This is a genomic window from Kangiella sp. TOML190 (genome assembly GCF_023706045.1).
Classification (GTDB): domain Bacteria; phylum Pseudomonadota; class Gammaproteobacteria; order Enterobacterales; family Kangiellaceae; genus Kangiella.
Window position 1 is genome coordinate 173,015 of sequence record NZ_BQYL01000001.1, and the last position, 115,343, is coordinate 288,357.

Below are 115,343 nucleotides of genomic sequence, written 5' to 3' on the forward strand. Positions count from 1 at the left end.
ATAGATCTGGTTAGCTTTATCCGCTTCACTAAGCTTGTAGAGCGGCGTTTCCGGCTTAGCTTGCTCAGCTTTAACCACAGTATTTTCTACTGGCTGGCTAGCATCTTGACTAATCGCATCAGCTTTTTCTACCGCCGCGCTATCGCTCTGAGGAGTATTCTGGGATTTGCTATCAGGGTTCGACTTCTGATCTTGGTTACATGAAATCAATAACAGGCTGGTTACCACGATAGCAGTCAACTTAAGCTTAATGGATTGCACTTAGGATTCTCCGTCTTTTAATAATAATTGCCGTTTATAATACCCTGTCTTAACGAAATCGCAATTCACAAGCTCACTCTTTTCAATACTTTTCACATTGATTAAGTGCCTTATTCTTCGATCTTTACTCCTCCTGAATAGCTAGAATTTAGAGTTTTACTGGCTTGTGACCATAACTTTTACGAAAAAAACGATAGAACTACTAAACCCTTTGCATCCAAAAACCATCTTAACAGTATCTTTAATTTAATATCTTTGAACAAAACTCTTACATTCAGCGAGGGAAATTATGAATAGATTAGCTAAAACCATAGCAACCGCAGGCTTATTAACGCTCAGTACGGCTCTATGGTCGCTAGATACGCAGCGTCAATTAAGCCTTGATGTTAACGGACTTGATGAGTTTATTGTGGACGTAGGCGCAGGCTCGCTAAGCATCGAAGGTAAACCGGGCGCAACACAAATAGCCGTTGAAGCGAGAATTACCATTGATGGTGTTGATAAAGACGAAGCGGAGCAATGGATGCAGGATTATATGGATTTGTCATTAAAACAAGTTAAGGGTAAAGCCTTACTCTGCGCCACCTTTAGTTACAATAAACGCTCTGACTGCTCCACTGCTAAAAAACTAGGTTCAAGCTGGTTTGGCTGGAACGATGAGCGCAAGATTGATCTAGTGGTGACCATGCCACAACATTTGTCGCTAGAGGTTGACGATGGTTCTGGTTCGATGCAGCTAAGCAATCTTAAAGCCGATGTTTTTATTGACGACGGCTCTGGTGATATTGAAATTAACAATATTGCAGGACACCTGCAGGTTGACGATGGTTCAGGTAACTTAGAAATCACCAACATTAGGGGCAACTTAGAGGTAGATGACGGCTCAGGAAACTTAAGCATAACGGACGTCGAAGGCGATCTCTATGTAGAAGATGGCTCCGGCAAGCTGATCATTGATCAGGTGACAGGTGAAGCCGAAATTGAAGACGGCTCTGGCGATATCAAAATCACCAACGTCGCCAAAAAGGTTTATATCGACGATGGCTCTGGCTCGGTTCATGCCTGCCACTTAGGAGCGGATCTAACTGTAGATGATGGTTCAGGCGAAGTAGATACCTGCGACGATATTAAAGGCAAAGTAGTTATTAAGTAGCGAAACGATAGCCGCTTTTGAGCTGCTTATTCCGATTCCCTAGCAAGTCATAGCGACAATAGGAGGACATTGTTCATCCTATTGCTTATCCTTCCGCAGTCGGGTCAACTTGACTTTCTGCGCTACGCTTTGGCTTTTGCCCTAGCAGCTCGCTAGGGCTTTTTTAATCCTTCTCCGTTTATCCTTTAAATTCCCTTCTCGGCTCGGCGAATGCTGCCTCTTGAAGCACGATCAATTCACAGTTAGCGTTTGAATATAATCTGATCCAACCAGATTCATCCTTTAAATTAGGCATAATAGCCAATCTTTCAATACAGCCAAGCGTTTGAATTTGTCAATTCAAGGCAAATCCAGCAAGGCCAACCACTTTAGGCGCAAAGCCAAGGCAAACAATATGCATGCGGTAAAATTAGACTCCACCGAAAAACACGGCCCTTCATCTTTTAGTAGAGAAGAGTTGATACGATGTGGCGAAGGTGGAATGTTTGGTGAGGGAAACGCTAAACTGCCAATCGGCAATATGTTAATGATGGATCGCATCACCAAAATTCAGCAAGCTGGCGGCGCCTTCGATAAAGGTCAAATTGTAGCAGAACTGGATATAACCCCAGATTTGTGGTTTTTTGGTTGTCACTTTAAAGGGGATCCAGTAATGCCCGGCTGCCTTGGAGTGGATGCCTTGTGGCAGCTTTCAGGTTTCTTTCTGCCTTGGCTGGGCCACCCTGGCAAAGGCCGTGCTTTAGGCGCCGGGGAAATTAAATTTACTGGCCAAGTACTTCCCACAGCCAAGCTTGTGACTTATATTATCGACATCAAACGAGTCATTACGCGAAAATTAAAGATGGTCATTGCCGACGGGCGTATGTTGGTAGATGATCGTGAAATTTATACGGCTAAAGATTTAAGGGTTGGTTTGTTCCAATCTACCGATGATTTCTAGCCCTAAAATACCAACAGTTAAGGTTTAACTATGAAAAGAGTTGTTGTCACTGGCATGGGAGTCGTTTCTTGCCTTGGAAATTCGGTTGATGAAGTGGCCGAATCTTTGCTCCAAGGCCGTTCAGGGATCAAGAAAATAGAAGCTTATGAAGAGCATGGCCTGCGTAGCCATTTGGCGGGTAAACCCGATATCGACGTCAGCGAACATATTGACCGAAAAAAACTGCGTTTTATGGGTGATGCGGCGGCTTATGCTTATATTGCTATGCAACAAGCCATTGACGACGCAGGCTTAACCGATGAGCAGGTTTCACATCCTCGTACGGGCCTGATCATGGGCTCTGGCGGCGGCTCGCAAGGCACTCAAGTCGAATCGATCGATATTGCCAAAGAGCGTGGACCTAAGCGGATTGGGCCTTACGCGGTTCCAAAAACCATGGGCAGTACCACTTCGGCTTGTTTAGCGACGCCTTTCAAAATTTTAGGGGTTAACTACAGCATCACATCGGCTTGTGCCACCAGTGCGCATTGTATCGGCAATGCCTATGAGCAAATCCAATTGGGCAAGCAAGACATTGTGTTTGCTGGCGGCGGCGAAGAAGAGGACTGGCGTTTAACCGTATTGTTCGATGCTATGGGCGCCCTTTCGAGTAAGTACAACGATACCCCTGAAACTGCATCGCGACCTTATGATGCTACCCGCGATGGTTTTGTGATATCCTCTGGCGGCGGCTGCTTAGTGCTTGAGGAGTACGAACACGCCAAAGCACGCGGTGCCAATATTTACGCTGAGATTACTGGCTACGGCGCAACCTCTGATGGTTACGATATGGTTGCTCCATCGGGTGAAGGTGCGGTGCGCTGTATGCAAATGGCACTAGCCAACGCCAAGCAGCCGATCGACTATATCAACACTCATGGCACCAGTACGCCAGTTGGTGATACCGCCGAATTAAAAGCGATTCAAGAGGTGTTCGCAGACGCAGAACAGCTACCTTATATCGGCTCAACTAAATCTTTAGCGGGTCATTCGCTTGGGGCAACAGGCGTGCATGAAGCGATTTATTCCCTGATCATGATGAAGAATAAATTTATCGCAGCTTCTGCCAACATTAATCAGCTCGACGAAAAAGCCGAAGGTTTACCCATTGTTCGCGAGCGTATTGACGAGGCCAATATTGAGAGCTTCCTATCCAACAGCTTTGGATTCGGTGGCACCAACTGTTCCTTGCTGTTTGAAAAGGTTTAGCCGACCTTTCTTGCTCACAAAAAAAGAGGCGCACATAGCGCCTTTTTTTGTTTCTCAATTTTAGGGCTTTCTAAACTTCAGTGTCCAACGATCCGTTTGCCCAGTTACTGATTCATGCCCTACTTCCTGAGTTAAGTCGTCTTGTGGGCGATAATGAAGATTAGAGTAATCTACCAACACAAAACCCGCCGCTTGAATTTCCTTAATTGCTAACACCGGATCAATACGGCGGCGTTGTTCGCTACTAAATGGCGTCATATGGCGACGAGTATGATCAATCACCCCATAAATACCGCCGGATTTTAAGGCTTTAAAAGCCGCCTTGTTGATATTCATGCGGCCAGCTTTATCAAAATTATGATAGTTACGGAAGGTCAATACCATATCCACAGGCTCAACCTCAAACTCGAAAGGCTCGATGCTACTTAAACGGGTTTCTTGATCACGACTGGTTTTAGCCTCGACGCTAAGCACCTTTATTTTTTCAAAACCGGCTTTATCCTTTAAGTTTTCTTCAATACGGCGGGTAAACAAAGCACCATAATACTGGCCTCGCTCAGCAAGAGCTGGTGCCAATAATTTGGTGTACCAACCAGCGCCTGGAATTAATTCAATGACTGACATATCATCTGCAAAACCGAAAAATTCTAAAGTTTGAATGGGCTTTCGATTAGCGTCGCGCTTAGTGTCTTTCTCATCCCGTATTTCAGATTTCATAGCTTGAGAAATATTGGATTTCCAGGTAGCAGATTCGAGTTCGCTCGAAACCTCATGATGTTCTATCGGATCTGCCATAACGGTAATTGATAGACCTAAACATACAATAGCGGTTAATGATTTTTTCATGCTTGTTCCTGAGTGTTAAGTTATTTTCTAACCTCAAAATAATGGATAACCACCAAGGTTAGCTCTGGTTTTATTAATCTATTATTAAAACGCGAAAATTGGCTTGCTGTCAAAAATAAAAAATGCCTCACAATGGAGGCATTTTTTGTAACTCCTATAGTAAAAAGTTATTCTTCATCATCTTCCAAAAATCTTACGTTTAGAATACCTTCGGCGTGAGGATAATCAAAATCTTCATCATCATCAGTCACGAACGAAGGATAGATGGCATTATCCACTAGCATTTGACGCACATTTTGCAGTGCAGAAAAATCTAAGCTTTGGGTATATTTTTCCATCACTAAAGCAGCAGCTCCAGCAACCGCCGGCGATGCCATTGAAGTACCACTTAGTAGTGTATTAGCATGGGTGCGGTTCAGTGATGTAATACTGTTACCCGGAGCACCAATGGTAATAACGCCCGAATTAACACTGCTCCAACTATTAGGGCCTTCACCGTAATTACTAAAGCCACTAAAGACCACTTCATCAAAGTCAGCGTCATAGCTGGTGTAAGAACTTACCGCAATGGTAGAGTCAAATTGCGCTGGGCTAAATCCAGCCGCATCCGCTGAGCTATTACCCGCTGCCACGACAATGACCATACCTTGATGAGCCGCATTACAGTAAGTCTCGGCCACAAAATGATCACCGGTGTAGCCAGTTTCATCACAAGTGCCAGCATCGCTACCATCACCGCCACCTAGACTCAAGTTAGCCACCGCTGCTTCACCGCGTCCTAGCATATCAAACACTGACCAGTTCAAACCGGCTAAAATCGCCGAGCCTGGGCAAGAGCCTGTGTAGTTACAGACTTTCACAGCATGGATAGTCGCTTCAGGAGCAACGCCTAAACTGTTGATAGCGTTATCAGCTGCGGCAACAGTTCCTGCCACGTGAGTACCGTGTCCGTTATCATCTGAAAACGGTAAAGGACACAAACGACTATCGCTTGGCTTAAAGCAGAACACTGGCGCATAGGATAATCCCATATTGTCTTTGATGTCGTTTTGGTGCGTATCAACACCAGAATCAAGCACATAAACGTGCTGGCCGCTACCTTTGTAGCTAGAAGCGTAGGAGCCAGAATCCATTGGCGCTTGCGGTACTACTTGCGGCCAATCGATTAACTTACGTTTTTTCTTGTAAGTTTTACTTTGTTTATTGTTGGCTGGATGCAACAACTGATACATCACATCTTCATAAACGGCTTCCACATTGGGATCGCTTTGCAAGGCATCTCTTTGTGCCTTAGTTACTTTTGCTGAGAAACCAAAATAAGCAGTGTCATAAACATGATTTGGCTTGATTCTCATTTTCTGAGCATAAGACTGTACCGCAGATTTTCGCACTTGCGCTTGCGAACGGAAAAATTGTGCGCGGCTCGCAGGCGTTGCATTTCGCTGCGCGCTTTGCGCTGAAATGGCAAAAGGTGCATTAGGGTTTTTCAGCTTTACAATAACGTCATAGGTTTGTTCTGCCAACGCAATTTGGGTGGTTCCTAACAATGCTGTTGAGCATAGAGTAACCAATAGTTTTCTATTAAACTTAGTTTTCATGATGTTTTACCTCTTAATAAAATAACCAGTTAGATTACTCATTGATAAATTTCGAAACCACTTTATGGTTAAAGACGACTTTAAACTTCTCTGGTATTTTGATGCTCATTCCATTATCAAAATACAACTCGAGATCCACAGGTTGTAGATCAGTTGTGTTATCAAGAATAGCCTGCATCACATCGTCAGAAGAAGCTTGGTTTCTAAATAAAACACCAAGGTTGTTAGTGCCGTTGATATCTACAGAGATTTTGTAGGGAGCAACGTCCACTTTATTACGATCAAACTTAATAGCATTAATGTTTAACTCTAAGCCATTTAAGTTACCACCGTTTTGCACCAGAGCATTAAACAACTCGGTTGCGTTTTTAACTTGAGACTGTAGATCCCAATCAAAAGAATCAATTTCTACTTCTGGCTCAGCAATAGCGATAATTAAGAAAGGTTCAATCCACTCGCCATCAGCATTTAAAGGTGCAGATTGATCAAAGTTATCAATAAAACCGTCCGCATCAGGATCGGTATCAATTGCTTTCCAATACTTAAGATATTGACCGCCAGAGAAACCGGTTGCTTTATTAAAATAATCCGCATCAGTAAAGACGCCTGGACGAGAAGCGGCTGAGTTTACAACTTCATTGCGATAGGTTTGGATAGTATTTTTAAATTGGAAATTAGGCTTTTGCCAATTACGGTTGTTGTATTTGGCGGAATAGACGTAAGAGCCATTCCAATCATCTTCATACTCTACAATGGTTACACGTATATTATTAAGATGTGCTTCCTTTTGCGTTTTGTGTCCAGGGTGTCCCACATAATCCGAATACCCACAACCAGCCATAAGAGCGACGCCTCCAGCTAAGGCAACTGGTAATATTTTTTTCTTAATCGACATTTCGACCTCCAAAAAATTGTCAGAATTTAGCTTGATAGAACCAAGCCACTTTTTCAATGCGCAGAATCCATGCAGTAAGGAATGACCGTATCAGAAACAGTACCAGAATTGATTTTCCTTCAGCTATGTGTATTATAATTTTGGTGTTGCGTTTTAAACAACACCGTTAATTTGTAACTCTAATCTTCTTAACTCGCAAGCTCTAAACCAAAGGAATTTTTAAGACGTGAAGAAACTCACAATAATTATTTTTTTTGTGTTAGGTTTCAATGCAAGCTTGCATTGCCAAGTCCAACCAGCTCCCAAAATAACGCCGCAATTAATTTGTTTTGAAAATAACAAAAAGTGCTTCGCCTTGGAGAAGATTTTACAATCGTCAAAAAAGTTTACAGTGAAAAAACTTTCTAAGAATCGGCGGCTAATCATTTTTGCACAACAAATCGATTTAAACCTGTTCGAACAATTAGTAAAGAAATATCAAGCAACAGCAATCCAAAAACGACAAGCGCTACAACAAAGCGTAAACCTACTAAATCATAATTCGGTCAGCAGCCTAAAACGCCTTTTAGCAAAGTTTTATCGGCAAAAAGTCATAAAGAACTTAAATTCGATTGCTATCAATAATGCGCTAGAAGTACACATTAATGCTCAGTACCTTAAGTGGTTTGATCAGTTTGTAATTGCTGCTGATCATTTGAATATCACTCCAAAAAATTCAACAACCGCTAGTGCTACTTTGCTACAAAATCACGAACAGAGACGTAATAAAACCTCCTCTTCCAAAGCTTCTTTAGTCTTAGCCATCATTGATTCTGGAGTCAGTACCAAGCACCAAGATTTACAGCATATAACCAACATTAAACAATTCAATCCTAAAGATGGCAGTTATCATTTGCACGACTCGGCCCTTGGGCATGGCACTGGCGTCTTCAGTTTGCTCGCTCAAAAAAACACATTTGCAGAAGAACACAATCAACAAATTGAATTTTTATCCTGCAATGGACTACCGCAAGGAAAATACAATTTTCTAACTGTGCTGAAATGTTTGAACTGGTTATTTTTACAGCCGCAAGTAGATATGATTCTTAATCCTTGGTTAGTCGATAAGGCTGGCTGCAATTTAGAATTGGCAGCCGCTTTAAACATGACTTGGGCGGCTAATAGTTTTGTGGTTTTTCCGTCTGGGAATTATGGCCCCGAGCAAAGTTTCTCACCTGCCAATTATCGTTTGTACGACGGTTCGCCAATTTTAAGCATAGGCTCGATAGATCAAGCAGGTAAGCTTAATCAGAACTCTAGCTTTGCCACAAGCAGTTGCGATAACAACTTTTCCGCCCCTAGATTTGTAGAAGCTGCCGATGCTTTGAAAGTAGCAGTTCCTTTTACCGAAAGTAGTTATCAACAGGTCTCTGGAACTTCCTACGCCATTGCCCTTTTTGCTCGTAAGCTGGCGAGTTTGATAATGGAGAATCCTAATGTATCTAACAAAGACATGTATGACGCATTAGTCCGCTCTGGGCAGAACCAACAAGCAAAAGAAGCTTATGGTTATGGCGTGCTTGATTTACAAAAAGCTCAACAACAATTAAGCGAAAAGATACATGGCAACCAGTAAAGCAAGATTGATACGAGTAGAGCTTCTATGCTAAAGCTGTTTATTCGAAAGACACGGCTTTGATCTTTTTAAAATGCGAAGTTTAGTTTTCTAAAAAAGCCAATTTTAAAAAGATCAGAATCGTAGTGTTAAAAGAAAAAAGGCTCTATTCCGGGCGCATATGCGGGAATAGCAATACATCGCGAATACTTGGCGAATCGGTAAGTAGCATCACCAGACGATCAATACCAATCCCCTCGCCTGCGGTTGGCGGCAAACCATACTCCAAGGCACGAATGTAATCGGCATCATAATGCATGGCTTCATCATCGCCCGCATCTTTAGCTTCAACTTGTGCTTTAAAGCGCTCCGCTTGATCTTCGGCATCATTAAGCTCGGAGAAGCCATTGGCCAATTCACGACCACCGGCAAAGAACTCAAAACGATCGGTAATAAAAGGATTTTCATCATTCCTGCGCGCCAGCGGAGAGACTTCGGCTGGATAGGCCATTATAAAGGTTGGCTGAATTAATTTTGCTTCTGCCAACTCTTCAAAAATTTCAATTTGAACTTTACCTAAACCCCAAGACTCTTCTAACTTAAGGTGGAATTTCTTAGCCACTTCACGCGCAGACTCTAAATTCGCTAGCTGCTCCATGCTAATGCTCGGTTCATGCTTGATAATCGCTTCTAGCACTGTCATACGCTCAAACGGCTTACCAAAATCATAAGTCTCACCAGCCGATTCAAACACGGTTTTACCCAAAACAGCCTCTACTGTATAGCGCAGCATGTCTTCGGTTAAGTTCATCAGATCTTGGTAATCTGCATAACCCCAGTAAAATTCCAACATGGTGAATTCAGGATTATGCCGAGTTGATAAACCTTCGTTGCGGAAGTTGCGATTGATCTCAAAAACTTTTTCCAAACCGCCCACCACCAAGCGTTTTAAATACAACTCTGGCGCAACGCGCAAAAACAGCGGCATATCCAAAGCATTATGATGAGTCTCAAACGGACGTGCTGTCGCACCACCAGGGATCACGTGCATCATTGGCGTTTCTACTTCTAAGAAATCACGCGCTTCCAAAAAATCGCGGATCGCTTTAACCACTTTTGAGCGAGCGACAAAAGTCGCGCGCGAATCTTGGTTCACGATCAGATCCACATAGCGCTGACGATAACGCGTTTCTTGATCCGACAAGCCACCCCACTTATCTGGCAGTGGGCGCAAAGCTTTGGTTAATAACTTGATTGAGGAAGCCTTAACCGATAACTCGCCCTTATTGGTTTTAAACACACTACCTTCGATACCAACGATATCGCCAATATCCCAAGTTTTAAAATCATCATAAACCTCATCGCCGACCTGATCTTTGCGTACATAGGACTGAATGCGACCAGACATATCTTGGATGGTGATAAAAGAAGCTTTACCCATATTACGGAACAACATGATACGACCGGCAACCTTAACCTTCTGTCCGATTTCTTCGAGCTCAGCTTTGTCGTTCTCGCCAAACTCAGCCACCAAATTTGCAGCTACCGTATCGCGCCGAAAATCATTCGGGAAAGCAATCCCCTGTTTTCGTTTTTCCGCCAACTTTTGCTTGCGCAGAGTAATTTGCTCGTTGACGTCAACTACTGGGTTTTCTTGATTGCTCATGTTTTTTGTTTCACCTCTTTCATCAATACGATGATCATTTCTTACTACTTTAAATACATTTTTTAGAGCGCTTTTGCTAAACATAACCACATCTAAGCGTTATGAGCGTAGCAAAGGCAAGCGTAATAGCTTAGATTAAACGCCGGCTTTAAGGCTAGCCTCAATAAATCCGTCCAAATCACCATCAAGTACAGCTTGAGTATTCGATGACTCATGACCAGTTCGTAAATCTTTAATTCGCGATTGATCCAGCACATAGGATCGGATCTGACTGCCCCAGCCAATATCCGACTTACCCTCTTCCATCGCCTGCTGCTCAGCCTGTTGCTTTTGAATTTCTAGCTCATACAACTTGGCTTTAAGCATTTTCATGGCCTCAGCACGATTTTTGTGCTGCGAGCGATCATTTTGACACTGTACCACTACATTGGTCGGCAAGTGGGTGATCCGGATCGCCGAATCGGTTTTATTAACGTGCTGACCGCCTGCGCCCGAGGCACGGAAAGTATCAGTGCGCAGATCCGCAGGATTAATATCAATCTCGATATCGTCATCCACTTCCGGATAAACAAAAACGGAAGCAAAGGAAGTATGGCGACGATTGCCCGAATCAAAAGGCGACTTGCGCACCAAGCGATGCACCCCAGTTTCGGTTCTTAGCCAGCCGTATGCATATTCGCCATCAATTTTAATAGTCGCATTCTTCAAACCCGCGACCTCGCCCGCCGACTCTTCGGTGACTTCTACCTTAAAGCCGCGACTTTCCGCCCAACGCAGATACATCCGAAATATCATGCTGGCCCAATCTTGTGCCTCGGTACCACCAGAGCCTGACTGAATATCCAAGTAACAATTATTTTCGTCCATCTCGCCAGAGAACATACGGCGAAACTCTAATTTGGCTAGTTTTTTCTCAAAATCTGCCGCCTCAGCCTCAATTAAAGCCACCGAGTCAGCATCATTCTCCTCAACCGACATTTCCAATAAATCTTGGTTGTCAGAAATTCCCTCTTCTAGCTTAAGGATGGTCTCGACCACCGCTTCTAACTTAGCTCGTTCTTGGCCTAAGGCTTGAGCACGCTCCTGATCGTTCCAAACGTCAGGCTGCTCTAATTCACGGGAAACTTCTTCTAATCGTTCTTGCTTAATATCGAAGTCAAAGATACCCCCTCAGCGTTAGTAAACGCTCAGCCATATCTTTTAAATGTTCTCGGATAGGATTAACTTCCAAAATGCTTTCCAATCGTTATAGGCAAGTGCCCAAAGGTCGTGTATTTTAACCAATATCCTGATCAGTGCCTAGCCCAATTGGGCTTCAAGCCTATTTAAATGACAAGAATGTTTATTATGACCAGCAAAGAAACTGTTATCACTAGGATAACCTAGTCTCTCACGCAATAAAAAGCAGCTAACCAACAAGGTTAACTGCTTTTATAATGAACTTTAGCCCCAAATGATTAACGGCAATTAATCGGCTAGAGCGTTTCTTTCAACCATCGAAAAAATTCACGCTGCCAAACAATACCGTTTTGCGGTGTTAGAACCCAGTGATTCTCTTCTGGGAAATATAAAAATCGGCTTTTCAAACCTCGTAACTTGGCAGCTTGGAATGCCTGAATACCCTGCCCAGGAGGAACTCGATAGTCCTTACCACCATGAATCACTAACATTGGGGCATCCCATTTTCCAACAAAATTACTGGGATTAAATTCTGTATAGGCTTTTTGAGCAGCGGCATTATCTTTATCCCAATAAGCACCGCCTATATCGTAATTAACAAAGAACATTTCTTCTGTTGTTCCATACATGCTACGCAAATCGAAAACCCCATCATGAGCAATAAAGGTTTTAAAGCGCTTATCGTGGTGACCGGCTAGATAAAACACTGAATAACCACCAAAACTTGCACCAATAGCACCTAAGCGATTCTTATCAACATAGCTTTCTTTTGTAACGTCATCGATAGCATCTAAATAATCTTGCATGGCACCGCCACCCCAGTCTTTACTGATGGCACGATTCCAATCAACCCCATGACCTGGCATACCACGGCGATTTGGTGCCACGATGATATAACCTTGCGAGGCCATTAGCTGGAAATTCCAGCGATAAGAGTAAAATTGTGACAACGCAGATTGCGGGCCACCTTGAGCGTATAGCAAGGTCGGGTATTTTTTACTTTTGTTAAAGCCGGGCGGATAAATGACCCATACCAACATATCATTGCCGTCTTTGGTTTTTACCATACGCTTTTTCACGGTTGGTAATTTCAAACCCGCGTACAACTCATCATTTACCTTAGTTAAGGCTTTTAGCGCTTTGCTCTCCTTATCAAAAGTAAAAATTTCCTTTGCCGAGTTCATGCTATTACGGGTAACAATAACCTTTCCTTGAACTTCGCCAACAATGCCATTCACATCGAACTGACCATCGGTCAATTGAATGATTTTTGGTGCGTCAGAGCCTTTGCCAGCAACAGCGACTTTAAATAACTGTTGAGTGCCGTCAACTGGTGCTATGAAGTAAATATGGTCACCATCATTATTCCAGAAAAAACTATTAACGGTTCCGTCCCAATGAGCGGTTAAATTAATATCTTTATTGCCATCTTTGATGATGATGTCACTTTTATCGGCTTCATAACCTGGTGTTTTCATCTGTAGCCATGCCAACTGACCTTTGGTTGAAAATGCTGGGTACTTATCATAGCCAAGATTATTTTTGGTCAAGTTTGTGGTCGTTTTCTTGGCTAAATTATATTGATAAATATCTGTGTTGGTACTGGTGACATAATCGGTTCCAGCCTTTTTCTTGCTCACATAAATAATATTTTTGCCTTCTGGGCCCCAAATATAATCTTCAGGCCCGCCAAAAGGCGATTGCGGAGTTGAGTATGGCTCATCAGGCATAATGCCGACCATCTTTTCGGTCGCTAAATCCTGATAAAAAACATGATTAAAACTACCATCATTCCACTCATCCCAATGGCGATAGTCCAAATCATCAAATACATAGGCATCGGCATTTGATAACGAAGAATACCTTTCTTTAGCCAACACTTTATTCAGCTTTACAGGCTTATGTAATAATTTTTTTGTTCCATCCGGAGACAAGTCTCTATCAGCCATTAGGCCTTGATAATTTTCGACCAACTGAGTCGCGCCGTCTTTAATGGCAACTTGATAAACTTTGCTACTGAAATCATTATCCTTAACGCTTGGTACCGTCACTTTATAAAACACATGGGTTTTCGCATGATTAATCCCCAATGGACTCACCCGCTTCACTTCCCACAGCAATTCTGGTGTCATCACTTTATCTTTGGCATCTAACTGCGGTGAAACTGTCGTCGCCAATCCTAGCAAGAGACCATAGTGAGTTATCATTTTTCTAAACTTCATACCATCTACTCTTCATGAACATTAGCAGATAAGAATACAGAAACGAGTTTATAAAAGAAAGGTGCTAGTCAATGATCTAAAAGTGGTGTATTTTTTATTCAAACAAAGAACACATCAGATCCAATTTCGGTTCGTAATGTCAGTGAAGCCAACAAAAAGTGAATTTTATGGGCAACTCAAACTATCCACCGTCAATTCACCTAGAAGATGACATTAAGAAATTGACTCCTTTGATGCGTCAATTCCCTTTTGCAACCGTAATTTCTGTTCACCAAGGTGAAATTGAAGTGACTCAAGCGCCTCTTGTATTTCAAGAAGTTAGTGGCAGGATATATCTTTATGGGCACCTAGCTGGAAACAATGCTCATGGCGATTATTTAGCAAATGCTAACGTCACTGTGATTTTCCATGGACCCAATTGCTACATCTCGCCTAATGACTACGCAACGAAACAACTGCCTACTTGGAATAGTTTATCAGTACATATCAAGGGCAATTGTCAAACCACCAAAGATCCTGATGAGCTTTACCGAATTTTAGAAATGATGGCCGATCAATTTGAAGAAGATAGCCCATCTGATAAGCCGAATTACAAGATACAAAGAACTGAAGAAAAAACCGCACGCCTGATTCTTCATATCACCGGTTTTAAGATTGAAGTTACCGAAATTATTGGCCGCTATAAACTATCGAAAGATAAAACAAGAGAAGATATTCAGTTGGCGGGAGAAAAATTGAAAAAATCAGTGCCAAGTTGTCCAAATGAAGTTATCGACCACTTAATACAGTAATTCTATAACGCCTATTATCACCACTACCAACAAGAGTGCAAACCAAATAAATGATAAGCCAATATCTCCTACCATGTATGTTGTTGGTTTTTCTTTATAATATTCGTGATATTCTCTTCTATAGTTACTAGACGTTAAATATCTCCAAGCTTTAAAAAGATTAGAGAAACTAGTTATCGAAGACAGAGAATCAAATAATTCCATATTGAGTCCAAATTCCTATATTTTTCTTTGTTCATAAAATTCCTAGACTAAACTTAGGCGAGACAAATTTAAAATTTCTGAGAGGAGTTTACTCTAGTAAATGACCCGATGAAATTTTAGATTTAACAAAGCCTAAGTGACGGATAGGAATTTTAACGACGTTTAGGAGTCCAAGCCCATACCATCTGAGCTCCAATGGGTTCTTTTCCTTCTTCATCGGTAACCGTAACTGCTACCTCAACTTCGCCTTTCTCGGTATTGAGAATATTTTCAATTTGCTCATCAGTTAAATGTGCTTTGGCGGTTAAGGCGCCAACCGCTCTTTTAACATAATTGATATTCATGGATTTAATCACAGGGATCTTATCGTCAGGCACATTCATACCTACCACCATTCCTGTAGCGGTTTCCGCGACTAAGGCCATACCTGCGGCGTGGACTGTGCCGATATGGTTTTGTACTTTTTTGCGATTGTCCAGCTTAAAAACTGACTCGCGATTGGTCAATTTTATGACTTCGACCTTGCAAGTGCCGACTAACTTTACGGTGGTTCTCAATGCAAAATTTAACGCAGGCAAGCGTAAAAAAGCGGGTAAGGCCATGGTCTTGGCGACCACTTTGGCTAGGCGATTAGGTTTGGTCATTGGCGAATCTCGTTGCGGTTACGAATGCTCACCAAGATTACCTGCTCACTAACCGGATGTAAAGTGGTCTGACCTTGTTAGGTTTTTGCTCGAAACTTTATCGTAAAGAGTTGTTTCAAACCACTTTTTTTACCAGATATTATGCTAATCTTAGCCCAGCTAATTGTTATTGACAGGAAATAATTATATGAACAAATCATTGATCACCATAGCCATCAGCGCCGCCCTTACTACTGGACTGGTCGGCTGCAATCAAACGGATACTGAACAAGTTGCTGATAGCAAGCAAGCAGAAGCGGTAGCAACTGAAAAAGTCGCGGTGCAAGCTCCAGAAATGACACCGGAGCAAGCCTCGGCAAGGTTGAACAAGCTATTCCAAGAAAATTTTCAGGCAGGGTTAAAATATAATCCCATTCAAGCCACTGCCATTGGAATTCCGGGTTATAACGATAAGTTGCCTAACTTTTTGTCGCCAGAATTCCAAGAAGAAACGCGCGCCTTTACCGATGAATGGTTAGAAAAAATAAAAGCTATCGATCGCAACTTATTATCCGGTCAGGATCGACTCAGCTATGAAGTTTATTTGTATAACGCTGAGTTAAGCAAACAAGGCGAACAGTTCCCCGGAGAATTAATTCCCATCAACCAATCGTCCAACATTGCAAGTTTTTTTGCGCAACTTGGCTCTGGTCAATCATTCCAGCCTTTCAAAACGGTTGAGGATTATGACAACTGGTTAAAACGAATTGATGCTGGCGCGGTTATTATGGATCAGGCCAAAAAGAATATGCAATTAGGCATAGAAAAAGGCGTAACCCAGCCGCAAGCTTTGATGGAAAAAGTTTTGCCGCAGTTAAAAGCACATGTCGTTGATGACGTAACAAAAAGTGTCTTCTATCAGCCAATTACGAATATACCTGAAGAATTTTCTGATGAAGATAAAAAACGCCTAACCGAAGCCTACAGCCTAGCGATTAGTGAAAAAGTGGTTCCAACTTACAAAGAATTGCATCGGTTTATTGAACAAGATTATTTGCCAAAAGCTCGAACCAGTTTTGGTCTAAGCGAACATCCTAATGGCGAAGCTTGGTACAACTATCAACTCAAAACCTTCACCACTATTGATTTAACCGCAGAGCAAATTCATCAATTCGGGCTGGATGAAGTGGCTCGAATTCGCCAAGAGATGGAAGGGGTAATGCAGCAGGTTGGCTTTGAAGGCGATTTGGCGGATTGGTTTAAATATGTTCAGACTAATCCAGAGTTTTATTATGACAACGAAGAAGACTTGCTACAGGGTTATCGCGACTTGCAGGAAAAAGTGAATAAGCTTTTGCCGAGTATGTTCGATGTCCAGCCGAAAGCGGATTACGAGGTTCGAGCAGTCGAAGCTTATCGCGCTGAATCGGCAGCCGGCGCCTCTTATATGCCCGGAGCGCCAGATGGTTCACGACCAGGTATTTTCTACGTCAATACCTTTAACTTAAAAGGTCAACCCAAATTCGGCATGGAAACCTTATCCATCCACGAAGCGGCACCTGGCCACCACTTCCAAATTTCCTTGCAACAAGAAGTTGAAGGATTGCCGATGTTTCGCCGCTTTGGTGGCTTGAGCGTCTTTTCTGAAGGCTGGGCACTCTACACCGAATCTATCGGTAAAGAAATGGGGATGTTCACCGATCCGATGCAATACTATGGTCGCTTAAGCGATGAAATGCTACGCGCGATGCGCTTAGTGGTGGATACTGGCCTGCATGCTAAGGGCTGGTCACGCCAAAAAGCGATTGATTATATGATGGAAAATTCATCCATGGCCGATACTGATGTAGTTTCTGAAGTGGAGCGCTACATCGCTTGGCCAGGACAGGCGGTGTCCTACAAAATTGGACAGCGTGAGATCTCCAATATGCGTGCCAATGCCGAAAAACGCTTAGGGGATAAATTCGATATTAAAGAATTTCACCGTCAGGTACTGATCGATGGCGCTCTACCCATGCCAGTATTAGGTAATAAAATTAACGAATGGGTTGAATCTAAATTGTAAAATCAACTAACCGTCATTCCCGCGGAAGTGGGAATGACCAGCCTACTTTAACTTGATTTTATGTTTAGCACTGGTCGCTCAAACAAGTTTTAGATCGGATTTTAAAACACCATAAACCAATTCATCTTGCCACTCGTCACCCATCTTATAATGCTCTTTTAACCAGCCTTCTTGTTGCATACCATAACGCTGCATCAATTTATAAGAGGCGGTATTTCGCGGGTCACAATAGGCAACCAGCTTATGGAACGGCCAGTGACTTGCTATGTGCGCAATTAATGCATCCATCGCTTCTGAGCCATAGCCTTTGCCATGAAAGTCCTTGTGAAATTTATAGCCAAGCTCAATTTGCTCATGAACTTTACTATGATACCGAAAGCCGACATCGCCAATTAAATCGCCAGTGTCGATAAGCTCCACCGCTAGTGCCATCCATTGGCCTTCTTCGCCAAGCCATGCTTTTTGAAAGCCAGCAAAGGCTTCTTTGACTTCGGCTTTAGTACCAATTGGACGAATATACTGCATCACTTCGGGATCCATCGCATAGTGACAGTAGGCTTCGAAGTCGCTCTCCAGCATGGGTCTTAATAGCAAGCGTTGGGTTTTAATTCTGGGGGTATCCATTTCTCTAGTCCACTTCTACAAACGTTTTTAGCATTGGAAAATACAGCGCTGTTTTCACTGGCAATACATCTAATGATTGCATTAACTGCCGATAATTGTGTAATTGTGGGCGGTAGCGCTCTACTTCCGATTGGATAAATTGATCAACATCCTGTTCAAGATGAGCTCCCGATTTGTAATCGATGATCCAGCGAACTCCCCCATCAATAAAAGTTCGGTCAATAACAAATGATTTGTATTGGCCATCGATTTGCCCAGTCAAAGCTAACTCGCAGGCGGCATCTTCATGCTCACGCAAGATCCAATCAGCTTGCGTATCGGATAATACGTTTAATAACCCCTGCTGTAAGCGCTCTTTGGCATATTGGGCCTGCTCTTTGCTCGAACCATGGGTGAGCAAATGTTGATAAGCTTTTTCGACAAAAGCCTCAATAGATTCAGCCGATAATTGCCATTGGTTTTTCGCTACTAACTCCAACTGGCGATGCATCAAAATACCAATGATCTTGGCAATGTCGGTAGCCCAATCAAATTCTAACTTTGTAGCTTCTGTTTTAAGTTGCTCAAAGGTTAGCTGGGATAATTCTGGCGAATAATCGGCATAAGCCCAAGCCGATGTTAATCTAGGCCAACCCTGTTCAGTGGTTTGTTGCTGCCTACTAATAGGCTGAACCGCAAGCTCTGCAAAGCGTAAAAAAGCTGATTCAATATGACGTTCAAAAATTGGACTCAACAAACTCATTAAACTGTCTGGAGCAAAATGGGTTTGTTGCCATTGCTCAGTCTTACTGCTCCAACTGACTTTGCCACAAGCGGTTAAATAAAGACGATGCTTGGCTCGAGTGGCCGCCACATACAACAGGCGTGCCGTTTCTAGCCGGTCTTTATCTTTAGAAAAGCGACTGACCAATTTATACAAAGACTCGAGTTGTCCTGCTTGATCGACCGGAGCTAGCAGATACTGACTCTGCTCAGTATCGCTTGGAAATTCTTCCCATATCATCAGTGGTTTATCATTCGAGCCGCCTTTTTTATCGAGTCTAGGCAGAAATACCGTATCAAACTCTAAACCTTTGGATTTATGCATGGTCATGATTGAGACTTGGCAATCATCGCCTCTTAACGCTGGCGAAAATAGCTTCTTTAGCGAATCTTCAACTTGTTGGTAATCATCTATTGCCCCAGCTTGTTCTAGCTTTGCAATATAATCCAAAGCGGTATAAAGTTGCTCACACTCGACAGTTTCCAACGCTAAAGCCCCGCCCAATTGCAACCACAAGGCTTCAAGCTGCATCGCTAGCGGTTGCTGATATAAACTTGCTCGATATTTCTGTATTTTAGGTGCTTGTCTTTGCAAAATGCGTAACGCGTCTTGCGACAAATTCTCCACCGACGCAAATTCCTCTAAAGCTTGAGAAAGATCTTCAGCAAAAGCTTGGTTGAGTAAGGTGATGTCTTTAAGACTCAGTCCAAACCAAGGCGTTTTAAAGAGTCCAATCCAGCCAATTTTATCGAGCGGATGCAGTAACACTCGCAACAAACTCATCAGATCTAACACAGGCTGTTTTAAAGCCAGTTGCTCCAACTCCTCTGCGACATAAGCAATAGCATTCGCTCTTAAAGCCTGAATAAGGGGCACTGCATGATTTCTAGCGCGGACCAATACCGCAATCTGTTGCTTAGGATCTTGCTCTAAACACTGCTTGATGGTTGTAGCAATAAAATCAGCTTCAGCATCGGCCGCATTTTCTTGCGAATAAAAAACTTCAAAGCTGACCAAATCCTGTGGTTGCTTGGCAATAGTGGATTCTGCAGTTGCCAGTTTTACAGCACCTAAAACCGGATCATCATAGTCAGGGAAAATCTTGGCGAAACTTTGATTGACCCAATTAACCACTAGTTCGCTGGAGCGGAAGTTACTGCTTAGCTGTAAAAATTCCAATGCAATATCACCAACTCCTTGCTCGCGGGCTTGAATAAACAAACCGACGTTGGCTTCACGAAAACGGTAAATGGACTGCATCGGATCGCCAACCACAAATAAGGTTCGGCCATCACCTGGTTGCCAGCCACTAGTCAACTGCTCAATCAATTGAAATTGACTAAAAGAAGTGTCTTGAAATTCATCTACCAAAAGGTGTGAAATGGCATAATCAAGTTTTAATGCTAATTCGCTGGGATTTTGGATGTCGCCCAAAGCACGGCCAGCGGCCATGGAAATTTCCGAATAGTCCACCTCTCCGTGATTTTTAAATTCCACTTTTAAGCCGGCAGCGGCAATTTGCATTAGCACTGTTAAAGACTCGATCACTTCCCATTGTTCTTGCTGCAAATACAAATCTGGAAAGTCGCGAATGGCTTTTAATTTTTCGGCCAGCAAGGGAATCGTTTTAAACTGTTCGAACAGCTCATTGGCCTGCATTTTTTGTTCACGCAGAACTGCTTCTTCCTCTTTAGTTTCTGCAACTTTTAATGCTGGTAAAGGTGCATTAGCGCGGAGAGTTCCTGTTTTCGTTAAACAAAAATTGGTTAACGACTTCCAAACCGTTACTTGCTCGCTAGTCGTCGCGGGCCATTGCTTAAGCGGTTTTAACGCTGCCAGTTCATGCTTTTCATCAAAATAATCGCTGGCAAAAATAATCGCTGACAGCAATTGTTGCTTTTGTTCATTGGTAAAAGCCAAGTCGAGTTGTTTTAAATTTGCTTTTAACAAATCTTTAAAACCTTGCTCTAAAACTTCGCGCTCATTAGCACCCTCTGCTTGCAGTCGTAGCCATTGGTCACGCTTAGCTAGTTGCTGCGCCAATAAGTCTTGCAGGTATTGCACCTTATTATCGGTATGAGCTAAAACACGATGCAGATGTTCCGCCCAAGACTCTTGGGTTTTTATCCCATCAATAACCGTTTTTGCCGCTTGTTGATAAAGATACTCTGGACGCTCAGTGGGACTTAGTTGACCACCAAAATTGGCCAAAATTGGCATTTGATTAGCCAGTGAAGCGCACAAAGAATCAAAGGTTTTGATCTGCAAGCGTTGCGGGCTTGACAATAGTTCCCAATTCAAATGCCGATCACGCTCAACTACCGCATTAGCAAGATTCCAAGTTAACACTTTATGCGGCTCAGTTGGCGACGGCTCAAGAGCACTGTATAACGCTTCGATAATACGATTTTGCATCTCGCGCGCGGCTTTGCGGGTAAAGGTGATCGCCACCACTTCTTCCGGATTTTCAACCAAACTGAGCAACTTTAATACCCGCTGAGTCAATAGCTCGGTTTTACCTGAACCCGCTGGCGCCTGCACGATAAAGGAGCCTTGATGATCGATCGCCTCTTGGCGCGCTTGCTGATCTCTGATCATCCTGCACCACCAGCACTATCAAGCTCATCATCTAGTATCTGTCGCCGCTGATTGATACGACAAGCCGAACTAAAATCGCAATAATCGCAGGTTCGCGGATTAACAATCGCAATGCCTTGCTTGATACCTTTTGCCACCGCTTCAAGCTGCAACTTCCAATTTTCGATAAAGCTGCTCATTGGCGTTTTTATGGCGCTGCGCTTACCGAGCGCTAAGTTTTCAATAGTATCGGCAATCCCTTGGTAGCGAGTTTCTTTAGCATTGATATTAAAAAAACTCACCCCTGCAACATTTTGTTCCTTCTGATTAATCGCGTATAAGGCCAATTGTGGCTCTTCAGGTGGTTCAGACAGCAGAGCCTTGCGCTGAGGATTACCCGTTTTGTAATCAATAATGAGCAAACCATCTTCAACCTGATCAATCCGATCCACTTGTAAGTTAAAAATCAATTCCGCCACTTCAATACTTTGAGTTTGTTCATGATGCAAAGGAGTAAATGGTAAACGCCGCGCGTCCACCATCAGCGCTTGGGTCAACTGTTGCAACAATCGATGTTTTTCGTTGGCAAAAAACGAGTCAATTTGCAGAAAGTACAAGCTCTGCTTAAATTCGATTAACACCTGCTCCAGATAAGGCAGAATAACTTCCAAAAGTTGCTGCTGGGTTTTATCCTGCAAGATCTCGCTCGAGGCTTGAGCTTTCCAAAAACGCTCTAATACTTTATGCACAATTTGCCCACGCTCTAAAGCGTTCAACCCTTCTTCAGCCTCTTCAAAAGCCTTGGCTCGCAGCCGATAGCTTAAATAAGCTTTGAAAGGGCAATTGATCTGATCCTTAAAAAATCCCGTGCCGCCTTTAATTTGCTTATCGGTCAACTCAATCCCCTGCTCATCTTGATATTCATCCAGTTGCAAGTTGCTCAACTGCCTTAAGGGGGTTGGTATCAATGAAGTATCTGCCGTCGCTGCTTGATGTCGATATTGACTCAACAAAGGGCTTGGTAATAATTCACTTTCCCCTTCAAATAAAGGATAAGAAACTGTTACCTGTGGGCTGGCTGACAATACACTAGTGAACAGCTGCTGCGCATAGTCGAGCTCTCTTTGTGCTGAGCAGCCGGGCATCTGGTGTTGTTTTAACAATGACTTCTCAATAAAAGGATTCGGATTAGCTTTGCTTGGCAAAACTTGATAGGTAGCACCCGTAAGCCATACTTTGTCAAACTCCAAGCCGACCGTTTCCAGCAGCCCCATAATTTGGATCGGAGCTTTAGGCTGTTCTTGATGAAATTGTTTTTCGGCTATCACAACCAACAATAACTCTAACAACTTGCTAAAACTAATGGCATCGCGATAAAACAATTGGTGGCTTTTTAAACCATTAAAACTCTCCAGCAAGCTTTGTTGGATTTGATATTCACGGCTGCTCAGCTCTCTATGACCAGGCCATTGTGCTGTCGCCAGTATTTTAGGAATTAACGACATCCACTCAGCGATCGACTTTGATTGTTTGGTCAGCTTTATAGCATTGCTGACATCGTCGATTAGCTCAGACAAGTTTCCTTCCGGATCATACTGAGCAATATCTTTTAGACTAAAGCGCGGCTTGGAACTTGCCCGAATAGCCACTTCGATTTTTGCTTTGTCGCGGGTTATTTTGCTATCGTTTCCCCAATAAGGACTCATCAAAAGTCGCCGCATGGTATCTCGTTCCACACTGCCATTGACTAATTTCAACAGATTGGTTGCTGTAGCAACTAGCGAATGCTTGGCTAACGGCTCGCCCAGTGAAAAGTCATAAATGCCCTCAATTGGCGAATCTTCTGGTTTAAAACAAGGGGTTAATTCTTGCCATAACAAGCGCTCTAGTAAGGGCTTATGCTGCTCAAGCTCGGGAACCACAATCGCATATTTATAATCGGGGTTACTCGTCGAATGCTCCAACACAGCGGCCTTAGCATCTAAAATAACGTGACGGAATTCTTCGCGCGCGTTGTTGAACTTGATAATACTGGGTTTAGTGGGAGGGCTGCTAGATTTTAGCCACTCAACCGCGCTAGACTGGCTCATCAAATCAAAAAGCTCTTGTTGCTGCGGTGTGATCTGTTCAAAACCCGCTAGATAAATCTTGTCAGGCAAGAATTCGGCTATCGAATCAAACTGTTGACTCAAAAGATTCACACTTGCCGCTGCGTCCAACCAATGATTATCCGCCAGCTTTTGCGAAAAACTATTGCTCCACTCAATAAAAGCTCGCAAATCTTTGTCCCAAGCAGCAGCTGGGTTAATGCTTAATTGCCACTGCTCATATTGCTGCCACGCCTGCCAAGCTTTTTTGGAAGTCGCCGGAATTTGCAATAAAAAGCTGTTCCAAGAGGATTGCTCGACGATTTCTTGCCACAGGTGTTGAGCTTGCTGCTCGCTTAAAACATACGGTAATGGCTCGCTTGTTGGCGAACGTTGCTCAGCAAGCCATTGCCATAATAAATTAGTCCAAGCGCCCCAGGGCATCACTTGCAAGCTATGCCATACGCTTTTACCGTCTCGATTTTGCTGTTTATTAAATTCTTCTCGCAAATGGCGCGACAAACGCTGACTTCCGGTAATGATCACGCTATTTTTCGGATCGATCTGGTTGAGTGGATAACTCGACTTCATATCAATAGATTATTAGTATTCTAGCCGTAGCTATTGGCAATTGACGATTAAGCGTCCACGGTGTTGGTTATCAATAAGCTCATCAAAATAAGGCGAGATTTCTTGCAAAGCAATTTCTTTACTTAAAATTTTATCGAAATCTGGCAAGGGCATTTCTTGACCAAACTGTTGCCACAATTGATTACGCAGCGGCATTGGGCAGTTGGTCGAGCTGACTCCCAACAAACTGACACCACGCAAAATCATCGGCAAAACGGTCGCATTTAATTGAGCGCTTTGCGCCAGACCAATACAAGCCACATTGCCCCAAAGCTCGATATTAGCCATCAATTTACTTAAGGTCTGGCCACCGATATTATCAATAAGTCCCGCATAAATGGACTTAGCTAAAGGCTTATCGCTTAGCTCTAACTCGTCTAGCGTTTTAACTTCGCTTGCGCCTAAATCTTTTAGGTAATCGTGCATAGAAGCTTGGCTGGTCAAGGCGAGTGTTTGGTAGCCTTTTTTGCTCAATAAATTAATCGCAAAGCTGCCCACCCCGCCGCTGGCACCGGTTACTACTATGGGGCCCATGTCAGGGGTTTGCCCATTCACCTCCATCCGATGAATCGCCAAAGCGGCAGTAAAACCGGCCGTACCAATAATCATCGCTTGTCGTGCCGAATAGCCTGCAGCTTGTTTCATCAGATAGTCACTATTTACTTTGGCATATTGAGCCAAACCACCATCAAAGCTTTCGCCCAAACCGCAACCGTTGACAATAACCGCATCGCCTGCCTGAAATTTATCCGATGCAGATTCCACCACCGTGCCCGCCAAATCAATCCCGGCATTTAACGGAAAGGACTTTAAAATAGCACCGCGCCCACTGGCGGCCAGCGCATCTTTGTAGTTGATGCTCGAATAATCGACCTTGATTAAGGTGTCTGCTTGACTTAACTCACTTGGCTCCATCTCAACTAACTGATGATGAATAGTTGGTTCCTTAAAAACACGGCAGGCTAAAAATGGCATAAAAATTCCTAAGTTGTGATTATTTTTCTAAAAGTAAGGTTAATTCTGGGCTCTAGCACCGCACGCTCCTTTGGCACTTGGTGCAACCAGTGGCTTTGCGTCTTACCTTTCATTAACAATAGACTACCAGATGTTAAGGCAATTTTGTGGCTTAATTTTGGCTTGGTTTTACGCTTTAGTTGGAAGCTACGCGTTGCCCCTAAACTGACCGAGGCTATCACTGGATTTTTACCCAGTTCCGGCTCATCATCACTGTGCCAAGCAACGCTATCCTGACCATCACGGTACAAATTTGCTAACACGCTGTTAAAAGTTTCACCGGTTTGCTGCTCAAGCAAAGACTTGACTTGCAGTAGCTCTGGTATCCAAGCCAATGGCGCATGCTCAACCCCTGAATAGCGGTAACGGGCTTGTGGATCGCCATACCAAGCCGTCAGTCGCGGCACTAGCCTATCCACACCCGCAATACGGATAGTTTCTTGTTGCCATTGAATCCGCCCATATAGCCGCTGGAAAAAAGCATCTGCGGTCTCGGCTAACTCATTACTAGGTGATAAAAATTCGGGCCAAAACAACAGCTGCGCATCTGGCAGGCTAATTTCTTCAACCGAATCGGCGGCTAATAAATCAAATTGCAGCATCAAGATAACCTGTTTTATTTTCCATAACGAAAAAGTGGCCAACCAAGCTAATGGTTGACCACTTTAGAAGCGTTAAAAAAGAACTTAATACACTATTATATTAAGCGTCTTCCCCTTCTTTGCTTTCAACCACTTCTTGTTCCCACTTCTTAGTAAACATACCAATCAGCAATACTACCGCGCCAACGCCAATACTGAAAGTCGCGATGAATTGGAACAAGCTAGGCATTTCAGCAACATTGTTTGGATCAAACTTACCCGCCATTAAGCCAGCGATAATATTACCAATAGAGTAAGTAAATACGAACAAGCCCATCATCTGACCCATGTAACGTCTTGGAGACAGTTTACTCACAGCACTTAAAGCAATTGGGCTTAAGCATAACTCACCCACCGTGTGTAAGAAGTAAGTTAAAATAAGATAGAAAGCCGCAGACTTACCACCGCCCGCAGCAACTTGAGCAGCAAAAATCATAACGATAAAACCACTACCCATAATGATCAAACCCACTGCCATTTTCAATCCATAGCCAGGAGTAACCATTCTTTGTCCTAATTTAATCCAGAAAGCCGCGAAGAATGGCGTTAATAGAATAATGAAAGCCGAATTAACACTTTGAAACCAAGTGGTTGGGATTTCAAAACTACCAATAAATCTATCGGTGTAATCACGAGTAAATAAGTTTAATGAAGAACCGGCTTGCTCGAATCCTGACCAGAAACAGGCCGAAGCCACACAGATAAGCAACAAGGCCCACATACCCTTCTTTTCAACTTGATTCAAATTGCCGCGGAAAAAGATAATGGCAAAGAAGATAAAGAAAGTTGCGGTTAACACGATTGCCGTTTGTTGAGCCAAGCTCACTGCATTAATTGAAATGGTACCAGCTAGAGTAAGAGCGGTAACAATAGCCACGCCAACTAAGAAGATGCCAATGCCAACCCAGCTTTTCTTACGCGCGCTTTCGCTAATTTCGACAGAAGGTTTGGCGCTTACTGCCGGTAAGTTTTTATTGGTTAAATAGAATTGGATTAGACCTAACGCCATACCAACCGCTGCCGCACCAAATGCCCAGTGCCAGCCAGCGTTTTCCATCAAGTAGCCACAAACGAAGTAACCGATTAATGAGCCAATGTTGATACCCATATAATAAATTGAATAACCCGCATCACGGCGCTCATCTTCACTGCTGTATAACTGGCCTACAACCGCAGTAATATTAGGCTTTAATAAACCAGTACCCAATGCCACCAGTATCAGACCAATAAAGAAGCTGCCTTCGTTTGGAATAGCTAACACTATGTGACCACACATAATGATAATACCGCCATACCAAATGGCTTTTTGTCCGCCAATTAGTCGGTCAGCAATCCAGCCGCCGGGTAGACCCATAAAATAAACTGAGCTGGTGTATAAACCGTAGATAGCCGCAGCCGTTGCAGCGGTTAGACCTAACCCACCTTCTTGCAAAGCCGCAGTCATAAATAGCACCAAAATGCCGCGCATACCGTAATAACTCATGCGCTCCCACATCTCGGTCATAAACAATGTTTGGAGACCCTTTGGATGACCAAAGAAGGACTTATCTTTTGATTGATCTGTCATTGAAATACCCTTAATACTCGTGATCTGTAACGCTTTTTCTGGAGAAAGCGCTTTTATAATTTATTCGAGAGCAGTTGGATCTGCCTAAATAAAGCCAATCATTGTTATATAATGCTCGGCATTCGTCCAGATCTTTTTATTGGGTGGGTTACTTCTTGCTAAGTTATTGAAAGTTAGTGTTTTAAGCGGGATTAGAAGGCCTTATTGTCGACTTAATCGAATATTATCAACTTTCCTAGCTGCCACATTGGTTCTAAAAGGGTTGATGTCCAAACCACCGCGGCGGGTATAGCGCGCATAAACGCTTAGCTGCTGTGGTTGGCAGTATTTCATTAGATCAGTAAAAATACGCTCTACACACTGCTCGTGAAATTCGTTATGGCTGCGAAATGAGATCAGGTATTTCAGCAAAGTTTCGCGATCAACTTTAGCACCTCGGTACTCAATCATAATACTGGCCCAATCTGGCTGATTGGTGATCAGGCAATTGCTTTTGAGTAAATGACTGAACAAGGTTTCTTCCACTATCTCATCGCTGCTGTTGGCTTTTAATAAAGTCGGATCATAGTCATAGCCCGTTATCTCAAGCTCTAAATCATCAATACAGAGTCCCGAAAAATCTTGCACTGGATACTGATACTGATACTGCTTAAGAGTTAATAGCTCAACCCTTACCTTACTCTTGACAGCTTGTGATAAATCTTTTTCAAGTGCCTCATGAACTTGAGGCCAATTATCAAAACGGGTTTGATTAAAGGAATTTAAATAAAGTTTAAAAGATTTCGATTCCACGATATTGACGCTATCAAAAGCAAATTCGAACAAACCAATGGCTACTTGCGGTTTTCCTTTGGCATCTAGCCACGACATCTCATAAGCATTCCACAGATCACTGCCAGTAAAGGGTAAGTCATTATTAAGCCCCAATTCATCGCGCTTAATCTGACGTGCGATCGGAAACAGCAAAGCCGCATCGTATTGCTCTGGATATTGGGTTGCTTTACCTAACGGGATGTCATCAGTCATAACAAATATACTTTCATAGTTAAGGCTACTTAGGCATTTGCCGTCTAAAATAGACCGTGATCTCCTCGCGGTCATGATAGAGATGTTTGGCCTGCCAAAAATAATCAATCTCTTGCGCTTCTAGTTGATCACAAATTTCACCAATACAATCCGAAACTTCTTGAAAACGCTTTTTCATGGGTAATTTCAAATTAAAGATCGCGTGTGCGGCTTTAGCCTGAAGCAACCATTTTGCCATTAAATTAGCGACCAGCGACGGCTTTTCCACCATATCACACACTAGGATCTGTACCGGTTTTTCTGGCAACCAGGTTAAGGCATTTTCTTTAAGATGAACCACCTGCTCAGTTGCCATCAATTTTTTATCCATCGGGCCATTATCAATAGCCGTCACTTGCAGCCCACGTTGCACCAGTTGATAGGTCCAACCGCCGGGCGCTGCACCGAGATCCACCGCAGTATGGCCTAAGCGAAATGTTGCCTTGCGCTGTTTATTCGACATCAGGACCTGAATCGCTTCGTCAAGCTTTAAACTGGAACGGCTTGGCGCATCTTTAGGCGATTTTAGCCGCAAAATACCACCCTTAAGATTGGAAGCCCTGCCCCATGGCGAATAACCCACTAGGCAGTGGTTATTCGCTAAAAAAGAATATGCAGCTGCAACTGGTTATTACTATCCGCGTCTTTTGCCAAAATTCCCTCACGCTCACAACTAATGGTCAATGGCGTGGTAATCTTCTTGCAAAATTTGGAAAGCTCGCGGCCTAAGCCACTATCTAGATGCTCCACCAACAAGGACTGGACAGTGTTCAGCTCCATAGCAGCTTCCACAATTGGGGTTACTCGATCGGTTGGCGCTAAGTCTTGTAACTCGGTCTTGGCCCAAAACCATTGACGCGTGAAAATTAACTCGTCTAAATCCAATTCGCTAAAAAAGCTTTCCGCGCTGGACTCATCAAACACATAAAAACGCACACAGCCATCGTTTGGCTTAGCATTGGCATAGCCTGCTAAATCCAACTCATTAGCCAGAGCCTGCACTTCTGCAGCACAATCATTCTCAAAGCCGGGACGGCAAAAAAAGATAAAAGGGCTTTGCATGGGAATCGGAGGTTACTATCATTACTACTATTTTAACAGCAATATAGATCTCTGTATAAAATTATCAACAGCCTATTCTTTACCTCTATTTGCCGCTTATCGGCATTTTAATACCACACAGAAGTAAAATTGAGCGTATTTATAGAAACTTTGGTGAAAATTGGGTAATGTTAAGCTGTCAAGAAATAACCTATGGTACGATTATGATGAAGCTTACACTATTAACACTGAGTATATTTGCTGTTGCCCAGAGTCAAGGAGCACTAGCCAATACCAGCAAAGAAAAAGATTCGCTTCTTAAGAATGGATTCTATGAAATTGACGAAGATAGAAGCGAAACCATCTCGAAAAAAGAAGCAAAAGACAATATAGAGAGTCTAGAATTCACCTCTATCGACTCAAATAATAACGGCGTTTTAACCATGGATGAGTGGCTCAAGTATTATAAACTCAAAAAAAGAGCCCAAAATTAGCGGCTTAAAGTGACTTATGTAACGCCAGCCCAAACCGCTGGCGTTTTTATTTATATATTTTTCCCAAAACTCGCTCTAAGATATAATGCACTTCTTGAGCTGAATAGAAATATTAGTGATATTCAGTTAAGCAATGTTAAAATCTCGTCCACTTAACCAGTATCCAACGATTACCTTGGTATTATGGCGCATTACAGCAAAGAGCAAATAGCCGATCTTAAAAATGACCTTACGATAACCGATCGAGTCTGCGGTTTTGATATGCAATTTAAAACCACTTGGGGACTCTTTTCGCCCAAAGCTATTGATGATGGCTCGCTGATGCTGCTCAAATACCTTGAGGTGCAAGCAACAGATAAATGCTTAGACCTAGGTTGTGGTTACGGAGTTTTGGGCTTAACCATGGCCAAACAAGCACCGCAAGGACAGACCATTATGGTCGATAAGGACTATTTAGCGGTAGAATACGCTAACAAGAACGCCCAACTCAATCAGCTACCTCATGCCTCTGCCCGCTTGAGTAATGGCTTTAGCGATGTTCCTGAGCGGCATTTCGATGTCATTGTTTCTAACATTCCGGCAAAGGTTGGTAATGAACTGCTGTATATCTTTCTCAACGATGCTTATGAGCGTTTAAAGCCGGGTGGAACTTTTTATGTGGTGACCATTACTGGCTTACGCAACTTTATGAAAACTGGCTTCAAAGAAGTATTTGGTAATTATAAAAAGCATAAGCAAGGGCCCGCTTACACCGTAGCTAGCGCCAGCAAAGGACCCTAACCAGCGTTTATCAACCCTAATATAGCTTGCGGCTTTCTTAAAAATTCAGCGTTAAAATTCGCTGTGACCTATGTCAGCATAAGTATGTCTAGCTTGTCATATTTTCTTCACAGTTTCTGTGGATAACTTTGGGGAAAAAATCTAGAAAAAGGCTCAAAAGCAACAAATTCAGGGCTTGCAGCACAAACTGTATGTTTTTTAACCAGCAAATACTCTTTTCCTTAAAAATCAATCGCTTATTAGTTTTTCTATAGCCTTTTTATACACCGCTCATTAAATAAACAGGCGCAAAGCCTTATTTTTAGGGCTCTTGCGCCGACTTGTGGATTTTTTTATTGGCTGTCGAAACTTTTTTCACTTTTTTTTTGTAAGTTTCTTGACAAAAACAAAGGTTAATTTCGTGGTAACTGGCAGGTTAGTAACTACTTTTCTTACAATCAGGTATGAAAAAACTCAGACCCAACAAGCTAATGTTGTAGATTTCATTGAGTAGTTGCTTATGCTTACTTAGCGGACAACTTCAGTAGGAGCCAGTAAAAGCGACTGAATACACCTTCGCTTTACATTGTATGCCAAACTCTTATGGCCTATAGTTAAGAAAAGGAGATTTTTATGTCTTTAAATAGCATCAGGATAGTTTCCAGCTCTAAATCATCAATTATGTTACCCTTTGCACTAGTTCTTTTTTGTGGACTCCCAGCGCAGAGCAGAGACAAAATCTCTGATATTAATACCGAATTAAATTTGAGGAAAAAAAGTTGTGCTGCAGTTACTCCTGCTACCTGGGAGTCTAGCCATTGTCAGCGAGCATGTGGTTTCGCAAATCCAAGAGCAGACCTCGTACTGATAGAACAGGTGCTAGCCCGCTGCCGAACCGCGCACCAGAATGCTGGAGCGAAGGCTATTGAAGCACCTACAGTGGCTGACAATAGGGACCGCGCGGCACTGATCGCAGAAGCTAAAGCCAAGAACGACTCTTGCAGGCGCGTTCGACCCGTAACGTCTGCATCCGAACAATGTAGCCGCCAATGCGGTGGTGCTGTGGGCCGAGGTGGCATTACCTTAACGGGCAGTTCTGAGTCAGCACAAAAATCGATACAGTTGTGCCGAGAGGCGCATGCCGCTGTGGGCTTTTCAACGGCCACTCCACCAAACTTAGAACCAACGGAGCAAGAGAAGATCAACGCAATGCCATCCAATGCAAGTTTTTGCCAACAAAAGGCACCATCTATAAAGTGTGGCTATGGTGATTTTTCTGATCGTAACGGCCTGTGCGCGTCTTTACGTGCTTGCGCTACCTCTTGTGTAAAACCCAATGTCAAAACAGAGCTAGAAAGTCGAAGAAAAATCGTTCGTGTGAAGGCGCGTAAGGCTATCGAACACTGTTATGACGCCTATACTCGTACAAAAGCATTGTTAACGAACTAGTGAGAACTCGCAAACGCCAGTTGAGGTAGATCGACTTTAAGCTTACAACAGAGCAATCAAAAAAGTAGACGACAAACTTTCCGATAGTGACCAATAGCGAATTAAGGCAGGGTTGTTGGTGCTTTATGCTGTTGCGATAGCGATTTTGGAAGATTTAAGACAGCTCAATTAAGCGCCAAACAACAATGTGTAGTGAAAAACCACTCTGCATAAAAAAGCTCAGACCCTAGGGCCTGAGCTTTATTCTTACAAAACCAATGTTAGCTTTGTTTAGCGAAACGCTGTCTGAAGAAGACTCCTAGCATTGCTAGTAGAATCCAACTGATAGCACCACCACCTGAGCCGCCGTCACCATCGCCTTCTGGATCTGGTGTTACTGGTTGCGCAGCCACTTCAACTTGAACGGTTTGTTCAACCGCTAAATTGCCGTCGCTGACCATCACAACAAAGCTGTGCGAACCTGCCGCTAAGCCCGTTACGCTGGTTGCAGCGGCAGAAGCGTCAGCAATAGTACCGTCGCCTGACCATTCGAAGCTTAAGACATCGCCATCAGGATCATAGCTTGAAGATGCATCCAAGTTAACTGTCTCACCTTCTGTGATACTAATTTCGCTAGCCGCAAGTTGCACGACCGGCGCATCGTTCTCACCAGTAATGGTCACTTTAAAGCTAGTGCTCATTGCGTCTGTAGGCTGATTATTATCACTTACCGTTACGGTCACTTCAGTAACACCACTAAAGTCCTTGTTACCGGTAATGTCAAAGGTTGAACCATTCTCATGGCCGTTGACAACCGCAGTGATGCCTTCGCCAGAAACACTGATGGTATTGGAAACATTATCGTTATCCATATAAGCCACTTGAATGCCTTCGATAGTGCCTTCTTCTATCATTTCCTGATCATCAATACTAAATAACATGATGTTGGAAGGAACGGTTAAAGTTTCCATCAAGTGTTTAGTTTCAGTTCCATCAAGGTCAAGCTGGGTATTGATGACAAAATCTTGGCCAATCGCTTCAGGCTTAACCTTAACTTTAAACTCAACTTCAAAGGCAGTAACTTCTGGCCCATTGTAATCTAAACAAACAACCATATCGTCTTGCAGGAAACTATCGAGTCCTCCAAAACCATTATTATCAGGGATGATGCTTTGGTTAATATAGCCATCTACCGGAGCACCTGCCCAAGGGCTAGCGCCGCCATGAACACCAGCGGTTGCTGTTTTTTCAACGGTTACAGATTGCTGAAACTCAGAACCATTGCCTTGATAATCAGCAAAGTTTAGATTGTCGTAGGCATAGACAAGTTCATAATCACCCGGGGCACTACTATAATCACGTGCGATAATCAACTGCGCATCCACTTGAGTGCTAGAATTAGGGTTTGGCCCCCAACCGGCACAACCTCGGAAGTTACAACCCACCCCTTCTAGGTGCTGAAGATTATCCCACTCGATAATAACATGAGTGCCTTGGTTATTTTCATCCACCAATTGAACAAAACTAATACCCGAAGATTCGGCTTCGTTTTCACTCGCAACGTAGGGAGCACCAAACTCCATACCTTGAGAGCCAAAACCAGCAACACCATACCAAAACACGCCCATATTAGCGAAAGATGGTGCTTTGTAATTGTCATTAAAAGCTACATTTTGGTAAGAACCAAAGAAACCTGGCGCTATACCATGCAAATCAACCATGCCGTTACCCCAAATATAGAAGCTATTGCTGTTGAAAACATAACCATCATGGTAGTTGTAGAGTGAGTAAGTTTCTCCTTCAGTAGCACGCGAATCTTGGTAGAGTTCACTCAAGGTTAGCTGTAAAGCAGGCTCACGATTACTTTGCGGAGCGTTTTCTAACGGCATATAACCGTAATCAAACAAATTAATGTAACCGCCGTCTTCAACAGGCGTACGACAAGAAGCATCCGTGATCGAGTTAGTAATTAAGTACTCGCGTGCTCGATCGCGACTGTTAGTTTGGATACCTGAAAAGCTAAAACTATTTGCTTCTTGAGTAGCTTCACCGTTAATGAAGCGGTTTTGGACTAACTTCACGCTATCGCTAACCAGCTCTAACCCATCAGGAATTTGCGAAGAAAGATTAAAACTACGATCAGATCCGCTTAAATTAGCCATCACTGATACTTTATAGTCGATCACATCCTCGACAACCGCACCATTTTTACTGGATGTCATCCGAACATTGTCTTGACCGCGCATAAAGTTGACTCCAATAATACCTAAATTACCAGAATCATTTTCTCCAGAGCTAAATTCAATCGCGGTATAATACTTTTCTCCATCAGCAAAAGACGGGGCATTAAGCTGTAAAGCGATATCCGAAAAAGCCTCTTCATCGCTATAGCTAGGAGCTTCTACGGTTAGATTATCAGCTGGTTCATTCAATACCACCGCAGTAGCTACTTTGTGTTGAAAGACTGCGTCTTCAATACCTTGATAGCTACGCTTGTTATGGTTGTGTTCTTGCCATACAACCCAGTAATTACCTGCCTGAGGGTTTGGTATATTACACCAATCTTTAAGCTCAAAAGACTTAGCAACTGATTTACAAATCGCTTCGTTGTCATAGTCAATCACACCATCTTCATTAAAATCAATACCGACATAAATACCAGCATTACCCACAGGATCTGTATGTTCTTTAGGATCAATGGCTCCTCGACTTTCAATCACCTCGGCGACAAAGCGCTTTGCATTTTCAGGAACTGTAACCCAGCTTACTTTTACTCGCTCTAAATCTTGCGCAATTTCAAAAAGGTTTTCACCGTTTCCATTCACTCGCTCAATCAGCTCAAGCTCTTCAATATTAGCTAAAACTGGTTGATAAGCTTTACTGATAATCTGCGGCGCAACCCCAAAAGCAACTTGATTGATACTATGGCTCGTTTTAGATGAGTCAACTTTATATTCAACAACCTCAGGTAGCTTACCACTATCAAGCTGCATCTCGACATTCATCTGAGCTACTGGAGTAGAAGCATTTTCGTGAGTTAATAAAACTTTCCCGAATACACTTTGACCTCGAGCCGAAGAAATTGCGCTTTGAGAATCTACCCATGAACCGGTAATGAGCAGTCGCTGAGTTTCGCCAGCCGCCAAAGTGAAGCTTGCTGGAAAAACCTCAACACCAACACTATACTCGCCCGTTTGAGTAGTAACTTCCCAGCTGCCATCAACGGTTGCGGTCACTTCGCGCACCCAGCTGCACGACTTGAAACACTTCGAATCAACCATGTTCGGAGTATTCAAAGCACCCAAATTACCGCCTTGGTAAGGATTCGCAATTTCATAATGTTCTACAGGCACATTCATAATCAAACCCGAATGAATGGCTTTGTCTACTTGCGCAATTCCTGAGCCATAGAACCAAGGATTAGTTTCATCAGGGCGACCGAATTTATCACCAACTTGATCATTAGCTGTTAATTGCAATGCAGACATTACCTCAGAAGGCGTCCAATTCGGTCTGGCTTGCTTAATCAAAGCCATAGCACCAGCGATATGGGGGCTGGCCATAGAGGTACCGCTAATCGTATTAAAGGCTGTGGGGCTAATATATTGCGTAAAAGGTTGATCTTCAGAATAAGCAGAATAAATGTCTGAGCCTGGCGCGGTAATAGACGGTGCTGTTGCTTCTCGATACTCGTCAAGCCAAGCGTAACCTATCGAACTAAAGGATGAAATAGCGTCCACCAAGCCTTCATTAACCGATGAACTGGATTGAGTTGCTGGAATCGTGCCCATATGACCATCAGAATCATTTAACCAATCCACCATCGTTTGAGCATCATATCTGTCCATCTGCATGGCAGGAATTGTATGTGGTAGTTGTGCATAAAAGTCTTGTGAAGACTCTTCTGTATTATAAATTACAACCCCAGCACCGCCGCCAGCAGCAACGTTTGCAGATTTGTCAATTAAAGGAACATCTCCACGCTCACAAAAAACGATCTCGTTGTTGCTAAATGTACCTGCCATAAAAGGCGAAGAACAAAGTGCATCACCATAATTAGAAGCTAGAACCAAGCTTCCAGTAACACTCTCGATATTAATTCCTTGAATGTCAGTTCGATAGCTAGGAGGAATTGCCGTCCCATTGTAACTCAAGTTTTCAAAACGCTTTGCGGTTTGTACATTAAAACTTCGCCCATGCTGACTTGAAGCTACTGATAAAACCCAAGGTGAAACGTGGTTCACCGAACGAAAAGCACCAGCATTACCTGCCGAAGCAGCAACATTAATGCCAGCTTCATGCGCCGCTAAGAAAGCCAACTCTACAGGATCGTTGTGCGAGTCATAACCACCAGAAATTGAGTAGTTTAAAACATCTACGCCATCTAAAATGGCTTGCTCAATAGCTTGTATGGCAACACTTGTAGGACAACCTGCCCATTTATCACCACTATTTCCTGGATAGCAAGCCTGATAAGAAATAACATTAGCATGCGGCGCTATACCGGACATTTGATTGATGGTTAAGCCAGTATCAATACCACTACTTGAGATGGCTTGGGCTGGTAATTTGTAAGGAACATCGTACAAGACATTACCAGCGGCGATGCTAGCAGTATGTGAGCCATGACCTTGGTAATCTTCACCGTTAGCTGGGCGAGACTCTTCAAATTCAGGATCGCTAAAAGCATGGGTTATGCTAGGTGTCGACCAAACCCCGATCAATTTATCATTACATAAGTTAGCAAATTCTTCAGCGCTACAATCGTGTAAATAATTGCCTGTGCCCAGTGGGTTTTCCACGGTATAACCATCGTCACCAGTTGCAGCAAAAGATGGATGTTGAGTATTAATACCAGTATCAATAACCCCTACTAACATCCCCTCGCCCTTAATACCATCAGGGCTTCCAGCTGTGCTAGTGTCAGCCCAAACCGCTGGAACATTTGTACGCTCAGGGGCAACATCCATTAATAATTCATGTTTAACATTGCGAGAAATATGGATTACTTCACCAAGCTTAGCTAATTGCTGGGCTTCTTGCTGAGTCATCTCGGCAACTACCGCATTTACCGCAATTTGATGTTGTCTTTTAATATTTAAATTAACGCCTACCGAACCTGCTTTGCTGATAAAGGCGTTTTGCTTAGACTGTAACTTACTAGTATAAGCGGCGACCGCAGAGTGAGATTTTAGATTGGCACTTCTTGGCCCCATGGTTTTATTCGAAAATAAATGCTTGGTAGCTCCTTGGCCCTTTGCATCACCAGTGTATAGCGCTGCTGGTGCATCTTTTAGTTGAATGATGTAAGTATGAACCCCACCAAGATTTTTCTCGGCAGTGAATTTACGTTTTGGGGTTAATTTAACATTGGCCCCATAGCCTTCGAGCAAAGCATCGGTCGAATCCTGTGTCTGATTTTTACTGGCTTCCACCCGAGCTTTAACCGCTAGAGGGCTAATATCAATCTTTTCCAGCTGATAGTCTTTTTTACCTATCGCGTCGCTGGCAGCTGCCGTCATTCCTGCTGAATAAACAGCAGCGGCAACAACTGTAGCTATAGTCTTAATTTTCACCGCGAACTCCTAGTTGTGTTAGTAATACAATATGAAATATTTTTTTAGCGGCGCTAGGTATAGCACAGAGATATTTAATAAGCGGAGTAAAGATTTGTACGAAATTGTACGATTAATGAACGATCAATGAGTTCGCCAAACTTTGTACGAATTTGTACGAATAACCGTTACTGGTTGGACAAGACTAATCGGCCATTGATAGACTAGACGCCACTTATATTAGGAGATGTGCGCCTTTTATCGCTTACCCATTTTTATGAAATATTTGATAAAATATTTGCTAACTTTTTTCATACTGATCTCATTAGCCTCTGTGGCTGCCGAGCCAGTAGAAGTTAAGCTGATCTCCAGTGTTAGCAAGAAAATGACTAGTGAGAATCCAAGCGACTCTCTAAAAGAGGCTGATTCAAAAAACTCGGAAGAGCTAGACCATGATCAAGTTGCAGTAGGAGAATGGAATTTTTCCTTAAGTCTAGGGTATGGCCAAGTAGAAAGCCTGATCACAGGAGTGGATGACTTCGATCTTTACCTGCTGCCCAATATCAGTTATTACGGTGAAAAGTTTTATCTAGAAAATACTACTTTAGGATACAGCCTGTTTGAACAGGAAAACTTCTATATTGATCTCGTTGGACGCCTCAACGAAGACGGAGTTTATTTTAAACTCGATGATTTCGGCGTCTTTTCAGCACTGGGGGTTCCGCCGCCTGGCCGTGGGCCTAATCCACCCCAACCCGAAGATGTGGATAGACATCTATCCTATCTAGCCGGTTTGGAGCTGAATTATCAAATTGCCGGCTTTGATCTACGCACGGGTTACTACCACGATATCAGCGGTGTTCACCATGGTTACGAGCTGGATTTATCGGTTGCGCGCTACTTTACTATCAGCGAACACTGGTCATGGTACTTGGCAGCTAGCGCAACCCATAAAAGTAAGAAACTACTTAACTATTATTATGGTTTGGATGAAGATGAGAGTTTAACCAGTTTTTTCAGCTATTCACCTAATTCTTCTGGAACCAATTATTACTTAACGTTAAGTACCGAATACATGATTAATGACGACTGGTCATGGCATGGTTTTGTTAAACGGAACTATTTAGCTGATGAAATTCAGGATAGTTTGATCATAGAGAGGAAGCATATAGATACCTATTTTCTTGGCGTGAAATACCGATTCTAAGACTTATGAATAAGGGCTTATGAATAAAACGGGGAGGACTCTTAATAATTTTTGTCTCTTGTTGCTAACAGGGATAGGACTTCTTTATGCCGCAAATGACGCCCAAGCTGCCAGCCCTTGGAAAAAAAACCCACGTGAATCAAGAAGCGATTCTGCCAAACTGGCTATCACACCTTCTGTATGCGTTATTAAACAAAAGGGCGATAGTTGCCAGCAAAGGCTCACCCTCTTATATCGCAGCAAACAACGGCATAATATTTGCATTTACCACTCTTTTAGTAACGAACCTATTTGGTGTGACAACCAAGTCAAACAAGCCGATTTGGAAGTGACTATTACGGCCAGCAAAAATATCAAACTAACGGCGAAAAATAATGATAATAACGACACTCTTGCCACAGCAACATTTGCTCTTAGCGTTTTTCAACCCGTGAAAAAAAGAAAGCGTCGTCATTACGGCATAGGTATACTGTAGTAGCCATGTTAGATTGCAAAATACTCTTAATTGAAGATGACCTGCCGCTGGCAGAATTGATCCAGGAATACTTGGAGGCTCAAGGGTATAGGCTCAAACATCTGGCGAAAGGGCTTGATGTCCACCAGCTAGCCGATGATGAAAATTTTGATTTGATTCTATGCGATGTGATGCTACCCGATATCGATGGCTTTAACTTAAATGGCATACTGCAAGAAAAATTCCAATGCCCTATTATCTTTTTAACCGCGCTTAGCGATGACGAAGATCAAATTAAAGGTCTAGAGCTAGGAGCAATTGATTACATCGTTAAACCTGTAGAGCCCAATGTACTGTTGGCGCGTATTCGGGCTAACTTAAGAAAAAATCAAAGTCCAGTTTCTGCTGAAAACATTACCATTTCTGATCTAACGCTTGATAAACATAAGCAAGTTGCAACGCTCAACGGCTCAGCGCTGGATCTAACTAGCCAAGATTTTGAATTACTCTGGATTTTTGCCCAAAACCAAGGGAAAATTTTATCCCGTGAATTTTTATTTCAAGCCATTATTGGCCGCGAATATAATGGACTTGATCGAACAGTTGATGCAAGAACCAGCCGTCTACGCAAAAAAATAGAAGACTTTAATGTTCCTGGTTTAGTGATCCGGACGGTTTGGGGTAAAGGTTATTTATTCACCTACACCAAGGCTCTCGGCTAGCCATGAAGTTTCAGTTTTACCGCTTTTACGCGCTTATTATTTTGGCCGCTGCGTTATTGGTTTGGTCTTTTAATTCCATTTACGAAGCAACCCAAACGCCCAATAGCAGTTACCAAGTTGAAGTAGATGACTTAATCCAACGTTTTCACCATGACAGCGATTTGTCTGCCGATAAAGAGCAACGATTACCTACTTTTGAAATTATACAATCGCAAACGCTAGCCCTACCGGAAGATTTAGCCGCAATGCTCGAACAAGGAAAAACCATCGCCATTGCAGATAATAACAACCGAACTTTTTATTACAAAAAAAACGATGCCGAATTACTAACTCGCTTCGGCCCCTTTGAGCACCAATCCAACGATTCGCAATTTGAACCTTATGTGATCCCATTGTTTTACAGCAGCCTAGCTTGCTTGTTGTTGTTTTTAATGCGACCAATTTTTCGTGACTTGCAGCAGCTACAACAAGATGCGCTAGAATTCGGGCGTAAGCCAGTCGCCATGCAACGGTCTATTAAGGAATCATCCAATATCTACCCCTTGGCCAATTCCTTTTACGGTATGTCCAACAAGATCTTAAACTTTATTCAGATGAACAAAGATTTGTCGCGCACTATTTCTCATGAAATCCGAACTCCACTCGCGCGCATGAAATTTATGCTAGAAATTATTGAGCCAAACATCAGTGCCAACCAAAAAATGCGTATGAAAAATGATATTGCGGAAATTGAATCACTGGTTAACGATTATCTATCTTTTGCCAAAGTTGAGAATGAAACAGATAACATTCATAGAGAGTTTCATTGCATGAAAACCTTTTTACAGGAAATTTATGATAAGTTTTCCATCTATCAAGATCAGATCTTAATTGACTGCCATAGTGAGGATGTTCAGGCTTATTTCGACAAAGGGTCTATGTCAATTGCTGTGCAGAATTTGCTAACCAATGCTTTGCGCTTTTCTAAAGAAAAAATCAGTTTGGACTTCTACCTTGATCAAGAGCAGTGCTTGTTGTCAGTGGAAGATGACGGTCCTGGGGTGGGTGATAACGCCGCTAAACTGATGCAACCTTTTAGCCGTGAAAATGCTAAAGAGCAAAACCATAAAGGCTTTGGTCTAGGGCTTTATATTGTACGAAAAGTTGCGATCTGGCACGAGGGTGAGTTTACGATTTCGCAGTCCAGTAAACTTGGTGGCGCCAAAATGCAGATCCGCTGGCCTAACCAAAGCAAATAACTACCCCAGCGCTTTGCCTTGACCAAGCAATATTAAGACAAATTAAGCGAAAAACCAGTAACTTAATAAAATTGCGGCAACAATACCCGCCAAGTCAGCAATTAAACCACAACCCAATGCATGGCGGATTTTCTTAATACCTACAGCACCGAAATACACCGTTAGAACGTAAAAAGTGGTCTCTGTGCTACCTTGAATAATCGCTACCAATTTACCTGCAAAAGAGTCGACTCCTTGCGTTTCCATGGTTTCGAGCATCATGGCTCGCGCGCCGCTGCCGCTAAAAGGACGCATTAAAGCGGTTGGAATAGCATCTACAAAATCAGTATCGCCGCCCAAGCTGGATACCAATTTAGCCACCAATGCGGAAAAGAAATCAATGACACCGGATACTCGTAAAGCACCAATGGCTGTGAGCATTGCAACCAAATAAGGAATAATGGTCACCGCAACCTTAAAGCCCTCCTTAGCACCTTCAACAAAAGTTTCATACACCGCAACCTTTTTGCGCCAACCAAAAAGTAAAATACCAACAATCGCCAACATCAATAAGAAGTTTCCCATTGCTGAGCTAATTTCGGTCATTTGTTCAGCTGGCAGCCTTACTAAAGCCCAAACTATTAACCCGATCACTCCTATAAATACGGCCGCATAAGCTGCTATAACTCGATTAAATAACGATATTTTTTGCATAATTGCCACGGCTAACAGACCAAAAAAAGTCGAGGCGCAGGTTGCTAACAATAGGGGTAAAAACACTGCGGCCGGATCAGCCGCACCCATTTGCGTTCGATAGAGCAAAATGGTGATTGGAATGATGGTAACTGCTGAGGTATTTAACACCAAAAATAAAATTTGTGCATTTGAAGCAGTATCTTTTGTCGGATTAAGTTGTTGCAACTGCTCCATAGCTCGAATCCCCATAGGGGTAGCAGCATTATCCAAACCTAGCATATTGGCCGCCATATTCATGCTGATAGAACCTAGCGCAGGATGCCCAGCGGGCACTTGCGGCATTAACTTTCGGAATAATGGCGATAAAGCTTTTGCCAATAAATTGACCAAACCACTTTTTTCCGCGATTTTTAATAAACCAAGCCAAAAGGCTAGAATCCCTATCAAGCCGATGGAAATTTCTACACTCAGTTTAGCCATATCGAATATAGCTTTAACCAAGTCGGGAAACGATTGGCTATCACCGCCCACTAGCCACTGATAAAGCGCTAATACAAAAGCAATCACAAAAAACAACAGCCACAGGATATTTAGCATAAAATTTGCGTCAAGGTTAATCCAATAGCTGCAACTTACTGTAAATCCAAACTATCGACAACAAAAAAAGCCCTTGAACTGAGCAAAACAGTCAAGGGCAGGGGTTTCTCTTACTTTAGTATCAAAGTTGGTAGTCGATAGGTATTTATTCTTATTCCATGTATCCGTTTATTATTGTTAAGCTCCATTGGCGTTAAGTATAGGCGCTTTTAACCAATGCTATTATCAAGTTTGAGACAAAAAGTTCTAACAAAAGGACATTTTCAGCTGCTATCGGCAATTTTCCATAAATACCAGCTAGCGATACTTCGGTAAGGCTGCCAAGGTTTGCTAATCTTTAACATCTGCTCGGCGCTAGGTTTTGTTGGCAATTGATACAGTTTCTGCATCCCCCTTTGCAAGCCCACATCCGCAGTTGCCAACACATCAAGATGTCCTAAAGCAAAAACACAAAACATTTGCGCGGTCCAAACGCCGACACCCTTCAAGCCAGTTAGGGCAGTGATTACCTCGTCCGTACCTTGTCCATACAGTTCCTTAAAGCTAATCTTGTTATCGATTTCCGCTTGAGCAATCGCATGACAATAGCTAACTTTGGCATTCGACAAACCGCACTCTCGCAGCTGCCGATGACTGAGCGCCAAAATATTTCGCGCATTTATCTTTTTTCTGCCAAGTGCTCGCTCAACTCGTCCGACAATAGTGCTGGCAGCCTTAGATGATAGCTGTTGTGAAATAATACTGCGAACCAAATACTCAAAAGGCGAGCGCGAAAAAGGCATTATTTGACACTTTCCAAAGCATCCTATTAAGTCTATAAAGTTTCGCTCCACCGCACATAAATGCTTTTCTCCGCGTCGTAAGCGCAGTTTAAAACCATGAAAAGATGTCGCAGCGGTAGTCGATTGCATCAGCTCAATCTACTGAATTTTGCTAATAAATCCTAGCGTAATCGACTAAAAATTCGGCTATAATAACGCCTTTCGAGATTTACCATTAGCACATCATGCTGGCCAAGAAAGAAAAAACCAATTTCAATAAATTGCAAAAATGCCTAAGACGTAACATGGGCGAGGCAATCGCCGACTACAATATGATCGAAGACGGCGATAAGATCATGGTCTGCCTATCTGGCGGTAAAGACTCCTACACCCTGCTTGATATTTTGCTGAGCTTACAAAAAAGCGCACCGATTAAGTTCGAGCTAATCGCGGTTAACTTGGATCAAAAGCAACCTGGATTTCCTGAGCAGGTTTTGCCTAATTACTTAAAATCCATCGAAGTGCCCTTCGAGATTATTGAGGAAGACACTTACAGCGTGGTTAAGCGGGTGATCCCAGAAGGCAAAACTACCTGTGGTCTCTGCTCACGATTAAGGCGTGGGGTGATCTATGGCTGGGCAGAAAAAAATGGCATTAACAAAATCGCTTTAGGTCACCACCGTGACGATATCATTGAAACCTTGTTCTTGAATATGTTCTTTGGCGGCAAACTAAAATCAATGCCGCCAAAGCTCAATAGTGACGATGGTAAGCATATCGTCATTCGACCACTGGCCTACGCTAAAGAAAAAGATATCGCTCAGTACGCCAAATTCAAAGAGTTTCCGATCATTCCCTGCAACCTATGCGGTTCGCAAGAAAATCTACAACGGCAGAATATCAAAATGATGTTACAAGATTGGGACCGAAAATATCCTGGCCGAATCGAAACCATCTTCAAATCCATCACTAATGTTGCGCCATCGCATCTTGCCGATACGGATTTGTTCGATTTTAAGAGTTTACAGCAAAGCTCGAATGAAGAAGACTTACTATTTGACGCGCCGGAATTTAATTCTGCAGCCGAAGATAAAGGCGCGCTCAACCCACTCAACATCGTGAATTTATCTTAAGGATACTTTGTGCATGACACCTGAAGAATTTAAAGCCGCCTTTCCAGTTATCCAACCAGTAACCGTTGCTTGGGGCGAGATGGACGCCTTTCAACACGTTAATAATGTTGTCTACTTACGCTATTTTGAATCGGCGCGGATTGCTTATTTAGAAGCCATGGGCTTAAGCGCCAAATTAGAAGATAAGAACCCTGAGCAACAACCGATTGGGCCCATCTTGGCGGACAATTATTGTCGCTATCGCCGTCCGGTCACTTTTCCCGATCAACTGTTTATCGGCTGTAAGATCACTGAACTGCATGAGTTTGGCTTTTCTATGGAATACCAAGCTTATAGCGCACAACAAAAAACCGTAGCGACCAAAGGCACTTCCCGAGTGGTGATGATCAATTATGTCACTGGTGAAAAAGTCGCCATGAACGACGACTTATTAGCGAGAATTAAAAAAATACAGGCGCTACCCTAAGCACTATTCCGACTAGCCACGCCAAGCGAGGGTTACCGTACCGTACTTATAGTAATCAGTTTCAAAAGTATCGAAAGCATCATTACCTAAGTCACGATCAGCCACAGCAACGGTAAGACTCCAATTGCTCCAAGAATACGCAAAACCAATGGATGCACCATAAGTAAAGTTATTGTAGTCAACTGAATTACTGTCAGCAAAGGTATTACCATCCAAGAATACGGAATAGCCACGGTAGTTGGCTCCGACTTCCATATAGAAATACCAAGACTCTTTAAAGGCTAATGGGTTGGTCACTCGCGAGCTTTGCAATGGCACACTACCAAAAGAGTTTTCAAGTGAAGTACCCCAGCGCATTGTAGCTGAAGCGGCCAACGAAGTATCAATCGTGCCTATACCTAACTCCGCTCGACTCAAGAAATCAAAAGTATCGTTCTCACTCACCCAGTTTCTGAAGGTGCGACCTCGTTTCAATTGGAATACAATTTCATTAGAGCTTTGATTGCCCCAGCCTTTGGGGTCATCAGAACCGGTTATATCGTGTACCGCTATCTGAGTTTCTTTGGCAAGTGAAGCAGGACCAATAACCCCTAAGGTTAAACTGACATCATCAGCAAAATCATCTGCTACCACAAGATAAGTATTTGAAAAATAAAGCAAACCGGTATAAGGCAAATCATCGGGTATATACTCTTCTACTTCAATATCATCAGGGGTAGACATGGTTTGTCCAAAAGTATAGATATTGACAGAGTTACGCAGAGGCGAATCTGTGACTAAACCTGCTAACGGCGAAACAAGGCCGCCAGGGCCCACTGCATCGGATACCCCAACATCATACCAAGATATCATCAATCCGTTGGTATAGCCGCCATCACCGCCCACAATAATATCGTTATCTATAGTGACGGATGTCCAAGAGTTAATCTGAGAATCTTTCGAATTTTTGTCATCCTGGTCGTCAGCATAACTGACGGAGGTTGAGAAAAGCATTGACACGAAAGTGCTTAACAAAAGACTTTTTAGAAAAAGAGATTTGATATTCATAAGCTATTCCTTTGGCCTAACACGATAATTTCATTGTGAGTCATTAAAACTCTAGTGTCAAACTTAAAACTGCCAAGTAAATCAAAGAGTTAATAATTATTGTAACACTCTGTTACCATAAAATAGTTGCTGTAAAAGTTGACGACTTTCTATTGCCCCTAGTTCTGGTAGTATATCCGGCTGAAAATATTTTTTATTAAAGTATCAACAACTTAGTCAAATTAAGTTTCTTAAAGAAAGGTGTCATTATGAAAAAGTTTGTGATCAGCGCCGTATGTTTAGCAGTAGTTGCTGCCTGTTCAGACGGTTCTAAAGAGAAAGCAAAAAGCAGCGCTGCTGGCGAGCAAAATGTCCAATCCAAGGTTGAAAAGCCCCTTGAGAAAAAGGTCGAAGCGCCAAAAGCTTTAGTATCAGGCATTGATAAATCTAACTTTGATATGTCAGTCCGCCCGCAAGACGATTTGTTTCGTCATGTAAATGGCACTTGGCTTAAGGAGTTTGAAATTCCAGCAGACAAATCTAATTATGGCGCCTTTACCCTTCTGGCTGAAAAAGCAAAGGAAGACGTGAAAGCCATTATTGAAGAAGCCTCTAAATCAAATGCAGAAAAAGGCTCTGACGCGCAAAAAGTGGGTGACTTGTTTAAAAGTTACATGAATGAAGACAAGCTGGAAGCGCTAGGAACTGCGCCACTTACTCCTGAGTTTGCCAAAATCGACGCGATCGAGAATTTAGATGATTTGTCGGAATATTTGGCCTATGCGCAAATGATCAGTACCGCACCAATTGGGGTGTTTGTTTACGTTGATCCGCGCGATACCGAAAACTACATCACTCAAATGGGTCAATCAGGGTTAGGCTTACCTAGCCGCGAAACTTATCTTGATGAAGATGAAAAAAGTGCAGAAATTCGCAAAGCTTACGTTGAACATATGAGCAAAATGTTCGAATTAGCCGGAATAGACAAGCCCGAAGAAAAAGCGGCATCCGTAATGAAACTGGAAACGGAATTAGCTGCAAAGCAATGGGCGAAAGAAAAACTGCGTAACCCAGTAGCCACCTACAACAAAAAATCACTCGATGAATTAAAAGCGTTAATGCCTAATACCAATTGGGAGCTTTGGAAAAAAGCAGCTATGGTTAGCTCAATGGACAAGGCTATTGTCGGCCAACCCGATTATTTCACGGCAGTAGACAAAATGCTCAAAGAAGTCTCGCTGGACGATTGGAAAACCTATTTTAAATGGCATCTAATAACTAATGCCGCCCCCTTCTTGAATAAAGCGATGGATCAAGAAAACTTCCGCTTCTACCAAGGCGTTTTAAGCGGCGTTAAAGAACAAGAGCCTCGCTGGAAACGCGGTGTTGATGTGATTAACGGTGTTTTAGGCGAAGTGGTTGGTAAAATTTATGTAGAAAAACACTTTAAACCGGAAGCTAAAGCTAAAATGACCAGCTTGGTTGAAAACTTACGTAAAGCTTATGGCCAAGGTATCAAAGAGCTTGAATGGATGGGCGAAGATACCAAAAAGCAAGCCTTGGATAAATTGGCTAAATTTGATCCAAAAATCGGCTATCCGGACAAGTGGAAAGACTACTCTGAACTCGACATTGATGCCGCTGATTTAGCTGGCAATATGCGTCGCGCCACTATGGTTGCCGTCAAACAAAATCGCGAAAAGCTAGGGCAACCTATCGACCGCACTCAATGGTTTATGAATCCGCAAACGGTTAATGCTTACTACAACCCAGTGATGAATGAAATCGTTTTCCCAGCAGCTATTTTGCAACCACCCTTCTTTAACCTTGAAGCAGATGATGCGGTTAACTATGGTGGCATTGGCGCAGTCATAGGGCATGAAATGGGGCATGGTTTTGATGATTCCGGCTCACAATTTGATGGTGATGGCAAATTACGCAACTGGTGGACCGAAGATGATCGTAAGGAATTTGAAAAGCGCACCGATAAGTTGGTCGCACAATATAACGACTTTACGGTGTTAGATGGCGTTCACGTCAACGGTGAATTTACCCAGGGCGAAAATATCGGCGATTTGGGCGGCTTAACCATTGCTTATAAAGCTTATCAATTGTCCAAAAATGGCAAAGAAGCCCCTATTATTGACGGCATGACCGGCGACCAAAGAGTCTTTTACGGCTGGGCGCAAGTGTGGGCGCGTAAATATCGTGACGAAGAGTTGCGTAAGCGAATCAAGACGGATCCGCACTCGCCAGCAGAGTACCGCGCCAATGGTACTGTTATGAATATGCCAGAGTTCCATCAATCCTTTGATGTTAAACCTGGTGACAAGATGTATAAGGCTCCAGAAGATCGTGTCAAAATCTGGTAATTTATCGTTTTGTTAACAAAAAGGCCTACCACTGTAGGCCTTTTTTAATGCTCTCTAAACTCGATTATTTTGCTGATCCGTTATAACTGACTCGGTAAATCTTACTAAAACCATCGTCAGAAATGAGTAGCGAGCCATCGCTAAGCATAATCACGTCCGCAGGACGCCCTAACGTCTCTTCTCCATCCAACCAACCAGTGGCAAAATCGGTTTGCGAAACCACCTTACCCTGCTCATCCCTTTGAAGATTCACCACCTTATAGCCAACCTTGGATGAGCGATTCCAAGAGCCATGTTGCGCCACAAAAATCGAATTTTGATATTCCTTAGGAAACTGTTCTCCTTGATAAAAAAGCATTCCTAAAGGCGCTACATGCGCTTGGAACTCCCAAGCAGGCTCGACAAAATCCATCTTGGGTCGATCATTTGCAAAGCGTTTATAAAATTTTGGATCTTTTACCGCTTTACCGTGCACATAAGGAAAACCAAAAAACTGCCCCGCTTCACTAACTTGGTTAAGCTCGCATGGCGGTACATCATCACCCATCATATCGCGGCCATTATCGGTGAACCACAAGTGCTTAGTTTTAGGATCCCAATCGAAACCGACACTATTTCGAACGCCGTTGGCAACCACTTCCGACTCACCATTGGTCACATCAATGGCAACGATGGTTCCAAACCGCTTATCTTCCGACAAACAAATATTACAAGGGACACCTATAGGAACATAGAGTCGCCCGTCAGGGCCAAACTTGGTGTACTTCCAACCATGATGGGACTTATCGGGTAAATTATCGTAAACCACCTCACTTTTGGGCGATTTATCGTAACTAGTATCAATATCCTTGATCCGAATCACCTGATCCACTTCAGCAATATAAAGATCACCATCTTTATAAGCTAGACCACTAGGTAAGTTCAGCCCATCCATAACCAACACGGTTTTATCTGCTTTAAAATCACCGTCAGAATCGATAACCGCGTGCACTTTGCCAGCCCGCATAGAACCCACATAAATAATGCCCGTTTTAGATAAAGCCATTTGTCGCGCACCTTCAACCTCGCTGGCGAAGACATCAATTTGGAAGCCTTTAGGAACCTCAGCACTGTGTACAAATGTTACAGTGGCGTAAAGTAGCGTAAAAAGCGCCAATTTAATTTGATTAATCATAGTATCCGTTTGACCCTCTTAGGTTGAATCTTTACTATTAAACTACTGAATTTTCTAAAGTTACAATACTATAAACCTATGTCTGATAATACTGGCTTTTTCTCACAACTCACAAAAAGGCGCCTCCCTCAATTTTTGGGTATTTTCCTAGCCGGTAGTTGGACCGCTTTAGAATTTACCCAATGGGCGGTAGGACGCTATTCGTTGTCTCCTGATTGGGAAGAAGTTTTAGTAGTATTCTTATTACTCTGCTTACCACTGATTTTAGTGTTAGCTTGGCACCATGGTGCACCAGGCAAACAGCACTGGACTCTGTTTGAAAAAATCTTCATTCCGCTATACGGCATAGCAATCCCGCTAACTCTGCATCAAATTTATCAAGATACAGACTTAAGCAGAACCGTTGAAACAGTAATGGTGCAAGATGCTTCCGGTAAGATGCAAAAAAAAGCGGTTGCCAAGTCAGAATTTATAAAACCACTGATCGTTTACCCACTCAAAAATCTCACTAACAAACCCGAACTAGATCCCTTGGCGGCTATTAGTTCGGAAGTCATTAATCGCGATTTACAACAAAACATTTTTTTCTCAAGTCTCGATGTAAGTATGGTCAGCAATGCTTTTAAGAGCGACAACCAAAGCTTTAAAAATCAGCCTTTATCTTTCCAAATAAACTTTGCTAAAGAGCGAAAACGTGATTACCTAATTAATGGCAGCCTAAACCAAGTTGGCAACAATTATCAGATTAAGATTGCGCTATACAACAGCAAAAACGGTCGTAAAGTCAGAGATTTTTCTGCTGAAAACAGTAACTATTTTTCGGCAATTGATGAGCTCACCCAAAAGGTCAATGACCACTTTTTTCCGAACGGCCTAGAGTTTACCGATCTGCCTATTGAAGATTTATACACTAACAACTGGTCAGCGTTTGAAAGCTATGTCCAAGCACGAATTATTGAGCTCTTTGGTAACAACAAACAAGAATCCGAAACTCTCTATATCAAAGCCCTTGAGCAAGATCCTACGTTTTCGATGGCAGCGTTTGTGTATTCACTCTATAACATCCAACAAAATAAAATTGTTAAAGCCCGCGAATTATCTCTGCAAGCGCAAAAACATCACAATTACCGCTTTACTGATAGGGAGCGCTTCCCAGTAAATGCCACTAGCTATTTTTTGACCCAACAAAGGGACAAAGGCTTTCATGCTCTTGATCAATGGATTCTGCTTTTCCCTACCGATTGGCAGGCTTACTTTATGAAAGCCCAATTTCTACAGTTTAATAAAGGTAGTGAAGACGAGGCCGTAACTAACCTTAAAAAAGTTATAGAGTTGGATCCATCTCAAAGCTACCTGTGGGATATGATTGGCGATATCTATAATGCTGCTGGAAAATATCAACTGGCATTAGACGCCTATGAAAAATATTCCCAAAGCAACCCCAACAATCCTATTGCTTACAAAAACTTAGGCGATCTTTACATCAAAGAAGGCAACTTCGATTCCGTTATTAGTAGCTACCAAAAAGCCTTGAGTATTGACCCTAACAACCCTAATGTGCTTGCCAACCTTGCCAATGCCTATTCTCGTACCGGCCAATTTCAAAGAGCCGAGCAGAACTTCTTACTCGCGATTGAAAACAGTAATACGCCAGCGGTACTTTTGGGCAACAGAAGAAGGCTTGCTGATTTTTATTGGCAATATGGAAAGCGTAAGGAAGCAGTTAAGTACTTGCGTCAAGGTTTTGCAGACTACTCGCAAACAGAATCAAAAACCAAAGCTATGCAAGTGGAAGCATTGCACCTTTGGCAATACCATCTTGCTGGCGAAGTTGATCTCGCAAAAGAATTAGTCGAGCAGGCAGTACAATACGCTCAAGAAAATGAAGAAGATATTTTAATTATCAATACCCAGATTGGCAAAGCCATGCTGCTCAATCAACTTGGACAGTCCGATGTGGCACTAACGGTCTTTGATGAACTCATACGAATTGGAGAGTCCTACGCTGATTCCAACACAGCAGTGATCAATTATCATAAGGGTATGAGTTATTTCCATAACCAACAATACTCGCAAGCCCTAGAAGCTTTTGCAGAGCTCAACCAACGCTTCCCTGACCGCGTCGACATTATGGAGTGGCCAGCAAAGACCTCTCTTGCCATGCAGGATTGGGATAAAGCTAAAGAGCAGTACGAACAGCTGCTAATCCTGGCTCCAGCGTTCCCTGCTTATAACTTGGCTATGGCTAAAATCATGATCGCCAACCAACAAATCCCGCAAGCCAAGGAGCATTTGCAAAAGGCACTTGATGGTTGGCAGAACGCCGATATCGAGTTTGAAGAAATGCTCGAAGCTAAAAAACTACTGGCTTCTTTGTAACAATTAAACTTACCTATTATAAAATCACAAAGGCAGCTAAGGCTGTCTTTGCAGCCTATCGTTGGCAACTTTAAACTGGGTTAACGAGTTTGTTACAATGCTTTTCGATTGCCAAAAGGACTCCTATTTATACACTCGTCAAAACTAAGCTAGTGTTTCTAACGATTAACCACAAGTAAAGTAGCGTAAAAGCTAATAGTGTTGTTAACACTTTCTTTCTATTTATTTGACCCTAACCTTTTGAATCTTTACTATTTAAAATAGCATTAAACTATTCACCCGAAGCATACCATGTCAGAAACGACCGGTTTCTTTTCCAAAATACTAGAAAGGCGCATCCCTCAATTTTTGGGTATTTTTCTAGCAGGTAGTTGGACTGCACTTGAGTTTACTCAATGGGCCGTTGGTCGCTACTCCTTGTCGCCCAACTGGGAAGAAGTACTAGTAGTATTCTTATTACTCTGTTTACCTCTAATTCTAGTGTTAGCTTGGCACCATGGCGCACCAGGGAAACAAGAGTGGCGTTTGTTTGAAAAAATCTTTATTCCACTGTATTTACTCACCATCCCTGTGACACTTCATCAGCTGTATAAAAATGAAGATCTTGGAAAAACCGTCGACACAGTGATGATGACTGATGACTCTGGGAATACCCAGCAAAGAATGATTGCGCGCAAGCAGTACTTAAAACCAATCGATATTTTCCCTTTCGAAAATATTTCTAGCGTTGAATCCCTAGACTCTGTTGCCATTGTTACTTCTGAAGTATTGAACCGAGATTTAAGGCAAAACATTTTTTACTCATTGTTGGATATTGGGGCGCTTGAAATCGCTCTCGAAAGAGCTAAATTTAAAGGTGGAAGATTGCCACTAACCCTACAAATCGATATAGCCAAGCGAAAATCTCGCCAATTTTTTATTAATGGTCAACTCAACTATGACAATTCAAGTTACCATGTGGCTGCCAATTTATATAATGCTAAAACCGGAAGGCTGGTAAAGCAGTTTACTACCAATAATAAAAATTATTTTTCTGCCATCGATAATCTTTCAGAGCAAATCAATGCACACTTAAATGCCAATAATCAAGATTATACCGATCTACCGATTGAAGACCTCTACACCAACAATTGGAATGCTTTTCTAGACTATTCAAAAGCCTATAGTATTCAACTATTTGGTGATGAAAAAGCAGCCGCAGATCCACTCTACCGCAATGCATTAGCACTAGACGAAACCTTTTCTCAGGCCGCAATGCGCTATGCAAACTTCCTTATTCGTTTTAAAGGCATTCAAACCGCTCAGAAATATACAGAGCTAGCTCAAAAACATCAGAGTTACCGCTTAACAGAAAGAGAAAGATTTCAGTCAACGCCAGTAACTACTTCTTTTCAAAAAAATTAGATAAAGCATTTGAAACGCTAGATCAATGGTCAACTCTCTACCCAACCGAATACGACTCCTATTACCTAAAGGCCTTAATGGCAAACTTTAGCAATAAACTTCCAGTAGCCATTGAAAGCTGGTTGAAAGTCATCGAGTTAGATCCCTCGCAAAGCAGCCTCTGGGATCAAATCGGAGATACCTATACCGCGCTGGGTCAGTACGACAAAGCCATTGAAGCCTACGAGAACTACCAAAAGCACTACCCCAGTCAGCCATTAGCTTATAAAAACCTCGGCGATTTATACAGCCAAACTGGTAATATAGATTCCGCAATTTCTAATTATCAAAAAGCTTTGAGTATTGATCCTAATTATTCAAATGGCTTGCGCGAGCTTGCTAAGATTTACGCTCGAAATGGTCAATACAACAATGCAAAGGAATATTACCTAAAGGCTATTAGCCAAAGCGATACTCCTAACGAAGAATATACCGCTCGTCTAAACCTTGCTAGTTTTTATTGGGAATACGGTCAATTACTCGAAGCCACGAAAGTCTATCGAAATGCCTATCAGTTTTTTGCCGAAAAATTCTCGCCTACTGAAGCTGCGCGCGCAGAGTCTGGCAGAGCATGGAACTACTTTAAAGCTGGACAAAAAGAGGTTGCGCAAGCAGTCATTGAAAATGGTTATGCTGCGGCTGAAGACAGTAATGAAGAAATCGTGTTGATTAACACCCAAGTAGCGCATGCTATGTTATTAAACGCGCAAGGCAAAGCCCAAGAAGCAATGCCGATGTATGATAATGTGTTCAAAATCGCTCGTGAATATTTAGCTGATGGTAACGATTTACAAATTAATTTTTATAAATCGCAAACTCTTTTTGCACTTGGCGAATACCAAGAGGCGGTTGTTGGGTTTGAAGCTATTAATAATCAATTCCCCGATCAACTCTATTTTTTAGACTGGCTGGGCAAAACCTATCTCGCCTTAAAAGATAAAGAAAATGCCGGAAAACACATCCGTCAAATGAATCAAATGGCGCCAGGTTACCCCAATACCGCCTTGGCCATGGCGAAGTTAATGATTCTCGAAGAAGATCAAACCGCGGCAAAAGAATATATTGAGAAGGCATTATCAGCTTGGCAACATGCCGACATGGAATTTAGCGAAATAATAGAAGCTAAAAAACTACTGGCTTCTTTATAAAATTATCACTCTCTTCTTTAAAACAAAAAAGACAGCTCAAGCTGTCTTTTTTTAGTTGCTTACGCCTTACTTTAAATGCTTTTCAAAGTAATCGCTGATGGTATTAAAAACGTGCGTACGAGTTTTCTTACCCCAAATCGAGTGTTTTGAACCAGGGTAATTCATTTGATCGAATGGCTTGTTAGCATCCTGTAGGGCTTTATACAGTTTTGTGCTGTTGGTGAATAACACATTGTCATCAGCCATACCGTGGATCACCATTAAATCACCTTGTAAGCCGTCCAAATAGGGAAATACATTCGAAGCCTCATAACCCTCTTTATTATTTTTAGGATGATCTAAATAACGCTCGGTATAATGCGTATCGTATAAATACCAGTCGGTTACCGGCGCTACCGAAACACCCACTTTGAAAATTTCTGGCTCTTTAAACATCGCCATAATGGTCATATAACCACCATAACTCCAGCCAAACATACCAATTTTATCCGCATCCACATAAAGCAAGCTTTTCAAGAACTCGACACCCTTGACCTGATCTTGGATTTCCACCTCACCAAGCTTACGATAAATCGGATCTTCAAATTTCTTGCCCCGATTCCAGGAACCACGATTATCCAACGAGAAAATAATAAAACCTTTACTCGCCATTAAATGATGCCAATAGGTATTGCGTGCGCCCCACTGATTACGTACCCGCTGCGCGTGCGGCCCACCATAAACATCCACAATCACGGGATATTTTTTGTTAATATCAAACGGCACTGGCTTATACAAACGATACTGCATTTCTTGACCATCAACGGCCTTGATAGTGCCAAACTCAGGTTTCGAAGCCTTTTGGTAATAATCAAAATAGGGATGGGTTTTATCTAACTTATTTTGTTCAAGCCAAGTAATCAACTCGCCATCGGCTTTGCGTAAGCTGACCTGCGAGGGCTGCTCCACAGATGAAAAATAATCCACAAACACATCCATCGACTTGGCGAAACTCACATTATGCACCCCATTGCCTTGGGTTATCCGTTTAATCTCACCGCCCGCTAATGGCACAGAGTATAGCTGCTGCTCTAATGGTGAGTCTTTATTGGCATCGAAATACACCAGCCCCGCTTTTTCATCGATACCGTAAACCTCATCCACCACCCAGTCGCCTTTAGTGAGTTGGCGGATCAGTTTGCCATTCAGATCATACAAATAAATATGACGAAAACCATCGCGCTCAGAAGTCCAAATAAACTGCTCTGCCTTTTTTAAGAAGCGTAAATCTTTAGTTAAGTTTAACCAGGTATCAGCCTTTTCCGTCAATGCCACTTGATACTCGCCACTAGCAATATTGGCGAAACGCAGCTCCAGCGTTTTTTGATCGCGGCTTTGCCATTGATAGGAAAGTCTTTTCGAATCTTGCAACCACTTAACTCGCGGAATATAAATATCGGTCGCTTTGCCTGTATCGACCCAAGTGATTTGGTTAGATTCCAAATCCAAAACCGCCAACTTAATCAACACATTATTAGTGCCAGTACTTGGATAACGCTGCTCGAAAACCGTAAAGTCCTCGGCGTTAATCTCATAACGTTTTTCGATATTCACCGGTGACTCGTCCACCTGCAAATAAGCAATTTTTTTAGAATCCGGTGACCACCAATAGCCGGTCAAGCGGCCCATTTCTTCCTGTGCCACAAACTCTGCCATACCGTTTTTAATGGTATCTTTGCCATCAAAGGTCAGCTGCTGCTCTTTACCCGTTTTCACATTAACCAGATAAATGTTTTGCTCACGAATAAAAGACACAAAATCACCATTGGGCGATAGTTTAATATCCGTTTCGTAGGTTTCGGTCTTGGTTAGCTGCTTAGTAGCCTTGTCAGCTGGCTTGGTTAAATCATAGGCGAAAATATCGCCGCCTAGAGGAAACAATAAGGTTTTGCTATCGTCGCCCCAATAGTAGCTAATAATTCCTTTGGCAAATAAACGCATCCGCTCACGGCGCGCCTTTTCTTCGTCAGAAAGGTTTTCTTCCCCTGGCAACAAAGCTCGCGAATCCACCAAAATGCGCGATTTTCTATCTTTTAAATTATACTCCCATAAATCCAAACGCTCTTGCTCGTCCTCTTTGCCTTTTAGGAAGGTCACCCGCGAGCCATCGGGCGACAGCTTAACCGAGCGCGGCGCAGGGCCATCGAGTGACGGATCCGAATAGATCCGCTCTACCGTTAACTCATTGGCCGTTAATTCATTGACCGTTAGGTTAGCAGCCATGATTGAAACTCCAATCACCATACCAATTGCTAGTTTTTTCATCTTTTTGTCTCTTAAAAATCATCCGCCCATAATAGAAGCTCGAGCGCTTTTATTCAAACTGAGATTAACCCCTGACGTAAACCAAGTCTCAGCCCCATATTCAATACCAGAAATGGCTAGTGTCACTTGATAAATTACTGCATAATCGCCTCTTAGTCTTTACCCGAGAAATTGAAGATGCACACGGTTTCAGGTCGCTGGAAATTAGGATTGGCGCTATCGCTTATCACAGCCTTATTGTGGGGGCTCTTGCCAATTGCTTTAAAAGGCTTGTTGCTGCAAATGGACGCGGTCACCGTGACTTGGTATCGTTTTTTAAGCGCCGCCTTGATCGTCTTTATTTTTCTATTCTCGCGCAAACGTCTGCCCAATTGGCGCAAACTCAAAGGCTCTGTCGGCCTACTAATGCTGATCGCCATTTTAGGGCTTGGTGCTAACTATGTGTTTTATCTGTTTGGCGTTGAGCTGATCACGCCAAGTTCCGCCCAAGTTATGATTCAAACTGCGCCCATGCTGATGCTAATCGGCAGCCTGATTATTTTTAAAGAGCAATTTAACCGCTGGCAATGGCTGGGTTTTATCACTTTCGTCTTGGGCCTGATGTTGTTTTTTAATCTTCGCTTTGGCGAAATCTTTGCTGAGCTTGGCAGCTACAGCCTCGGACTATTGTGGATTTTCGCAGCCGCAGTAGTTTGGGCAGCCTATGCTTTGGCACAAAAACAACTGCTGAATGACTTTTCTTCTAACCAAATCATGTTTGTGATTTACCTAGCTTGTGTCCCCTTGCTAGCACCTTGGACTGAAGCCAGCCAAATCACTAGCCTCAATGGACTCGGCTGGTTTTTGTTAATTTTTTGCTGCCTAAACACCCTAGTCGCCTATGGTGCTTTCGCCGAAGCATTGGCGCATTGGGAAGCCAGCAGGGTTAGTGCCGTACTCGCCATTACGCCCTTGCTAACGATTTTATTTATGAAACTGTTGGCGCTAGTTTATCCTGATTACCTAGCATCCGAGCCGCTCAATGCCCTTAGCCTGATTGGCGCCGCCATGGTCGTTTTTGGTTCCGCCATTACCGCCCTTGCTGGACGAAAACGCATAAAACCAACGTTTAAATAGATCCATTAAGAGCACAATCAACGAATTTGTTTAAATTATCTAAACTGCTAGAATAAATTTCAAATACCAGTCACCTTTAACCAAAGAGAATTCAATGTTTGAAATAGTAGCTTTATTATGTTGCGGTACTTTTTTTGGCGCATCCATTTATATTAATTTAGCGCAGCACCCTGCAACACTGGACGCAGGTGGTGATTTTGCAGGCCAATTTTTCCCACCGATGTATGCTAAAGCCTCGACCCTGCAAATTGCTTTAGCGGTATTAGGGTTTCTTTTTGGGTTAGTCTCTTGGTACCAATCAAACGATATACTTTGGATAATTGGTTCCTTATTTCTTATATCAGTAATTCCAATTACACTTTTTTTTATCAAGCCTATTAACGATCAGTTGCTTGATGAAAACAATGACCTTAGCTCTGAGCAAATCGAAAGCCTACTAAAAAAATGGAACCCAAGACATGGAGTTCGTAGCCTTGTAAGTGGAATTGCTTTTATTAGCTTTGCTGTTAGTTTAGCTGGCTAGTTTTAGCAAGCGTGGGTTGGGGTGAGTTCTCGAACCCCAACAGTCTAACTTTTTAACAAACAATTTGGCGTTAATTTGATTCCTGATTAAATAAACTCTCTAACTCTAATTTTCCTACCTTCTCTACTGGAATAGTGCCTAAAAATAGCTTATCAGTATGGATCTTGGCATTCATCGAATAATCCACCACCGGATTTTCTTGCTTAGATAAATTCAACAATGCGCGGCCAGCTTGTAGCCAATTGGTGGTCACTTTAAAAGTCACAACCTCTTCACTAAAAGGTTTTAGCAGGATTTTATCGTCGTTAACGCCAGTGGCAAATTTTGCGCCCATTAAGTTCAAACGATAGGACATTCCTTTAATCGGAAACTCCAAATCATTCGGATTCTGGATCCGCAATTTGACTTCATATAGCTGCTCAAAACCCTGCGATTCCAGCATAGTGATATTAACCAAGCTCAAATCCGGTGCTTGATAATCGCTACGCCAAGTTGCGCAACTATTGATAAAGATTATAACTAAAAATATAAATGCTGTTGATACAAAGCGCATGGCTATTTCCTTTTATTAAGTTTCGTTCAGCATAAAGAAGTTTTGAGCGTAAAAAAAGGCCTTCTTTCGAAAGCCCTCTAAAGGTTAATAAATTAGGATTTTTATTTAGAGCGCAACATAAATCTTTTGCGTTAAAAAAGCACCAATAAGCTCAAGAGGTTCAAGAGGTTCACCAGTTCTGGACTTCTTGAACTTATAGAAAGACAAAAGCCCTTAATTTTAGGGGCTTTTTTAATTTCCAGTCAGCAACATTCTAAATGAATATTTACTTACTCAATACGTCATTCCCGCGAAAGCGGGAATCTATTCCAATGCTTGTATGATAGTTTAAAGTGGATTCCCGCTTTCGCGGGAATGACAGAAAAATCCAGTTTGGGTTAGAGCCTTGCAATAAGCTTAGATTTTTTTGCAGTAGCTAGGCGTTAGCGCGCGGAAATGCGCAGTGTATATTAATACATGAGCACTTGATGCACGCTAACAACAACGCTAACGCTAAAAAAGATAGCTTATTTTATTTTTTCTTGCGCGCAGGAGGAAGGTCTGTACAAACCCCCTCATAAACTTCTGCAGCGAAACTGATCGACTCAGACAGTGTTGGGTGAGCATGAATAGTCAAACCGATATCTTCCGCATCACAGCCCATTTCAATCGCTAGCCCAACTTCGGCAATCAATTCGCCAGCATTAACGCCTACAATGCCGCCACCAATCACACGATTGGTTTTCTTGTCGAACAATAATTTAGTAAAACCTTCTGAGCGGTCAACTCCAATCGCGCGACCGGAAGCTGCCCACGGGAAGTTACCCACGCCATAGTCCAAGCCTTCGGCTTTGGCTTCTTTTTCGGTGTAACCGACCCACGCGATTTCCGGATCGGTGTAGGCCACTGATGGAATGGTTAATGGATCGAAGAAGTGTTTTTGGCCTGCGATTACTTCGGCAGCAACGTGCGCTTCGGCAGTTGCTTTGTGCGCCAACATTGGTTGACCAACGATGTCGCCAATAGCGAAAATATGCGGCACATTAGTACGCATTTGCTTATCAGTTTCGATAAAGCCACGCTCAGAAACGGTAACGCTTGCTTTTTCCGCGTCTATTAAATCACCATTTGGACGGCGACCAACCGCAGACAAGATCATGTCGTACTTAACTGGCTTCTCAGGTGCATTTTTGCCTTCAAAAGTCACATACAAACCGTCTTTTTTCGCTTCAACCGCAGTTACGCTGGTTTCGAGCATAATGTCTTCGTATTTCTTAGCAACGAATTTTTGTAGTACCTTAACCACGTCTTTATCAGCCGCTGGCACTAATTGATCCGCCATCTCAACGATAGAGATTTTCGCTCCTAACGCACGATAAACGGTCGCCATTTCAAGGCCGATAATACCGCCTCCCAATACCAACATATGCTTAGGCACTTGGCGCAACTCTAAGGCACCCGTTGAATCAACGATACGATCATCTTCTGGCAAGAATGGTAGATTCACTACGCGCGAGCCCGCCGCGATAATGGCGTGTTCAAACTCGATAGTTTGGGTTTTGCCTTCGTGCTCAACTTCTAGAGTGTGAGAACCGGTGAATTTACCGTAACCTTGTACGGTTTTCACTTTGCGCATTTTCGCCATGCCCGCGACGCCTTGCGACAAGCGGCCAACTACACCTTCTTTGTACTCGCGAACTTTGTCAATATCAATTTTAGGCTTGCCAAAACTTACCCCGTGCTTTGCAGTTTCTGCTGCTTCATCGATCACTTTAGCCGTGTGTAACAAGGCTTTTGACGGGATACAGCCAACGTTCAAGCAAACGCCGCCAAGCGCTGCATATTTTTCGACCATGACCACGTCCATGCCTAGATCGGCTGCACGAAATGCCGCTGAATAGCCGCCAGGGCCACTACCTAAAACAACAACTTGAGTTTTGATATTACTCATGAGTTTCCTCTGAAAATTCTTTCTTTAAATGACTTAACTGATTCACGATTAAGCCACCTCAATTTTGAAGTGGCGTATTTTACCTGAATTGGGCGAAAAACAAAGCGATTTACCCCAATTACTGCCTATTATTTGACCTTTATTGCACGGCTTTAAGCGAGAGAAATTGCTGAAATTCGAGGCAAAAGGAAAAATTGGCAGCGGATTTTACTCCAGTAAATGACAATTTTTCCTTTTAACAAAGAAGCTCCGCAATTTAGCCGCTTAAAGAATTATCCGACGAATATCTTCTAGCATTTTGCTTAGATGAACAATAAACCTTGCTGCTACTGCACCATCAATCACTCGATGATCATAAGACAAGGACATTGGCAGCATCATGCGCGGCTGGAATGCTTTACCATCCCAAACTGGCTGCACTTTATTGCGCGATAACCCTAAAATCGCCACATCCGGCCAATTGACAATCGGCGTAAAGACAGTGCCGCCAATACCGCCCAAGCTGGAAATGGTCATGGAACTACCTTGCATATCTTTGGCGGTTAGTTTTTTATCCCGTGCTTTTGCCGACATTTCGCCAAGCTCGGTGGCTAACTCGTAAACCGACTTCTTATCCACATCACGAATAACCGGCACCACTAAACCGTCTGGCGTATCCACGGCGACACCAATATTGAAGTATTTTTTCAAGACCAAAGTTTCGCCATCAGCAGCCAAAGAGCTATTAAATGTAGGAAACTCCTTCAAACTGGCAACCAAAGCTTTCATAATAAAAGCTAGCGGTGTTAACCGAACCCCTTGTTTTAAAGCTTCTTCTTTCATGGACTTACGGAAAGCGTCCATTTCGGTGATATCCGCATCTTCGTGTTGCGTAACGTGCGGGATCAGATTCCAATTGCGCTGCAAGGTCACGCTGGAAATTTTCTGAATACGGGTTAAAGAGGTAGTTTCAATCTCACCAAATTTGGAGAAGTCGATTTCCGGTAGATCGGGCGCAGCCTGCGCCGAACCAGCGGTCGCTTTCGGACGCGACAATTCAAACTTGATAAAGGCTTGTACGTCTTCTTTTAAAATTCGATTTTTTGGGCCTGTACCTTTGACTTTCGATAAATCGGCGCCAAATTCACGAGCCAAACGACGCACCGCAGGGCTAGCATGAATAATGCCATCTTTATTGGAGCTTTGTACCGGATAATCCGCGACTGGCGCTTTGGCAGGCGCAGCTTGCGATTTAGTTGGTGCTGATGATTCGACTTGCGCAGGCTCCGATTTGGGCTTTTCCTCTGCAGCTTTGGGTTCTGCAGAAGCCACTGCAGTTTTAGCTAAGATAGTACCAATTTGATCGCCTTGGCTAACCTTATCGCCAACTTTCACGCTTAACGACTCAATAGTACCGGCGCTTTCAGCGGGCACTTCCATAGTCGCTTTGTCAGTTTCCAACACAATCAAGCTGTCGTCTTTTTCAATCGAATCGCCAACCGAAACCGATATTTCGATGACATCCACTCCTTCGGCATCGCCTAAATCAGGAATGATGATTGGTTGGCTCACGGCTGCTGATGCACTTTCAGGTTCAGACTCATTAACAGTTTCCTGCTCTGCGGTGGCTTGCTGTTGCGGTTCGCTAGCGGTTTCTTCATCTGCAGATTCTGAATCAGAGTCCGAAGAGGTAGCTTCCGTCGCATCACCAGCAACTTCGATTTCAACAATCAAGTCACCTTCAGAAACCTTATCCCCCACATTTACCGCAATAGATTTGATCTCACCGGCAGCACTAGAGGGCACTTCCATAGTCGCTTTGTCGGTTTCGAGCACGATCAAGCCGTCTTCTAGCTCCACCGTATCGCCAACCGCCACCAATAATTCAATAATCTCAACCCCATCGGCATCACCAATATCGGGAACATTGACTTTAGTAAGCTCTTTATTTGAATCGGCCAAACTAATTCTCCTTAATTCTCGATTTGGGTTATAGGGTCATTGGATCGGCTTTGTCAGCATCGATCTGATAACGCTTAATGGCTTTGGTGACTTCTTTAACATCAATCACCCCCTGATCCGCCAGCGCTTTAAGTGCAGCTACCGCTACATAGTAACGATCCACTTCAAAGAAACGACGAAGGTTTTCACGGCTATCCGAACGACCAAAACCATCAGTGCCTAAAACCCGATAGTCCGCTTTCACAAAATTACGAATTTGTTCAGCATAGGCTTTCATATAATCGGTTGCCGCTATCACGGGCCCTTCTTGCTTAGCTAAGGATTTTTCAACAAAAGTTAACTTCGCTTTCTTTTCAGGATGCAGCATATTCTCACGTTCCACCGCCTGACCTTCCCGCGCCAACTCAGTAAAGCTGGTCACCGACCAAATATCGGCGCTGACGCCAAAGTCTTTGTGCAATAGTTCTGCGGCCTTTTCCACTTCCGGTAAAATTGCACCGCACGATAACAATTGCACTTTCAAGCCTTTTTTCTTGGCTTTTTTACCTTTAGTCAGTTGGTACATACCCTTAATAATGCCTTCTTCAGCACCTTCTGGCATATCCGGATGGTTGTAGTTTTCGTTCAGGGTTGTGATGTAATAAAAAACATTTTCCTGATCTTTGTACATCCGGCGCATACCTTCACGCATGATCACCGCCACCTCATAAGCATAGGTCGGGTCGTAACTAATGCAGTTCGGAATGGTGCTGGAAATCATGTGACTGTGGCCGTCTTGATGCTGCAAACCTTCGCCATTTAAGGTGGTACGGCCGGAAGTTGCGCCGATTAAGAAGCCGCGCGCCTGCATATCGCCCGCCGCCCAAGCTAAATCACCAATCCGCTGGAAGCCGAACATGGAATAGAAAATATAAAACGGGATCATCGGCAAATCATTACTAGAGTAGCTGGTCGCCGCCGCCATCCAAGAGGACATAGCGCCCGCTTCGTTAATTCCTTCTTCTAAGATCTGACCCGACTTATCTTCGCGATAATACATGATCTGATCCGAATCCACTGGCTCATAAAGCTGCCCTACCGACGAATAAATACCAATCTGACGGAATAAACCTTCCATCCCAAAGGTTCGCGCCTCATCAGGCACAATCGGCACAATGCGCTCTTTCAGGGTTTTATCCTTTAATAAAACGTTTAAGGCGCGGACAAAAGCCATAGTGGTTGAAATTTGACGCTCGCCTGTCGATTTAAGCAAAGCCGAAAACTTGTCCAGCTCAGGAATATCTAACGACGCTGATTCTTTACGACGCGCCGGCAAATAGCCCCCAAGCTTAGCCCGACGCTCGTGCATATACTTGATTTCAGGGCTGTCATTACCAGGATGATAAAATGGAACCTCTTCTAACTTATCATCAGGAATAGGCACATTAAAACGATCGCGGAAGTGCTTAAGCGCGTCCAGATTCATCTTCTTAACCTGATGGGAAATGTTTTTCCCTTCGCCCGAGTCGCCCATGCCATAGCCTTTAACCGTCTTGGCTAAAATAATGGTTGGCATCCCTTTGGTATTCACCGCTTCATGATAGGCCGCGTACACTTTATGCGGATCGTGGCCGCCACGATTTAAGCGCCAAATGTCTTTATCCGACATATTGGCAACCATCTCGAGTAGCTTGGGATCCTTACCAAAGAAATGCTCGCGCGTATAAGCGCCACCTTTGGCTTTGCAGTTTTGATATTCGCCATCCACGGTTTCTTCCATCACTTTTAACAAGCGACCTTCGGTATCGCGCGCAATCAGCGGATCCCAATAACGTCCCCAAATAACTTTTAACACATTCCAACCGGCACCACGGAATTCGCCTTCGAGCTCTTGAATAATTTTGCCATTACCCCGAACCGGCCCATCAAGACGCTGCAAGTTACAGTTAACCACAAAAATTAAATTATCTAACCCTTCGCGACCCGCAAGACTGATAGCGCCTTTGGATTCTGGCTCGTCCATCTCGCCATCGCCTAAGAAGGCCCAGACTTTTCGCCCTTTGGTATCGGCTAAACCACGATTTTCCAAATATTTTAAGAAGCGCGCCTGATAAATTGCCTGAATTGGCCCCAAGCCCATAGAAACCGTGGGGAACTGCCAAAAATCGGGCATCAACCAAGGATGCGGATAAGACGATACCCCCTTGCCATCCACTTCTTGGCGGAAATTAGCAAGTTGCTCTTCTTCCATTCGACCTTCTAAAAAGGCGCGCGCATAAATACCCGGTGCACAGTGACCTTGGTAATAAATTAAGTCACCGCCGTGTTTGCCGTCATCGGCGTGGAAAAAGTGGTTATAGCCCACATCATACAAGGTCGCACTGGAAGCAAAGCTGGATAAGTGACCACCCAGTTCCAAGTCTTTTTTCGAGGCTTGCAGCACCACCGCAATGGCATTCCAACGAATAATAGCTCTTAGTCGACGTTCCATTTCCTGATCGCCAGGCATATGCGCTTCTTGCGATGGTGGGATCGTATTAAGGTAGGCAGTAGTTAAATCAAACGGTAAGTGAGCGCCCGCTCCGCGTGCTTTAGCAACCAACTTTTCCAAGAGGTAATGAGCCCTTTCCGCCCCTTCGGCATTGATCACCGCATCGAGTGCGTCGATCCACTCTTGAGTTTCGATAGGATCAATATCGTTCTTTAAAGGATCCATCGCTTGCGACCCCGACGATTGATTTTCTGACATATCTTTTAGCCTTTTGTTAGTTTGCCTTTTAGTTTGCCTGTAGCAGGTTTTACTAAAACCTCAGCTTGTAACCGAAAGAACAGCATAAAAATGACAAGAATAGCAAAAAATTAACAGTTAAGTATTTGATAATTAAGAGGATTAATAAACCACCCTCTTAAAGTATTTAACTTGAGTTAATTAAATGCAAAATTCTGAATAAAGGCAATATTAGTCTTTTTTACTGAAAAAAGATAGTCTGACAGCGCGATCCGTGCGCCATTTAACAACAACTAAGACCAGTCATAGCTAGCCTTTGGCTTTTCCGAAATTAATTAACTTGTGTTAATTAATTAGTAGAATCCTAAACCCAAGAGCGACATTAGAGCCACTAAGGCGAAAATTATGACGGCCGCTCGTTCCATCAATTTCAGCGCCCAACGAGAAGGGCCACGCTTATCATCCGCTTCATAAAAACCTAAACTGGCTTCGCCAGCCTCTTGTACAAAGCTTAGTCCATCCTTATCAAAGTCAAAAAAGTCAGATTTAATTTTCTTAACTCCGGCACTCATATCGCCCGCCAATAGATAAGCCAGCGCGCTAATTCTGGCAGGGATCCACTCCAAAATTAAGTTCAGCTTATAGGCGAAGCCCTGTTCATTACTCGGCTCTGTAGCTGCAGGTTCTCCGCTGTCAGTGTCTTCGCCACTGGCAACTTGGTTATCCAGATACCAATTGGTCAAACGATACAATAAAGCACCAGCAGGTCCTAGCAGCATAAACCACAACACCACCGCAAAATAGCGGGTTTGCGCCTTCTTAAAAATAGTGCGCGATACTTGCAGATCGAGCTCCTCTATCGAGTCGGCGGTTGCCGCGCCGGTAAATTCCCGCGCCGCTTCGAAAGCAGTTTGATCTTGATGATCCGCTCGCGCTTTGTAATAAGCGCGTAGGCTTTTACGCGGTGACTCCGGCCCTAGGCAGACCACTAAAATGGCCACGGCCAGCACCAACATCAAAGCCGAAGTTAGAAAGCCGCCATGAAACCAACCATCATGCTCATACCATGCGAAAATCCAGTAAATGATAAAAGCGGGGGCAACTAACAACAGCGCTTGGCTAACCCAGCCCTTGTTCCAAGACTGATCGCCAAACCATTCCAACATCTTTGCTTGGTAGCGGCTGAACCAATTGCGATGGCTGACTTTTGCCCGCGCATCACCCGTATCCTTGTGGTAATAATGCTCAATAACTAAAGCGATAAGTAAAGCCAGTAACGCCATGGTGTCCCCTAATGAGTAGCTTACGTTGCGGTTATAGTTTTCATGATAGCAAAACGACTATGTCAATTCGCCCTCTGATAAGTCGAAAATGTAACAATTTAACCCAAACCAGCAAAATACCTTTGCCAATCGAAATGGCGGCCTGGATCGGTTTTTCGCTCAGGGGCTATATCCGAATGGCCAACAATTCGCTGCTGATTAATTTGCGGATAGGCTTGCAGCAAAGCGCGGGTCACCTGTGTCAATTGTTGGTACTGGGCCGAGGTAAAAGGAATCTCATCCCCTCCTTCAAGCTCAATGCCTATCGAAAAATCGTTGCACTTTTCGCGCCCCTCGAAACTGGAAACGCCCGCGTGCCAAGCCCGCTTATGAAAAGGCACAAACTGAATCACCAAACCATCGCGCTGGATCAATAAATGACTCGAGACCCTAACCCCTTCTATCAGCCTAAAATAGGGATGTAAGCCTGAATCTAAATGGCCTTGGAAGAAATTCTTAATATGTTGACCACCAAATTGATTCGGCGGCAAACTGATATTATGGATCACCAATAAGCTGATGTCGGTGGCATCCTCGCGCTCATCGAAATGCGGCGAAAATAGCTGTTCAGCTTGAGTTAGTAAGCCCTTTTTAAGATCAATGGTTGGCATAGTTATGGCCTAGATTATCCTAAAAAGCATTGTAATTCGTCATTATCCTCATTACGAGAAACTTTTTTAGGTCATTACGAGGAGCTCTAGCGACGCGGTAATCTCATATCAGCAATATGTAACCTTTAAATAAATACCATACAAGCCTTTGGATATTGAGACTGAAGGGAATACCTTTAGGTACCGCTGCTTTGCGGCTCGCAATGACCTACATCAAGCCGATAAATTATGACATCTCCAAAGCCAATGTATATAATCACCCCAATATCATAAACCCAGTTAAACCACCATGTTCGAAGTCCCTTATAAAGCAGCGCTACAAAAAGAAATTGACCGCGCCATTGAAATCGCGCTGGCCGAAGATCTAGGCGCTTTTAATTACGATAATCGAGGTATTGACGTTACTGCAGAGTTAATTGAAGCAGATAAAATTGCCGAAGGCCGTTTGATTACTCGTGAAGATGCGGTGATTGCGGGAAGAGCTTGGTTCCAAGCGGTATTCGATAAACTCGATCCGACTATTGAAATCGAATGGCTGTGTGACGATGGCGATAAGGTTAATGCCAACGACGTCATTTGCCGCCTAAAAGGCAACGCGCGTAACATCCTAACGGCAGAAAGAAGCGCCATGAATTTCTTGCAAACCCTGTCAGGAACGGCCACTACCACCGCGCGTTATGTGGCGGAACTAAAAGGAACCGATTGCCAGCTGCTCGATACGCGCAAAACCATTCCGATGCTGCGCTTGGCTCAAAAATATGCAGTCACTTGCGGCGGAGGTCGTAATCATCGGATAGGGCTTTTTGATGCCTTTTTAATTAAAGAAAACCATATCGCCTCGCACGGCTCTATCGAAGGGGCGGTAAAAAAAGCGCGTGCAAACCACCCTAATATTTTAGTGGAAGTCGAAGTGGAAAACTTTTCCCAACTCGATCAGGCGCTCGATGCCGGCGCTGACGTGATAATGCTGGATAATTTCTCGATTGAGGATATGAAAACTGGCGTTTCCATTAACCAAACCCATAAACATACCGCTAAAATCGAAGCTTCCGGTAATGTGACCATCGAAAGCTTGAACCAAATCGCCCAAACTGGAGTTGATTTTATCTCGGTTGGCGCTCTGACCAAACACGTCAGAGCCGTGGATTTATCGCTTAGATTGACTATGTAATCGGTACTATCGTCCAACTTTTGACAGCAAAAAATTGGTTTACCGCTCTAGTAACTGACAAAAAACGTCAGTTTGTGGCTTAAATAGCCGTAAATATAGCGTGCTAACAGCTTGTAGTTATGTAAAAGAAACCGTCAAAAACCTCAGTAAACCATTGTTTTGATAGGTTTTTTTGCATATATCAAGATTTTTTACATTTCAGCCTTGTGCGGTTGAACCAGCCCACTTACTATTATTTACAGAATTTGCTGACATAAGAATCTTTAACTGTTTCTTGTGATAGCACAAGCCTTCTACCGACAGTCAATTGATGATTTGGGGATAGTAAGGACACTAACGTAGAAGCAAATTCGACATTTTTATTTATGTTAACTAGGAGACATTCTCATGCAAACTAAAAAACAAGCGGGTTTTACCCTTATCGAATTGATGATCGTTATCGCGATTATCGGTATTTTGGCAGCAATCGCAATTCCTGCTTATCAAGACTTTACTATTCGTTCTAAAGTTTCAGAAGCTCTTGTAATCGCTGGTAAAGATAAAACTTCAGTATCTGAATATTATATTTCAACAGGCGCTCTACCTGCTGCTGCTGCGGATGCGGGTATCAATGTTTCTAATGCTCAAAGTAATTACCTAACTGCAGATACGACTGTTGCTGCAGGTGTATTAACTTACACACTAGGTGCTTTAGGTTCTGCTGACGCTGTTGGTACATTAATCTTCGATCCGACAGCAACTGACAATGGGGTAAGCTGGGATTGTACTGGCGGTACCTTCCCTGAGAAGTACCGTCCTGCGAATTGCCGCTAATAGAAAAAGCCAAAAAAAAGCGAGCTTAGGCTCGCTTTTTTTTGGCCTTAAAAGCAGGGATTTCATTGACTTTTTTGGCTTTTTATTCAAGGATATAGAATAATAAATTCGACTAAATTCTTGGGGATAGAGAATCCATGCAAGCAAACTTGTCAGGACTGGCACATCTATTGGTGAGTGAAGGGCTATTGACCGAAGAAAAGGTTATTGAAGCGAAAACCAATGCCGGACAAGAAGAATTAAAGCTTCTCGACTGGCTGATTTCCGCTAACTGGGTTAACGCCAATGAAGTAGCTAAATTGCAGTCGATTGCTTTTGGTAATCCCTATTTTGATTTATCCAGTATTAACATTGCCGACATTCCTGATACCCTAGTCGATCTAAAAATGCTGCGTAAGCATCGAGCCATTCCGCTCTATAAACGCGGCTCCCGATTGTTTGTTGGGCTTACCGATGCGACCAACTTAAAAACTCTAGAAGAGTTGCGCTTTCAAACGGGACTTTCGATTGAAGCAGTGCTAGTCGAAGCCAATAAACTCGATTCCATGATCGAGAAAATTATTGAAGCTAAAGAAAATGAATCTTTTGCCAATATGGACGATGGCGATCTAGATAATATCAGTCTGGATACCATTGCTGAAGATGATGAAGATGATGCTCAGGCAAGCGATGCTGACGATGCGCCGGTGGTTAAATTTGTCAGTAAAATGCTGGTGGACGCCATTCGTAAAGGCGCGTCGGATTTGCATTTTGAGCCTTATGAAAAAAAATATCGGGTGCGCTTTCGTATCGATGGTATGTTACACGAAGTCGCCAGCCCGCCGATTCAATTATCGGGTCGTATATCAGCACGCTTAAAGGTCATTTCGGGGCTGGATATTTCGGAGCGCCGCGTACCGCAAGATGGTCGGGTAAAACTAAAAATCTCTAAGACCAAAGCGATTGATTTTCGTGTTAATACCTTGCCTACTTTATATGGCGAAAAAATCGTGATGCGTATTCTTGATCCGACCAGCGCCATGCTAGGGGTTGATGCGCTCGGTTTTGAGGAAAAACAAAAAGAACACTTTATGCACGCCATTTCCAAGCCGCAAGGTATGGTATTAGTTACAGGCCCTACTGGTTCGGGTAAAACGGTAACTCTTTATACGGGCGTAAATATCCTTAACGATGAGCATAAAAACATTTCTACCGCCGAAGATCCTGTTGAGATTAATCTACAAGGCGTTAACCAAGTTAATGTGAATTTAAAAGCGGGCTTAACTTTTGCTTCGGCTCTACGTGCTTTTTTACGTCAAGATCCGGATATTGTTCTGGTCGGTGAGATCCGTGATTTGGAAACTGCCGAAATTGCGATTAAGGCCTCACAAACCGGTCACTTGGTATTATCTACCTTGCACACCAACTCGGCGCCGGAAACGCTAACTCGTTTGGTTAATATGGGAGTGGCTCCTTTTAATATTGCCACCACCGTTAATCTGGTAGTTGCTCAGCGCTTGGCAAGAAGACTATGTGAGCACTGCAAAAAGATTACCGATTTACCTGAAGAAGCGCTTTTAAAAGAGGGATTTAAGCAGCAAGAGCTGGCAGATTTAACCATTTATGAACCAATCGGTTGTGATAAGTGTACTATGGGTTATAAAGGACGAGTTGGTATTTTTCAAGTGATGCCTTTGTCAGAAGCCACCGGACGTATTATTATGGAAGGCGGTAATGCAATCGATATCTCCGATCAGGCGGAAAAAGAGGGAGTTCCTGATCTAAGACGAGCGGGTTTAAATAAGATAAAAATGGGCTTAACCAGCTTAGAAGAAATTAACCGCGTAACTCAGGAATAGTAACAATTAATTATTAGGAACAACGTTATGGCAACAGCAGTCAGAAAAAGAAATGTAAAAACTAAAAAGGTTAGATCTAAAACCTTCCAATATACTGGGGTTAATAAACAAGGCCAAAAAATTAAAGGCAAGATGCAGGCCGAGGACGCTGCCTACGTTAAAACTCAATTAAGAAAACAAGGTATTACCCCGCAAAAGGTTCAAGCGGAACTCTTTTCTTTTGGCTCGGGGAAAAAAGCTATTAAGCCCGGAGATATTGCGGTTTTCTTACGTCAGATGGCTACTATGATTAAGGCAGGTGTGCCTTTAGTACAAGCTTTAGATATTGTTGGTAAAGGCCATGAAAACGCTTCCATGCAAGAGTTATTGATGAGCATTAAAGCGGATATCGAATCAGGTAGCCCCATTGCAGATGCGCTGCGTAAGCACACAAAATACTTTGATGATCTAGTTTGTGACTTAATTCATGCTGGCGAACAGTCCGGTACTCTAGAACAGATGCTTGATAGAATCGCTACTTATAAGGAAAAAACCGAAGCATTAAAATCCAAAATTAAAAAAGCCATGATGTATCCAACTGCAGTAGTGGTGGTAGCCATTGCAGTAACGGCAATTCTCTTAATTTACGTCGTTCCTATGTTTGCTAATTTATTCCAAGGCGCAGGCTCTGATCTACCAGCTTTTACTCAAATGGTGGTTAATCTATCCGAAAATGTACAAAAGTACTGGTATATTTACCTCGGCGTTATCATCGCTACGGTTATAGCTTTTTCACAATTAAATCAAAGATCGCCAAAATTTAGAGCCTTAAAAGATAGATTTTTACTGAAATTCCCGATTTTTGGCCCTTTAATTAATAAAGCTGCGGTGGCTCGTTTTGCTCGAACCCTATCCACCACCTTTGCTGCAGGTGTGCCTTTAGTCGATGCACTTAATTCAGCCGCAGGCGCATCGGGTAATACGGTGCATAAAAATGCGATTTTAAAAATTCGTGATGATGTAACAACCGGTATGCAAATCAATATGGCGATGCAATCTACCGGCGTTTTCCCCAATATGGTCAACCAAATGGTGGCGATTGGTGAAGAGTCAGGCGCGGTTGATGCCATGCTGGCTAAAGTTGCCGATATTTATGAAGGGGAAGTGGACGATGCGGTCGATGGCATTAGCTCACTGATCGAGCCATTTGTTATTGTTTTCCTTGGCGTAGTCGTCGGTGGCCTAGTGGTCGCTATGTACTTGCCGATCTTCCAGATGGGTAATGCTTTCTAAAAAATTCTCGAAACAGATAACAATATGACAGAACTTTTATCTTCAAACCTACCCTTTTTGGTAGGTTTGGTTTTTATAGTGGGGCTTTTATTCGGCAGTTTTTTTAATGTGGTTATCCACCGACTGCCGATTATGCTCAATCGCGAATGGCGCGCTACCGCCACCGAAATATTAACCGAAGCGAAATGCTCGGTTTCCTGTCCTACCGACACGCTGCCGGAAAAGTATAACCTAGTCTCACCTCGCTCCAAATGCCCCAAATGCCAACATCAAATTGGTGCATTAGAAAATATTCCTGTGATTAGCTGGCTGCTACTTAGAGGCAAGTGTAAAAACTGCCAAAGCAAAATTTCTGCCCGCTATCCGCTGGTGGAGCTATTAACCGCCACCACTTCCGCCTTATGCGCTTATTATTTCGGTTTTTCTTGGTCGTTAGCTTTTGCTTTGCTTTTCACCAGCTACCTAATCATCGGCTCTTTTATTGATTACGATCATAAAATTCTACCCGATCAACTGACGCTGCCACTGATTTGGTTTGGCCTATTTGCTGCAATTTGGGTTTCGCCGAGCAAGATTCAGCCGTCTTTCGCTCCAGACTTACCAGCCGCGGTTATCGGCGCTCTAGCGGGCTATTTAAGCCTATGGTCAATTTACTGGCTTTTTAAACTGCTGACCGGCAAGGAAGGTATGGGACACGGCGATTTCAAGCTATTAGCAGCGATTGGCGCTTTTGTTGGCTTTAAAATGCTACCTTTAGTGATAATCCTCTCTACTGTCACTGGCGCTGTTTTGGGCATTTTAGGGATGTTAATCAGTAAAAAAGGTCGTGATCATAAGATCCCATTCGGTCCTTTCCTCGCTATCGCAGGCTGGATCACGCTAATTTGGGGTCAGCCCTTAACCGAAAGCTACCTGCAATTTTTTAAGCTGTAACCCTTTATCTGAACTATCTACCTATGAGCTACTAACACCATGAGCTTTGCAGTTGCCTTAACCGGCGGGATCGCTTCAGGTAAAACAGCCGTATCCGATGCTTTTGCTCGGCTTGGAGTAACCGTTATTGATGCAGACTTGGTGGCTCGCCAAGTGGTGTCTAAGGGCAGCTATGGTTTAGCACAGATTAAAGACTATTTTGGCTCACAAGTGATAAACAAGGACGGCTCATTAAATCGAAAGTTGCTGCGCTCTATTGTGTTTGAAGATGAAACCGAGCGCCAATGGCTCAATCAGCTACTACACCCACTTATTCGACAAGAAATGGTGCAACAAAGACAACAAGCGCAATCGGCTTATTCCATTAGCGTTATTCCCTTGTTATTTGAAACAGCATTTGAAACTGACCAAGCCAAAACTTTCGACCGAATATTGGTAATTGACTGCCCTGCTGAAGTCCAATTACAGCGTTTGATGGCTCGCGACCAAACAAACCAAACGCAAGCAAAAGCGATACTTGCCTCACAAGCAAGCCGCGAGCAAAGGCTTTCTATCGCCGACGATGTCATTGATAACAGCAAAGATTTGCAATACTTAGAGCATCAGGTTATAAAACTGCATAAGCACTATGTAATGCTAGCAGAATAACTCTCTGCTAGATTAAAACTTTGCGCAGCAGCTAGTAAGGAACTTATGCCAACAGCAGCCAGCCCTGACTCACAAAGCACCGTCGCTAACACCGTCGTTAATAATAAGGATAGCCAAATCATCCTCTACGAGTTCCCTCTTAATGAGCAGGTGCGAACCTATTTACGACTTGAGAATTTGCTCGATGCGCAGCTTAAGCTACAAAACCGCGACTCCAAAATTAGCCACGTTGGCGCTCTGCATAACCTATTAGAGATCCTCGACTGCCTAGACCGTGGCGATATTAAAGGCGACTTACTGAAAGAGTTAGAGCAACAAAAACTCCATTTTCAACAGCTAGCCGAAAGCCCTTATATTGACGAACTCAAATTAAAAACTTTTTTAACCCAGTTACAAAAGATTTTTCAATGGATCAGCCATTATCCGGGTAAATTTGGTTCAAAGCTAAGAAAGGAACGCTTTATCGAACTGATTAATAATCGTATGCGTATCCCGGGTGGGTCTTGCAGTTTTGGCTTACCAGAGCTGCATCAGTTTTTACACCAACCTTTTGCTCAGCGATTGCTGCGATTTGAACAATGGTTTTCGCACTTCTCAGGCTTGCATCAATGCCTAAAAATTTTATTGCGATTGTTTCGTGAAAACGCACCTTTCGCACTGAGAACTGCTTATGCTGGTCGCTACCAACATAATTTTGATAAAAGCAGTAATCCGCAAATGGTTCGAATAAAACTCGATAGTAGCGAGCCTTGCTTTCCCGAGGTAAGTGGCTCCAAACACTGCTTCAATATTCGGTTTTTAATTCCCAATAAAAGCGAACACGAAGCTGATATAGTCGCTTGCGATCAGCAGCGCCAATTTGAAATTGCCATTTGCTAGTGGCATTATCTCTACACATCAAGCTAAACAGTAATAAAACAGCTCAAAGAGCACCACAAAAGAGAAATAAATTTTCCCATGGCTAAAAAAGATCTAATCGTAGCTTGCCCGACTTGCCAAAAGTCAGTGGCGTGGCTCGAATCCAACCAAGATAAACCTTTTTGTAGTAAGCGTTGTAAACTAATTGATTTGGGCGAATGGGCTAGCGAGTTGCACAAAATAGCCGGACAAACACTGGATCCGGAAACCGTCACACAGCTGGCTAAAGAGACTTCGGATTGATCACTAAACCGCTCTAGAATGACTAAGCAGTTCTAAGATGGACAGGTTAGCTTCTGGAAATTGGTATTCAGTCAGCTTATCTAGTGGACACCAAAATAGTGGCTGGCCTTCTAGGCCTTTGGGTACCCCTAAATAATCATTAACCCGCCAGACATCAAGTAACACCGACTTTTCAGGGTAATCATGCCGAATGGTCTTTAATGGGGTAAAACGCAAGGGGGTGATGGCCAACTCTTCTTGGCATTCCCGAACCAAAGCTGTCTGAACTGGCTCACCATTTTCGACTTTACCGCCGGGAAACTCCCAATAGCCACCTTTGTGTAGGTGTTGCGGACGCTTGGCGATCAGTATTCGATCTTGGATCTGGATTACTGCTACGGCGACGTGAAGACTATGATTCATGGGAATCTCTCAACAAGAGAACTTTTCAACAAGACTCAAAAAAGGAAAGCTCCAGCTTTCCTTTTTATGATTATTATTGGGTCACTTTACCATGACACTGTTTAAATTTTTTGCCTGAGCCGCAAGGGCAAGGTTCATTACGCCCCACTTTAGGCTGCTCTCGAACAAAAGTTTCCGCCTGCTTAGCGACCGTTTCTTCTTGCGGCATTGCCGAAGCCGAGTCGTGCTCAAAGTTCATGTTTTGCTGGGATGAAGTACGCTCCATCGCTTCAACTTCTTCCGGCATTTGGAACTGAACTTTCGATAAAACCGTCACCACATCATTTTTCAAACGATCCAGCATATAAGAGAATAATTCAAACGCCTCACGCTTATATTCCTGCTTAGGATTTTTCTGCGCGTGACTACGCATCCAAATACCTTGGCGAAGGTGATCCATGTTAGCTAAATGCTCTTTCCAGTGCATATCCAAGTGTTGTAGCATCACCTGCTTTTCCAAAGTGCGCATTAATTCTGGCTGCGGCAAGTTAGATTCTTTGGCTTGGTAAGCCGCTTGAATTTCTGCATAAATCTTTTCACGCAAACCATCTTCATCCAGATTGTCGTCATTATCGAGCCAAGTTTTGACTGGTAAATCAATCGCAAAATCTTGTTGCAAACGTTCTTCCAACGCAGGAATTTCCCACATATCTTCGATCGATTGACGCGGAATATATTCACTAATGGTGTCATTGATCACATCTTCACGCATCGCCACTATCGTTTCAGATATGTCGTCCAGTTCCATCAAGTCATTACGTTGCTCGTAAATCACGCGGCGTTGATCGTTGGCCACATCATCATATTCCAACAAGTTTTTGCGGATCTCAAAGTTGCGCTGCTCGACCTTGCGTTGCGCATTTTCAATTGCTCTTGAGACCATTCGGTGCTCCAACGCTTCACCTTCTTCCCAGCCTAAGCGCTGCATCATCATGCCCAGACGCTCAGAGGCGAAAATTCGCATTAAGTCATCTTCAAGCGACAAATAGAAACGGCTCATACCAGGATCACCTTGACGACCTGAACGACCACGCAGCTGGTTATCGATCCGGCGAGATTCATGTCGCTCAGTACCGATAATTGCCAAGCCACCAGCCTCTAAAACTTTTTGATGACGCTCTTTCCACTGCGCATTAGCAGTTTCAATTTGGCTTTCTTTTGGATTTTCGCCCAAAGCCTCAATATCCGCTTTTAAATTACCACCGAGCACGATATCAGTACCACGACCAGCCATGTTGGTCGCGATGGTCACGGTACCTGGACGACCTGCTTGAGCGATGATTTCCGCTTCTTTTTGGTGGAATTTAGCGTTAAGTACATTGTGTTTGATTTTTGCTTGCGTGAGCTCATTGGAGATTAACTCTGATGACTCGATCGAAACAGTACCCACCAACACTGGCTGCCCTTTAGCTTGCAACTCTTTAATTTCTTCGATAATCGCTTGGTACTTTTCTTTTTTGGTCAAATAGATTAAGTCACCGCGGTCATCACGTGCCATAGGTTTATTGGTAGGAATAACCACCACTTCCAAACCATAAATACTTAATAGCTCCGGCGCTTCGGTATCTGCCGTACCGGTCATACCGGAGAGTTTTTCGTACAAGCGGAAATAGTTCTGGAACGTAATAGAAGCAAGAGTTTGATTTTCGTTTTGGATCTGAACTTTTTCTTTAGCCTCAACCGCTTGGTGTAAGCCTTCTGACCAACGGCGTCCTTCCATAGTACGGCCGGTATGTTCGTCAATAATCACCACTTCCCCATCTTTAACGATATAGTCCACATCTTTTTTGAATAAAGTATGGGCGCGCAAAGCAGCATTCACATGGTGTAATAATATCAGGCTTGAAGGACTGTAGAGGCTCTGTCCTTCTTGAATCAGGCCATTATTGATCAGCAACTCTTCGATCCGTTCTTGGCCGCGTTCGGTCAAGTTTGCAGACTTGGCTTTTTCATCAATGGTGTAATCGCCAGTATCCTCTTGGCCTTCTTCGGACTCTTTATCTTGAGCTTCTAACAAAGGAATTAGGGTATCAATCGCACGATACATTTCTGAGCTATCTTCTGCTGCGCCAGAGATAATCAATGGTGTGCGCGCTTCATCAATCAGAATCGAGTCGACTTCATCAATCACCGCAAAGTTTAAATCGCGTTGGACTCGCTCTTCTTTGTTAAAGGTCATGTTATCGCGCAGATAATCAAAACCATATTCGTTATTGGTACCGTAGGTAATATCGGCGCTGTAAGCTTCTTTTTTCTGATCATGGGATTGGCCTGATAAAATCACCCCAACGCTCATGCCAAGAAAGCTGTAAACTGGCGCCATCCATTCGGCATCACGTTTCGCCAAATAGTCGTTGACCGTAATAACGTGCACACCTTTGCCAGAAATAGCGTTCAGATACACTGGCAGTGTCGCCACCAAAGTTTTACCCTCACCAGTGCGCATCTCGCCAATTTTGCCATTGTGCAACACCATGCCACCAATCAATTGGACGTCGAAATGGCGCATCCCTAAAGTACGTTTACTGGCCTCTCTCACCGCGGCAAAAGCCTCTGGCATTAAGTCGTCAAGCGATTCACCCTGCTGGTGGCGCTGTTTAAACTCTTCAGTTTTAGCTTTTAATTCATCATCGCTAAGCTTTTCATAATCGTCTTCTAAACCATTAATTTTAGCCAAAGGCTTACGAAGTTTTTTTAAATTTCGGTCGTTACGGTTTGGAAATAATTTTTTTAAAAAGGCCATGATTGTTATCTTATTTAGGGTTAAGGCTTATTCGCGTCAATACGCTTAAGATGCCGATTTTAAACGATAAAGCCAATGATTGTACCGATAATCCGTCAGCTGTAAATGAAAAATCCGCAGATCCGACGTATGCTCGTCTGGGGCACTGTTAGAGCGCCCTTGCTTAGCTGCAAGTTATTAGTGTTTCTTATGGGGTTAAATTCGGTAAAAACAAGCCAAAACTCGTCAAAAAAGCACAAAAAAAGAGGCCTTACGCCTCTTTTTCAAATAATGACTAAACTTTAGTTTTTGATGTAACGATAGGGGTTGAGTTTACGACCATTTTTCATGATTTCATAATGCACGTGTGGGCCCGTAGAGCGGCCAGTATTACCCACTTTGGCAATAACTTGCCCTTTCTTTACCATGTCGCCTTTCTTGACCAACAATTCCTTGTTGTGGGCATAGCGGGTGCTAAAACCATCGCCGTGATTGATTTCAATGAATTTTCCGTATCCAGACTTGCTACCCACAGTGGTTACCACGCCAGCAGCAGTGGCAATCACTTCCGAGCCCGCTAACGCAGCAAAATCGATACCTGGATGCCAATCTTTTTTACCGGTAAAAGGATCCGCGCGATTGCCATAGGGCGAAGACAACCAACCTTTGACAATAGGGCGACCACTGATTTTTTGCTCGGCGTTGATGTCTTTATCAAATACAATTGCTTCTAGCGCACTTAGCTGTTGCTCTTTCTGCAAAATGTTGTTTTCGAGTTGGCTTAAGGTTGAAGCCACGTCTTCATACTGAGCATTGGACGCGTAAGGCGAGCTTTCAGCACCACCAATCGCTGGCTCTTGAGAAAAAGCAAATTCCTCAGCAATACCCATATCAGAAGCCACCCGATTGCCCATGGCATCTAAACGCAATAAGTGCGCTTGTAGTCCAGCAAGACGGCTAGACAAGGCTTGGATCTGCTGCTCGGAGCGTTCTTTGGCCGCCAATAACTCTTCTTTTTGAGTTACAAGCTCTTGGTTCCACTGCTTAATGGCAGATTCGCTAACCAAATCTTGCTCCATAGACCAACGCGTAATTACCACCGTTAAGGCGATCACTACTGCTAGGCTCAATACTGCGAGCATAGTCGTTGCCATTAGTCTCGAACGATTCATTTCTAAAGCTTTAATTCCTTGCTGCGTACTTTTGATAACTGTAATTCGCATCTACTCAACAATCTCAATCTGTGTCACCTTTTTTTACTCTATCCGTTGGCAAAATCGCCAGAAAAAGTGACAAAACCATCTTTATCAGCTTAAAATCTTAGCTGACACACAATTTAGCCCGAAGATAAACATCAACAAGAGCCATGAAGCGTCCATTCCGAGCTAAATCGGTGGCTGACAGTTTAGATAGGCCCATTGAGGGTCATTTAAAACAGCTACTCGATAAAGCTAAAAACCTTAAATCCATCTCTAGTGGCATAGAACAATTCTTGCCAGAAGAGTTACAAGCCCATTGCAAAGTTGCTCAAATCAACAGCGATGTGCTCACACTCTTCGCCGATAGCGCCGTCTGGGCGAATCGACTTAGGTACCTAGGCCCTGAGCTACTTACTCAGCTACGAGCCAATGGCTACCCTTCGCTAGTCAGTATCGACATTAAAATTCGACCTAACTTTTAATCTCTAGCCGGTAAATTATTACTGGCTGAAGTTACAGCATTTTGTTAAAAAAATCGAACAAAAGTAGCTACTAAGCTGTTGTTTTATTCGTTATCTTTTTACCAGCCTAAAGACGACAACTGGCGCCAATAAGCGCCAGTTCCCTTGTTCAGTTGTAACTTCGAGCAGTCAACATCAATAAGTTACGAAGTTAACGCCGGATTCATAATGTAGGAGATTGGCGCTGCTTTTTCATCTTCGAAAGTAGCCAATTCCCAAGCCGACTCATCGGCCATCAAACTCCGAATCAATTGGTTGTTCAAAGCATGCCCTGACTTATAGCCAGAGAAAGAGCCGACTAAGCTGTAGCCCAATAAGAACAAATCACCAATTGCATCTAAAATTTTGTGTTTTACAAACTCATCGTCATAACGCAAACCGTCTTCGTTTAACACACGGTAATCGTCCATCACGATGGCATTTTCTTGGCTTCCGCCCAACGCCAAATTGTTTTGGCGTAAAAATTCTATGTCCTTCATAAAACCGAAGGTACGCGCACGACTTACTTCTTTTACGAAGGAGGTGCTGGAGAAATCGATCACCGAAGTTTGTCGGCTTTTCTTAAAGACCGGATGATCGAAATCAATAGTAAAAGCGACTTTAAAGCCATCAAAAGGCTCGAAGATTGCGTACTTATCGCCATCTTCCACTTTCACACGCTTTTTAATGCGAATAAATTTCTTAGGAGCATTTTGCTCAGCCACGCCAGCAGATTGCAATAAAAATACGAATGGGCTCGCACTACCGTCCATAATCGGAACTTCAGGTGCGGAAACGTCGATAAAGGCATTATCAATACCCAAACCAGCCATTGCCGACAGCAAGTGCTCAACGGTCGAAATACGCACGCCATCTTGCACTAAGCAAGTAGACATAGTGGTATCACCCACATTATCCGGCTTCGCCTGAATTTCAACCACAGGATCAAGGTCAACACGACGGAACACGATACCATTATCAATTGGCGCAGGACGCAAGGTTAAGTAAACCTTTTCACCCGTATGTAAACCAACGCCAGTTGCTCGAATGGTCGTCTTCAAAGTTCTTTGTCGAATCATTCACTTCTCCACTTAGATACTGTTTTAGTCGCTAACAATCGTCAATTTCTAAATAAATCAATATCTTAGCTAAAATATAACGCTATTTTTAGCGCATATTAACATAAAGTTTCACTTGTTTGAACATTTTTTGAACATTTTTTGAACAAGTGTTTGAATTTTCTTTAGCCTAATTTTACATATGCTAATTGTCAAATAATTTTACGCGCCCTTCATAAGCTTGTACTCAAAGGTACAAATGCGAGATAAGGAGGGTTGAAGGGATCCACTCCTTATCTCTGTGAACCCTAATCCAGCGATTAGTTTCAAATTTCAGCCTATTATCAGGCCTCAATCTGAACCGTCGCTGACTAAAGTCAAAACAGCAAGGATTAACTAGTCCGCCTGCTTACGCAAGAAGGCAGGAATATCCAAGAAATTGTCCACATCGCTACCCACCGCCATCTTCTGTTGGGCCTCTTGTGCCATTTCTTCGCTGCTCGCGCCGGCTTGCTGGCGTAGAGCGGGAGGCAAGTCTAGCTTATTGTAGTCCATCTCACCGCTCGCTTTACGTGCTGTCTCTTGGTTATTGTTGCTCACCAAACGCATTCCCGCTTCTTGTCCTAAACCAGTAGCCACAACGGTGACCCGAATTTCATCACCCATTGCTTGGTCAATCGCAGTACCGACCACTACGGTCGCATCTTCATGCGCAATATCTTCGATCACTTCACACACTTCCGAGAACTCATCGATAGTGAAATCTTCGTTCGCAGTGATGTTAACCAAAATACCGCGAGCACCTGACAGATCCACATCTTCTAGCAATGGACTCGCCACCGCCATATCCGCTGCGATCTGCGCGCGACCTTCGCCTGAAGCAATGCCAGTACCCATCATCGCTTGCCCCTGCTCGGCCATCACGGTTCTTACGTCAGCAAAATCCACATTAATCAGACCAGGGCAAGTGATTAACTCGGCAATGCCTTGTACCGCACCATGCAAGACAGAGTTCGCTGATGCAAAAGCTTCGGTCAAACGTAAACCGGCAAACTGCGCCACCAACTTATCGTTAGGAATGATGATCAAAGAGTCCACTACATTTCGTAGCTCATCAATACCCTGCTCGGCCAGCATCATGCGCTTTTTGCGCTCAAACTTAAACGGCTTGGTCACCACGGCTACCGTCAGAATACCCATTTCTTTAGCAATCTCGGCAATCACCGGCGCCGCGCCAGTGCCAGTACCGCCACCCATGCCAGCGGTGATAAAGACCATATCCGAGCCTTGCAACACTTCCATCACCCGCTCGCGATCTTCCATGGCCGCCTGACGTCCCACTTCCGGGTTGGCGCCAGCGCCAAGGCCTCGAGTAATATTTTGACCAATTTGGATAGTGGTCTTGGCCGACGAAGCCGACAAAGCCTGTGCATCCGTATTGGCACAAATAAATTCAACACCATCGATGTTAGCTTGCACCATGTGCTCAACGGCATTGCCACCGCCGCCGCCAACTCCGACAACTTTAATGATAGCGCTGTTTTGGCAGCTATCGACTAGTTCAAACATATTAGGCATAACACTTCCCCTTCATTTCGTTTACCTGTTTCAAAAAACTCACTAAAAATCACTTACTACTTTTGCTTGTTTGATCGCTTACCAGCCACCAAACCAACTCTTCATGCGCTCCCACAAACCGTTAAAGTTAGTGGTATTGCGCTCACGATGATGACCCGCATCATCCTTGCCATAAAGCAACAAACCGACGCCGGTGGCATAAATCGGATTTTTCACCACATCCACCAAACCTTTGATGTGCTGTGGCATCCCTTGACGCACTGGCATGTGGAACACTTCTTCAGCCAACTCAATCACGCCTTCCATCTTAGAGCCGCCACCAGTAATCACCATGCCTGCCGCAATAATGCTTTCAAAGCCACTGCGACGGATTTCGGCCTGCACCAGCTCAAACAATTCGCTGTAACGCGGCTCAACCACGTCCGCTAAAATCTGTCGCGATAAGCGTCTTGGTTCCCGCTCGCCAACGCTAGGCACTTCAATCGTTTCGTCTTGATTAATCAATTGACGCAAAGCGCAGGCATATTTAATTTTAATTTCTTCGGCGAACTGAGTAGGCGTTCTCAGCGCCACCGCAATATCGTTTGTCACTTGATCGCCTGCGATAGGGATCACTGCAGTATGGCGAATAGCGCCGCCGGTAAAGATCGCAATATCAGTAGTGCCGCCGCCGATGTCGATAATGCAAACACCCAACTCTTTTTCATCATCCGTCAAGACAGCATGACTCGAGGCAAGCTGTTCTAAAATCACATCCTCAGTTTCAAGACCACAACGAGCAACGCATTTGGTAATGTTTTGCGCAGCCGAAACCGCTCCAGTTACCATATGCACCTTGGCTTCCAATCGAACGCCAGACATTCCCACTGGCTCGCGAATGCCCTCTTGGTTATCGATGATGAACTCTTGTGGTAGCACGTGCAGGATCTTTTGATCCGCTGGAATGGCTACTGCTTTAGCAGCATCGATCACGCGCTCAACGTCGGACGAGCCAACTTCGTGATCTTTAATTGCCACTATGCCGTGCGAATTTAAACTTTTAATGTGGCTGCCCGCGATGCCGGTATAGACCGAATGGATTTGGCAACCCGCCATCAGCTCAGCCTCTTCAATCGCTCTTTGGATAGAAGCCACAGTAGATTCGATATTCACCACCACCCCTTTTTTCAGGCCGCGCGACGGATGTGAACCAATGCCGATAATATCGACTGAATCATCGCCGCTGACTTCACCTACAATCGCCACTACCTTAGAAGTACCTATATCAAGGCCGACAATTAAACGTTTTTCCCCAGATTTTGACATCGCTGTTTACCTATTGCTTTGTGTCACTTGGTAGCGCTGGCTCCTGCCAGGAAGCTACTAAACCGTTTTGATAACGTAAATCCAAATAAGCCAAAGGCGCTTTTTTGTATTGCTTTACCAAATCAAATTGTTCGATCAATCGTTGCAATCGTTCTGCAACCTGAATTTTGCCAAGCTTAACGATAACTCCATCGTTAAGCTCCAAACTAACAGCGCCGCGATCAGTCAGTTGCATCGACTCAATACGCAATTGCTTTTGATCCAGTTGCTGCTGATAATCTTGCAACAGATCCGTTAACTCAGCCGCCATCGTCTCAGGACCACTTAACACCAACCAGTTTTCTTGCGGCAGCTCGTTGGGATAAAACACATGGCCTTGTGTCGACACCACCCCATTAGCGCCCCAATAGGCAAGTGGCTCGTGTTCTTCAATCTGCAAGTTCAACGTTTCTGGCCAAACTTTTCTAAGCTGCACTTTCTTTACCCAAGGCAAAGCCAAAATATCCGCTTCTGCTTGTTCAATGTTCATCGAGAAAAAGCCTCGATCCTCAATCGCTTGAAACGTTTGGTACAGCTCCTGCGCTTGGGTGTATTCTTGGCCTTTGACCTCAAGCCGATTAAGCGGAAACCAATTACTGGTTTCCAATCCGATTAACCACACCGAAATACCAATAAGCGACAACGCAAAAACCGCACCAGCGAGCAAGCCTAAGAGCCACTTCATGGAGTTTTTAACCGTTAACCAAGACGCAGAAACTGATTGAGCCACGCCTGACGAGCTCTTTGCAGTTTTTCTAACGTTTCTTTGGTTATGCTTTTTTGCCATCTGCCTGTTCTTTTACCTTTGTCTACCTTATTTACGTTCAATAAAACTGGTATCTAAAATTTTTAATACCAAAGATTCAAAACTCATTCCCGCAACTTTTGCCGCCTTAGGCACCAAGCTGGTTTGGGTCATACCTGGAATGGTATTGACTTCCAATAAAACCCAGTTTCGAGTCACTTTGTCGCGCAAAAAATCTACTCGCGACCAGCCGTGACCATCCACCGCATGAAATGCCTTTAAGGCAATCGCTTGTAGCTGCGCTTCTTCTTTGGCACTTAAACCGCTGGGGCAATGATATTGCGTGCTGCTCGTTTGATATTTTGCTTCATAATCATAAAAATCATTGGGCGTGATCATGTGAATACTCGGTAGCGCCTTATCACCAAACTCTTTACCACTAAGAATAGCAACGGTAAATTCATCGCCATCCACCCATTGCTCTAACATAACTTCTTTATCAAACTCACTGGCCTTAGCTACCGCCTGTTGCAACTCTTCAACATTGCTGGCTCTTGCCATACCAACGCTGGAGCCTTCGCGGATCGGCTTGACCATGACGCTGCCACCCAAAGAGTCCAGCAAGCTTTGTGCTTCGCTATCGCTTAACGCTTGGGTAGCAACCATCACATGCGGTGCCACTGGCAAGTCCAAGGCTTTCCAAACCAATTTGGTTCTCAGCTTGTCCATGGATAAGGCCGAAGCGATTACCCCGCAGCCCGTGTAGGCAATACCCTGTAATTGCAAAAAGCTTTGAATCTGACCATCCTCACCGCCACGCCCATGCAGCGCATTCCAAGCGCGATCAAAGCCACCCTCAACAATCGCCGCCAAACCATCTTGTTCCGGATCCACCGGATGAGCATCCACCCCAGCCTCAATTAAGGCTTTCAACACTGCCGCTCCGGTAAGCAATGAAATCTCACGCTCTGCAGAAAAACCGCCGAGTAATACAGCAACCTTGCCGTATTGTGATTTCATTTCTGGTTTCAGACTCATTGGTTGTTGACTCTCCTATGTTTCTTTGTCATTGCTGTCTAATTGCATACCCAATGACGACCATTTGGGCGCTAAGCCGCCCACATTGCCCGCGCCTTGCGTGAGCACCATATCGCCGTCTTGTAAAACGCCCGGTAACACCTTTTCTAGCTCTTCCTGATCTTCGACAAAAATTGGATCAATTTTGCCGCGCTGACGAATGCTAAAACATAGCGAACGACTGTCAGCGCCCGCAATCGGCTCTTCGCCAGCGGGATAAACTTTTAACAACAGCAAAACATCCACTTCCGATAACACCTGACAAAAATCTTCATACAAATCACGCGTTCGGGTATAGCGGTGTGGCTGATAAACCATCACCAAGCGGCGCTCTGGCCAGCTCTGGCGCATGGCTTTAATGGTCGCCTCCACTTCTTTGGGGTGATGACCATAATCGTCCATCAAACCAATTGTCATACTGTTCCCATCAGCATTGTTAACTTGATAATCGCCATAAATTTCAAAGCGACGACCAATGCCACCAAAGTCAGCTAAGGCTTTTTGAATGGCTTCATCAGCAACTCCGTCTTCCGTTGCCACCGCGATAGCGGCTAGCGCATTTTGTACATTGTGTTGCCCTGGCAAATTCAAACGAATCTCTAACGCACCAGAATGTCCACGCCGCACCACTTTAAAACGGCTTTGGGTACCGACTTGTTCAAAATCAACCGCGCGCACATCGGCTTTAGCGCTAAAGCCGTAGGTGACAATTGGCCTAGTTACTCTTGGGATCAGATTTTCCACCGTTTCATCGTCGATGCACAAAACAGCCAAGCCATAGAAAGGCAAATTATGCAAAAACTCGACAAAGTTATTTTCCAAAACTTTAAAATCACCACCGTAAGTTTCCATATGATCAGCATCAATGTTGGTGACAATTGAAACCATCGGCTGTAAGTGTAAAAACGAAGCGTCGCTTTCATCCGCTTCTGCAATAAAGTAACGACTAGTTCCAAGGCGAGCGTTGCTGCCAGCGCTGTTAAGCAAACCGCCAATCACAAACGTTGGATCCAAACCGCCTTCGCCATAAATACTGGCGATTAAACTAGTGGTCGTGGTTTTACCATGAGTGCCCGCAACCGCCACGCCATGTCGATAACGCATCAATTCCGCTAACATTTCTGCCCGTGGCACGATCGGAATCCGTCTATCGCGGGCCGTAGCTATCTCGGGATTCGATTCTGAAATCGCGGTCGAGGCTACCACTACGTCCACATCCAAAACGTTGTTGCTACGATGGCCAAAAAAGATTTCTGCGCCCAGTTCTTTTAGTCGATCAGTTACTCGCGATTGGCGCAAATCCGAGCCTGAAACCTGATAACCTAAATTGACCAATACTTCAGCGATACCGCTCATGCCAGCGCCACCGATGCCGACAAAATGGATCCGCTTGATGCGACGCATCTCAGGAATTTGTTGCATCATCGCAGAGTTATTCATACTTCCTCTCCTTGCGCGCCGTCTGACTTTGAACTAACGCCAGCCGCTTGAATGCAGTAATCAGCTACCTCTTGGGTGGCATTGGGCATAGCCAAGCTTTGAGCTTTCTGGGCCATCTCTACTAGGTGTTTTTTATTATTCGCTAATGCGGTAATTTGCTCGGCTAAACGTTGCGGTGACAAATCGTGTTGCTGAATAATTACCGCTGCACCTTGATCAGCAAGGTAGCGCGCATTGTGTGTTTGATGGTCATCCACCGCATGCGGGAAAGGCACAAACACTGCCGCGCGACCTGCCATTGCGACCTCTGCAACGGTTAAAGCCCCAGCACGGCAAATCACCAGATCCGCCCACTCATAGGTCGCCGCCATATCTTCAATAAACTCCAGCACTTCAAAAGTCAGGCGCTCGTTAGTTGCCGCCTGATAAGCGGCTTCGACTTCCGCCGCCTTGCCGCGACCCGATTGATGCTTAACATCAATAAGCAGACCATGATTCACAATATTTAATGTCTCTGGCACTTTCTGGTTAAACACCTGCGCGCCCAAACTGCCGCCGACAACTAACAGATTAACTTTCCCTTCTTCCGCCGACGGAAGCGATTGCTTTGCCTTTTCGTAAATATCTTTGCGCACTGGATTGCCAGTGGTTACCACTTTTTTGGCATTACCAAAAGCGCCGGGATAAGCCTGCAAAGTAAATTTGCTGACTTTGTGCAGCAGCTTATTGGTCATACCCGCAATGGCATTTTGTTCATGAATAACCACTGGAATGCCGCACAGCTTTGCTGCCAAACCACCTGGCCCGCTAGCAAAACCGCCCATACCCAGCACCACGTCAGGTTTAACTTGCTTGATAATTTTCTTGGCAGCCATCACGTTCGAGGCAATGGTAAAAGGCGCTTTCAATAACGACACGAGTCCTTTGCCACGAATACCTTTGACAGGCAGTAAGCTAATTTTAATGCCATGATTGCTGACAATGGTTTCTTCCATACCACCTTCAGAGCCAAGCCAGTGCAAGTTCCACCCTTGGTTTTGCAAATAGTGACCAACAGCTAATGCTGGGAAAATATGACCGCCAGTGCCTCCTGCCATTAGAAGAATTGTTTTACTCATTTTCTCCTCCATAGGCTCGTTTAACAGCACTGTATTCATGTTCTTTACGTCGAATTTCAAAATCGATCCGCAGCAAAATCGCCACCGCCATACAGCTAACGATCAAGGCATTACCACCATAACTAATAAAGGGTAATGTTAAGCCCTTGGTTGGCAAGGCACCGCTCGCCACACCAATATTGATTATCGCTTGCAGACTTAACCAGAAGCCAAAGCCGTAGCATAAATAGGCAGAGAAATACTCTTCCATCTTCAAAGCGCGGCGACCAATTGATAAGCAGCGCATAAAGATAATCACAAACAGCGCTATCACCAGCATTACGCCAATAAAACCAAATTCCTCGGCATACACCGAGAAAATAAAATCAGTATGCGACATCGGTAAATAAGACAGTTTTTGTAAGCTGTTGCCAAGCCCAACACCAAACCAATCACCACGACCAAAGGCTATTAGCGATTGCACCAGTTGATAACCACTGCCAAATTGATCCGCCCAAGGATCTAAAAAGCTGACCAAGCGCTTAACTCGATAGGGAGCTTTTAGCACCACCACCGCCATCACAGCGCCAACGCCAAGACTTAAAGTCACAAACTGCCATAAGCGAGCGCCCGCTAAAAACAGCATGGCCAAAGCAGTCGCTACAATCACCGCCGAAGAGCCAAAATCTGGTTGTAGTAACAACAAACCGACAATCAAGGCAATCAAAATGAGCGGCTTCATAAAACCTTTGACTTGCGTTTGCAGTTCATCACTGCGACGCACCAAATAACCAGCTAAATAAATTACCGAGAAAAATTTCATCAGTTCCGCAGGTTGCAGCGTCAATGGTCCTAAACCTATCCAACGCTTACTGCCGTTAATCTCACGGCCAATGCCCAACACCGCAATCAGTAAAACGATACCTAGCAGCAAGAAATAAGGGCCATAGACTTGCCAGAAGCGGGTTTCGAGCTGTAATACACAGACCGAAGCAGTTAGCGCAATTAGCAAATAAATCCCATGACGAATTAAGAAGTGGTACTCATTGCCATTCATGTTGTCTTCGGCATACGGCATCGAACTTGAAGCGACCATCACTAAACCAATCGCCAATAAAATCACCACAGGTCCCAGTAGCCAAGGATCGAGTTTGGTGCGCGGATCGGACACTTGCCACTGCTCGACAAAATCCCCCAACTTTAAGAAGTTTTGAGCCATCATGCTAAGGCCCTCACTAACTTCATAAACTTATCGCCACGTTCTTGATAGTTGTTAAACATATCCAAACTGGCGCAAGCTGGTGACAATAACACCAAACAATTTTCTAAAGATTGTTGTTTAATCAATTGCTGAGCTTTAACTAAAGCTTGAGCAAGATTGGCCACCAGATGACTTTTTTCTGGAGCCAGTAGTGTTAACGTCTTGCCGTCTTTACCAAAGGCCACTAGCTGACTTACCGATTGATTAAGAGCAGGCGCTAAAGGCTCAAGGTTTGCATCTTTAGCATCACCGCCAGCAATCAAAATCATTGCATCAAATAGCGGCGAAAAACTTTCTATTGCGGCTAATGTTGCGCCTACATTGGTTGCTTTAGAATCGTTGATGTAGGTCACGCCATTTTTTACCGTCACAAACTGACAGCGATGCTCTAGTCCTGAGTAGCGCTTAGCCGCTTCAAGCACTGGCTGGTTAATTTCAATATCTGCCGCTTCGAGTAAAGCAAAAGCGGCAGCTAAATTTAAGCCGTTATGAGTACCTTGTAAGCGTAGCTCATTTAGCGCCAAAACCTTCTCACCACTTCGCTCAATAGTTTTGCTTTGCGTATTCACTTGCCAAGTTACCAGCTCATCATCGCCATCTTCAGATGGCACTAAGCCAAATTCCAACTGCTGATCCATCAAAGACCAAGTCTGTTCATCGTTATGGTTGATAACGGCTGTTTTGGCACGACGGTAGATCCGCTGTTTAGCGTCGATATAGTCTTGGTAAGACTGATAACGATCCAAATGATCTTCACTTATATTTAAAATGGTCGCTGCCAAAGGTTGCAGTTTATAAGTCGTTTCCAACTGGAAACTGGAAAGCTCAAGCACTATAAAATCTGCATCCGACTGCAATAAATCCAAAGCCGGAACTCCGAAATTGCCACCAATTTCTGCGGTTTTTCCGCTAGCATTAATCAGCTGCGCCAGCAAATCGGTCACGGTACTTTTACCGTTAGAACCGGTGATCGCAATCACCGGCTTATTGTTCATTTGCGCAAACAGTTCAATATCGCCAATGATCTTAACGCCCTGCTCTCGCGCTTGTTGGAATTCAGCGGTTTGCACTGAAATCCCAGGGCTCACCACCAATTCATCAAACTCAGAAAATTTACTCTCATTCCACAACAAATAACTGTTTGGCGCTAGCGCCTCTAACTCAGCTAAACCTGGCGGCTCAGTACGAGTATCCATCACTCGAAACGCTTGGCTTTGGCTTTGCAAAAATCGCGCCACCGACAAACCCGTCTGACCCAAACCTAGGATCAAACGTTTTTTATCGACTAACACTTTATCTTGCACTGCCATATCCAATTCGACCGTCTCTCCAGTTACTCAATACTTCTAGCGAATTTTCAAGGTCGCTAAACCTACTAACACCAACATCAGGGAAATAATCCAAAATCGCACTATCACTCGTGGCTCCGGCCAACCCTTTAACTCATAGTGATGATGCAGTGGTGCCATTCTGAAAATACGTTTACCTGTTAATTTGTAAGAACCCACCTGCAACATCACAGATACGGTTTCGATCACAAAGACCCCGCCCATGATAAAGAGCACCAGCTCTTGTCTTACCATGACCGCGATAGTTCCTAAGGCAGCACCTAAACCCAAAGCCCCGACATCACCCATAAACACTTGTGCCGGATAGGTGTTGAACCACAAGAAACCCAAACCCGCGCCAACAATAGCGCCGCAAAAAATCACCAATTCACCAACGCCATTAATGTAAGGAATTTGTAGATAATCCGAGAAAATCTGGTTACCGGTGAGGTAGGCAAAAATACCTAAGCCGCCAGCTACCAATACCGTTGGTAAAATAGCTAAGCCATCCAAACCGTCAGTTAAATTAACCGCATTGCTGGTGCCGACAATCACAAAATAGGTTAGAAAGATAAACATGATTCCCAACTGCGGCGCTATGTCTTTAAAGAACGGTACCAACAACTGGGTTTCAGCAGAGTTTTCTGGCGCGGTATAAAAAAGGTAGACGGCGATACCAGCGCCTAACACCGATTGCCAAAAATACTTCCAACGCGCAACAAGCCCTTTAGGATCTTTGCGCACCAACTTAATGTAGTCGTCAGCTAAGCCGACTAAACCAAAACCGACAATGGCGGCCACGGCGACCCAAATGTATTTATTGCTTAAATCGCCCCACAAAACCGCGCTTAACACTATCGCCACAATAATCAGTGCACCACCCATAGTTGGGGTGCCAGCTTTACTCAAGTGGCTTTGCGGTCCATCATCACGTACCGTTTGTCCGATCTGATAGCTGCTTAATTTGCGGATCATGGTCGGACCCACTAACAAGGAAATCCCCAGCGCGGTTAAGACACTTAAAATGCCGCGCATGGTCAAATATTGAAAGACATTAAAGCCCGAATAGTATTGTGATAAATATTCCGCCAACCAGGTTAGCATGGGTCACCTCCCCCTAATAAATGATGCTCATCCTGATTTTGTGATTCGGTAGTTGCCACCAAAGCATCTACCACCTGCTCCATTCGTGCGCTGCGCGAGCCTTTTACTAAAATATTATGCTCGGCTGTCACGCTATTTTTTAGCTCCGAAATCAAGCCTTGCTTATCGCTAAAGTAACTGCCATTTGCACCAAACGCTTCGACACTAAAGCGACTAAAATCACCCCATGCGTAAAGCGCGCTGAGTGCTTTTTGTTTTGCGTAAGCACCTACTTCGCGGTGATACAATTCGCTCTCATCGCCTAGCTCAGCCATATCGCCAAGGACCAAACAGTTAACGCCTGACAAGCCCGATAACAAGTCAATCGCCACCTTGACCGAAGCCACGCTAGCGTTGTAGGTATCGTCAATAATTAAACTGCCGTTTAGGCCTGGCTTACGATTTAAGCGCCCTTTGACTTCGCCAGCCGCTTCTAAACCTGCTTTAATTGCTTCAACACTGATCTCAAGACTGGTCGCCAAAGCCGCTGCCACTAAAGCGTTAGAAACCTGATGAATGCCCGGCGTAACCAGTGTTATCGAAGTCTTTTGATCTAAAATGGACAATTCGAAACTGGCATTGCCTTGCTCATTCAGTGCGATCTCTTCAGCCCAGATATCAACTTGCGTAGCAGCCTTATGGGTCAGTGCATTATCACCGCCAATAGTGGGTATATTATGGCGAGAAACGGTTAATTTCTGACAACCGATTTGCTCGAGTTGCTGCAAATACTCTTCAGAGAAATCACTATCTAAATTCACAACCGCACAGCCATCAGCCGCAAGCGCTTGATAAATCTCGCCTTTTGCTATGGCCACGCCTTGAACGCTGCCAAAACCTTCGATATGTGCTGGCGCAACGTTATTGACTACGGTCACATTTGGCTTAGCAATGTCAGCGCAATAGGCAATTTCACCTTGATGGTTGGCGCCCATCTCAATCACCGCAAATTTTTCGCGACCGGTTAGCCGCAGTAAGGTAAGCGGCACCCCAATGTGATTATTAAAGTTACCTTGTGTCGCTAACACCTGCTCTGGCGTTTCAACTGCCTGCAATAAAATCGCGGCTAACATCTCTTTAACGCTGGTTTTGCCGGCACTGCCAGTGATCCCCACCACTTTAGGGTTAACGATAGTTCGCACTAAGTTTGCCAGCTGCCCTAAAGCAGTTTCAGTATTTTTAGCCACAACTTGCGGTAAATCCGTTGCTACTGGCTTTGAAACCAGTAGCGCTATCGCGCCTTGCTGCTCAGCTTGCTCGATAAAATCGTGAGCATCAAAGTTTTCCCCAACCAAAGCTACAAATAAACTGTTTTTCGCTTGCACGCGAGTATCAGTAAAGACCTCGCTAACAGTTAAATCGTCACCAACTAACTGACCATTCACTGCTTGGCAAACTTGCTTTAGGCTAAGCTTGATCATGCGCTCGCCTCCAGCAATTGGTTAACCGTTGCTAAATCACTATAGGGCAGCTTTTCATGACCAATTTCTTGGTAATCTTCGTGCCCTTTACCCGCGATCAAAACCATATCAGTGGCTGCAGCTTCACGGTAGCAAAGCTCTATCGCATCTTTTCTAGGGCTAACATACGGAATAGTTTTATCAAGCATATCCGCCCGAACCATTTCGACAATCGCGGCAGCATTTTCGGTGCGAGGGTTATCGTCGGTTAAAATCACCTTATTGGCATTTTGCTCAGCAATGGATCCCATCAAAGCGCGTTTACTTGGATCACGATCGCCACCGCAACCAAAGACACACCATAGATTTCCTTGGCAATGATGGCGCAAAGTTTGCAAAGCTTTTTCAAGCGCGTCAGGCGTATGCGCATAATCAACCACCAAAGTGGCTTTATCGGCTTTTGCAAACTGCTGCATCCGTCCAAGCACCGGCTTAACGCCATTTAGCGCCACGATCCATTTGTGTAAATCACCGTTTAGACAACCTAAAATGGCCGCCACTGCCAGCAAATTAGACAAATTAAAATCACCCAATAAACTGCTGTGTAAACGACCCGTGCCCCAAGGTGTGGTCAAGTCCGCATTAATCCCTTTCAAGTCAAAAGATTCGTTGCTACTGACCACCCAATCACCATCGAAATCGGCTAAGGGTTCTTGTGGTTGTTGTTGACGACTAAAAGCAATTTTCTTAGCGCTAATTTGATCATCCAATAATAAACGGCGGCCATAACTATCATCCGCATTAATCACTGCGTATTGCACTTCTTTGCGCAAAAATAACTGACGTTTGGCTTGAAAATAGGTTTCCATATCGCCGTGATATTCAAGATGGTCATGACTTAAATTGGTAAAAACCGCCAGATTAAATTTCAAACCATTCACACGTCCTTGATCCAGTCCGTGCGACGAAACTTCCATCGCTAAATGGTGATAACCCTTAGCAAGAAATTCACTCGCCAATTGCTGAATGGTGACCGGATCTGCGGTAGTATTTTTGCTCAATTCTAAAGATTGAATATCGCCATTGCCTAAAGTGCTCAACAACAAAGTTGGCTTATTCAAAATCTGCAAAGCTTGCGCGACTAAATAAGCAATACTGGTTTTACCATTAGTTCCAGTGATCCCAATCAGCGACATTTTTTTAGAAGGAGAACCGTAAAACTTCCCGGAAATACGGCTAACTTTGTTGGCTAAATTGGGCACTGGAACCATGGTAACGGAAGTCTCATGCTCTTCCGTCTCTTGCCGGTTGTCATCGTGCAAGTCGTTAATGTAAGTTTCTAAATTGTCTGCTTCCGCAACGATAGCTATTGCACCCTTGGCTATCGCGGCCGCAATAAATTGGCGGCCATCGGTTTGCACTCCAGGGTAAGCTAAAAACACATCGCCGGCCTTAACTTGGCGGCTGTCTAAGCTTATGCCAGTAACTTTAATTTGCTTCAAATTCAAAGCTTTGAGCTGCTCTTTTTTCAGCGAACCTTTTAAGATTTTTTTCAAGCTGATGGAATTTTTTGGCTTGCTAGTCATGTAGCACGCCCCCCACCGCCAGTGAATTCATTTGATCAGGCGCCACATTCATTAAGTCCAACGCCTTATTAGCGACTTTGGAAAAAACTGGTGCCGAAACTGTGCCGCCGTAATAAGAATCGCCCGCGGGTTCATCCACCATCACAACTATCGCCAACTTAGGATCGGTCGCGGGCACTAAACCCGCGAATACGGTTACATACTCGTCACCATAGCCGCCCGTGCGTGCTACTTTTCTTGAGGTTCCGGTTTTACCAGCTACTCGGAAGCCCTCGACTTTAGCGCGGGTTCCAGTACCGCCAGTGGCGACCACGTTTTCCATCATCCGCACCACATCTTTCGCAATTTTTGGCTTGATAACCTGTTCGCCCTGCTCTAAGCCCGACTGTTTCAAAATGGTCAAAGGACGTTTAACCCCATCGGCACCTAACACACTGTAGGCTTGTGCCAATTGAATAGCGCTGACTTGGAAGCCATAACCAAAGGAGAAAGTCGCCTTCTCAATATCTGACCAATTATCGCGTGGACGCATCACGCCTTTGGCTTCGCCTTGAACCCCTAATCCGGTTATTTTCCCGAAGCCTACTTTATGAAAGCTGTCTAAAAATTCTTGATCAGACAAGGACAAGGCGAGTTTAGAAACTCCCATATTGCTGGATTTTTTGATAATCCCAGCCAGATCTAAAACCCCATAATTTCGATGGTCTCGGACCGGTCGGCTGTTTAAATACATTCTTCCTGGTGAAGTATCCACCGTCGAATTAGGTTGATACTTACCACTTTCCAAAGCACTGACTACCGTCAAAGGTTTAACCGTCGAACCGGGTTCAAATAGATCGCTAATGGCGCGATTTCGCGTCATCGCCGGAAAGCGCGAGTCGGAACGATTAGGATTAAAAGACGGTTGACTGGCCATGGCCAACACCTCACCAGAATCCACATCGACTACCACAACCGAGCCACCTTTGGCGTTATGGCTTAGCACTGCTTTTTTTAGTTCTTTATAAGCGATGGATTGAATGCGTGAATCAATGCTTAGCTGCAAATCATTTCCTTGCTCAGCTTCGGCTAACACGCCACGCTCTTCGACCACCCGACGATAAAGATCGACCACCACTTTTTCTTTGCCTGGCTGGCCAGTCAGGTAGGAGTCAAAGGCTTTCTCAATACCTTCAATTCCTTTATCATCAACACCAGTAAAGCCCACCAAATTGGCCGCAACCTCGGCGCTTGGATAATAGCGACGGTATTCAGATTTTAAGTTCACGCCTTTAATCGCTAACCGCTTAACGTATTGGGCAACGTTCGGATCTAGGTGACGCTCGAGCCATACAAATCGCTTGTTAGCCCGCTCCATCAGCCAAGCATTAATGGCTTTTTCATCTTTATTTAGCGCCGCGATAAAGGCTTTCCACGATTTAGAGTTCAAGACGCCTTTATTTTCAAGCAAGGTTTTAGGATCGAGCCATATCGACTCAATCGGCACCGAGCGCGCCAATTCTTCGCCATTGCGATCTAAAATCAAGCCACGGTGAGATGAAATACCTTTAATCCGAACCGAGCGCGAATCGCCAGCTTTAGCGAGATGGTTCGAATTAACCACCTGCAAGTAAGCCGCGCGTCCTACTAAACTGAAAAAACACAAACACACCACCGCGATCATGGTGTAGTAACGCCATGTGCACAATGGTACGGTTTTCAGCTTGCGGTTACGTGTTTTCTTCACGACTCTTAACCAGTCTCTTCAGTTGCGCCTAGCAGCCATTGTTACTCTCTAGGCTTTTGTGTTTCTCTCTTAATTTCGCTTTCTACGATCACTTCGGATTTTTTATCCAAGTGTTTCATCTTTAATTTTTTTTCTGCAATCGCTTCAATGCGACTGTGCTCAGCTAGTGCACTTTGTTCCAAACGCAGTTTTTGCCAATTCAAATCCAATAAATTCTGCTCATCTTCTAGCTTTTTATACTCACTAGTAGCTAAGCGGTATTGGTGGGTTTGAGCCGCTACTAAAATCGCTGAATAAACTACCAAACCACCCAGTAACAACAGACCAAAACGTCGAACAAACAGCGCCACCAAACTGTAGAAAGGCCATAAACGGTTGGTTTCTGACGACTTTGCCTTAGCCATCTATCAGCCCCTTAGGCCAGTTTCTCCGCAACCCGCATCACAGCACTGCGAGCACGGTTATTTCGCGCCAACTCGTCTTCACCAGCTTTGACGAATTTGCCCACTTTCTTCATGCGGCGCTCAATCATGTCTTCCGTGATCGGCAAACCCGCTGGAAAATCTTTGCCTTGTTCTTGATCACGAATAAACTGTTTAACGATTCTGTCTTCCAAAGAATGAAAACTAATCGCCACCAAGCGGCCACCCGTTTTTAATACTGCCAACGACTGCTCGAGCACCGCCTTTAAATCATCCAGTTCACTATTGACCGCAATACGAATCGCTTGAAAGCAGCGAGTTGCCGGATGCTTATGTTTTTCCCAACGCGGGTGCGCTTCGGCGATAATGTTGGCTAATTGCTTGGTGCGGGTGATCGCTTGCTCGCCTCTTTGCTTACAAATAGCGTGGGCAATGCGCTTGGCATAACGTTCTTCGCCATAAGCTTTAAACACAAACACCATATCTTCTTCTTTGGTGTTCGCTATCCAATCCGCCGCCGTCGATCCTTGGCTAGAATTCATGCGCATATCCAAAGGGCCATCCTGCATAAAACTAAAACCGCGCTCCGCTTGGTCGAGTTGGGGTGACGAAACGCCGAGGTCCATCAAGACCCCGCTAATTTCGCCAACCCAACCACGTTCTTTAACCTCTTGTTCTAGTTGAGAAAAACTCTCATGAACGATACTAAAACGAGGGTCTTGCTGCGCCAATTGTTGAGCAACCTTGATGGCTTGTGGATCCTTATCGAATGCTAATAACTGAGCCGAATCGCTCAACCGAGACAGCAGTTCCTTGCTATGACCACCGCGGCCAAAAGTACAGTCGATAAAGATACCGTCGATCTTTTGTGGACTCTGCTGTGAGTCTGCGCCTGCTTGCAAAGCGTTACCTTGCACTAAAGCCTCCACTGCTTCGATAAGTAGAACTGCGTCATGTGGCTGTTGGGTGTTCATCGCCTAAAAGCTCAACTCCGGCAACGCATCTGCATCCAATGGCATATCGGCCATCGCCGCCACATCGTCATTAATCTTGTTATGCCAGTTGTCTTCATTCCAGATCTGGAAGGTTTTTCCTTGACCGGCCAACATCAACTGCTTCTCCAATTGCGCATGCTCGCGCAGCACCGGCGGCAATAAAATACGACCATTACCGTCAATCTCATGCTCCGAGGCATGACCCAACAGCATCCGCTTAACACGGCGCTGATTCGGATCCGTATTGGAAAAGCTTTCTAATTTCGCTTCCAGCTGCTCCCAGTGTGGTAACGGGAACAATAAAAGGCAGGGATCGAATAAATCGATGGTCACTACAATTTGATTAGCGCAGGCATCATGGAAGCGCTGACGGTACTTCGCAGGGATCGCGATCCGTCCTTTTGCATCCATATTGATGGCATTTGCGCCTCGAAACATTATAATAACCTATTGTTTTAGTTAACTATTTTTAAGAAAGAGTCATGGAAATCGAGATTTTTTAACGCCATTACTGTTTGTTTATTGAGCGATTATTTACTTCGATCCACTTTACGACACTTTTTCCCACTTCTCGCCACTATAGGAGTTTGGACATGGTTTTGCAAGTAAAAACGGCCTGAAAAATGTGAGAAATGTCTTTATTTTCCAAAGACTTAGCAATAGTTAGTTTGCGCTTACAAACACATAAAAATAAAACTGTTATTTTTCAGAAAATTAGGAAGATAAGTTAGAAATCACTTTAAGTTGTTAGAGGTTAAAGAGAAATTTGAAGGCTTTTATATCAGGTTAGAGAATTTTAGTCTTGGGGAAACGACTGCGCTTACTATAAAAAAGCGATATACGCAGCGATTCAATCAATCACAATTCTACATTAAATAACGATGCTTACATTAAACAAGGAGCGCAGGTCGATAAGCTGCTGATCTGCATAAAAGCGTCGAGGGCAGTCATTCAGACGAATGCTTAAACAAAACTAACTTATTGATTTATATTAAAATAAAAAATGAAGCTGGCCGATAAGCCGCTGATCTGCATAAAAAGCATCGTGGGCAGTCATTCAGACGAATGCTTAAACAAAACTAAATTATTGATTTATATTAAAATAAAAAAAGAAGCTGGCCGATAAGCCGCTGATCTGCATAAAAAGCATCGTGGACAGTCATTCAGACGAATGCTTAAACAAAACTAACTTATTGATTTATATTAAAATAAAAAATGAAGCTGGCCGATAAGCCGCTGATCTGCATAAAAAGCATCGTGGACAGTCATTCAGACGAATGCTTAAACAAAACTAACTTATTGATTTATATTAAAATAAAAAGAAGAAGCTGGCCGATAAGCCGGATTCTGTCGTGGACAGTCATTCGTCTAGGCCATCAATCGCTCGATGACTCCAGCAACCTACCCGGTTCCAACGCGAGCCACGCCCAACGGAACCCTATTTGGTCTTGCTTCGGGTGGAGTTTACCTCGCCATCTACTGTTACCAGCAATGCGGTGCGCTCTTACCGCACCATTTCAACCTTACCTGTGAACTTAGCGAACTAAGAACCATCGGCGGTATCTTTTCTGCTGCACTGGTCGTCGGCTTGCGCCGCCCAGGCGTTACCTGGCACCCTGCTCTGTGAAGTCCGGACTTTCCTCTCCCGCTTTGTTTTTACCAGAAAAACGATCGGCAGCGACTGTCTGGCCAGCTTCTTGGCGCAAGTTTCAAGAAAAAGCAGGCAAAAGGCAAGCCTTTATTAAGATCATGCATGCAAAAACGAAAAAAGCTCCTAATTTAGGAGCTTTTTATCAATTAAAGACTTAAGTTATCGCTTGTTTGCGAACATATCAATAACGTTAGTATCCTTTTCGGCAAGCTGCTCGTTCGGAAGATCTTGGGCAACTTCGGTTTTGTAGTAAGAACGATTACGGTGAACGTGCTGCTCTAACTTTTCAACCCACTGTAAGGCATGGTTCATCTTATGATCGTCAGAATAACGTCCGCTTAACGCTTCTGCATATTCCAAGATCAGTTGTTTTGCTTCTTCTTCCGCTGGAACAGGGGTTTCCAGAGCGGATGCTATGGTGTAGTGATTATCGTTATTCTTGGCAAACTTGTAGCCCTTTGTGAATACAAAGACGCTAGCCCCCATTATCGCTAGAGGAATAACAATCAATAGTAAATCAGTCATCATTTATTGTGTTTTATAAAAATTTCGTTAACTTTCAATGCTTAGCCGAAAATCGACCTTTAACGTACTTTACCAGAAGTAATGCGAGAGGTGCAAATAAATAAGCAGAAATAAGCCAGCTAAGAGTAGGTATACCTATAGAGTATAATTTTTTTAGATAATCAGTATCCAGTATATTTCTTTCATAATGCCTAGATAACTCTAGGATTATAGAAACTATCGCTAATATACATACAGGTATCGTGACTTTTTGGATGTTAGGGTGCTTTTTTGTAACAATCAATATCATTGCTACGAATACAAGGTTCATAAATGCCCAAGTCACATACCAATAATATTTAGCATTTTCAAGGGCATAGAGCGGGTTAAACAGTAACTTATTAACCACTGATATTAGAATGAGTACCGCAATCAGTTTATACATACCTTCGGCTTTTAAGAAGAAATAAGCCAAAAACATAGCCAAATTAAACAAAAACCCGAATTGTTGCAACAGCTCGGCAACTTCTAAAAGCATTTGGTTTTACACGGCAGTTGAATTTAAGTATTTATTCTAACAATAAATGTTATTTCTAGTATTTTTTATTTATAAAAATATTTTATCCCTGTCTGACTACACAGTACTTCAAACATAAAGCGCAGGCTCAACTCCACCACCACCGTTGCTACCGTTACCACTGCCTACCGATAAAGCCAATGGCTCAACTCCACCGCCGCCGTTGCTACCGTTGCCACTGCCTACCGATAAAGCCAATGGCTCAACTCCACCGCCGCCGTTGCTACCGTTGCCACTGCCTACCGATAAAGCCAATGGCTCAACTCCACCGCCGCCGTTGCTACCGTTGCCACTGCCTACCGATAAAGCCAATGGCTCAACTCCACCGCCGCCGTTGCTACCGTTACCACTGCCTACCGATAATCCATTATCCATTTGTGCGGCAAGTCCTGTATTTGCTGCTAAACCTAGAGTACATGTAAATAAAAAAACGGATAAAGATTTCACCTTCTTAGCTCCTAATTATTAGTTATTGATTAATAAATTTAATAAGTAGGAGTACGATAACATAGATGCGTCAGATCAAATGTTAACCAGTCGACTTTTTTCGATCTAAGCTATTGATTTTTAAGGAAGTATGTGCATTAGTAGGACTAATCTTTTGCTTGTAACGCCAGCGCTTGGTTGTAGATCTGCTGCTTCTTTTCTCCAGTTAGCTTGGCAACTAGCTTTGCAGCCTTATTAGGTGCTAGCTCACTCAATAAAACCGATAGTAAGCGCTCGCTATCATATTCTTTTTTTGTGACAATATCTGTCAATCCTTCGACTAGGATCACAAATTCACCTTTTTGTTGATTATGATCGTCAACTAATTTTACATTTAAATTTTCTAATGTGTCGCTCAAAATTGTTTCAAAAGTTTTCGTCAACTCTCGGGCAATTACCACTTTACGGTTACCTAAAACCTCTTGCGCATCCTGCAAAGAAGCAGCGATACGGTGGGACGATTCATAAAAAACTAGAGTTTCTGCGTTATGTTTAAGCGATTCAAATTTTTTCTTTCGGCCGCTCGATTTTGCTGGCAAAAAGCCCCAAAAACTAAAACTGTCAGTGGGCAAACCCGCCACCGATAAGGCGGTGATAATAGCGCTAGGCCCTGGAATGGGGCTGATGTTACAATTTTTGCTTCGAAGTTCGCGTATGAGTTTATAGCCAGGATCGCTAATTAGTGGTGTTCCGGCATCGGAAATCAAGGCTATATCTTGGCCTTGCATTAATTTTTCTTGAATCAATTCGACCCGCGCCACTTCATTATGCTCATGAACCGAAATCATAGGGGTGCTTATGGAATAATGCTGACACAGTCTTTGGCTATGGCGAGTGTCTTCAGCAGCAATCAGTGCTACTTGCTTTAGGGTACGAATGGCTCTTGCACTAATATCTTCGATATTACCAATAGGGGTGGCCACCACGTATAAGGTGCCGCTCGCTGCTTGGCTTTGCTGAACAGTGCTCATTTTATCTCCCTAAAGATAATGGTAAGTGTGACGCTTTGTTAAAATTGCCATTTCACTTTTGCGTCGGGCTAGTGTTTACGCATAGAATAGTCACTATTCGGGCAACTTGTGGCTAACGCTTTAATTTATCAGTTATTTTTAACTGGCTTGAGCATGGAATTATGACAAAAAAATTCAATTCAAAACATCTTTTCTTAGGTTTAATCTTGGCTCTGGGAACTCTATCGCTGTCTGCTTGCTTTGCAACCCAAAGCCGCAGCCTGGGAAAATCGGATGATATTTACCAAACCGGCGGTAATTCTGCGGATTATTACCTGCAACAAGCAGCTCAATATCAAGGCAGCGATAAAGCCCCTTGGAAACTGCGGGCCGCCTCGGCTTACGCCAAAGAGCAGCAATTTAGCAACGCCTATAACACCCTAATTTCCTTCCAAGCCACTCAATTACCGCCGCAACAAAGAAATGCTTATTATTTATTAAAGGGTGAGTCCGCTTTGCGACAGCAAAAAGGCTTTGAGGCTATTCGTGCGCTACAATCGGTTAATCAACCTGATCGTCAAAGTCGTGCTTGGAATCGCCACTATCAGTTATTATTCGCCGATGCTTTGAGCCTTAATAACCGAAATGCCGATGCTGCCGTACGCCGTATTCAAGCCGCTGAACTGATCGATGATCCCAGCCAATTGGATAGCCAGTACCAGCAAGCTTGGCAGGAGTTAAGCCAAGCGCCGTTAGGGGCTATAGAAACGAAACTCAGTCGCGCCCAAGATCACGATACCATCGCTTGGCTAGAGCTTGCTCAAGTGCAAAAAAAATATCAGCGTAATGCCCGCCTATTATCCGAAGGCTTAAGTAATTGGTTGCAGCAATACGCAGGTCATCCAGCCATCAGTTATTTGCCCAGTGACGTCAGCCAGCTCAGAACTGCAGATTTTAGTCTGCCGCGAAAAGTGGCGTTAATCGTACCTTTATCCGGTCGCTTTGCTACCGTTGGTGGCGCTATCCGCGACGGCTTTTTAGCAGGCTACTTTGAAAGCCAAAAGTCTCGTGGCGAATTGCCGGAAATTCAAGTTTACGACAGCGCTAGCGGACAAACTATGGATCAGCTATACCAGCAGGCAATGACTGATGGGGTCGAAATGGTGGTCGGCCCCTTATTAAAAAATAATATTGATCAGCTCACGCGTTACAGCGATATGCAACTGCCGACTTTGGTACTCAATCGTCTTGCTAGCGATTTTAGCCCAACCAATATGTACCAGTTTGGCTTACCCGTCGAGGACGAAGCAGCGCAAATAGCTCGCTACGCTATTCGCAAAGGAGAAACTCGAGCCTTTGTTATCAATGCAGAAGCCTCGGTTGGTGCTCGCGCAGTGGATAGTTTTGTACGCACTTATGAAGATTTGGGCGGGACTGTGGTTCAAGTGGCGGATATTTCTCGCAACCAAGATCCCAAATCCGCCATTACTCGATTACTGGGGGTGGATAAAACTGAAAAACGCTCGCAAGAATTACAGAATTTATTGAACGTACCGGTGGAGTCATCGGGCCAAGGTAGTAGCAATGCCGATGCCATTTTTCTTATTAGCAACGCGCAAAAGGCCCGCATTATCAAACCCTACCTAAACTATTATTATGCTTATAACTTGCCGGTATACGCTACTTCCGACATCTATTCTGGCAGCACTAATCCACGTTTGGATAACGATTTATCGGGTATCATGTTTACCGATGCGCCTTGGGTTTTGGGCAGCAGCAAAGATATTCTTAGCGCCAAAAAATCACTGAGCAAAACCCTACCCAGTTCGCACAAACGTCTCGGGCGTTTTTTCGCCTTAGGCCATGATGCCTATCGTATTATTCCGGAGCTTGGCCAACTTTCGACAGTGCCAGAGTCGGCAATAGAGGGATTGTCAGGCGTTTTGAGCATGGATTCGTATGGCCGAATTCAGCGTCAGTTGGCTTGGGGGCGTTATGAAAAGGGGCGCGTTAAAACCTATAACCAGCGCTAAACTTAACCAAATTACTAGGTAAAATTATTACACTATGGCAAAGGACAGCCGAGCAACCGGAATTGCAATAGAGCAAAGCGTAAAACGCTATCTGCAAAAACAAGCTTTAGACTTTGTAGAGGCCAACTTTCACTCTCGCTTTGGTGAAATCGACTTGATTTTTTTAGACAAAAACGTGGAACCCCATTGTCTGGTATTTGTCGAAGTGCGCTATAGAGCTGACAATAGTTTTGGTAGTGCCGCTGAATCGGTAGATTACCGCAAACAACAAAAACTGCTAAAAACCGCTGAAGTCTATTTGCAACAAAAGAAGATGACCAATTTCAATGCGCGATTCGACGTGGTTTCAGCCAATGCAACAAAAGATCACAAATTTCAATGGTATAAAAATGCCTTTGAGGCGAGTCCTTGGTAAACTAGAGAAAACTAACTATTCAGATCGCGATGATAGACCGAATAAAAGACATCTTTACCCAAAGCATACAAACCAAAATTGCTGCCGCCGATGCTCTACCCGAGTCGATTGCGCAAGCAGGCCAAGTAATGGTTAATGCCCTGTTAGCAGGAAAAAAATATTGAGTTGTGGTAATGGCGGCTCGGCCGGAGATGCACAACATTTTTCGTCGGAAATGCTCAACCGGTTTGAGCGTGAAAGACCCAGCTTGCCAGCGATTTCCTTAACCACCGATACCGGTACCTTAACCTCAATTTCAAACGATTACAGCTACAACGACGTTTTTTCCAAACAAATTCGTGCGTTAGGCCAAGAAGGCGATATTTTATTGGCCTTCTCCACCAGCGGCAATTCGCGCAATGTGATAAACGCGATGGAAGCGGCGGTTTCTAAAGATATGCTGATTGTGGGTTTAACTGGAAAAGATGGCGGTGAAATGGCAGGTTTGTTTGGCGCCAACGATGTAGAAATTTGTGTCCCTTCCGAATCAACGGCCAGAATTCAGGAAGTACACCTAGTGGTGATTCACGCCCTTTGTGACTATATTGACAATGCCCTTTTCGGACAAAATTAGAGCGAACAAACTAAGCTAGCAAAATAAACAGCCTACAAGGCCTAACAAATTACTTTAATATTAGGACAACCCAAAAGATGAAATTCAGACTCCTTTTAATCAGTGTTATCTTAAATTTTGGCTTAATCTCATGCACCACTTTTGGCACCGTCGCTGAAGACGGTAGTATAGAAACTCGAGTTGATGATTTATTGGAACCGATCGAAGATGCCAATCCCCCCGCTTTTATCGGTGTGAAAAGTCATAACTTATACGTCCTAGTATACGGTCAAGTACCTAATCAAGCGGTGTTTGACGAGGTAAGTCAAACTATCACGGGCGTACCAGAAATTCGCAAAGTGTTTAACGAATTACGGATTGCCGATCCTGAAGCAGTCAGTGATATGAACGATTCTTGGATCACGACCAAGCTTCGCTCCAGCTTAGTCGCCGAAAAAGGCCTCGACTCTAAACGTATCACAGTGTTAACAGAAAATGGCGAAGTGTTTCTTATGGGCTTAGTGACCCGCGCCGAAGCCGACAAAGCCACCCTAATCGCTAGAAATATTTCGGGCGTAACCAAAGTGGTTAAGATTTTTGAGTATATAGATTAAAACTGCTGCGCGTCGTTTAGACTTTGATGAAATCTATTGTTTGTCTTGTTATTTAGAATGCTAAACTCCGCATCAAAAAATTGATTTCGCTGCAATATAATCTTTTTATGTTTTAGCAAAGCGGAAAAGCGGCTTTTAGTTTTTTTACTTCACCACTTTTAAACTAGGCTTACCCTTTTTTGGCTTTGGTGGTTCGTCATTAGGATCGTCGCCTTCTATATCGCCTTCGTACATATCGGGGGAGAACATGATCCCTTTATCATTCTCGCGAGTATAGATCGCTAAAATCGAATTCATGGGAACATAGATATTAAGTGAGGAGCCTGAAAATCGCGCTTTAAAGCTGATCGCTTCGTGGCCCATGTGGAAATCACCCACCGCGCTAGGCGCAATGTTCAAGACGATCTTACCATCGTTAGCGAACTGTTTGGGGATGTCCACTTGCGGATGGCTGGCATCCACTAGGATTTGCGGCGTCCAATCGTTATCGAGCATCCACTCGTAATAAGCGATGAGTAGGTAAGGCTGTAATGGCGAACGAGTCGCCATTTTATAGCCCCATACGCAGTTCTTGCTCTTCTTCGGTTAAGCTGACCTTAAAAGATTCGCGCTCGAAGATACGGTCCATATAGTCATGAATGGCTTTTGAGCCTTTGCCGGAGATTTCCAAACCCAACTGCTCGGCACGCCATAACAAAGGTGCAATCACGCAATCGACCAAAGAAAATTCTTCGCTCATAAAGTAATCGCTAGCTCCAAATACTGGCGATAGCGCCATCACGCTTTCTTGCAATTGCTTGCGCGCTTTTTTGGCTTTGGCTTCAGTACCGTTTTGGATGATTTCAAACTGCGAATACCACTCTTTTAAGATACGGTGCATCATCAAACGGCTACGGCCGCGAGTAACAGGATATACGGGCATCAAAGGCGGATGCGGGAAGCGCTCGTCCAAATATTCCATAATGATGTTGGCTTCATACAACACCAAATCACGATCGATCAAGGTCGGCACAGAGCCGTAAGGATTTAAGTCGGTCAAGTCTTCAGGAATGTTATCACTGCTCACTTCAACCACTTCAAAATTGACTCCTTTTTCTGCCAACACAATTCGAACTTGGTGGCTGTAGGCATCATTGCCCGAAAAAAGTGTCATAACTGAACGTTTGGCAACTACGGCCATAGATGTTCTCCTAATCTATATAAGCCCAACAAACAGGTCATTCGTTGGGCTAAGGTAACTTTTAATACGTCTAATGTACGTCTTTCCAGAATTCTTTTTTCATAAAGTAAGCTGGGATAAGCAATAAGACCAAGAATAAAATGGCCCAAATACCCATGCTTTTACTTTGCAGTTTGACTGGATTCGCGGTGTAAGCCATAAAAGCAACCAAATCACGAATGTTATGGTCGTAATCTTCTGGTGTCATACTGCCTTTAGCCGTTTGTACGAAGATTTTGCCATCTTGCGACAGTTCAGACTTCATTGCTTCAGCTTCATGCAGTTTGCTATTGGCTTCGGCTTTTTGTTGTTCGCTGGCTTCCGCATTGGCAATAATATTTTTTGCCTCATGGATAGCTGCTTCAACCGAAACCCAATCTTCGCTTAGCTCTTGAGTACCTTGCAGATCCGCTAAAACGTGCGGCATACCAACGTCTGGGAAAACCGTATTGTTGACTCCAAACGGACGCGAACTGTCCTTGTAGAAAGAGCGTAAGTAGTTATACAACCAATCTTCGCCACGGACACGAGCAGCCAAAGTTAAATCAAGCGGATCGACACCGAACCATTTCTTAGCCAACTTCGGATTCATGCTCTTCTTTAAGGTTTCACCAAATTTTTGGTCACCCAACACCAAGTTTTCCATCACCTGCTCTTCACTCAAACCTAAGTCTTGAGCGATACGCGAGTAACGAACATACTCCATTGAGTGGCAACCGGCACAGTAGTTGATAAACAACTTAGCGCCGTTTTGTAACGATTCTTTGTCCGCCAAATTGATGTTGGCGTGATCGTTTGGATAAGTTGCGCCACCGCCCGCAGAGAAAGCCACTGGAGCAGCTAGCGTCAATGCGGTAATCGCAGTAATAATTAGCTTTTTCATTAGTGTGTCACCCTCTCTGGAACTGGCTTAGTCTTCTCGAATTTTGGCAATAATGGCAAAATCACTAAGAAGAATACGAAATAGTAAACCGTACATAGTTGGCCTAAGAATTTAGTCACTGGCGTTACTGCAACCACCCCAAGGTAGCCCAGCACACAGAAACAAACCACAAACAAGGCCAAAGCAATTTTATAAGAAGCGCCGCGATAACGAATCGATTTCACCGGCTGTCTATCGAGCCAAGGCAACAAGAACAAGACGATAATCGCCGCCGCCATCGCTAGGAAGCCTAAGAAGGGATCGGGCACTGCACGTAAAATCGTGTAGAAGGGCGTGAAGTACCAAACGGGTGCAATGTGCGCTGGTGTTTTGAGCGGGTTTGCTGGCTCAAAGTTTGGACGCTCTAAGAAGTAACCGCCGAAATCTGGCGCGAAAAAGACGATGGCCAAGAAGAAGATCAAGAATACAATCACACCCACAATATCTTTCACTGTGTAGTAAGGGTGGAAAGGAATACCATCTAATGGTATACCGTTTTCATCTTTCTTCTCTTTGATTTCAACGCCGTCAGGATTGTTAGAACCCACCTTATGCAAAGCAACCAAATGTAAAAACACCATGGCTACTAACGCTAGCGGCACTGCAACCACATGCAATGCGAAGAAGCGGTTCAAGGTCGCCAATGATAAGGTGAAGTCACCACGGATCCACTCTACCAAGCCATCGCCAATTACTGGGATAGTACCAAAGAGATTGACAATCACCTGCGCACCCCAGAAGGACATTTGGCCCCAAGGCAATAGATAACCCATAAAGGCTTCCGCCATTAACAGCACAAAAATAATCATGCCGAAAATCCAGACCAACTCGCGTGGTTTTTTAAAGGAACCGTACATAACGCCACGGAACATATGCAAATACACCACCACAAAGAAAGCCGAAGCACCAGTCGAGTGCAAATATCGGATCAGCCAGCCCATATCCACATCACGCATGATGTATTCCACCGAAGCAAAAGGCTCGCTAGGGCTGTAGAACATGGTTAACCAGATACCGGTTAATAATTGGTTTACTAACACCAACAAAGCTAGTGAGCCAAAGAAATACCAGAAGTTAAAGTTCTTTGGCGCATAGTATTCTGCCAAGTGCTCTTTCCAGACCTTAGAAGCTGGGAAACGAGCATCAAACCATTCAAATAAGCTCTTAAACATTAGCTCTCCCCTCCCACCAAGATGGTCTTATTCGCGGTATCAATTACATAAGGAGGAACTTCCAAGTTAGCGTTTGCTGGAACGCCGCTGTACACGCGCCCCGCTAAATCAAACTTAGAGCCGTGACATGGGCAATAGAAACCGCCCACCCAAGTCGAATCCAAAGAACCCGGATCGGCAAATAATTTAGGCGAACAACCTAGGTGAGTACACAAACCAATCGCCACAAAAATTTCTGGCTCAATCGAGCGCCATTCGTTTTTGCAGTTCTCTGGTTGCTGCTTTTCATTGTCAGAGTTTGGATCTGCCACCAACTCATTAGAAGCAGTCACCGCTTTGAGCATAGCCGGATCACGACGCATAATCCAAACGGGTTTGCCCCGCCACTCAATGGTGATTTGCTGGCCGTTTTCCAGCTTATCATACGCTTGCTCAACTGGCGCACCAGCCGACTTAGCTTTCTCACTCGGTGCCCATGATTTAACAAAAGGCACAGCCGCGAAACCCGCACCAACCGCTCCAACTACCGAAGTTGCACCGATTAGCAGATTCCTGCGTCCTTTATTAACGCCTTCACTACTCATTAGGTTAGTCTCCCCACATCAAAAATTTGTATCCAGACCGAACCAGCCTAAACACCTGAAATCTATAGCAAAAATTGGCCGAAACCCGCGTTTAAACAAAGACCCCACAAACGCTAAGCTTATTAAGCCACACTGGTGGCGTATCATACTGTAAATAAAGAAAATTCACAATCTGGTCTGACCTTTAATCCCTGTCATTCCGGCAAAGACGGGAATCTTATCAGTAATCGTTCTGAAATCTATTTATCGCTTGATAAACATGAGTAGTTTACTTATTCATTTTCTACCTAAAGGCACTTCCTTTGGGTCGTTTGCCTGTCCAAAGAAAACGAACCAAAAGAAAGGACACCCGAAAATTAGGTGCTTCGCACTTCCCTCGCTCGCAAAAGTTACTTAACGCGCCACAAAACGAAACCTCCTGTTTCGTCTTTGCTAAATGGGGCTATCCCTGCCCAATTTACGCTATAACTTTTTCTCACTCAGCTAATTTTATGGGAAATTGGTCCAGACATCTGCATTTGCCCCCTTTAATTTCCACCGAGCGATGGCGAGGAATAGCAATTCAAATCGTGGACGATTTGAATAGTGAAAACCAGCACAAGGAAGTGCTGTTTTTCATGGTGCGTTAAGTTTCGAGGCTGAGTGAGGGAAGCCATGGGCTGGGAATTACGGGGAAACATCTTTTGGTTACTTTTCGATGTTTAGAAAAGTGACTCGCCGAGGGGCGAAAAGGAAAGGTATAAAACATAATCCACAAACAAAACGCCTGCATAAAGCAGGCGTTTTGTATAACTCTGGATGATTCTCGCTCTTGTAAGAGCTGCGTAAAATTAACGCTTAGAGAATTGAGGTTTCTTACGTGCTTTGTGCAAGCCAACTTTCTTACGTTCAACCGCACGCGCATCACGAGTCACATAACCCGCTTTGCGTAGCTCAGAGCGTAATTCACCATCATATTCCATCAAGGCACGAGTAATGCCGTGACGAATTGCACCGGCTTGGCCAGTACCGCCGCCGCCAGCAACCGTTACATAAACGTCGAATTTTTCTAAAGTTTCAGTTAACTCTAAAGGTTGACGAACGACCATGCGCGAGGTTTCACGACCAAAATATTGGTCCAAAGATTTTTGGTTTACTGTAATAGTGCCACTGCCTGGACGTAAAAATACGCGAGCAGTAGAGCTTTTACGACGACCAGTTCCGTAATATTGTTCAGCCATAGTCTCCTACCTTATATTTCCAAAGCGATTGGTTGCTGCGCCGCATGACCGTGCTCAGAACCCGCATATACTTTTAATTTACGGAACATAGCACGACCCAGAGGATTTCTTGGTAACATACCTTTAACCGCTTTCTCAATGATCATTTCAGGCTTACGCGTTTGTAAGTCATTGAAATTAATCTCTTTAATACCGCCAGGGTAACCAGTGTGACGGTAGTAGATTTTATCTTCTGCCTTTTTACCAGTAACCGTTACTTTCTCAGCGTTAATCACGATAATGTAATCGCCAGTATCAACGTGAGGCGTGTATTCTGCCTTATGCTTGCCTTTTAAACGACGAGCAACTTCAGTCGCCAAACGACCCAAAGTTTTGCCTTCTGCGTCAACTACGAACCAGTCGCGTTTTACAGTTTCAGGCTTTGCACTAAATGTTTTCATCTTTTCCAAGCTCCAAAAGCCGTTTTGCACTCTATGCGGGTAGCCGTAACTGCTTATTCACAGCCTACGCCACCTAAAAATTCAGAGCGCGAATTGTACAGAAACACCACCCCTAGCACAAGAGGTAATGCCATATAATTAAGTTTTTTTATCTGTCCTGAAGAAATTTACGAATTTTAGCCTTAATCCGTAACAAAAGACTTTATTTAACGGGCTTTTAGCGCTATAAAAAGCGCTGGGGGAGTCAATTTTGCATTACTCGCCAAGACAAGAGCTATTTTAACAGTCATTTAACATGAGGCAAAGGAAAAATAATGGCAACTCGTAAAGTTACAGCAGTAAAAGAGAAGTTTACTAAAACTCAAATTTTAAACGAAATCGCCGAGCAAACGGGTCTAACCAAGAAGGACGTGGGCGCGGTATTGGACGAATTAGGGGTAGTTATTGAGCGTCACGTCAAGAAGCGCTCTGTGGGCGAATTCACCTTACCTGGCTTATTAAAAATCAGCACGGTGAAAAAACCTGCCAAGAAAGCCCGTAAAGGTATCAACCCCTTCACTGGCGAAGAAACCATGTTCAAAGCTAAGCCAGCTTCAATCGCGGTAAAAATTCGCCCATTGAAGAAGTTAAAAGATATGGTTGGCTAAGCTACTCTTCAGAGAAAGCTAATGTACGAAAAGCCGGCAATTGTCGGCTTTTTTTATCGCGGCTTTCGCAACTATTTGTCAAGAATAAAAAAATACTATCAAAATATATTAATAATTAAAAAGGGGAAAATCATGAAGCACCTTATCAGCTCCTTATTACTACTCACATTATTTACTGGTTGTGCGACTTACGATATCAAGTCCACTCAAATAGATCCTAAAGCCGAGTTACCTGTTGGACAAGGCATTGTCGGAGTCCAAGTTATCAACAACACCGACCGCTTGGGTACTCTACATGACGGCTGGACCGCAATCATGGCTATCAGGCTCGATAATATGGATGAACTTAAAGCTGTGGCAATCGCTGCCGCCAAGGCAAAAGGAAAGCCTACCGATGAAGATAAACTCGACTGGGATCCCGATATTTATGAATTGAAGCCTCGCTCTCCTGGCGCTATCGATAGCCAGATTTTTATCGGCGCCATGCCTAAGGGTGACTATATGATCACGCAACTATTTTCCTATTATAGCGATGGCAATGTCAGCTCTTGGATAAGAATGCCGGTTGGTGCATCCGCCGGTAAGTTTAGTGTCCAAGCAGAGCGTTTAACGAATCTTGGTACACTAGTCTTTCAACCCCTGTTAAGCATTAAAGAAGCTTCGTTCTGGAGTTCAAGCTCTTCTAAAAAAGCCTATGTGACCACAGTGACTGACTTCCATAATCTCGGAACCTATATTGACGATCAGTTTCCAGATGTTTTAAAGAAGGTTGATAAAAGCGTCATTTTGGGCTGGAATCCAGATGATTACTCGCAGTTGCGCAACCAGCTCAGCCAATTATCACGCGACAATGCTTACGGCAATAAAGCTATCCTTCTTTCTGGCACCGAACATATTGGTGCCATCGCTTCACGTTTTGGACAACTACGACTGCTAAGTGACAGTGGGCAATGGCAACAAGTAAATCTACCAACCAATGGACAAGTTTCAGCAGTATTAGAGCTTGAAGGTCAGTTATTAGTTGGTAGTGAATATGGGCAAGTATTCTTGGGGAACAACTTTGACTCTAGCTGGAAAGCGATACACCCCATTTCAACCTCTGAAGCGATTGCTTGGTTTGGCAGTGATGGAGAAACCCATTACGCAGTTGCCAACAATGAAATGGATTACAATGTATATCAATTTGATAATCCCGAGTCTCCGTGGAATAAAATTGGAACTTTCGTAAAAAAACCTGCCAATGATTTTTTTGTGCAAAACGGCGGACTATTTCCCATCATTACCGCAAAAAATACTTTAAGAATCTTCAACGACAACATGGTGCATGACTACCTTAAGGCCACAAACAGCTGGCAGAACAGTGATGGCACCGCCCTAGTAAAACTAGCACAAACACGTTCGGGGGCCTTGGTCGCGCTTGAGGTCAGTCAGTGGGATGGTATTGGCGATCAAGTCGTTAGCTTCGACAATGGTAACGAGTGGTTAACCGTAAGCCGTAGTTTGAAGATGTTTGGCGATGACAAAACCGACGCAAGTTTGTCTTCAATCTTAGATGATGGAACTGTTATTACCCTCGGACGCAAAAAGAAAACCAAAAAATCTAAAAGTGAACTTAAAGTTATTAGTAATGGCAAAGACAAGCTTAACAACTCAAAGAGCTGGTTAGCCCATGGTAATGCCAAAGATATGTGTCATACGGTATTGCCAGAGCTAACCTACAAAAACACTTTATATTTTCTTTGTGATCAAGGTGATGTTGTTAGTACTTCGGATTTAGGCGCTTCCTGGCAGCAAGAAGTCAGTATCGACATCAAGCAAATGGAGCAAACATTCGATCAACTAATCGAGGCTTTAGAAAAAGAAGACGATAACGAACGGGCAAGTAAATCCGCAAGTGATTAGCGAATGTTCTGCTCAAACCAAGGTTAACACCTGAAGCTCTATAACTACTATAACCACTTCGCCTACATAGGCTGTCTTTGAATTAAGGCAGCCTATGAGTTTAAGCTTTAATGCTGATAGAATGGGCCTTGGTAAGGAATTTTAAAAGAGTGCCACTGATTTAAGCTCGGCTTTTCTTTTTTCTGGGCTAATACCGTTTCTTGGCCATTAGAGCGTGCATTAATATTTCCGTACTTAATGCCTTTTTTACTGGAGGTTTCTCTAGCCAGTTCGGTTGAGAAAACCAAAGGATAATCTCCTTGGCTGTGTTTAGCAGCAGCCCCCATTGCGTCTGGGAGGGGGTGATCGTAGGAACCATTATCACCTGACGAGAACACTGTAGCGTCAGGTGAAACCGCTCGCAAATAATTTAAATGAAAATCAGAAGAGCCATGATGACAGGCCTTATTAACAGCGCTCTTAAAAGCATTTAAATTCGAATACCGTTGCTCCAGAAACTTTTGTGCCGGCTGGTTCAAGTCTCCTCCAAAAAGAAAACTGGCCTGTTTATAGATCAACCGCAATACAATACTATTACCATTGATGGTATGAGATTCCGAAGGAGCCGGAAACTGCGCAGTGCTCGAAGCGGTATGCGGATTCGGAAAAGTCGGTAAATGCAATGGGCCCTTAGTTTTCATGGTCAAAGGTGCCAAAATTTCAAACCTTAAGTCGCCTGTATTGGGTAATATTTTAACTGGTTTGTGAGGATCTCGACGGTTAAGGATGGATATTTTTTGCAAGCGACCATCATTATGCGCTTGTAACATGGCATTTAATAATTTTGCGAACTTATTTTCATTACCGCTACTCGTTCTGAAATACCCTTGGTTTAATAATCGTCTGGCTGAGTCCAAATCTCTTAACTCGGTAGTGATCCCATTACCCAGATCTGGCCAAAACTTTTTATCGCCTAAGTTTAAAAACTTTAAGTCGAAGTCCGAAAACCTAGGTAAGCCATTATGATAAATACAACCAACTTTAAATCGCTTGTCTTTTAGCAGCTTCACTAGACCATAGTAGTGATCTAAATCAAAGTGACTAATGATAATAGCATTAATAAATAACTGCTCTTTCGGAACCAGTCCAAACTGTTCCTCCGCCCGAACTAGGTTTTTGAATCGCTCTACTAGTTTCGTATGAAAG

The 115,343-nt window shown here is 43.7% G+C and carries 95 protein-coding genes, 1 other RNA gene and 1 pseudogene (2 of these 97 running past the window's edge); 36 read left to right on the forward strand and 61 right to left on the reverse strand.

The genetic code is table 11. The features are described from left to right. Positions 1–261, reverse strand: the start of a protein-coding gene (locus NFS34_RS00815) for a DUF885 family protein (protein ID WP_251357942.1). Its footprint begins 1,668 nt before the window's first position; only the first 261 of its 1,929 coding nucleotides appear in the window; the start codon lies at positions 259–261; its stop codon lies off the left edge, out of view. 289 nt (positions 262–550) lie between these two features. Between NFS34_RS00815 and NFS34_RS00820 the strand changes: the two genes are divergently transcribed. The 3 genes from NFS34_RS00820 (at position 551) to fabB (ending at position 3,602) form a co-directional block, all read left to right on the forward strand. Continuing rightward, a complete protein-coding gene (locus NFS34_RS00820; RefSeq protein WP_251357943.1) occupies positions 551–1,414 on the forward strand; it encodes a DUF4097 domain-containing protein in 864 nt (287 codons plus the stop codon). 394 nt (positions 1,415–1,808) lie between these two features. Next, complete coding sequence (gene fabA, locus NFS34_RS00825) at positions 1,809–2,354, forward strand: bifunctional 3-hydroxydecanoyl-ACP dehydratase/trans-2-decenoyl-ACP isomerase (protein WP_251357944.1); 546 nt, start codon at positions 1,809–1,811, stop codon at positions 2,352–2,354. A 30-nt stretch (positions 2,355–2,384) separates the two neighbouring features. After that, positions 2,385–3,602, forward strand: coding sequence for a beta-ketoacyl-ACP synthase I (fabB, locus tag NFS34_RS00830; RefSeq protein ID WP_251357945.1), 1,218 nt, complete (start codon positions 2,385–2,387; stop codon positions 3,600–3,602). Between the two features lie 60 nt (positions 3,603–3,662). On the opposite strand, the gene NFS34_RS00835 is transcribed toward fabB, so the two are convergent. From NFS34_RS00835 to NFS34_RS00845, 3 genes are all read right to left on the reverse strand, one after another. After that, on the reverse strand, positions 3,663–4,397 hold the full coding sequence (locus tag NFS34_RS00835) for a class I SAM-dependent methyltransferase (RefSeq protein WP_376707948.1): 735 nt from the start codon (positions 4,395–4,397) through the stop codon (positions 3,663–3,665). 218 nt (positions 4,398–4,615) lie between these two features. Continuing rightward, the gene (locus NFS34_RS00840) at positions 4,616–6,046 is read right to left on the reverse strand and encodes a S8 family serine peptidase (RefSeq protein WP_251357947.1); all 1,431 of its coding nucleotides are present in this window, start codon (positions 6,044–6,046) and stop codon (positions 4,616–4,618) included. Between the two features lie 34 nt (positions 6,047–6,080). Then, positions 6,081–6,941, reverse strand: coding sequence for a hypothetical protein (locus NFS34_RS00845; protein ID WP_251357948.1), 861 nt, complete (start codon positions 6,939–6,941; stop codon positions 6,081–6,083). 391 nt (positions 6,942–7,332) lie between these two features. On the opposite strand from NFS34_RS00845, the gene NFS34_RS00850 reads away from it, so the two are divergent. Then, a complete protein-coding gene (locus NFS34_RS00850; RefSeq protein ID WP_251357949.1) occupies positions 7,333–8,556 on the forward strand; it encodes a S8/S53 family peptidase in 1,224 nt (407 codons plus the stop codon). Positions 8,557–8,701: 145 nt separating this feature from the next. Here NFS34_RS00850 and lysS read toward each other — a convergent pair whose 3' ends face one another. The 3 genes from lysS to NFS34_RS00865 all read right to left on the reverse strand — a co-directional run bounded on the left by lysS (position 8,702) and on the right by NFS34_RS00865 (position 13,602). Next, the gene (lysS, locus tag NFS34_RS00855) at positions 8,702–10,201 is read right to left on the reverse strand and encodes a lysine--tRNA ligase (protein WP_251357950.1); all 1,500 of its coding nucleotides are present in this window, start codon (positions 10,199–10,201) and stop codon (positions 8,702–8,704) included. A 135-nt stretch (positions 10,202–10,336) separates the two neighbouring features. After that, positions 10,337–11,435 (reverse strand): peptide chain release factor 2 gene (prfB, locus tag NFS34_RS00860; RefSeq protein WP_251360260.1). Its coding sequence is split into 2 segments (ribosomal slippage): positions 10,337–11,359 and positions 11,361–11,435, totalling 1,098 coding nucleotides; the frame shifts between segments, so codons are not numbered across the junction. A gap of 241 nt (positions 11,436–11,676) precedes the next feature. Next, a complete protein-coding gene (locus NFS34_RS00865; protein WP_251357951.1) occupies positions 11,677–13,602 on the reverse strand; it encodes a S9 family peptidase in 1,926 nt (641 codons plus the stop codon). 167 nt (positions 13,603–13,769) lie between these two features. Here NFS34_RS00865 and NFS34_RS00870 point away from each other — a divergent pair, with 167 nt between their 5' ends. Further along, a complete protein-coding gene (locus NFS34_RS00870) occupies positions 13,770–14,393 on the forward strand; it encodes an FMN-binding negative transcriptional regulator (protein ID WP_251357952.1) in 624 nt (207 codons plus the stop codon). Positions 14,394–14,749: 356 nt separating this feature from the next. Here the strand turns inward: NFS34_RS00870 and NFS34_RS00875 are convergent, their stop codons facing one another. Next, entirely contained in the window at positions 14,750–15,241 is a 492-nt protein-coding gene (locus NFS34_RS00875; RefSeq protein ID WP_251357953.1) for a DUF4442 domain-containing protein, read from the reverse strand. Between the two features lie 187 nt (positions 15,242–15,428). Here NFS34_RS00875 and NFS34_RS00880 point away from each other — a divergent pair, with 187 nt between their 5' ends. Then, entirely contained in the window at positions 15,429–17,285 is a 1,857-nt protein-coding gene (locus tag NFS34_RS00880) for a DUF885 family protein (RefSeq protein ID WP_251357954.1), read from the forward strand. 78 nt (positions 17,286–17,363) lie between these two features. On the opposite strand, the gene NFS34_RS00885 is transcribed toward NFS34_RS00880, so the two are convergent. The 9 genes from NFS34_RS00885 to NFS34_RS00925 form a co-directional block, all read right to left on the reverse strand. Further along, entirely contained in the window at positions 17,364–17,909 is a 546-nt protein-coding gene (locus NFS34_RS00885) for a GNAT family N-acetyltransferase (protein WP_251357955.1), read from the reverse strand. A 4-nt stretch (positions 17,910–17,913) separates the two neighbouring features. Beyond that, a complete protein-coding gene (locus NFS34_RS00890) occupies positions 17,914–21,270 on the reverse strand; it encodes an exodeoxyribonuclease V subunit beta (protein ID WP_251357956.1) in 3,357 nt (1,118 codons plus the stop codon). Beyond that, positions 21,267–23,927: a PD-(D/E)XK nuclease family protein gene (locus NFS34_RS00895; protein ID WP_251357957.1), complete on the reverse strand. Its 2,661-nt coding sequence runs from the start codon at positions 23,925–23,927 to the stop codon at positions 21,267–21,269. Before NFS34_RS00895 ends, NFS34_RS00890 begins: the two co-directional genes overlap by 4 nt. A gap of 30 nt (positions 23,928–23,957) precedes the next feature. Then, positions 23,958–24,941: a YhdH/YhfP family quinone oxidoreductase gene (locus NFS34_RS00900; protein WP_251357958.1), complete on the reverse strand. Its 984-nt coding sequence runs from the start codon at positions 24,939–24,941 to the stop codon at positions 23,958–23,960. Positions 24,942–24,949: 8 nt separating this feature from the next. Beyond that, complete coding sequence (locus NFS34_RS00905) at positions 24,950–25,582, reverse strand: alpha-ketoglutarate-dependent dioxygenase AlkB (RefSeq protein ID WP_251357959.1); 633 nt, start codon at positions 25,580–25,582, stop codon at positions 24,950–24,952. A gap of 100 nt (positions 25,583–25,682) precedes the next feature. Then, positions 25,683–27,188, reverse strand: coding sequence for a peptide MFS transporter (locus NFS34_RS00910; RefSeq protein WP_251357960.1), 1,506 nt, complete (start codon positions 27,186–27,188; stop codon positions 25,683–25,685). A gap of 201 nt (positions 27,189–27,389) precedes the next feature. Then, complete coding sequence (gene queF / locus NFS34_RS00915) at positions 27,390–28,214, reverse strand: NADPH-dependent 7-cyano-7-deazaguanine reductase QueF (protein WP_251357961.1); 825 nt, start codon at positions 28,212–28,214, stop codon at positions 27,390–27,392. 25 nt (positions 28,215–28,239) lie between these two features. Continuing rightward, positions 28,240–28,836, reverse strand: a complete 597-nt coding sequence (rlmM, locus tag NFS34_RS00920) for a 23S rRNA (cytidine(2498)-2'-O)-methyltransferase RlmM (protein WP_251357962.1) — start codon at positions 28,834–28,836, stop codon at positions 28,240–28,242. A 17-nt stretch (positions 28,837–28,853) separates the two neighbouring features. Then, a complete protein-coding gene (locus NFS34_RS00925) occupies positions 28,854–29,315 on the reverse strand; it encodes a hypothetical protein (RefSeq protein WP_251357963.1) in 462 nt (153 codons plus the stop codon). 203 nt (positions 29,316–29,518) lie between these two features. Between NFS34_RS00925 and NFS34_RS00930 the strand changes: the two genes are divergently transcribed. From NFS34_RS00930 to NFS34_RS00940, 3 genes are all read left to right on the forward strand, one after another. Continuing rightward, positions 29,519–29,788: a hypothetical protein gene (locus NFS34_RS00930; RefSeq protein ID WP_251357964.1), complete on the forward strand. Its 270-nt coding sequence runs from the start codon at positions 29,519–29,521 to the stop codon at positions 29,786–29,788. 183 nt (positions 29,789–29,971) lie between these two features. Continuing rightward, complete coding sequence (locus NFS34_RS00935; RefSeq protein WP_251357965.1) at positions 29,972–30,568, forward strand: class I SAM-dependent methyltransferase; 597 nt, start codon at positions 29,972–29,974, stop codon at positions 30,566–30,568. Positions 30,569–31,486: 918 nt separating this feature from the next. Further along, a complete protein-coding gene (locus tag NFS34_RS00940) occupies positions 31,487–31,996 on the forward strand; it encodes a hypothetical protein (RefSeq protein WP_251357966.1) in 510 nt (169 codons plus the stop codon). 260 nt (positions 31,997–32,256) lie between these two features. Here the strand turns inward: NFS34_RS00940 and NFS34_RS00945 are convergent, their stop codons facing one another. Further along, the gene (locus NFS34_RS00945) at positions 32,257–37,551 is read right to left on the reverse strand and encodes a S8 family serine peptidase (protein ID WP_251357967.1); all 5,295 of its coding nucleotides are present in this window, start codon (positions 37,549–37,551) and stop codon (positions 32,257–32,259) included. Positions 37,552–37,807: 256 nt separating this feature from the next. Here NFS34_RS00945 and NFS34_RS00950 point away from each other — a divergent pair, with 256 nt between their 5' ends. From NFS34_RS00950 to NFS34_RS00965, 4 genes are read left to right on the forward strand one after another with little or no spacing between them, the layout of a single operon-like run. Next, positions 37,808–38,737, forward strand: a complete 930-nt coding sequence (locus NFS34_RS00950) for a MipA/OmpV family protein (protein WP_251357968.1) — start codon at positions 37,808–37,810, stop codon at positions 38,735–38,737. Positions 38,738–38,756: 19 nt separating this feature from the next. Beyond that, positions 38,757–39,212 carry a DUF3019 domain-containing protein gene (locus NFS34_RS00955; RefSeq protein WP_251357969.1) on the forward strand — a complete coding sequence of 152 codons (456 nt, stop codon included), beginning with the start codon at positions 38,757–38,759 and terminating at the stop codon, positions 39,210–39,212. Between the two features lie 5 nt (positions 39,213–39,217). Beyond that, positions 39,218–39,913 carry a response regulator transcription factor gene (locus tag NFS34_RS00960; protein ID WP_251357970.1) on the forward strand — a complete coding sequence of 232 codons (696 nt, stop codon included), beginning with the start codon at positions 39,218–39,220 and terminating at the stop codon, positions 39,911–39,913. 2 nt (positions 39,914–39,915) lie between these two features. Further along, positions 39,916–41,151: an ATP-binding protein gene (locus NFS34_RS00965; protein ID WP_251357971.1), complete on the forward strand. Its 1,236-nt coding sequence runs from the start codon at positions 39,916–39,918 to the stop codon at positions 41,149–41,151. Between the two features lie 42 nt (positions 41,152–41,193). On the opposite strand, the gene NFS34_RS00970 is transcribed toward NFS34_RS00965, so the two are convergent. Together NFS34_RS00970 and NFS34_RS00975 are read right to left on the reverse strand one after the other, a co-directional pair. Then, a complete protein-coding gene (locus tag NFS34_RS00970; RefSeq protein ID WP_251357972.1) occupies positions 41,194–42,423 on the reverse strand; it encodes a nucleoside recognition domain-containing protein in 1,230 nt (409 codons plus the stop codon). 263 nt (positions 42,424–42,686) lie between these two features. After that, positions 42,687–43,205 (reverse strand): DNA-3-methyladenine glycosylase, encoded by a 519-nt coding sequence (locus NFS34_RS00975; protein ID WP_251357973.1) that lies wholly within the window; start codon positions 43,203–43,205, stop codon positions 42,687–42,689. A gap of 224 nt (positions 43,206–43,429) precedes the next feature. On the opposite strand from NFS34_RS00975, the gene ttcA reads away from it, so the two are divergent. Further along, positions 43,430–44,317 carry a tRNA 2-thiocytidine(32) synthetase TtcA gene (gene ttcA, locus NFS34_RS00980; protein WP_251357974.1) on the forward strand — a complete coding sequence of 296 codons (888 nt, stop codon included), beginning with the start codon at positions 43,430–43,432 and terminating at the stop codon, positions 44,315–44,317. 13 nt (positions 44,318–44,330) lie between these two features. After that, positions 44,331–44,783, forward strand: a complete 453-nt coding sequence (locus NFS34_RS00985) for a thioesterase family protein (protein ID WP_251357975.1) — start codon at positions 44,331–44,333, stop codon at positions 44,781–44,783. A 12-nt stretch (positions 44,784–44,795) separates the two neighbouring features. Here NFS34_RS00985 and NFS34_RS00990 read toward each other — a convergent pair whose 3' ends face one another. Next, positions 44,796–45,830 (reverse strand): lipid A deacylase LpxR family protein, encoded by a 1,035-nt coding sequence (locus tag NFS34_RS00990; protein WP_251357976.1) that lies wholly within the window; start codon positions 45,828–45,830, stop codon positions 44,796–44,798. Positions 45,831–46,078: 248 nt separating this feature from the next. Between NFS34_RS00990 and NFS34_RS00995 the strand changes: the two genes are divergently transcribed. Further along, positions 46,079–48,181 (forward strand): M13 family metallopeptidase, encoded by a 2,103-nt coding sequence (locus NFS34_RS00995; protein WP_251357977.1) that lies wholly within the window; start codon positions 46,079–46,081, stop codon positions 48,179–48,181. A 64-nt stretch (positions 48,182–48,245) separates the two neighbouring features. On the opposite strand, the gene NFS34_RS01000 is transcribed toward NFS34_RS00995, so the two are convergent. Beyond that, positions 48,246–49,355 (reverse strand): sorbosone dehydrogenase family protein, encoded by a 1,110-nt coding sequence (locus tag NFS34_RS01000; protein WP_251357978.1) that lies wholly within the window; start codon positions 49,353–49,355, stop codon positions 48,246–48,248. Positions 49,356–49,490: 135 nt separating this feature from the next. Here NFS34_RS01000 and NFS34_RS01005 point away from each other — a divergent pair, with 135 nt between their 5' ends. The 3 genes from NFS34_RS01005 to NFS34_RS01015 all read left to right on the forward strand — a co-directional run bounded on the left by NFS34_RS01005 (position 49,491) and on the right by NFS34_RS01015 (position 54,325). Then, positions 49,491–51,734, forward strand: coding sequence for a tetratricopeptide repeat protein (locus tag NFS34_RS01005; protein ID WP_251357979.1), 2,244 nt, complete (start codon positions 49,491–49,493; stop codon positions 51,732–51,734). Between the two features lie 525 nt (positions 51,735–52,259). After that, positions 52,260–53,138: a hypothetical protein gene (locus tag NFS34_RS01010; protein ID WP_251357980.1), complete on the forward strand. Its 879-nt coding sequence runs from the start codon at positions 52,260–52,262 to the stop codon at positions 53,136–53,138. Positions 53,139–53,215: 77 nt separating this feature from the next. Continuing rightward, on the forward strand, positions 53,216–54,325 hold the full coding sequence (locus tag NFS34_RS01015; protein ID WP_251357981.1) for a tetratricopeptide repeat protein: 1,110 nt from the start codon (positions 53,216–53,218) through the stop codon (positions 54,323–54,325). 66 nt (positions 54,326–54,391) lie between these two features. Here the strand turns inward: NFS34_RS01015 and NFS34_RS01020 are convergent, their stop codons facing one another. After that, positions 54,392–56,629, reverse strand: coding sequence for a S9 family peptidase (locus tag NFS34_RS01020; RefSeq protein WP_251357982.1), 2,238 nt, complete (start codon positions 56,627–56,629; stop codon positions 54,392–54,394). A gap of 177 nt (positions 56,630–56,806) precedes the next feature. On the opposite strand from NFS34_RS01020, the gene NFS34_RS01025 reads away from it, so the two are divergent. Both NFS34_RS01025 and NFS34_RS01030 read left to right on the forward strand, forming a co-directional pair. Next, positions 56,807–57,745, forward strand: a complete 939-nt coding sequence (locus NFS34_RS01025; protein WP_251357983.1) for a DMT family transporter — start codon at positions 56,807–56,809, stop codon at positions 57,743–57,745. A 94-nt stretch (positions 57,746–57,839) separates the two neighbouring features. Then, on the forward strand, positions 57,840–58,268 hold the full coding sequence (locus NFS34_RS01030; RefSeq protein WP_251357984.1) for a DUF1772 domain-containing protein: 429 nt from the start codon (positions 57,840–57,842) through the stop codon (positions 58,266–58,268). A gap of 70 nt (positions 58,269–58,338) precedes the next feature. On the opposite strand, the gene NFS34_RS01035 is transcribed toward NFS34_RS01030, so the two are convergent. The 6 genes from NFS34_RS01035 to ampD form a co-directional block, all read right to left on the reverse strand. Then, the gene (locus NFS34_RS01035) at positions 58,339–58,821 is read right to left on the reverse strand and encodes an LEA type 2 family protein (protein ID WP_251357985.1); all 483 of its coding nucleotides are present in this window, start codon (positions 58,819–58,821) and stop codon (positions 58,339–58,341) included. 511 nt (positions 58,822–59,332) lie between these two features. After that, complete coding sequence (gene lpdA, locus NFS34_RS01040) at positions 59,333–60,751, reverse strand: dihydrolipoyl dehydrogenase (RefSeq protein ID WP_251357986.1); 1,419 nt, start codon at positions 60,749–60,751, stop codon at positions 59,333–59,335. Positions 60,752–61,015: 264 nt separating this feature from the next. Then, the gene (aceF, locus tag NFS34_RS01045) at positions 61,016–62,692 is read right to left on the reverse strand and encodes a dihydrolipoyllysine-residue acetyltransferase (RefSeq protein ID WP_251357987.1); all 1,677 of its coding nucleotides are present in this window, start codon (positions 62,690–62,692) and stop codon (positions 61,016–61,018) included. A 28-nt stretch (positions 62,693–62,720) separates the two neighbouring features. Beyond that, complete coding sequence (gene aceE, locus NFS34_RS01050) at positions 62,721–65,387, reverse strand: pyruvate dehydrogenase (acetyl-transferring), homodimeric type (RefSeq protein WP_251360262.1); 2,667 nt, start codon at positions 65,385–65,387, stop codon at positions 62,721–62,723. A 365-nt stretch (positions 65,388–65,752) separates the two neighbouring features. Then, positions 65,753–66,682: a regulatory signaling modulator protein AmpE gene (gene ampE, locus NFS34_RS01055; RefSeq protein ID WP_251357988.1), complete on the reverse strand. Its 930-nt coding sequence runs from the start codon at positions 66,680–66,682 to the stop codon at positions 65,753–65,755. A gap of 98 nt (positions 66,683–66,780) precedes the next feature. Then, complete coding sequence (gene ampD / locus NFS34_RS01060) at positions 66,781–67,332, reverse strand: 1,6-anhydro-N-acetylmuramyl-L-alanine amidase AmpD (RefSeq protein WP_251357989.1); 552 nt, start codon at positions 67,330–67,332, stop codon at positions 66,781–66,783. A gap of 289 nt (positions 67,333–67,621) precedes the next feature. Between ampD and nadC the strand changes: the two genes are divergently transcribed. The 8 genes from nadC (at position 67,622) to yacG (ending at position 75,168) form a co-directional block, all read left to right on the forward strand. Continuing rightward, a complete protein-coding gene (gene nadC / locus NFS34_RS01065) occupies positions 67,622–68,503 on the forward strand; it encodes a carboxylating nicotinate-nucleotide diphosphorylase (protein ID WP_251357990.1) in 882 nt (293 codons plus the stop codon). Between the two features lie 387 nt (positions 68,504–68,890). Continuing rightward, positions 68,891–69,316 (forward strand): pilin, encoded by a 426-nt coding sequence (locus NFS34_RS01075; protein ID WP_285834434.1) that lies wholly within the window; start codon positions 68,891–68,893, stop codon positions 69,314–69,316. A 137-nt stretch (positions 69,317–69,453) separates the two neighbouring features. Next, the gene (gene pilB, locus NFS34_RS01080; RefSeq protein WP_251357991.1) at positions 69,454–71,154 is read left to right on the forward strand and encodes a type IV-A pilus assembly ATPase PilB; all 1,701 of its coding nucleotides are present in this window, start codon (positions 69,454–69,456) and stop codon (positions 71,152–71,154) included. Between the two features lie 27 nt (positions 71,155–71,181). After that, positions 71,182–72,426 carry a type II secretion system F family protein gene (locus tag NFS34_RS01085; RefSeq protein ID WP_251357992.1) on the forward strand — a complete coding sequence of 415 codons (1,245 nt, stop codon included), beginning with the start codon at positions 71,182–71,184 and terminating at the stop codon, positions 72,424–72,426. A gap of 24 nt (positions 72,427–72,450) precedes the next feature. Continuing rightward, entirely contained in the window at positions 72,451–73,359 is a 909-nt protein-coding gene (locus NFS34_RS01090) for an A24 family peptidase (RefSeq protein ID WP_251357993.1), read from the forward strand. Between the two features lie 39 nt (positions 73,360–73,398). Further along, positions 73,399–74,007: a dephospho-CoA kinase gene (gene coaE / locus NFS34_RS01095; protein WP_251357994.1), complete on the forward strand. Its 609-nt coding sequence runs from the start codon at positions 73,399–73,401 to the stop codon at positions 74,005–74,007. A gap of 45 nt (positions 74,008–74,052) precedes the next feature. Then, a complete protein-coding gene (gene zapD, locus NFS34_RS01100) occupies positions 74,053–74,886 on the forward strand; it encodes a cell division protein ZapD (RefSeq protein WP_251357995.1) in 834 nt (277 codons plus the stop codon). Between the two features lie 78 nt (positions 74,887–74,964). Beyond that, positions 74,965–75,168 (forward strand): DNA gyrase inhibitor YacG, encoded by a 204-nt coding sequence (gene yacG / locus NFS34_RS01105; protein ID WP_251357996.1) that lies wholly within the window; start codon positions 74,965–74,967, stop codon positions 75,166–75,168. Between the two features lie 3 nt (positions 75,169–75,171). Here yacG and mutT read toward each other — a convergent pair whose 3' ends face one another. The 3 genes from mutT to NFS34_RS01120 all read right to left on the reverse strand — a co-directional run bounded on the left by mutT (position 75,172) and on the right by NFS34_RS01120 (position 79,503). Beyond that, positions 75,172–75,570, reverse strand: a complete 399-nt coding sequence (mutT, locus tag NFS34_RS01110; RefSeq protein WP_251357997.1) for an 8-oxo-dGTP diphosphatase MutT — start codon at positions 75,568–75,570, stop codon at positions 75,172–75,174. Positions 75,571–75,643: 73 nt separating this feature from the next. Next, complete coding sequence (gene secA / locus NFS34_RS01115; protein ID WP_251357998.1) at positions 75,644–78,352, reverse strand: preprotein translocase subunit SecA; 2,709 nt, start codon at positions 78,350–78,352, stop codon at positions 75,644–75,646. 281 nt (positions 78,353–78,633) lie between these two features. Next, positions 78,634–79,503, reverse strand: a complete 870-nt coding sequence (locus NFS34_RS01120; RefSeq protein ID WP_251357999.1) for a M23 family metallopeptidase — start codon at positions 79,501–79,503, stop codon at positions 78,634–78,636. A gap of 194 nt (positions 79,504–79,697) precedes the next feature. On the opposite strand from NFS34_RS01120, the gene NFS34_RS01125 reads away from it, so the two are divergent. Continuing rightward, positions 79,698–80,012, forward strand: a complete 315-nt coding sequence (locus NFS34_RS01125; RefSeq protein ID WP_251358000.1) for a DUF721 domain-containing protein — start codon at positions 79,698–79,700, stop codon at positions 80,010–80,012. A gap of 182 nt (positions 80,013–80,194) precedes the next feature. On the opposite strand, the gene lpxC is transcribed toward NFS34_RS01125, so the two are convergent. The 21 genes from lpxC to rsmI form a co-directional block, all read right to left on the reverse strand. Then, positions 80,195–81,109, reverse strand: coding sequence for a UDP-3-O-acyl-N-acetylglucosamine deacetylase (gene lpxC / locus NFS34_RS01130; RefSeq protein ID WP_251358001.1), 915 nt, complete (start codon positions 81,107–81,109; stop codon positions 80,195–80,197). Positions 81,110–81,484: 375 nt separating this feature from the next. Further along, the gene (ftsZ, locus tag NFS34_RS01135) at positions 81,485–82,666 is read right to left on the reverse strand and encodes a cell division protein FtsZ (RefSeq protein WP_251358002.1); all 1,182 of its coding nucleotides are present in this window, start codon (positions 82,664–82,666) and stop codon (positions 81,485–81,487) included. A gap of 78 nt (positions 82,667–82,744) precedes the next feature. Next, a complete protein-coding gene (gene ftsA / locus NFS34_RS01140) occupies positions 82,745–83,971 on the reverse strand; it encodes a cell division protein FtsA (protein WP_251358003.1) in 1,227 nt (408 codons plus the stop codon). Positions 83,972–83,981: 10 nt separating this feature from the next. Next, positions 83,982–84,797 carry a cell division protein FtsQ/DivIB gene (locus NFS34_RS01145; protein WP_251358004.1) on the reverse strand — a complete coding sequence of 272 codons (816 nt, stop codon included), beginning with the start codon at positions 84,795–84,797 and terminating at the stop codon, positions 83,982–83,984. 27 nt (positions 84,798–84,824) lie between these two features. Beyond that, positions 84,825–85,793, reverse strand: coding sequence for a D-alanine--D-alanine ligase (locus NFS34_RS01150; protein ID WP_251358005.1), 969 nt, complete (start codon positions 85,791–85,793; stop codon positions 84,825–84,827). Between the two features lie 15 nt (positions 85,794–85,808). Further along, positions 85,809–87,272, reverse strand: a complete 1,464-nt coding sequence (gene murC / locus NFS34_RS01155) for a UDP-N-acetylmuramate--L-alanine ligase (protein ID WP_251358006.1) — start codon at positions 87,270–87,272, stop codon at positions 85,809–85,811. Then, positions 87,269–88,390: an undecaprenyldiphospho-muramoylpentapeptide beta-N-acetylglucosaminyltransferase gene (murG, locus tag NFS34_RS01160; RefSeq protein WP_251358007.1), complete on the reverse strand. Its 1,122-nt coding sequence runs from the start codon at positions 88,388–88,390 to the stop codon at positions 87,269–87,271. Before murG ends, murC begins: the two co-directional genes overlap by 4 nt. After that, entirely contained in the window at positions 88,383–89,591 is a 1,209-nt protein-coding gene (gene ftsW, locus NFS34_RS01165) for a putative lipid II flippase FtsW (RefSeq protein ID WP_251358008.1), read from the reverse strand. The genes murG and ftsW overlap by 8 nt, the downstream gene beginning before the upstream one ends. Continuing rightward, the gene (gene murD / locus NFS34_RS01170; RefSeq protein WP_251358009.1) at positions 89,588–90,940 is read right to left on the reverse strand and encodes a UDP-N-acetylmuramoyl-L-alanine--D-glutamate ligase; all 1,353 of its coding nucleotides are present in this window, start codon (positions 90,938–90,940) and stop codon (positions 89,588–89,590) included. Before murD ends, ftsW begins: the two co-directional genes overlap by 4 nt. Positions 90,941–90,976: 36 nt before the next feature. Then, positions 90,977–92,062 carry a phospho-N-acetylmuramoyl-pentapeptide-transferase gene (gene mraY, locus NFS34_RS01175; protein WP_251358010.1) on the reverse strand — a complete coding sequence of 362 codons (1,086 nt, stop codon included), beginning with the start codon at positions 92,060–92,062 and terminating at the stop codon, positions 90,977–90,979. After that, entirely contained in the window at positions 92,056–93,522 is a 1,467-nt protein-coding gene (gene murF / locus NFS34_RS01180) for a UDP-N-acetylmuramoyl-tripeptide--D-alanyl-D-alanine ligase (RefSeq protein WP_251358011.1), read from the reverse strand. Before murF ends, mraY begins: the two co-directional genes overlap by 7 nt. Further along, positions 93,519–95,087 carry a UDP-N-acetylmuramoyl-L-alanyl-D-glutamate--2,6-diaminopimelate ligase gene (locus tag NFS34_RS01185; protein WP_251358012.1) on the reverse strand — a complete coding sequence of 523 codons (1,569 nt, stop codon included), beginning with the start codon at positions 95,085–95,087 and terminating at the stop codon, positions 93,519–93,521. The genes murF and NFS34_RS01185 overlap by 4 nt, the downstream gene beginning before the upstream one ends. Continuing rightward, positions 95,080–96,813, reverse strand: coding sequence for a penicillin-binding protein 2 (locus NFS34_RS01190; RefSeq protein WP_251358013.1), 1,734 nt, complete (start codon positions 96,811–96,813; stop codon positions 95,080–95,082). The genes NFS34_RS01185 and NFS34_RS01190 overlap by 8 nt, the downstream gene beginning before the upstream one ends. A 41-nt stretch (positions 96,814–96,854) precedes the next feature. Next, positions 96,855–97,217, reverse strand: a complete 363-nt coding sequence (ftsL, locus tag NFS34_RS01195) for a cell division protein FtsL (RefSeq protein WP_251358014.1) — start codon at positions 97,215–97,217, stop codon at positions 96,855–96,857. Between the two features lie 11 nt (positions 97,218–97,228). Beyond that, positions 97,229–98,209, reverse strand: a complete 981-nt coding sequence (gene rsmH / locus NFS34_RS01200; RefSeq protein WP_251358015.1) for a 16S rRNA (cytosine(1402)-N(4))-methyltransferase RsmH — start codon at positions 98,207–98,209, stop codon at positions 97,229–97,231. Between the two features lie 3 nt (positions 98,210–98,212). Beyond that, the gene (gene mraZ / locus NFS34_RS01205) at positions 98,213–98,668 is read right to left on the reverse strand and encodes a division/cell wall cluster transcriptional repressor MraZ (RefSeq protein ID WP_251358016.1); all 456 of its coding nucleotides are present in this window, start codon (positions 98,666–98,668) and stop codon (positions 98,213–98,215) included. Between the two features lie 882 nt (positions 98,669–99,550). Further along, positions 99,551–99,927: RNase P RNA component class A (gene rnpB / locus NFS34_RS01210), an RNA gene on the reverse strand. 113 nt (positions 99,928–100,040) lie between these two features. Further along, the gene (locus NFS34_RS01215; RefSeq protein WP_251358017.1) at positions 100,041–100,406 is read right to left on the reverse strand and encodes a hypothetical protein; all 366 of its coding nucleotides are present in this window, start codon (positions 100,404–100,406) and stop codon (positions 100,041–100,043) included. Positions 100,407–100,440: 34 nt separating this feature from the next. Then, entirely contained in the window at positions 100,441–100,923 is a 483-nt protein-coding gene (locus NFS34_RS01220; RefSeq protein ID WP_251358018.1) for a hypothetical protein, read from the reverse strand. A gap of 108 nt (positions 100,924–101,031) precedes the next feature. Further along, entirely contained in the window at positions 101,032–101,409 is a 378-nt protein-coding gene (locus NFS34_RS01225) for a hypothetical protein (protein WP_251358019.1), read from the reverse strand. Positions 101,410–101,555: 146 nt separating this feature from the next. After that, positions 101,556–102,419 carry a 16S rRNA (cytidine(1402)-2'-O)-methyltransferase gene (gene rsmI / locus NFS34_RS01230; protein WP_251358020.1) on the reverse strand — a complete coding sequence of 288 codons (864 nt, stop codon included), beginning with the start codon at positions 102,417–102,419 and terminating at the stop codon, positions 101,556–101,558. Positions 102,420–102,580: 161 nt separating this feature from the next. On the opposite strand from rsmI, the gene NFS34_RS01235 reads away from it, so the two are divergent. From NFS34_RS01235 to NFS34_RS01250, 4 genes and pseudogenes are all read left to right on the forward strand, one after another. Further along, entirely contained in the window at positions 102,581–104,431 is a 1,851-nt protein-coding gene (locus NFS34_RS01235) for a penicillin-binding protein activator (protein WP_251358021.1), read from the forward strand. A gap of 34 nt (positions 104,432–104,465) precedes the next feature. Then, entirely contained in the window at positions 104,466–104,846 is a 381-nt protein-coding gene (locus NFS34_RS01240; protein ID WP_251358022.1) for a YraN family protein, read from the forward strand. A 29-nt stretch (positions 104,847–104,875) separates the two neighbouring features. Further along, positions 104,876–105,459: pseudogene (locus tag NFS34_RS01245) on the forward strand (phosphoheptose isomerase). Positions 105,460–105,536: 77 nt separating this feature from the next. Next, a complete protein-coding gene (locus tag NFS34_RS01250) occupies positions 105,537–106,052 on the forward strand; it encodes a BON domain-containing protein (protein ID WP_251358023.1) in 516 nt (171 codons plus the stop codon). Between the two features lie 144 nt (positions 106,053–106,196). Here NFS34_RS01250 and NFS34_RS01255 read toward each other — a convergent pair whose 3' ends face one another. The 7 genes from NFS34_RS01255 to rplM all read right to left on the reverse strand — a co-directional run bounded on the left by NFS34_RS01255 (position 106,197) and on the right by rplM (position 111,609). After that, positions 106,197–106,601 carry a ClpXP protease specificity-enhancing factor gene (locus NFS34_RS01255; RefSeq protein ID WP_251358024.1) on the reverse strand — a complete coding sequence of 135 codons (405 nt, stop codon included), beginning with the start codon at positions 106,599–106,601 and terminating at the stop codon, positions 106,197–106,199. A gap of 1 nt (position 106,602) precedes the next feature. Then, entirely contained in the window at positions 106,603–107,232 is a 630-nt protein-coding gene (gene sspA, locus NFS34_RS01260; protein ID WP_251358025.1) for a stringent starvation protein SspA, read from the reverse strand. A 70-nt stretch (positions 107,233–107,302) separates the two neighbouring features. Next, complete coding sequence (locus NFS34_RS01265; protein ID WP_251358026.1) at positions 107,303–108,154, reverse strand: cytochrome c1; 852 nt, start codon at positions 108,152–108,154, stop codon at positions 107,303–107,305. Then, the gene (locus NFS34_RS01270) at positions 108,154–109,365 is read right to left on the reverse strand and encodes a cytochrome bc complex cytochrome b subunit (protein WP_251358027.1); all 1,212 of its coding nucleotides are present in this window, start codon (positions 109,363–109,365) and stop codon (positions 108,154–108,156) included. The genes NFS34_RS01265 and NFS34_RS01270 overlap by 1 nt, the downstream gene beginning before the upstream one ends. Further along, positions 109,365–109,949, reverse strand: coding sequence for a ubiquinol-cytochrome c reductase iron-sulfur subunit (petA, locus tag NFS34_RS01275; RefSeq protein ID WP_251358028.1), 585 nt, complete (start codon positions 109,947–109,949; stop codon positions 109,365–109,367). The genes NFS34_RS01270 and petA overlap by 1 nt, the downstream gene beginning before the upstream one ends. An 830-nt stretch (positions 109,950–110,779) precedes the next feature. After that, on the reverse strand, positions 110,780–111,169 hold the full coding sequence (rpsI, locus tag NFS34_RS01280; RefSeq protein ID WP_251358029.1) for a 30S ribosomal protein S9: 390 nt from the start codon (positions 111,167–111,169) through the stop codon (positions 110,780–110,782). 11 nt (positions 111,170–111,180) lie between these two features. Beyond that, positions 111,181–111,609 carry a 50S ribosomal protein L13 gene (rplM, locus tag NFS34_RS01285; RefSeq protein WP_251358030.1) on the reverse strand — a complete coding sequence of 143 codons (429 nt, stop codon included), beginning with the start codon at positions 111,607–111,609 and terminating at the stop codon, positions 111,181–111,183. 314 nt (positions 111,610–111,923) lie between these two features. Here rplM and NFS34_RS01290 point away from each other — a divergent pair, with 314 nt between their 5' ends. Both NFS34_RS01290 and NFS34_RS01295 read left to right on the forward strand, forming a co-directional pair. Further along, on the forward strand, positions 111,924–112,256 hold the full coding sequence (locus NFS34_RS01290) for an HU family DNA-binding protein (protein ID WP_251358031.1): 333 nt from the start codon (positions 111,924–111,926) through the stop codon (positions 112,254–112,256). 132 nt (positions 112,257–112,388) lie between these two features. Beyond that, positions 112,389–114,158, forward strand: a complete 1,770-nt coding sequence (locus NFS34_RS01295; RefSeq protein ID WP_251358032.1) for a hypothetical protein — start codon at positions 112,389–112,391, stop codon at positions 114,156–114,158. A gap of 107 nt (positions 114,159–114,265) precedes the next feature. Here NFS34_RS01295 and NFS34_RS01300 read toward each other — a convergent pair whose 3' ends face one another. Next, positions 114,266–115,343, reverse strand: partial view of a ComEC/Rec2 family competence protein gene (locus tag NFS34_RS01300; protein WP_251358033.1) — the 3' portion only. The gene runs 320 nt beyond the window's last position; only the last 1,078 of its 1,398 coding nucleotides appear in the window; its start codon lies off the right edge, out of view — the gene reads right to left on this strand; the stop codon is at positions 114,266–114,268.

What these genes read in the sequence shown, in the direction of transcription:
- NFS34_RS00950 (WP_251357968.1), top strand. Translation starts at nt 37,808, where the DNA reads ATGAAATATTTGATAAAATATTTGCTAACTTTTTTCATACTGATCTCA.
- NFS34_RS01240 (WP_251358022.1), top strand. Translation starts at nt 104,466, where the DNA reads ATGGCAAAGGACAGCCGAGCAACCGGAATTGCAATAGAGCAAAGCGTA.
- murD (WP_251358009.1), bottom strand. Translation starts at nt 90,940, where the DNA reads ATGGCAGTGCAAGATAAAGTGTTAGTCGATAAAAAACGTTTGATCCTA.
- NFS34_RS01270 (WP_251358027.1), bottom strand. Translation starts at nt 109,365, where the DNA reads ATGTTTAAGAGCTTATTTGAATGGTTTGATGCTCGTTTCCCAGCTTCT.
- NFS34_RS01145 (WP_251358004.1), bottom strand. Translation starts at nt 84,797, where the DNA reads ATGGCAAAAAAGCATAACCAAAGAAACGTTAGAAAAACTGCAAAGAGC.
- NFS34_RS00995 (WP_251357977.1), top strand. Translation starts at nt 46,079, where the DNA reads ATGAAAAAGTTTGTGATCAGCGCCGTATGTTTAGCAGTAGTTGCTGCC.
- NFS34_RS00985 (WP_251357975.1), top strand. Translation starts at nt 44,331, where the DNA reads ATGACACCTGAAGAATTTAAAGCCGCCTTTCCAGTTATCCAACCAGTA.
- NFS34_RS00955 (WP_251357969.1), top strand. Translation starts at nt 38,757, where the DNA reads ATGAATAAAACGGGGAGGACTCTTAATAATTTTTGTCTCTTGTTGCTA.
- NFS34_RS01020 (WP_251357982.1), bottom strand. Translation starts at nt 56,629, where the DNA reads ATGAAAAAACTAGCAATTGGTATGGTGATTGGAGTTTCAATCATGGCT.
- NFS34_RS00870 (WP_251357952.1), top strand. Translation starts at nt 13,770, where the DNA reads ATGGGCAACTCAAACTATCCACCGTCAATTCACCTAGAAGATGACATT.
- ampD (WP_251357989.1), bottom strand. Translation starts at nt 67,332, where the DNA reads ATGCCAACCATTGATCTTAAAAAGGGCTTACTAACTCAAGCTGAACAG.
- coaE (WP_251357994.1), top strand. Translation starts at nt 73,399, where the DNA reads ATGAGCTTTGCAGTTGCCTTAACCGGCGGGATCGCTTCAGGTAAAACA.
- rsmI (WP_251358020.1), bottom strand. Translation starts at nt 102,419, where the DNA reads ATGAGCACTGTTCAGCAAAGCCAAGCAGCGAGCGGCACCTTATACGTG.
- NFS34_RS00910 (WP_251357960.1), bottom strand. Translation starts at nt 27,188, where the DNA reads ATGACAGATCAATCAAAAGATAAGTCCTTCTTTGGTCATCCAAAGGGT.
- NFS34_RS01250 (WP_251358023.1), top strand. Translation starts at nt 105,537, where the DNA reads ATGAAATTCAGACTCCTTTTAATCAGTGTTATCTTAAATTTTGGCTTA.
- fabA (WP_251357944.1), top strand. Translation starts at nt 1,809, where the DNA reads ATGCATGCGGTAAAATTAGACTCCACCGAAAAACACGGCCCTTCATCT.
- NFS34_RS00885 (WP_251357955.1), bottom strand. Translation starts at nt 17,909, where the DNA reads ATGGATACCCCCAGAATTAAAACCCAACGCTTGCTATTAAGACCCATG.
- fabB (WP_251357945.1), top strand. Translation starts at nt 2,385, where the DNA reads ATGAAAAGAGTTGTTGTCACTGGCATGGGAGTCGTTTCTTGCCTTGGA.
- NFS34_RS00820 (WP_251357943.1), top strand. Translation starts at nt 551, where the DNA reads ATGAATAGATTAGCTAAAACCATAGCAACCGCAGGCTTATTAACGCTC.
- NFS34_RS00840 (WP_251357947.1), bottom strand. Translation starts at nt 6,046, where the DNA reads ATGAAAACTAAGTTTAATAGAAAACTATTGGTTACTCTATGCTCAACA.
- rpsI (WP_251358029.1), bottom strand. Translation starts at nt 111,169, where the DNA reads ATGGCTGAACAATATTACGGAACTGGTCGTCGTAAAAGCTCTACTGCT.
- NFS34_RS01185 (WP_251358012.1), bottom strand. Translation starts at nt 95,087, where the DNA reads ATGACTAGCAAGCCAAAAAATTCCATCAGCTTGAAAAAAATCTTAAAA.
- NFS34_RS00935 (WP_251357965.1), top strand. Translation starts at nt 29,972, where the DNA reads ATGGCGCATTACAGCAAAGAGCAAATAGCCGATCTTAAAAATGACCTT.
- NFS34_RS00895 (WP_251357957.1), bottom strand. Translation starts at nt 23,927, where the DNA reads ATGAAGTCGAGTTATCCACTCAACCAGATCGATCCGAAAAATAGCGTG.
- murC (WP_251358006.1), bottom strand. Translation starts at nt 87,272, where the DNA reads ATGAATAACTCTGCGATGATGCAACAAATTCCTGAGATGCGTCGCATC.
- NFS34_RS00905 (WP_251357959.1), bottom strand. Translation starts at nt 25,582, where the DNA reads ATGCTGCAATTTGATTTATTAGCCGCCGATTCGGTTGAAGAAATTAGC.
- NFS34_RS00875 (WP_251357953.1), bottom strand. Translation starts at nt 15,241, where the DNA reads ATGACCAAACCTAATCGCCTAGCCAAAGTGGTCGCCAAGACCATGGCC.
- murF (WP_251358011.1), bottom strand. Translation starts at nt 93,522, where the DNA reads ATGATCAAGCTTAGCCTAAAGCAAGTTTGCCAAGCAGTGAATGGTCAG.
- NFS34_RS01030 (WP_251357984.1), top strand. Translation starts at nt 57,840, where the DNA reads ATGTTTGAAATAGTAGCTTTATTATGTTGCGGTACTTTTTTTGGCGCA.
- mraY (WP_251358010.1), bottom strand. Translation starts at nt 92,062, where the DNA reads ATGCTAACCTGGTTGGCGGAATATTTATCACAATACTATTCGGGCTTT.
- aceE (WP_251360262.1), bottom strand. Translation starts at nt 65,387, where the DNA reads ATGGATCCTTTAAAGAACGATATTGATCCTATCGAAACTCAAGAGTGG.
- lpdA (WP_251357986.1), bottom strand. Translation starts at nt 60,751, where the DNA reads ATGAGTAATATCAAAACTCAAGTTGTTGTTTTAGGTAGTGGCCCTGGC.
- NFS34_RS01000 (WP_251357978.1), bottom strand. Translation starts at nt 49,355, where the DNA reads ATGATTAATCAAATTAAATTGGCGCTTTTTACGCTACTTTACGCCACT.
- NFS34_RS01295 (WP_251358032.1), top strand. Translation starts at nt 112,389, where the DNA reads ATGAAGCACCTTATCAGCTCCTTATTACTACTCACATTATTTACTGGT.
- rsmH (WP_251358015.1), bottom strand. Translation starts at nt 98,209, where the DNA reads ATGAACACCCAACAGCCACATGACGCAGTTCTACTTATCGAAGCAGTG.
- NFS34_RS01215 (WP_251358017.1), bottom strand. Translation starts at nt 100,406, where the DNA reads ATGACTGATTTACTATTGATTGTTATTCCTCTAGCGATAATGGGGGCT.
- NFS34_RS00925 (WP_251357963.1), bottom strand. Translation starts at nt 29,315, where the DNA reads ATGCAAAGCCCTTTTATCTTTTTTTGCCGTCCCGGCTTTGAGAATGAT.
- NFS34_RS01235 (WP_251358021.1), top strand. Translation starts at nt 102,581, where the DNA reads ATGACAAAAAAATTCAATTCAAAACATCTTTTCTTAGGTTTAATCTTG.
- NFS34_RS00890 (WP_251357956.1), bottom strand. Translation starts at nt 21,270, where the DNA reads ATGATCAGAGATCAGCAAGCGCGCCAAGAGGCGATCGATCATCAAGGC.
- NFS34_RS00900 (WP_251357958.1), bottom strand. Translation starts at nt 24,941, where the DNA reads ATGCCATTTTTAGCCTGCCGTGTTTTTAAGGAACCAACTATTCATCAT.
- rplM (WP_251358030.1), bottom strand. Translation starts at nt 111,609, where the DNA reads ATGAAAACATTTAGTGCAAAGCCTGAAACTGTAAAACGCGACTGGTTC.
- zapD (WP_251357995.1), top strand. Translation starts at nt 74,053, where the DNA reads ATGCCAACAGCAGCCAGCCCTGACTCACAAAGCACCGTCGCTAACACC.
- yacG (WP_251357996.1), top strand. Translation starts at nt 74,965, where the DNA reads ATGGCTAAAAAAGATCTAATCGTAGCTTGCCCGACTTGCCAAAAGTCA.
- nadC (WP_251357990.1), top strand. Translation starts at nt 67,622, where the DNA reads ATGTTCGAAGTCCCTTATAAAGCAGCGCTACAAAAAGAAATTGACCGC.
- NFS34_RS00990 (WP_251357976.1), bottom strand. Translation starts at nt 45,830, where the DNA reads ATGAATATCAAATCTCTTTTTCTAAAAAGTCTTTTGTTAAGCACTTTC.
- NFS34_RS00835 (WP_376707948.1), bottom strand. Translation starts at nt 4,397, where the DNA reads ATGGCAGATCCGATAGAACATCATGAGGTTTCGAGCGAACTCGAATCT.
- NFS34_RS01090 (WP_251357993.1), top strand. Translation starts at nt 72,451, where the DNA reads ATGACAGAACTTTTATCTTCAAACCTACCCTTTTTGGTAGGTTTGGTT.
- ftsL (WP_251358014.1), bottom strand. Translation starts at nt 97,217, where the DNA reads ATGGCTAAGGCAAAGTCGTCAGAAACCAACCGTTTATGGCCTTTCTAC.
- NFS34_RS00975 (WP_251357973.1), bottom strand. Translation starts at nt 43,205, where the DNA reads ATGCCTTTTTCGCGCTCGCCTTTTGAGTATTTGGTTCGCAGTATTATT.
- queF (WP_251357961.1), bottom strand. Translation starts at nt 28,214, where the DNA reads ATGACTGATGACATCCCGTTAGGTAAAGCAACCCAATATCCAGAGCAA.
- ftsA (WP_251358003.1), bottom strand. Translation starts at nt 83,971, where the DNA reads ATGTCAAAATCTGGGGAAAAACGTTTAATTGTCGGCCTTGATATAGGT.
- NFS34_RS01025 (WP_251357983.1), top strand. Translation starts at nt 56,807, where the DNA reads ATGCACACGGTTTCAGGTCGCTGGAAATTAGGATTGGCGCTATCGCTT.
- secA (WP_251357998.1), bottom strand. Translation starts at nt 78,352, where the DNA reads ATGGCCTTTTTAAAAAAATTATTTCCAAACCGTAACGACCGAAATTTA.
- NFS34_RS01290 (WP_251358031.1), top strand. Translation starts at nt 111,924, where the DNA reads ATGGCAACTCGTAAAGTTACAGCAGTAAAAGAGAAGTTTACTAAAACT.
- NFS34_RS01255 (WP_251358024.1), bottom strand. Translation starts at nt 106,601, where the DNA reads ATGGCGACTCGTTCGCCATTACAGCCTTACCTACTCATCGCTTATTAC.
- NFS34_RS01035 (WP_251357985.1), bottom strand. Translation starts at nt 58,821, where the DNA reads ATGCGCTTTGTATCAACAGCATTTATATTTTTAGTTATAATCTTTATC.
- NFS34_RS01015 (WP_251357981.1), top strand. Translation starts at nt 53,216, where the DNA reads ATGGCAAACTTTAGCAATAAACTTCCAGTAGCCATTGAAAGCTGGTTG.
- NFS34_RS00965 (WP_251357971.1), top strand. Translation starts at nt 39,916, where the DNA reads ATGAAGTTTCAGTTTTACCGCTTTTACGCGCTTATTATTTTGGCCGCT.
- ttcA (WP_251357974.1), top strand. Translation starts at nt 43,430, where the DNA reads ATGCTGGCCAAGAAAGAAAAAACCAATTTCAATAAATTGCAAAAATGC.
- lysS (WP_251357950.1), bottom strand. Translation starts at nt 10,201, where the DNA reads ATGAGCAATCAAGAAAACCCAGTAGTTGACGTCAACGAGCAAATTACT.
- pilB (WP_251357991.1), top strand. Translation starts at nt 69,454, where the DNA reads ATGCAAGCAAACTTGTCAGGACTGGCACATCTATTGGTGAGTGAAGGG.
- ampE (WP_251357988.1), bottom strand. Translation starts at nt 66,682, where the DNA reads ATGGCGTTACTGGCTTTACTTATCGCTTTAGTTATTGAGCATTATTAC.
- NFS34_RS00880 (WP_251357954.1), top strand. Translation starts at nt 15,429, where the DNA reads ATGAACAAATCATTGATCACCATAGCCATCAGCGCCGCCCTTACTACT.
- NFS34_RS01220 (WP_251358018.1), bottom strand. Translation starts at nt 100,923, where the DNA reads ATGCTTTTAGAAGTTGCCGAGCTGTTGCAACAATTCGGGTTTTTGTTT.
- mraZ (WP_251358016.1), bottom strand. Translation starts at nt 98,668, where the DNA reads ATGTTTCGAGGCGCAAATGCCATCAATATGGATGCAAAAGGACGGATC.
- NFS34_RS01265 (WP_251358026.1), bottom strand. Translation starts at nt 108,154, where the DNA reads ATGAAAAAGCTAATTATTACTGCGATTACCGCATTGACGCTAGCTGCT.
- mutT (WP_251357997.1), bottom strand. Translation starts at nt 75,570, where the DNA reads ATGAATCATAGTCTTCACGTCGCCGTAGCAGTAATCCAGATCCAAGAT.
- ftsZ (WP_251358002.1), bottom strand. Translation starts at nt 82,666, where the DNA reads ATGCCTAATATGTTTGAACTAGTCGATAGCTGCCAAAACAGCGCTATC.
- NFS34_RS00960 (WP_251357970.1), top strand. Translation starts at nt 39,218, where the DNA reads ATGTTAGATTGCAAAATACTCTTAATTGAAGATGACCTGCCGCTGGCA.
- NFS34_RS00930 (WP_251357964.1), top strand. Translation starts at nt 29,519, where the DNA reads ATGATGAAGCTTACACTATTAACACTGAGTATATTTGCTGTTGCCCAG.
- murG (WP_251358007.1), bottom strand. Translation starts at nt 88,390, where the DNA reads ATGAGTAAAACAATTCTTCTAATGGCAGGAGGCACTGGCGGTCATATT.
- NFS34_RS01120 (WP_251357999.1), bottom strand. Translation starts at nt 79,503, where the DNA reads ATGAATCGTTCGAGACTAATGGCAACGACTATGCTCGCAGTATTGAGC.
- sspA (WP_251358025.1), bottom strand. Translation starts at nt 107,232, where the DNA reads ATGGCCGTAGTTGCCAAACGTTCAGTTATGACACTTTTTTCGGGCAAT.
- ftsW (WP_251358008.1), bottom strand. Translation starts at nt 89,591, where the DNA reads ATGATGGCTCAAAACTTCTTAAAGTTGGGGGATTTTGTCGAGCAGTGG.
- NFS34_RS01150 (WP_251358005.1), bottom strand. Translation starts at nt 85,793, where the DNA reads ATGAGTCTGAAACCAGAAATGAAATCACAATACGGCAAGGTTGCTGTA.
- NFS34_RS00970 (WP_251357972.1), bottom strand. Translation starts at nt 42,423, where the DNA reads ATGCTAAATATCCTGTGGCTGTTGTTTTTTGTGATTGCTTTTGTATTA.
- NFS34_RS01085 (WP_251357992.1), top strand. Translation starts at nt 71,182, where the DNA reads ATGGCAACAGCAGTCAGAAAAAGAAATGTAAAAACTAAAAAGGTTAGA.
- NFS34_RS00865 (WP_251357951.1), bottom strand. Translation starts at nt 13,602, where the DNA reads ATGAAGTTTAGAAAAATGATAACTCACTATGGTCTCTTGCTAGGATTG.
- lpxC (WP_251358001.1), bottom strand. Translation starts at nt 81,109, where the DNA reads ATGATTCGACAAAGAACTTTGAAGACGACCATTCGAGCAACTGGCGTT.
- NFS34_RS01125 (WP_251358000.1), top strand. Translation starts at nt 79,698, where the DNA reads ATGAAGCGTCCATTCCGAGCTAAATCGGTGGCTGACAGTTTAGATAGG.
- petA (WP_251358028.1), bottom strand. Translation starts at nt 109,949, where the DNA reads ATGAGTAGTGAAGGCGTTAATAAAGGACGCAGGAATCTGCTAATCGGT.
- NFS34_RS01075 (WP_285834434.1), top strand. Translation starts at nt 68,891, where the DNA reads ATGCAAACTAAAAAACAAGCGGGTTTTACCCTTATCGAATTGATGATC.
- NFS34_RS00845 (WP_251357948.1), bottom strand. Translation starts at nt 6,941, where the DNA reads ATGTCGATTAAGAAAAAAATATTACCAGTTGCCTTAGCTGGAGGCGTC.